Source organism: Rheinheimera riviphila (assembly GCF_004005945.1).
Taxonomy (GTDB): Bacteria; Pseudomonadota; Gammaproteobacteria; order Enterobacterales; family Alteromonadaceae; genus Pararheinheimera; species Pararheinheimera riviphila.
The window spans coordinates 1-115343 of sequence record NZ_SACS01000010.1; the positions used below are offsets into that span (position 1 = coordinate 1).

The window sequence follows — 115343 nt, forward strand, 5'->3', positions numbered from 1 at the left end:
GGACGCATAGCTCAGCTGGATAGAGTACTCGGCTACGAACCGAGCGGTCGGAGGTTCGAATCCTCCTGCGTCCGCCATTAAACCTGCCTAGTGCAGGTTTTTTGTTTTCTACATCCATGTAGAAAATCCCTGCGGGACCAGCTGAAGCTGTCCAAAAACGCTCCCGGCGTTTTTGTGCTTTTGCGTCCACCGGCTTCTCGCGGAGCTCGTCGCGTGAAAACGGCGCAAGCCAAATAGTTGGCTTGCTCGGATCCGTTTTCACCCATTAAACCTGCCTAGTGCAGGTTTTTTGTTTTCTACATCCATGTAGAAAATCCCTGCGGGATTTTGCTCTGCGTTCCCATTCTAAAAATTTTCAGTCGTCATCAGTAGATACGTTGTGCTTGCACCTATTTGGTGCATGGATGCTCCGTCGCATTCGTGGCAACGTCAACGTTATTCTGGCCCGAAAACGGTGATAGCGGCCGACGCCCTGATCAGCGGCTTTTTGGTGCTGATAGTGCGCTAAATTAGTGCAAAATAAAGGGAAAATATAACAGCCACTCATTTGATAGCCCTCTGGATTTCTGCCGGTTGTTATGTTTTTATGGGGCGCAACTTTTTTGGGGGGCTTATGTTGTATAAAAAAATAACATCAATAAAAACGAAAATTTTAATGACGGTAGGTGGTTCTACCGCTGCGTTGTTTATGCTGTCGGCCGTGCTGGTGGTCAGCCATTTGGCGACACAAACCCGGGCTCAGGTTGAAGCCGAAGTAAATAGTCTGATGCAAAAGGAAGCGGTGTCAGTTGAACAATTTTTTGCGGAGTACGCGCAGGTCGCCCGTACTTTTTTGCATAGTCCACAATTTCAGCAATGGTTTGTGGGTTATCCGGGGCGCGGCACTGAATTAACCGGCTTGCCTGGCTACAACGAAATTAACCAAACCTTTAAAACCATTAGTAGCAGTGATGACACTATTTTGTCGGCGTTTTTTGCACTGGATCGTTCCGCTGAGTATTTTCGCGAAGACTCCCGCACCGGCGTTGATACCGAAGGCCCGGATGCCGGCAAAGTCGACAAAGGCTATTTTGCCACTAAGCGTCCCTGGTATCTGGAGTCGATGCAGCACAATAAGTTTTTTGTCGGTTCACCTTCGGCTGATTTCACCACCGGCATTGTGTCAGCCGTGGTGGAAGGGCCAGTGTACTTGCCAGATGGGCGCTTGCTTGGTGTGGGCGGTTTAGATTTACATATCAATAAAGTCGGCGACAAAGTCGATACCATCCGCTATCAGGGTGAGGGTATTCCGTTTTTACTGGATGGCAAAGGCAATATTGTGCATTTCCCTAAACAACAAGGCCTTGAAGTAAAACCGAATGATCCCATCGCTGAGTTTGATCAAAAAGCCAAAGACAGCCAAGGTTTTGCTGTCATAGCTAAAGCTGCACAAGCTGGAACTGCCGGTTTCTCACAGCTAACGTTTCAGGGGCAGGAATATTACGTGTCTTATCAGCCGGTGCAGCTGGAGTTTCCAGAAATGGCCTGGCTGGTCGGGGTGATGGTTCCGGCAAAGCTGATCGACGGGCCTATTCAATCGGCTATCAACTGGGCTTTAATCGGTACTTTGTTGATCCTGTCGATTATCACACTGACGATTTTGTTCAGTACCAGTCTCATTACCAGCCCGCTGATTAAACTGACCGATGCGATGCGCGATATCGCCAGTGGCGACGGTGATTTAACCCGCACCATTGCGATTGAACAGCAAGACGAAGTAGGCGCGCTGGCAGGGCACTTTAATACCTTTGTTGGAAAATTACGCCATTCGCTGCAGCTCACCCGCGAGCAGGCGCATCAGGTGCAAAGTTCCAGTCAACATCTGAACCAGGTGGTTGGTTTGACCAATCAGGAAATTCAGCACGGTAAATTGCAAATTGATGCGGTATCAGCAGCGGTGACCGAAATGGCGGCAACGGTGCAGGAAATCAGTCATAACGCGCAGTCGACCAGCGATGCTGCAGCCCATGCACAGCAACAGGGTCAGGACGGCTTTAAACTGTCAGAGCTTGCTGTGCTTGACATGAATCAGCTCGACAGCCGGATGGTCGAAGCGGTGCAAGTGGTGATGGGGCTCGCCAAAGAATCGGAAAGCATTGGCACCGTGGTGGATGTGATTAAAGGTATTGCTGAGCAAACCAACTTGTTGGCACTCAACGCCGCGATTGAAGCGGCACGGGCGGGTGAACAAGGTCGTGGATTTGCAGTGGTGGCGGATGAAGTGCGTTCGTTGGCTGGCCGCACTCGCGAAAGCACCGATGATATCCGGCGGATGGTTGAAAAATTACAACAAATTGCCAAGCAGGCTGAAGAAGTGATGGAGCGCGGCCGCAGCCAGACTGAGATCAGTGCCGGTCGGGCGCAGTCGATGCAACAAGCCTTGTCGGCCATCAGCAAAGCCATTGTGGTGGTGCAGGAACAAAGCACGCAAATTGCGGTGGCTACTGAGCAGCAGACCATAGTCGCTGAAGATATTAATCAGAGTTTACATTCAATTACGGCGCTGATTGATAACACTGCCAACCATGCGCTGGAACTGACGCAGGAAGCGAAGCAGCTGGATGGTTCCGCCAGTGAACTGAAGCAGGTCGTGGCGCAGTTTAAAATCTAAGACTGCGGTTAAGATTGCGGTGACACCCACACCAAAACCAGATTGAGTCATCGCTCAGTCTGGTTTTTTTATATACCAACTTAATTTTTCTTCAATCAAGCCTTGCTGTCGTACTTTCTGCAGATACTGATTTAAACCGGGCACATAAGCCTGCCAGCGTGGATGAAAGGCGATGGTCAGGCCAACCATGCCAAAGCCGAGCGGCGATTGATACAGTTTGGCATCCGACAGCTGATGCGATGCTATCCATTTTGCGACATGTTCATTGAGATAGGCAAAGTCACAACGGCCGTTTTGCAACATGCGCAGTTGCGCCAGTTCGCTTGATGCATCAATGCGTTGGGTGGCAGATTTTCGAAAATAAGGTTCCAGCGCTTCGTACACATAATACTGGCGGGTACAGACTTTTTTACCGGCCAGCCATTGTTCTGGTTGCTGCCTGGCATTAAATGGTTGCGTCGCAAATAGGAAATCACGATGGGTGAGCACAGGTTCAGAAAACAGCAGTTGTTCAGGCGACACCGCCCATTCCCGGGCTATCAGCATCGCATCAACATCGCCGCTATAGAGCCGGTGCTCGGCGCCACGCCGGTTATCGAGAATAAATTCGACCTGGATTTGTTCCTGGTTAAAAAAGTCCCTGACTAAATCCGGCACCAGCCCCACCACTTTTTGGCTATTGGCTTCCTGATACATATATGGCGGGACTTGCGGATAATACAAGACAAACTTTAATTTTTCTGTTGCCAGGGCTGGTACCGAGAACGACGACAACGTCAAAAAATACCACAGTAGCTGCCAGTTGCTTGAACCAGTCATTGCTGTACTCCCTGTTACTGGCAATCTCAGTGTTGATTATTCTCTAAATTAGTAACAACAACAAGCTGGCAGCGTGTTTTTAGCACAGGTTGTGCAAATAACCGACACGACTTGAGTTCTGTTCGTAGTAAAGTTGTTAAACCCTTTAATTTTCCAGCATTCTCCATTACCATGGAGCTAAGGGAAAAATAAAAGGCAAAATAGGGATATTTTATTTTTTCAAGAGTGAAAATGATGTTCAGGCCGTATATATTTGCACTTTCAACGCTTTTTTTAGGGATGAGCAGCGCTTCAGCTGCCACTGATTGGACCAAAGCACAAAATGAATTCAGGACTGCTATTGGTGTAAATCAAACTAACAATTTTTATAACACTGTTGATACATCTGAATCGGCGCAGCACCTGCAATTGGGTCTGCAGTATGATTGGCTGAGCCTGTATGAAGGCTTTGGCCTGTACTTGCCGGCAAAAATCACCAGTCGTCGTTACCGGGAACAATCCGGGCTGAATGATCAGGATTACCTGATTGCTCCGGAACTGAAATTATTTATGGCAGAAGCTGCCGATTTAACTTTTGAAAGCCGGTTTCAGCGCCACCAGTTGATCGCCGGTATTGGTAGCGCTGAATTTCTTGATCCGGTGACCCAAGCAGCAGCGCGCAATCAGCAAAAACGTATTGCACTGGCCTTGCAGCTGGGCCGGCAGCCGGATCGGCAAAATTTAGCGCTGCGCCTCGGTACCGAACGCAATCGTCTGCAATCTCATGCCAATGCTAGCGCTGTGCAGGATAACCAACTGATCAATCAGCTGGATTCCGATTTCCTACAGCTCGATTATGGCCATCGGATCAGCGAAAACACGTCCATTTTAGCCAACGCTGAACTGCGTCAAGAACAACAATTGCAAGTGGACTCCGATTTACAGCAAGTCGGTGCCGGTTTTATGCAGCAATGGTCTGGTTCGCAACAGCTACGGGTGCTGGGCGGTTATTTCCAGCGCGACAGCCTTGGTGTCAAAAATTCTGGTTCGTTCTGGCAAGTGGAAAACTTATGGCAGCTGTCAGACGCCTGGAAACTTTTGCTCAGCAGCCACCGCTTGTCGGTGTTGTCTTATGCGACCAACAGCGTCACCCAGCTCGATACCACCTATCAGGCACAACTCAATTACCTGTTCAGTAGTTCGCATCAGCTTAAATTTGCGCTGGGTCGCCGCTCGTCGCGGCTTGATGCGCAATTATTGCAACGCAAACGGCAGGAATTCACTTTCGGCTGGGATTGGCAGCTTAATCAACATTGGCAAAGTCAGTTTAGTCTGGCGCACTTCCGGCAACAAGATAATGCCGATGCGAATACCAATAACGATGCCGAACGCAACCGCAACGAAATATTCTGGCAATTGAGTTGGTTATGGTAAAACTGCTGCGGATATTGTGGGTCATGTTCAGTGGTATGTGCAGTCTCGCTGCGCAGGCTGACGCGACTCCGGCAACCTTGCAGAGTTATATGTTTGGCCCTGGCGACACCATCAAAATCAGTGTCTATCAGGAAGCCGATTTGTCAGTAACGGCCGAGATCAGTCAACAAGGTTTTATCGATATGCCGCTGCTGGGTAGTGTCAAAATGACCGGACTGACCCAACAAAGTGCCAAAGAGCATCTGGAGCAATTGCTTAAAGATGGTTATCTGGTGGCGCCGAGTGTGTCGATTACTGTTGATAGTTACCGGCCATTTTTTATTTACGGCGAAGTGCGAAGCCCAGGCAGTTACCCTTATCAGCCGGATATTACGCTGGAGCAGGCGATTGCGCTGTCCGGTGGTCTATTAGACCGGGCTTCACGCAGTCAATGGCATATTCAACGTGGTGCGGACAAAGCCACCTTTGTCGCGAAATCCGATACCATTATTCTGCCAGGTGATGTGATTAAAATAGAAAAGAGTTTCTTTTAGATGGGAAACAACGGCCAGAAATCCCTGCAACAAGGCAATGATGTCATCGAATTGACGGTCATTCTGGCCATTTTGTCGGCACGCCGCTGGTTAATCCTGCTGATCACCGCCAGCATTTTTACCGTGGTCACGTTGATGGTGGCGCAACTACCTTCGATGTACCGAGCTTCCACCACCTTAATGGTCAAAGGTGTGCTGGCGTCCAACCCTTTGCAGTCGTTAATACCTGGTGCCGGCAGTGGTACTGACGAACTGGATACCCAAATCAAATTATTGACCTCGACCCAGTTTGCCAAAGATGTGGTGGCGCAGTTGCCTGCGGATCTACAACTGGGTTTACCGGATGACCAACGGCGTGATGATGCGCAGGCGTTGCTCGGCAGCCTGACGGTACAGGCAGTTCCTAAAACTACTTTGTTGCAAATTACCTTTACTCACCACAACCCTTATATTTCTTCGGAAGTGGTCAATCTGGTGGCCAACAGTTTTATGGCCTATCAGAGTAATCTGATGCAACAACATAGCCATCAGGCCAGTGATTGGATCACCCAACGGGTGGATGATGTCAAAAACAAATTAACGGCCTCGGAAAACAAATTGCAGCAGTTCCGCCAGCTGCATAACATTATCGATATCAGCAGTGATGTGGAACTGGTGAAGCAGGAAATTGCCCAGCTGTTTCTGGAGCGGCGCGAGTTAACCCGGCAGTTGCAGGAATTGACCATTCTGCTGGGTAAAACCAGTCTGTTGCAGCAGGATTTTGAGCAGCTGAGCAATATTCCTGAAGTGAGCTCAGTGCCGGTGATCGCCACTTTGCAGCAGCAATTGTCGATGCAACAAGCCGAATTTGCCCAGCTGAAGTTAAGTTATCTGCCAAAACATCCACGGTATATTGCTGCGGCGAAAAAAATTGAAGTCAGCAAACAGCAGCTAAAAACCGAAGTCGACAAACTGACGCATAACTACTTAGTGCGGCAGGCGGATTTACGCCGGATGTTGCTGCAGGTTGAAGGCAAAGTCGCCAGTGCCACCGCTAGTTTGGAAAGTCTGGTCAATGTCGGTCAGGACCATAAAAAGCTGGAAGCTGAGATCCAGGCCAACGTGCATTTGCTGGGCACGTTGTCGGATAAAATGAAAGAAACCGAACTGATGAAAGATATTAATAAAACGTCCAGTATCATTGTGGTGGATCCGGCCACGGTGCCATTGTCGCCGATCGGTCCACGCCGGATGTTATTGTCAGTTGCGGCCTTAATGATTGGTTTTATTGGTGCGGTGTTTTTAGTGCTGTGCCTGCATTTTTTCGCCGATGTCACCTCGAAATACCGCCATATTGCCGCCCGTTTTGGCTACAAACTAATTGGCGTGGTACCGCAAATTCGCGTCAAAGGCATCGACAAAGCCTTGCCGGTGATCCGTCAATCCGGTAAACAATATACTTTGTATCAGGAATATATCCGGTCGATCCGCACCAATATTCTGCTGGATAAACATCTGAATACTCAGAAAATTTTAGCGCTAACTTCGATTTCGCCAAATGAAGGCAAATCCAGTATTTGTTTGCAGCTGGCAAAATCCTTTTCGGAGCTGGAACGGGTGATTGTGATTGACGCCGACTTGCGGTTTCCGGCTTTGGCCGAAGCGCTTGGGGAAAATCCGCACCGGCCAGGTCTGACCAACTTACTGGCGAAAACCCATACCTTTGAGCAATGTGTGTTTTATTGCAAAGAACTGAACGCTGATGTGTTGTCATCCGGCATCCGGCCGATGAACCCGCTGCTGTTTTTATCGATGCCAAGGTTTGACGCCATATTGAAAGTGCTGGCGAAAAAGTATGATCGGGTGATTATCGAATGCCCACCAATTTTATCGGTCAGTGATGCGATGGTCGTGGCCAAATGTGTTGGTAAATTAGAACTGGTCGTCGATGTGAAAAAAACACCGCTGGTCGATTTCGCCGCCAAAATGGAACTGCTGGAGCAATCCGGGGTGAATATCGGCGGTATTATCCTGAACCGGGTTAAAAACGATACCTCAAACTACTACGCTACTTCTGCCACCCGCGCCAAACAACCTTCGGCGCTGCGGCAAATGCTGCATGACAATCTGAAACGCGCTTAGCAAGCAACCCGGTATGCTGTACCCGGCAAGATCCCATCGCGGATCGCGCTGAACATTCCCAGCTCCCTGGTACTAATCTTCGTCAATGGTCGCTGACCCCTGATCCGGATCATTGAAAATAAGCTGTTGCAGCGGTGTCAGCGCTGACACCGGCGGCAAGCCGATGGTATTGGTGGCGTCCAGCCGGATCGCGGCATGCAGCGGTAAAGTTCCCAGACCTTTGAGCGCAATCAGCTCCACATCCGGGGTTTTAATCAGTCGCGGCACTTCCCGTTTGCCAAACTGCGCCACGGATGGAATAAAAGGGCGTAACCTACTGATAAGCTTATCTAAAAACCAACTGCTGACTTCACCGCCAATAATAATGGTCTGGCAATTAAAAATACTTTCCAGAGTATGAATGGCGATGCGCATCGGTTCGGTGCTGAGCGCAAACCAGGGATCCAGTTTATCGCCGGCACTTTCCGCGTTGATCGTCAGTAACGATTGTGTTTGTAATTGTGGCTGCTTTTTGCGGATGAAATTTGTCAACGACGCGACCGAGGCATAATCATTCAACCGGCCAAGTTCAGTGGTTTTTTCATCCAGATCCGGTGTCACAAAAATTTCGCCCAAAGCGCCGGTCAGGCCATTGTGACCGAGCAATAATTTGCGGTCATACACCAGCGCCGCATCAAGCTGCTGCCCTAAGTGGATATAACAAAAACTGTCGAGTAACTTGGCTTCACCGTGCAGTAGATGGTAAGCAGCACAAGCGGCAGCAGTATGTTCGATAGCGACCGGCAGTTGCAGCAAACCAATCAGCTGTTGTTGCAGCAACTGATTTTGTTGCTGGCGTTGCTCCACCGCAACATCACCGAATTGCACGAGCGTCAGGCCAGCGCCCAGCAGCTGATGACGGTTGATTTGGTGCTGTGCTAACAGCTCCGTCGCCAGCTGTTGCACCGTTTCGGCTTGCTCAGAATGTGCAGGTTGCCGGATATTGCCCAGCACAGTGCCATCCAACTGACACAAAGCAACTTCGACCTGATGCGGGAACACCCGGATCGCCAGGCTAAAACACAGCTCTGTGTTGAGCATCAGCATGGTTGAAGGTTTGCCAACTTTTTCTTTTTTGATGCCGGATTCAATGACCAGTTGAGTCGCCAGCAATTCATCAATCAGATTGGTGATGGTTTGTTTGGTCAAATGGGTGGCGCGGGCAATATCGGCGCGCGACACCGGCCTATGCGTCACCACCTGCGATAAGACCAGCCGCAAATTTACCGATTTATTCTGTTTAGAGTTCGAACCTTTCATCCGCTGTTTTTTGTCCTGCTGACGCAATCTCTGCATTGTACATTTTGGGTAGTTTCCGGCGCTTGCAGTGCGTAAAGCGACAAAACCGGTCGGTCAGCATATCAATAGTTGCTGATATTCATAGCTAAATTTTATTAAGTAAAATTGATTGACATATCATGACTGGTCGTAATATAACCAATATATCAATATCAACCAAGTAGGTGTAGCGTGATATTCAGCAAGTATTTAGCCGGTATTTTACTCTTTGGCGGCATTTTCAGTCCGGTTGGTCTGGTGCAGGCTGATTTAGCGACTGATTTAAAGCAGGCCGCGACTGCCGAACAGATCCAAATGAGCGCCGCCGAACAGCAACAAATCAAACAGCAACAACTCACCGCCGCTTTGGTCTGGCACGGTTCCAGTCCTTGGGTAAGCGCTGTGACTGCGGGCGCCACCGCTGAATTTGCGGCGATGGGCGTAAAAGTCGTGGCGGTGACCGACGCGCAGTTTGACCCGGCCAAACAAGCGTCAGATATCGAAAATATCAGTATGCTCAAACCGGATTTTATGTTGTCGCTGGTGGTGGATGCTGCCAGTGCCAAAGGCAGTTTGCAAAAAGCTGTTGATGGCGGTGCCAGACTGGTGCTGCTCAGCAATCCTATCCCAGGCTTTGTGTTAAATCAGCATTACGCCGGTATTGTCACCGACGATATGTTTGGCATGGGCCGGGAAGCCGCCAAAGTGCTGGCCAAGCATTTTTCAGATCGGGATGCTGGCAAGACAAAACCAGCCCGCATCGCCACCATTTTTCACGATGCCAGTTATTTTATTACCAACAACCGTGATCAGGCCTTTCGCGAGGAACTGGCCAAACATCCGCAATTGCAGCTGGTGGCGGAAAAAGGCTTTGTCCGCGAGCAGGAAACGGCCGATGTCGCGGCAGCACTGATTTTACAGCAGCCACAACTGGATGCGATTTATGTGTCGTGGGACGCGGCGGCAGAAGGGGTGATTGAAGCGCTGCGTGCAGCCGGGCGCGCTGATATTAAAGTGATTACCCATGATTTAGGTGTCAACAATCTGCTCGATTTAGCCCGCAGCGGCAATATGATGGCGACCATTGCCGATCAGCCGTACCTGATTGGCCAGACCATGGCGCGGCAAGCTGCACTCGCTGAACTTGGCCGGAAGCTGCCGGCTTTTACGCTGGTGCCATTTACCACGGTTCAGCAAGACAACGTTGCCAGCAGTTGGCAGCACTCATTTCGCAGCCCGGTGCCACCGCTGCTGCAAGCCGTACTTCAACCTTAACGGAGTTTTCCAATGACGGAATTATTTGCTCAGCTGCGCACGCAACAGCTCAGACATCAGATCAAGCAGCTACCGCTGCGACAATTCTTGCTACGACGTGATGCCTACATTTATTACATTTTCCTGTTGGTGTTGGCGCTATTCGCCGTTGTGTTACACGACACCGCTTTTTTTTCCTTTGATAATTTTATGAATATTGTCCGACAGACCACACCGGTGACGGTGATGGCAATTGCCCTCAGTTTTGCGCTGGCAGTGGGGCATATCGATTTATCGATTGGCGCTGTGGTCGCATTGAGCGCTTTGGTTGCAGCGCTGATTTTGCCGGAAGGTGGCATTGTACTGGCGACAGCCGCGGCGCTTGGTGTCGGTTTGCTGGTTGGATTTATCAATGGCGTGCTGACCGAGAAGTTACAGGTGTCGTCGTTACTGATCACCCTCGGCACTATGAGTGTACTGGCTGGGATTGCCCGGCAGCTGACGGGCATGGAGTCGGTGCCGATCATTAATCAGGATTTCAGCTTCTGGTTTGGCGCCGGTGATGCCGGTGGGGTGCCGGTGTTATTGCTGTGGACGCTGCTGATCACCGCGCTTGGTTATGTCCTGCTGAATAAATTACGTTTTGGTCGGCATTTACTGGCGGTGGGTGGTAACCCGCAGGCAGCGCGGGCAATGGGGATTTCGCTTGGCAGTATGCGGGTCAAAGCGTTAATGATTTCTGCAGTGGGTGCAGCACTGGCAGGTTTGTTGTATGCCGGCCGGTTGCAAGGTGCTCGTTATACGCTGGGTGAAGCCGATTTATTAACGGTGATTGCCGCAGTGGCGATTGGCGGCACCAGTTTATTTGGTGGCCGGGTTTGTATCATCGGCGCAGTGCTGGGCTCCTGGCTGATGGGGATGATTAATAACGGGCTGATTTTAAGTGGTTTTTCTACCAATGAGCAGATGATCGCCCGCGGCGTGATTTTAATAGTTGCAGTGGCGATTGGCGTGCGGGAGGCCAGAAATGGTTAGAACACAGTTAGGCCAGCAGGCGCTGGAAATCAGCAATCTGAGTAAGTCGTTTGGCGCGGTGCAAGCGTTAAAAAGTGTCAGTTTTAGTGTGCAAAAAGGCGAAGTGGTGGCGTTGCTGGGTGACAACGGTGCCGGTAAATCGACGCTGGTGCGTTGCATCGCCGGTATTCATCAACCGGATGGCGGTGAGATTAAAGTCAACGCCAAAGTGGTCAATATCAGCAGTCCGCAGCAGGCTCGCGACGCCGGGATTGAAACGGTATTTCAAGATCTGGCGATGGTCGGCGAATTTGATATCAGTGAAAACCTGTTTTTAAACCGGGAAATTCTCAGCAAAAACCCGCTGTTACGGGCGCTGGGTTGGTTAGATAAATCCGCCATGCAAAAACAGGCGCGTAAGTCACTGAATCGGCTGAATAGCCGGATGCCGGATTTTCTGAATAAGGTGCAAAACCTGTCGGGCGGCCAACGGCAGGCGGTGGCGATTGCCCGGGCAGTGAACTGGGGCGCCGATGTGGTGATTATGGATGAACCGACCGCCGCGCTTGGCGTGGAGCAAAGCGCGCAGGTCAATGCGCTGATTAAGCTGATTAGCTCGCAAGGCGTGGCGGTGCTGCTGATCAGTCACAATATGCAGCATGTGCTGGAAACTTGTGACCGTGCTGTGGTGCTGTATCAGGGCCATTCGGTAGCTGATGTGGCGCTGACCGATGTCAGCAAAGAGCATCTGGTGGCGTTGATCACCGGTGCGGCTGTCGCAGCTTAAATGGACTTACCAGGAGGAAACCTGATGTACAACACGCAAATGATCCAAATGCAACATCGGATCAGCCAGCTGGTCGCCAGTTTGCCGCTGCCGCAAAAAGTCGGTCAGCTGTTTATGCTGGCGTTTGCTGGCCAGGATCTGGCTTATGCCAAAACGTTGGTGGCCGACTTTCATATTGGCGGTTTTTATCTGACCGATGACAATGCGCCCAATCCGGCCGCGGCCCGTGTGCTTGCCAGCGAGCTGCAGCATACGGCGGCACTGCGGGCTTGTGATGCGCCGCTGATTTTAGGCGTCGATCAAGAAGGTGCCTGGGGGGTGCTGACGCAGCATACCGATTTGGGCCCCGGTAATCTGGCACTCGGTGTCACTGATGATTTGGCTTTAACGGCCCAGATGTATCAGGTATATGCCCGGCAAATGTTGCCGCTTGGCTACAACACCATTCTGGCGCCTTGTGCCGACGTGAACAGTAATCCGGATAATCCGATTATTGGTCAGCGCTCGTTTGGGGATAGTCCTGAGCTGGTCAGCCGCCATGTGGCAACGGCAGTGCAGGCGTTAATGCAAGCAGGTAGCTTAAGCTGCGCCAAACATTTTCCCGGCCATGGCGATACGGCGACCGATAGTCACAGCGGTTTGCCGCGGGTTGAACTGGATAAAAAAGAGTTACTCGAAAGCCATCTGCAGCCCTTTGTGGCGGCGATTGCGGCCGGAGTGCCGCTGATCATGACCAGCCATATTCTGTATCCGGCGCTCGACACCGAGTATCCGGCGACGTTATCGCCGGCAATTTTGACCGATTTGCTGCGCCATGAGCTGGGTTTTGATGGGGTGATCCTGACCGACAGTATGAATATGGGCGCGATGCGGCAGTTTTATACGCCGGTGGCGGCGGCGGTGCAGGCACTAAAAGCCGGTGCCGATATGATTATGCTCAGTGAAGAGCATTATGAAAACGAACGTACCGACTATAAAAAACTGCAGGCACAAACCATCGTTGGGGTGATTGAGGCGGTGCGGCAGGGTGAACTGGCCGAAGCGGTGATTGATCAGGCGCTGCAACGGGTGCTTCGGCTGCGTTATCAGCTCAGTCAGCAGTTGCCGGAGCAAACAGCAGTGGCGCCAGGGCAAAGCGCGCAAGTTTTTGTGCAGGCTTCTGCTCAGGTCGCGGCGCACGCAGCCCAATCTGCGTTGAGATTAAAGCGCAACAGCGCCGGAGTTTTTCCGCTGCAGCACCAAAAACAATCATTGCTACTGGCTTTTGCAGCAGATCCCGCTGGTTACGACAAAATCTGCAACAGCCGCGGCATTGGCCCGAACGATCCAATTCCGGCCAGCAGTGTGTTGCGTGCTGAATTGGAACGAAGTCCACTCAGCGTCGAGTTCTGGTCCTATCTAACACTGCAACAGCAGCTGGCGGCCGGAGCGCCCTTGCCGGAAGGACAGTTGCTGGTGCTGGTCACCGAAGATTACCCACTGCCAGGCGATCAGCTAGACCTTGCTGCACAGCAACAAAAAGTGCAACAGGCGCTCGCGCTGTGGCGACAGCAGGTGATGGTACTGGCGCTGCGTTCTGACACTGAGCTTGCGGCTTACCCAGAGCTCGCCACCTATCTTTGTAGTTATTCCAGCCGCCGTTGTAGTGCCATTGCCGCCGCAAAAGCGCTGATCGACGGACATCTTTAAATTATTCATTAAGTTAAAGTAATTTTATTACGAATTAATCGTTTAAAAAAATAGCGAATTTAATTGGTCAATATGATTGACAAATAATTAGTAAAGCAAATAGACTAAATTTTGAGCGAAAAAAACTATTAACCAGCAAGATTTTAAAAACACAAGCACTGCCATCACCCACAGTCAAGGGCCAGCAAATTTGAATTAACTGCAGCTTTGTCTCAGCGTGACCGGTACAGCAACAATAAGAAACGGGGAAGCAAGTTATGAAGTCAGTACAAAGTTGTTATTTAAGTTTATGTATTGGATTGGCTCTTGGCAGTCCGCTGGCGGTTGCCGCAGTTGAACAAGCCGCAGAGCAAGCTGCCGCAAGCACCAATGACGCCGCAGCAACCAATAAAATCGAACGCATTGCCGTCACGGCCACCAAACGCAAAACCTATTTGATGGAAACGCCGGTGGCGGTGACGGCCTTTAGTCAGGAAGCGTTGACCCGTGGCGGCGTGAAAGAACTACGTGAACTCACCACCGCCATTCCAAATACCCAGTTTGTGGTGTCAGGCACCGATTCAGGGATCCAGGCTTCTATTCGCGGCGTGCGCTCAGGCAACAACACCGAAACCGGCGATCCGGCGGTGGGTGTACACATTGACGGTATTTACTCGCCACGGCCACAAGGTGCGTTAGCGTTGTTGTATGACGTGTCGCAGGTGGAAGTGTTACGTGGTCCGCAAGGTACTTTATTTGGCCGTAACTCAACCGGCGGTTCGATTAACGTCATCCCAAATAAACCAGATACCAGTAACAGCTACAGCAGCGTGGTATTAGGCTACGGCAACTACAACCACAAGCAACTCCGTGGGTTAACCAATATCGCGGTGAACGACCGCTTTGCCTTGCGTTTTGCGTTGATGGCGGATCGCCGCGATGGTTACATCGATCAGGATATGGATACCCGCGATATCAACCGCCCGGATATTAAAGATCCCTTTACTGGCAAACCAATGGCTGCTGATGGCATTGCCGATACCGATCAGCGCGAAAACCGCCGCGTCAGCAAAAAAGATTATTACACCAACTCCAATAAGCAGGCTATTCGCGGCCTGGCACGCTGGGTACCAACCGACACCCTGACCTGGGATCTGACGCTGGAGCATTTCGCGGATAAAAGCGCTGGCGAGTTGTTTTTCAAAGATTGTGAGCAGGCCAAAGGCACGGTTGATCAATGTAACAAACCGCAGTTTTACGCCAATATCAACGTCCCTGGCGATATGGACATGACCATCGACAGCCTGCGCTCGCATCTGAACTGGATGTTCACAGACGAATGGGCGGCTGATTATCGGTTTAGTGTGGCGCAACAAGAGCGTTACCAGTTGTTTGACGAAGATGCTGGTTTTGCCGCCGCGCCTTCGCGCGCTAAATTAGACAGCTTCAGTCATCCGCTGTTATTTGACCGTTACGCCCGCACCAACGCAGCATTTGATTCGACCATTCACGAACTGCAATTTACTTATACCGCCGCCGATCTGAAGTTTGTCAGCGGGGTGTTTTCAATGCGCGAGAAAAATAAAATCAAATTTGATGTCGAGCTGGTACACGGCCTGCGCCATTCGGCTTTAGGTTACCATCCGGCAGCATTTTCTTATCCGCAGGATGACCGGCGCGCCAATGCCGACGCGGTGTTTGGCCAGTTTGACTACAGCCTGACTGAACAACTGCAGTTGACCTTGGGTTATCGCCAGACCAAAGATAAAAAAATCGACAACGGTGGTGTTGGGTACGAGTTAGTGTTCAGCGACAAATACTACAACGGTAAATACGATCCGAAAATTCACGGCAGTATTCAGTCGAACCACTTAACCAAAGACATGGGCACCTATCCGCCGCTCGGTCAGGTGCTGACGGCAGGGCGTCGGACTTATCACACCGAAGACTGGCAAAAAGGCACCTGGAAAGTCGGCGCCGATTACCGGTTACCTTCCGGCGATATGTTGTACGGCTTTGTCGCAACGGGCTTTAAAGCCGGTGGTTTTTTCGAAGATTTTGACATCTGTGACTGCGGCCAATATTCCAACCTGCCGTACGGTCCGGAGGAAGTCACCAACTTCGAAACCGGCTACAAAGGTGCGTTATTGGATGGCCGGATGAACCTGTCGGCGGCGTTGTTCTACAGCGAATACACCGATATGCAGGTCACCAATAACCAAAAAGTCGGTACCCGGCCAGACGGCAGCGAAAAAACCCATAACGTCACCACCAACATTGGTGAAGCCACCCTCAAAGGCCTGGAGCTGGAACTGGATTACATTCCATGGACCGGCGGCCGGGTTTCCGGTTACGTCGCCTGGTTAAATGCGCGGGTCGATAATATTCCGTTCGAAGATGCTTATTACTGCGCCGAGCGACTGGAATACGGTCAGAAACCTTGTGCCGGGGTGGTGGATATCAGCGGTAACAGCTTGCCGTATTCACCGGATTGGTCCAGCACGTTAAATGTTCGTCACACCTTTGAACTGGCATCCGGTTTTGCGCTGGAGCCACAACTGAGCGCGCACTGGCAAAGCAAAATGTACACCTCGTTGAATAACTACGATGGTGCCCATTTATCCGATGCACAGTCGTCGTACTGGAAAGTTGATGCATCGGTGAAACTGATGCCAGCCAGCGGCGATTGGTATGTGGAAGCTTATGGCTCGAACCTGACCGACGAAGTGGTGCGTAACGCCAACTACTTCCAGTTCCGCGACGGCTTTATCCGTTCGACCTTTAATCCGCCAAGAATGTTTGGCGTGCGGGTCGGCGTCGACTTTTAACCAATCGATTTTTAATCAATCGATTTTTAACCAGTCGGCATTAACAAGTTCAATTTCATCCGGGCCATACCGCTACGCCGGGCTGCACAAATGCGAGAGTGCAAGAGTGCAGTTCACGGCGTACGGCCTGCGATATCCAGCCGTTGGCTGAACCTGGCTCGGGTTCAGCGTTGTGTTCGGGTTGGCTGCTGGTTAACTAAAAAAGCGAACTGTAACCTCGCTTCGTTAGTTAACTCAACTTTTGACTAACCATCGAAAAACACAGGGGACGACCGATGCACAATAAAAAATTACCAGTGCTTTCAACCACCTGCTTAATGATGTTGCTGGGTTTTAGCAACACAGCCGCAGCAACCCAAGGCACCTTTCAAAACTTTCTTGATACCATGCGCGCTTTTGAATCGGGTATTGATCCGGCCAAAGCCGATTTCTACCGGCAAAAACTGGATTTACCGGTGTATAACTACGCCCGCGTCACGGCGCCTGGCAAAATTGTACGGGATCCGGTTACCGGTTCGATGATCCCGGAGCCGACCACCATCCGCGAGTTTTTCACCAAGCTTGGGGTGAATCATCTGTATGCTGAATATCCGCAGGATGAAGCGGCGATGTTCCGCACCATGCAGTATAACTCACTGAATGCCTGGGGTTTTATTGGCTATCAGTTAGGCGAGGCGGTGCTGATTTCGGCCGGTTATTACAGTCCGCGGCAAGTGCAGCTGGCCAACGAAAAACTCGATAGTTTTTATATTTTTATGCCCGACAGTACCTGGGCCAATGGCGTGAAACAAGCACGCTCCGAAATTCCGGGATCCGGCGGAAATTATATTCTGGCGACCGACACCAACTTATGGCTCGGTGAATTTGTCGGGAAAAACGGCGTTAGCAGCCTGAACGATTTACGCCTGCCGGACAAACAAGAAATGGTGATCCGCGATGTGATGCGGTTCAACTATGGCGTGATGACTGAACTACTGACCAAAGCCAATATGACCTGGGCGCAAGCGCTGGCCAAATCCTGGCCTGGTAAAGATGAACAAGGCAACAACATCACCATTCAGGCCACCATGTCCGGTTTGTTGGCAGCTGCGCATTTACGTGGCGCCTGGGGCACGGCCGATTTACTGACCAAAAACAATATCACCTGTGATGAACTTGGTACCTGTATCACCACTTATATCCACAAGTTTGGTGGTTTTCCGACTATTTTCGATACACCAGCCAATGATCTGATCAGCGGTAGTCCCTACAACGAAACCTTGACCGCGGGTTGGGGCAACGACGTGGTGGAAACCGGTGGTGGTAAAGATGTGATCCAGCTGAATCAATCCGCCGGTGGCAATACGTTGGTGAAAAGCTTTACCGTTGGTGACGATCGCATTTTGTTACGCGGCTGGACGGTTGCCAATCCGCTGGCGAATCTGATCGTCACCCAGGGGGCGAATGGCGCGACCCTTAATTTTGCCAACCAGAGTCTGGTGTTGGAGAATGTCAGTGCGGCGACAGTACTGGCCAATCCGGCGTCGGTGATTACGGCCGGCAACATTTATCCGTTGGCCTGGAGCGGCAAAAGTACCGTCAATGCCTTTAATCCGCTGGCCGATCAGATCCGCGGCACCGCCGGTATCGACTTTAAACATTTAAAAGCCTTTCAGGATAACGGCAGCTTGTTTATTGGCACCCAAGCGGCGGACGGTGGTATTTATTCCTGGATTGAGCTGAAGAACGTCAATCGCAGTCAGATCAATCCGGAGATGTTTGTTGATATTACCGGTAGTTATCAGCGGCTTGGTTTTACCGTGATGCTGAGTTATCAGAGCTGGGGCTGGGGTCAGACCAAAGTGGTCGATTATTTTAAAGCCGCCGATACAGTGATTAATTTAAGTGCTTTTCCCTACACTTTTTCGCAGCTGAAGCTCACGCAGGATGGCAGCACCACGGTGTTGAGTCTACACGGCGCCGGGGCGCAAGGGGACACCAAAACCCTCCGGTTGCTGAATACGCCCGTCAGCAGTCTCACCGCCGCCAATTTCTTTGGCTTAAAAGGGGGCAGTTTCAGCGACGTGACGATTGATGATCCGGCCAATGCCATCTACCACAGCGTGAACGTTAGCGTCAGTGGCAGTGGTGGTACGGTCAGCCCAGCCGGTGTACAGCAGGTGCGCGACAATACCAATTTAGCGCTGGTGATCACACCAAACAGCGGTTTTACCATCAAATCAATTCTGGTCAACGGTGTCGCACAAACGGTTAACGCCAATTTCAGCCTGGTGCAGGTGAAAGCCGCAGCCACTGTGGTGGTGAGTTTTGAGCAAGGTACTTCGAACGGTTGTACGTTACCGGTGTGGGAAGCGACCAAAGTGTATGTCGGTGGAAACAAAGTGCAATATCAGGGGTTTGAGTATACCGCGAAGTGGTGGACCCAAAACGAAACGCCGGGTATCGCCGGGGTTTGGACCAAGGGACCTGCTTGTTTATAAAGACTGGCGTTTGGAGCAAGAATTGTTTGTAAGGTAAAGAGTGCGATGTAGCAGCGTGCCGACTAGGCGATGAGCCGGTACGCTGCTTTTTTTATACCCCGAATTTTCAAGGATGAAGGGTGTATACCCAAAATCATTGAAGATTCGGGTAGGCGACGAGAGAGTGAGACCCCAGGAGCATAGCTGTTCTATGTGACTGGGGCGAATGAGCGAAGGCAACAACCCCGAATTTTCAAGGATGAAGGGTATATCAGCCCTTTAAAAACTCAGGCGCCAACGTCAGCTCGTCATTTTTATTCACGCCAACACCACGGTCGATGACGTTTTTAGCGATTTGCTTCGCTTCGTCCAGTGAATGCATTTCATAAGTACCACACTGGTACACATTTAATTCCGGGATTTCGGATTGCAGTTGCACTTTTAACACATCAGCCATCGCCGCTTGCCAGCTGTTGGCGACCCGTTGCTCGTCTGGCGTGCCAATCAGGCTCATATAAAAACCGGTGCGGCAACCCATTGGTGAAATATCGATAATTTCTACGCCATTGCCATTTAAATGATCCCGCATAAAACCGGCGAATAAATGCTCCAGCGTGTGGATGCCTTTTTCCGACAGGATTTCCTGGTTCGGTACACAAAAACGCAAATCAAAGACGGTGATGGCATCGCCTTTTGGTGTGGTCATGGTTTTGGCCACCCGCACAGCCGGTGCTTTCATAATGGTGTGGTCAACGGTAAAGCTGTCTAGTAATGGCATGAGTGAAATTCCTGCGTGAGTATAAATAAAAAACCAGATAATTAGATTATACAGAGCTACGCCCGTTCAGGTGAATTGGTTTTTATCCTCTTCATCCTGCTGTTGCCCTGATTGAGGTGCCGCTACACATTTAATGGTCATAAGGGGCATTTGGCGGCAAAAACTGCGGTCAAAGGCCAAAAAAGTCACTTTAACTGCAAAAAACAAAAAATTTTGTTGGAATAACCTTGAATCGATCAGGGATTAGCCCCATTAACCGGTCAACACAATTTTAATTGTTCAGAATCAAAAGCGGAGTACAGTTATGGGTAGAATTATTGGTATTGACTTAGGTACAACAAACAGCTGCGTGGCCATTTTAGACGGCGACCAACCTCGCGTTATCGAGAACGCTGAAGGTACCCGTACCACGCCTTCTATCATCGCTTATGCTGAAGATGGCGAAGTGTTAGTGGGCCAGCCGGCAAAACGCCAGGCAGTGACTAACCCAAAAAATACCTTATTTGCAATCAAACGTTTAATCGGCCGTCGTTTTGAAGACGCTGAAGTGCAACGTGACATCAAAATCATGCCTTACCAAATTGTCAAAGCTGACAATGGTGATGCCTGGGTTGAAGTCAAAGGCAAAAAATTAGCAGCACCGCAGATTTCTGCTGAAGTGCTGAAAAAAATGAAGAAAACAGCTGAAGATTACCTGGGCGAGCCAGTGACTGAAGCGGTGATCACAGTACCAGCCTATTTTAACGATGCACAGCGTCAGGCCACCAAAGACGCTGGTCGTATCGCAGGTTTAGAAGTTCGTCGTATTATCAACGAACCTACCGCTGCTGCCCTTGCATACGGCATGGACAAGAAAAAAGGCGACACCAAAGTTGCAGTGTATGACTTAGGTGGCGGTACTTTTGATATCTCTATCATCGAAATCGACGATGTGGATGGCGAGCAAACCTTCGAAGTGTTGTCAACCAACGGTGACACCCACTTAGGTGGTGAAGATTTTGACTCACGCGTCATTAACTACTTGGTTGACGAGTTCAAAAAAGAGCAGGGCATTGACCTGCGTCACGACCCACTGGCGATGCAGCGCTTAAAAGAAGCCGGTGAGAAAGCGAAAATTGAACTGTCTTCAGCGTCACAAACCGAAGTGAACCTGCCGTACATCACTGCGGATGCAACAGGTCCAAAACACTTAAATATCAAAGTAACCCGCGCCAAGCTGGAATCTTTGGTAGAAGATTTAATTCAACGCACCATTGAGCCGTTAAAACAAGCGCTGAAAGATGCTGACTTGTCAGTGGGCGACATTAACGACATCATTCTGGTTGGCGGTCAAACGCGGATGCCTAAAGTGCAGGAAGCGGTCACAGCTTTCTTTGGCAAAGAGCCACGTAAAGACGTGAACCCGGATGAAGCAGTAGCTGTAGGCGCAGCGATTCAGGGCGCGGTACTGTCAGGCGATGTGACAGACGTATTACTGTTAGACGTAACACCATTGTCTTTAGGTATCGAGACCATGGGTAGCGTGATGACGGCGCTGATTGAGAAAAACACCACCATCCCAACCAAGAAGTCACAGACGTTCTCGACTGCGGATGATAACCAGGCGGCCGTGACTATTCACGTGTTGCAAGGTGAACGTAAACAAGCTTCAGCTAACAAATCGCTGGGCCAGTTTAACTTAGAAGGTATTCGTCCGGGACGTCGTGGCGAGCCACAAATCGAAGTGACCTTCGACTTAGACGCCGACGGTATTCTGCATGTGTCTGCCAAAGATAAAGACACTGGCAAAGAGCAGAAAATCACGATTAAAGCCTCTTCAGGTCTGACCGATGAAGAAGTGGAACGCATGGTACGTGATGCCGAGTTGAACGCCGAAGAAGACAAAAAGTTTGAAGAGATGGTGCAAACCCGCAATCAGGCTGATGCGCTGGTTCACGCCACCCGCAAACAAGTCGAAGAAGCTGGTACTAACTTAGCGACTAACGACAAGCAAGAAATTGAAGCGGCGATCAGCGCTTTAGAAACTGCGATCAAAGGCAGCGACAAAGCAGAAATCGAAGCCAAAACTCAGACTCTGATGCAGGCAGCGCAAAAACTGCAAGCAGCACAGCCAGGCCAGGCACAACCTGGTTCAGCTGACAACGCCAAAAACGCCGGTGACGACGTGGTTGACGCTGAGTTTGAAGAAGTAAAAGACAAATAATGATTGTTCAGATGAAGCCGTATCTTTAAGATGCGGTTTCTACTGGCTTGACACTAGAGCGACCGCCCCGGCGGTCGTTTGTCTATCCCCTAAATGATTGAAGTTGTAGCGCGGCGACAAAATGAGCGAGGCCCCAGGAGCATAGTTACCTATGTGACTGGGGCGAGCGAATGAAGGCAACAAAGCTACAGCTTCAAGGATGACGGGGATATCCGCTCACCCAACATGAAGCAGCATTATGTCAAAGCGTGATTATTATGAAGTGCTCGGTGTCGCCAAAGGCGCCGATGACAAAGAAATTAAAAAGGCCTATAAACGCCTCGCAATGAAGTATCACCCGGATCGGACTCAGGGTGATAAAGCATTGGAAGAAAAGTTTAAAGAATTACAAGAAGCCTACGAAGTGCTGTCGGACGATCAGAAAAAAGCAGCTTACGATCAATACGGCCATGCTGGCGTAGATCCAAACCGCGGTGCTGGTGGTTTTGGTGGTGGCAACGGCGATTTTGGTGACATCTTCGGTGACGTGTTTGGCGATATTTTCGGTGGTGGTCGTCGTGGTGGTGGTCAATCGCGCGCGCAGCGTGGATCAGATTTACGCTACAACCTGGAAATGAATTTAGAAGACGCTGTTCGCGGCAAATCAGTCGACATTAAGATCCCAACTTGGGTTGGTTGTGACGTCTGTGACGGTTCTGGCGCGAAAAAAGGCACTCAGGCCAAATCCTGTCCAACCTGTCATGGCGCTGGTCAGGTCACGATGCGTCAAGGCTTCTTTGCCGTGCAACAAACCTGTCCGACTTGTAGCGGTCGTGGCAAGATTATTCCGGATCCATGTACCAAGTGTCATGGCGAAGGCCGCGTCGAAAAAACCAAAACTCTGGCAGTTAAAATCCCGGCTGGTGTGGATACCGGTGATCGGATTCGTCTGACCGGCGAAGGCGAAGCGGGCATGCATGGCGCGCCAGCAGGCGATTTATATGTGCAGGTGCATGTGAAAGATCACCCGATCTTCGTGCGTGACGGCAATAACTTGTCTTGTGATGTACCGATCAGCTTCAGTATTGCTGCTTTAGGCGGCGAAATTGATGTGCCAACGCTGGATGGCCGGGTCAAACTGAAGATCCCAGCTGAAACCCAAACCGAAAAAATGTTTCGGTTACGGGGTAAAGGTGTGCAATCGGTCCGTGGTGGTGGTGTCGGCGACTTAGTCTGTAAAGTGGTTGTGGAAACGCCAGTCAACTTGTCTGATAAACAAAAAGACTTGTTACGTCAGCTGGATGAAAGCTGGGGCGGTGACAGCGAAGCCAAACACCGGCCAAAATCAAAAGGCTTTTTTGATGGTGTGAAAAAGTTCTTTGATGATTTAACCGGTTAATACCTTTAGATACCGCCAGCTGATGCTGGCGGTGTTGTTTTGAGCGCTATAAACTGGTTAATAGCGTTTTATCCGATCGAACTGAAAAAAGGGATCCTGATGTTCAAATCTTCTTATGCGTTAATGACAAAACTCACCCTGGCGGTGACCACAGTACTGATGTTGGGCTCTTGTGCTGAATCACCAACCGGCCGCCCGCAGTTGATGTTATTTGATAACACCCAGGTTAACAAAATGGGCATTCAGACCTTTGAAGAGCTGAAGACCAAAACACCAATCAGCAAAGATAAAAAAACCAATCAATATGTACAGTGTGTGGCGCAAGCCGTATTAAAAGTTACACCGCAAAAGTACCAGACCAATCCATGGGAAATTGTCGTTTTCGAAAGTGATCAGGTGAACGCTTTTGCGCTGCCGGGTGGCAAAATTGGCGTTTATACCGGTTTATTGCTGGTGGCTGAAAATCAACATCAGTTAGCCGCAGTCATCGGCCACGAAATCGCCCACGTCATGGCCGGCCACTCCAACGAGCGGTTATCCAGCAACCAGGCTATTTCTACGACCTTAGGCGTCGCCGATGTGGCGCTTGCAGCGATGAACACCCAATATAAAGCTGAATTGTCCAGCGCTTTTGGTTTAGGCGCACAAGTCGGATTAGTGCTGCCTTTTAGCCGGGTCCATGAAACCGAAGCCGACGTGATTGGCCTCGATTTAATGGCCAAAGCCGGTTTTGAACCAGAGCAATCGGTTGCACTTTGGCAAAACATGGCCAAACAAGGCAGCGGCGGCACCCCACAAATTTTATCCAGCCACCCGGTGCCAGAAAACCGGATTAAGAAACTGCAAAAAGATATGCCTTCAGCATTAGCTGCTTATCAAGCACGGCAGGCGCAGGGGGGGTTGCCCCGTTGTAATAAGTAACGTTTCTGACAACGTTTGGCCGTTTTTTGCTTTGGCGTATGTTTTGGCTGATAACGTCGAAAGTAGGGCGTACTCACCCGAAGGGTAGTACGCCGGAATTTGTTGTTTGGCAGCAAATGGCTGTTTTAAAAAGCGTTTCGCCTGTGGCGAGTTTCTTTCTTTTGCTTCGCCAAAAGAAAGAAACCAAAGAAAAGGCGACCCCGGATCGCTCGAAAGCCCGGAAGTTTGTCTCGATTTTGAGGCAACTGCGCAAACTCGCGATTTGCTAACGTCAAATCGCTCAGACAGTGCGCAGTTTTAAAACCTCAAAACCGGCCAAACCCCCGGCTCGCTTTACGGGGACAACAGCGGATGTGCACCTATTTTTTGCCTGCACACAGCGGGAAGTGGCGATAGGCAAGAGTTGGAAGTAAGAGATTGCGTAATTTAGTGACAAAAAAGACAACACAATAATCATAAACTTGGTGAGCGTAATGGAAAATTACATGTTGATTGCTTTGATTTTTTGGGGGGCCTGTGGGATCGGTTCTGCAATTGCTGCCGCCAATAAAGGTAGAAATTCTGTTGGTTGGTTTTTTATCGGTTTTTTGCTCGGTCCTGTTGGATTATTGGTTTCTTTGATAATTTCTAGCGATAACACTCAAATCGAGTTTTCAGCTATTCAAAGAGGCGAATGCAAAAAATGCCCTGATTGTGCTGAGACAATAAAATTTGAAGCGATTAAATGTAAGCATTGTGGTTATGTATTTTCATCTCAGAACGATAGCGTCAGAGCGCAACCAAAGCCTTTTCCTTTACATTATGAAGTTTGGCAGGGGAACTGGGCCAATGCAGTTGATTTAATTGACCAAGGCGCTGATGTAAATGAAAAAAATCTAGACGGCAGGACTCCGTTAGAACTAGCAAAAATGAGAGGAGACAATTTAATTATAGAGATGCTTACCTCAAAAGGAGCTCTCGAAAATTAAGTTGAATTTTTCTTCTAGTTAGAATGTTTGCCGATAGCTCTTGCTCTTAGTCCCCGTAAAGCGAGCCGCTTTAAAATCGACGGTTTGAGGTTTTAAGCCGACAACTGTCTGAGCGGTTCGACGGTAGCGAACCGCGAGTTTTGTCGGCGCCTCAAACTGTTGATTTTATTGCGGGCTTTCGAGCGATCCGGGGTCGCCTTTTCTTTGGTATCTTTCTTTTGGCGAAGCAAAAGAAAGATACTCGCCATAGGCGAAACCTATGCAACAAGGGCGTTGCTCACAAACCTCGCCGTAGGCGAAACCTATGCAACAAGGCTGTTGCCAAAACAACAAGCTTTGTGCGAAACCATCTAAGAAAACACTCTTCTAGTTCCCGAAGTTCATCTTATTGGCAGTCGCCAAATCCAAAGCCATCAGTTGTCGCTCATCCAGCATCAGCGTATGCTTTACACGTCATACATGTCTTGCGGAGGCTTTATGTTATCGCTTCGATTAAGTACTGAAATTGAAGAACGACTGGCCAAACTGGCTGATTCCACTGGTCGCACTAAGTCCTTTTATGCCAAGGAAGCGATTTTGCGCTATCTGGATGAAATGGAAGATACCTATATCGCTCTAAGCCGCCTGGAACAACCGGGTAAACGTATCAGCATGGATGCCGTGGAGCGCGAGCTTGGTCTGGACGATTGAGTGGGACGAGCGGGCTGTCAAAGAGTTAAAGAAACTCGATAAGCAAATACAGCGGGATATTCTCCATTACCTGAAAAGTCGTATTGCAACAGATGAATCTCCACGCAGATTCGGTAAAGCTTTATTAGGCGATAAGGTAGGGCTGTGGCGCTATCGGGTGAAAGACTACCGCATAATCTGCCTGATTGAAGACGGCAACTTGGTGGTGCTAGTGCTGAAAACCAGCCACCGCAAAGAGGTCTACGATTAAAAGTCAGTCTTTCAGGCAAAATGTGCTTTTGCTTTTGGTCCCCGTAAAGCGGGCTTTCGAGCGATCCGGGGTCGCCTTTTCTTTGGTATCTTTCTTTTATTCGCCACATCCATGTGGCTCACCCCTTCGGGGCCAGCTAAAGCTGTTCAACATTGCTCCTGCAATGTTGTGGCGAAGCAAAAGAAAGATACTCGCCATCGGCGAAACCGATGCAACAAGGGCGTTGCAAAAAAACTCACCAACGGCGTTATGCAAAAAAGGCCAATCTGATGGCCAAATCAGCAAAACCGCCTATTTGCGTCCAAATATAACGAACGCCAAAGCCACAAACGCCAAAATAAAACAATAATAACTCTGCGTCACCACATCCCATGGCGATAAGCCAAAGCTCGCGCCGAGCAATAACGCCTGTGCGCCATAAGGCACCAAGCCCTGGCTGATACAGGAGAAAATATCCAGCAGGCTGGCGCTGCGTTTTGGGCTGATATTGTGATGTTCGGCTAAGTCTTTACTGACGTCGGCGGCTATCACAATGGCGACGGTGTTATTGGCGATACAAAGATTGCTGATAAACACCAAAGCAGCGATGGCCAGTTGTTGGGCTTTGTTGCCAGCCAGCGCTAATTTGTTCGCTGCAGCGGCGATATGGCCTGCAATCCAGGCCAGGCCGCCTTGTTGTTTGACGAATTCGCCTAACGCGCCGACAAACATCGATAACAGGAAAATTTCCTGCATGCTGCCAAAGCCTTTAAAAATATCTTTGCCCAGATTGGCAACCTGATAATCCGCGAACAGCACGCCCTGCAATGCCGCAAGCACAATCCCCAGCAATAACACCGCAAATACGTTCATTCCGGCCAGCGCCAAAATTAAAATAGCGGCGTAAGGCAACACTCCGGTCCAGCTGAAATCTTTGACGCTGACCACAGTATCGGTGGTCGCCAGACTGGCAAACAGGATCAGAGTCAATAGCGCAGCAGGCATCGCAATTTTAAAGTTTTCGCGAAATTTATCTTTCATTTCAGCACCCTGAGTACGGGTTGCTGCAATAGTGGTATCCGAGATAATCGACAGATTGTCGCCAAACATCGCGCCACTGAGCAGCGCGCCTGCCACTAATGCCGGTTCAATACCGGCTTGTTGTGACACGCCAACCGCAATCGGCGCCAGCGCGCCAATGGTGCCCATCGAGGTACCCATCGCTGTAGCGACAATCGCAGAAATTAAAAAGATCCCGGGGAGCAGCAGACTCGCCGGCACCAGGCTTAAACCGGCATTCACCACGGCATCAACACCACCGGTGGCTTGTGCGACCGTGGCAAAAGCGCCGGCCAGCAGGTAAATAATACACATGGTGATGATATTGCTATTACCAGCACCTTTAATCAGTAAATCAATGCTTTGCGTCAGTGGCGCCCGGTTGAGCCATACGGCCAGCACTAAGGCCGGAATAATGGCTACCGGCCCTGGTAACTGATAAAAAGCATAAGCCACGCCCTGACTTTGCAGGTACAGGCCAGTGCCCAAAAACAACAATACAAACAGCAATAACGGCAATAACGACAGTTTTGCCTGCTGTTGGTTAACTACATTCATTCAATCACTCCATCATAAATTCGGTATGCATGGCTTTACATTTATTATGCTGATTTAGCGGCTTTGCATATAACGTTGCGGAATATAAAGACGTCCAGAAGTCCTGTCAAATAACTTTCCGTTATGACTTAGCAGTTATGACATCGCAGCTATCAGCCAGCCGCCAATCATCTGCTATACCCAAAATCATTGAAGATTCGGGTAGGCGGCAACTGAGCGAATCCCCAGGAGCTTAGCTGTTCTAAGTGACTGGGGTGAGCGAAGGCGGCCAACAACCCCTAATCTTCAAGGATGACGGGTATATGCGTTACATTAGCAATTTACATAATACTGAGCCAAAGCGGTTGATTTTCTGTAATTGAACGCCATATTCAGAGCCAGTACCCGGCTGCCGGTTTGATCCAACAGCTTGCGGTAAAACGTAGTCAGGCCAGCCAATTACCTCAGCCAGCGGAGTCTTTATGTTTAACTTTTCTTATCAAAACCCTACCCGGATTGTGTTTGGCGAGGGTCAAATCAGCCAGTTGGCGACCTTAGTACCCAAAGGTGCCAAAGTTTTGCTTACCTACGGTGGTGGTTCGATTAAGCACAATGGCGTGTATCAGCAGGTGCTGCAAGCCTTGGCCGGTTTTGAAGTCGTTGAGTTTTCAGGGATTGAGCCAAACCCATCTTTTGAAACTTTACTCAAAGCAGTTGAACTGGTGAAAGCCGAAAACATTACTTATTTGCTGCCGGTCGGTGGGGGCAGTGTGGTCGACGGCACCAAATTTATTGCCGCTGCGGCGCTGTTTGAAGGCGATCCGTGGGACATTCTGGCGAAAAAAGCGCCGGTAACCCAAGCGATGCCGTTAGGTTGTGTGTTAACACTGCCGGCCACCGGCACTGAAAGTAATGGCAACTCCGTCGTCACCCGTTACAGCACTCAGGAAAAATTGTCGTTTGCCAGCCCGCTGGTGTATCCGCAATTTGCAGTGTTGGATCCGACCGTCACCTTTAGTCTGCCGCCAAAACAAGTGGCCAACGGCGTAGTCGATGCCTTTGTGCATGTAATGGAACAATATATGACCTATCCGGTCAACGCTGCGGTGCAAGACCGGTTTGCCGAAGGTTTGCTGCTGACGTTAATCGAGCAAGGCCCACTAGCGCTCAAAGATCCGCAAAATTATGATATTCGCGCCAACGTGATGTGGGCGGCAACGATGGCGCTGAATGGTCTGATCGGGCAGGGCGTGCCGCAAGATTGGGCCACCCATATGATTGGTCATGAACTGACAGCTTTATATGGCCTTGACCATGCACAGACACTGGCGATCGTATTACCGGCGCTGTTACAGCAACAACGTAGCCAGAAACGTGCCAAGCTAATCCAATATGGCCAACGGGTGTTTAACCTGCAACATAGCGATGAAGAGCGGTTGATTGATGAAACCATCGCTCACACCCGCGCTTTCTTTGAACAGATGGGCGTGCCAACGCGGATGGCCGATTACGGCATCAAAGCCGATGCGGTGGATGCTTTGGTAGCGAAACTGGAACAGCACCGGATGTTTAAACTTGGTGAGCATGGCGATATTACAATTGATGTGTCACGGCAAATTTTGACCGCCGCGCTTTAATCGGTTTTGGTACTTCACAGCAAAAGCCCGGAGCAAAGTTCTGGGCTTTTTCGTCAGGGCTGGTCAGCCCCTAGCCGCAGCGGGTATGATGTGCGCCATTTCTAAACATTCAACAGCGATTTGAAGATGAGCGCATCTCAAACCCCAATTCTGGTGGTGCTTGCCGCAGGCATGGGCAGCCGCTTTGGTGGCGATAAACAACTGGCTGTGCTGGGCTCTACAGGCCGCACTCTATTGCACTTTAGTGTGCTGGATGCTTATGCCGCCGGTGTGCGAACCTTGGCATTGGTCGTTCGGGAAAACATTATTGCGGCGCTTCAACAACAGGTATTGCCGTATTTTCCGTCAGATTTGACCGTGCAGCTGGTGCTGCAAAATCCTGCTGATTTGCCGGTTGCCGATGTGGATATTAGCCAGCGGCAAAAACCCTGGGGCACCGCACATGCGCTGTGGTCAGCGAGACAATTTCTGGCGCAGCAGCCGTGTATTGTGATTAATGCCGACGACTATTACGGCCACACCGCGATGCAGCAATTGGTGCAGCATTTCGCCACGACCCAAGCCGAATGGGCAATGGTCGCCTTTCCACTGCTAAAAACTCTATCAGCCCATGGTGGGGTGAATCGTGGCATTTGTCAGGTCAATGCTGGGTATTTGCAAGCAGTGACAGAAATGATTCAGATTAAACAGCACGAGCAGCAATTTAGCGGTATTGATCTCAATGGTGATTCGATCGGACTGGACGCAGCACAAGCGGTTTCGATGAATATCTGGGGATTTACCCCATCCATAGTGCCGGCGCTGGCGCAGGCGCTTTGTAGCTTTTTAGCTCAGCAGCCGGATCCCAAGGCAGAATGTTATTTGCCTGCAGTGGTCGACAGCAGCTTACAGCAAGGGCAAAAACTTCGGGTTTATTTGTCGCCGGACAGCTGGTTTGGGGTGACATATCCGGCTGATTTGGCCGAAATAGTCGAATACTTTCAGCAGCAAAGCTCCTGACAACCTTTAACTAAAGGTGGATTTTTGCCTTGAGCAATCACTGTTTTTTCATTTTTAGCAGGCCGGATTTTTTATATGACGACAGAAAATGCAGTAACTTCAGCAGCAAATATCAAAGCGCATCCGCTGGTCACAGCTCAAGTGCTGGCGGACTATCAATTACCGGCAGACACCCATATCAAAGCTTTTGGCAACGGTCATATCAACAAAACCTTTTTATTAAGTGCTGCCGATAAACGACTGATTTTGCAACAAATTAACACCTCAATTTTTCCGTCGGCGGCCGATCTGGTACAAAACGCGCTGAAAATTGAGCGGCACTTATTGGCGAAACAACAACAAGGTTTATATCCGCTGCAAATCCTGCAGCAACAGGCCAAAGCCGATGGCAGTTATCTGGCGGGGGACGCTCAGGATTTAAGGGCACTGCAATTTATCGATCATGGTAGCAGTATCGAAGTGGTTGAATCGCCAGCCCAAGCTTTTGCCGCAGCATTCACTTTTGGCCAGTTTGCGGCGGCGCTGGCTGATTTTGACGCCAGCTCGCTGGTCACGGTATTACCGGATTTCCATAACCTCGGCATGCGTTTTTCCCAGCTGCAAGCTGCCATCGCCGCGAATAAAGCTGGCCGCCTGGCAGAGTGTCAGCCGCTGGTCGATTTTTGTCTGGCGCAACAAGGTTTGGTCGATGAGCTTGCCGCTTTATGCCCGGCCTTACCGCTACGCGTCTGCCATAACGACACCAAAATCAATAACATGCTGTACTGCGCTGAGCAAGGTCGTGGCATTGCCGCCATCGATTTAGACACTTGCATGCCAGGCTATTGGCTGTTTGATTTTGGCGATATGGTGCGTACTTGTTGTTCACCTGAAGCCGAAGATTCATTAGATACTGATAAAGTGCGGATCCGGCCAGAAATTTTCAAAGCACTGGCTGAAGGTTATTTGCAAGGGCTCGCCGGGGTGATTACACCGGCCGAGCAGCAGTCATTGCTGCTTGGAGCCAAAGTGATGTGCCTGATGATTGGTATTCGCTTTTTAGCCGATCACCTGAATGGCGATGTCTATTTCGCTATTAAGCGCAGCGACCACAACCTGCAACGGGCGCAGAATCAGATCCGCTTGTATCAGGATTTAATCGCGCAGCAACCGAAGCTTGCTTCATATTTAGACTGAGTAGCACCATTAGTAAAAAGGTAATCGCATGACATCTATCGGAATTTTTGGTGCCAATGGCCGGATGGGCCGCGCGCTGGTGACAGTTGCCACTGAGTTGCAAGGCCGTGAGTTGCAAGGCAATGAAAAATCAGCACAAAAACTGCAACTGACCGCAGCCACAGTGCGCGCCGGTTCTTCGCTGATTGGCGTGGATGCCGGAGAACTCGCCGGTTGTGGTAAAAATGGTCTGAAGCTCACAGAAACAGCACTTAGCTCGGTGCAGGCAGCTGAGGTCTGGATTGATTTCACCATGCCCGAAGCGATGCTGGCGCAGTTGGCGCTGGCCGTTGCCGCCAAAAAAGCCATGGTGATTGGCGTCACCGGTTTGTCGGACGCGCAATATGCCCAAGTACAGGCAGCCAGCAAAATTATCCCAATTGTCTGGGCGCCCAATATGAGCGTGGGCGTGAATTTGTTGCTACATCTGGTGCAAACCGCCGCCAGAGTGATGGGGCAGAGCGCCGATATCGAAATTATTGAAGCGCATCACCGTTTTAAAAAAGATGCGCCAAGCGGCACCGCGCTGGCGATTGGCACCAGTATCGCCAAAGCCATTGGTCGTGACTTAAACGAATGTGCGGTTTATGGCCGCGAAGGCATCACCGGTGAGCGCGACCAGCAGACCATTGGCTTTGCCACAGTGCGTGGTGGTGACATCATTGGCGACCACACGGCACTGTTTGCCGACCTTGGCGAACGGCTGGAAATCACGCATAAAGCGTCGAGCCGCAGTACCTTTGCCCAAGGTGCCATGCGTGCAGCATTGTGGTTGCAAAATAAGCAGCCCGGACTTTATTCTATGCAGCAAGTGCTGGGTTTAGCCGACTTAGCTTAGGTTTTTGAGCAATTGTCTGCAAATTTGCTGCAAAACCGTTATTTTTATAATTTATCAAAAAAGGATTAGACCAAATCCAGCAAATGGCCTAAAATACTGCGGTTTGCCTGAACGGTCTGCTGACGATGAACCACTGGTGAAAAAGTTACCAGCGTTTTAAAAGTCAACAGTATCGCGGCAATAAAGAGTACACAAATTTTGGTCAGAACGGGTTGTAAAACATTGTCAGTTTTCGCCCGTTTTTTGCTGTTTGGAGGTTACCTTGACTAAGTCCGCCCTGCTCGTACTGGAAGACGGCACCGTATTTCGCGGTACAGCCATTGGCGCTGAAGGTGTTTCAGTTGGTGAAGTGGTGTTTAACACTTCGATGACGGGATATCAGGAAATTTTGACCGATCCGTCGTACGCTGAGCAAATGGTCACGCTGACCTATCCCCACATTGGTAATACCGGCACCAATGATGAAGACGAAGAATCCGGTAAAGTTTGGGCCAAGGGCCTGATTATTCGTGACCTTCCTCTTCTCGCCAGCAATTTCCGCAATCAACGTTCTCTTAGTCAATATCTCAAAGATCACCACATTCTTGGCATCGCCGACATCGACACCCGTAAACTGACCCGTATTCTGCGCGAAAAAGGTGCTCAGAACGGCTGTTTAATGGCGGGCGATATTGACGAAGCCAAAGCTTTAGAGCTGGCGCGCAGCTTTCCTGGCCTTTCTGGGATGGATCTGGCGAAAGAAGTCACCGTATCAAAAGCTTACGAATGGAATGAAGGCAGTTGGGCTTTAGGCGAAGGTCATCGCCAAGCACCAGAGTCGAAGTTTCACGTCGTTGCCTACGATTTTGGTGTGAAACGCAATATTCTGCGCATGTTGGTCGACCGTGGCTGTAAATTAACCGTGGTTCCGGCCAAAACTTCGGCTGCGCAAGTGCTGGCAATGAACCCGGATGGCATCTTCTTATCAAATGGTCCTGGTGATCCGGCGCCTTGTGATTACGCCATTAAAGCCATCGAAGAATTCCTGAAAACCGATATTCCGGTGTTTGGTATTTGCTTAGGCCACCAGTTACTGGCGCTGGCCAGTGGTGCAAAAACGCTGAAAATGAAATTTGGTCACCACGGTGGTAACCACCCGGTGCAAAACCTCGACAACAAAAAAGTGCTGATCACCGCGCAGAACCACGGTTTTGCAGTTGATGAAGCGACGATGCCGGCCAATTTACGGGCGACGCACAAATCATTGTTTGACGGTTCACTGCAAGGTATTCATCGCACGGACAAACCAGCGTTCAGCTTCCAGGGTCACCCTGAAGCCAGTCCGGGACCGCATGAAGCCTCTGAATTGTTTGACCATTTTATCGATTTGATGACCCAAGCTAACGCGAAATAAGCCAGGAAAAGAGACGAGATATGCCAAAACGTACTGACCTAAAAAGTATTCTGATCCTTGGTGCCGGCCCGATTGTCATCGGCCAGGCTTGTGAATTTGACTATTCAGGCGCCCAAGCCTGTAAAGCGCTGAAAGAAGAAGGTTACCGGGTGATTCTGGTCAACTCGAACCCAGCGACTATCATGACCGACCCTGAAATGGCCGATGCGACTTACATCGAACCTATTCACTGGCAGGTGGTAGAAAAAATTATCGCCAAAGAACGGCCATGTGCGGTGTTACCGACCATGGGCGGTCAAACGGCGCTGAACTGTGCGCTGGAACTAGAGCGTCACGGTGTACTTGCTAAATACAATGTTGAAATGATTGGCGCCACCGCCGATGCCATTGATAAAGCTGAAGATCGCGGTCGCTTTGATAAAGCGATGCGCTCGATTGGTCTGGCTTGTCCACGTGCCGGTTTTGCCCATTCAATGGAAGAAGCTTACGGCGTACTGGAAACCATTGGTTTCCCTTGTATTATTCGCCCATCTTTTACCATGGGTGGCTCAGGCGGCGGTATTGCTTACAACCGTGAAGAATTTGAAGAAATCTGTACTCGTGGCCTCGATTTATCGCCAACCAAAGAGTTGTTGATTGATGAATCACTGATCGGCTGGAAAGAATATGAAATGGAAGTGGTGCGGGACAAAAATGACAACTGCATCATTGTCTGCTCGATTGAAAACTTCGACGCCATGGGCGTGCATACCGGTGACTCGATCACCGTCGCGCCTGCTCAAACCCTGACTGACAAAGAATACCAAATTATGCGCAACGCCTCTTTGGCAGTGCTGCGTGAAATTGGTGTCGAGACCGGTGGTTCAAACGTGCAGTTTGGCATCAACCCGGTGGATGGCCGGATGGTGATCATTGAGATGAACCCACGGGTATCGCGCTCATCAGCGTTAGCGTCAAAAGCAACCGGTTTCCCGATTGCTAAAGTGGCCGCTAAGCTGGCGATTGGTTACACGCTGGACGAACTGGCCAACGATATTACCGGTGGTCGCACACCGGCGTCGTTCGAGCCAAGTATCGATTACGTCGTAACTAAAGTGCCACGCTTTAACTTCGAGAAATTTGTCGGTGCCAACGATCGCTTAACCACCCAGATGAAATCAGTCGGTGAAGTGATGGCGATTGGCCGTAACCAGCAGGAATCACTGCAAAAAGCGTTACGTGGCCTGGAAATTGGTGTCAGTGGTCTGGATCCAATCATCGATTTAAATGCGATTGATGCTAAAGAAAAAATCACCCGCGAACTGCGTGAACCAGGTTCTCACCGGATTTGGTACATCGGTGATGCTTTCCGTTTTGGCATGAGCATGGAAGAAATTTTCAAGCTGACCAATATCGACCCATGGTTCCTGGTGCAGATTGAAGACTTGATTAAAGAAGAAGCTGCGGTCAAAGCAGGTGGTTTCGCTGGTTTAGATCATGCCCGTTTAACGGTATTAAAGCGCAAAGGTTTTGCTGATAAGCGCATCGCTGAATTACTGGGCGTCGCTGAAGCCGAAGTGCGCAAAAAACGCCACGGTTATGGCCTGCATCCGGTGTATAAACGTGTTGATACCTGCGCCGCAGAATTCGCTTCTGATACCGCTTATATGTACAGCACTTATGATGAAGAGTGTGAAGCGGCACCGACTAATCGCGATAAAATCATGATTATCGGCGGTGGTCCAAACCGCATTGGTCAAGGCATCGAATTCGATTATTGCTGTGTGCATGCGGCGTTAGCGCTGCGCGAAGACGGTTACGAGACCATTATGGTCAACTGTAACCCGGAAACAGTTTCGACTGACTACGATACTTCCGACCGTTTGTACTTCGAGCCAATTACGCTGGAAGACGTGCTGGAAATCGTGCGTAAAGAACAGCCAAAAGGCGTGATCGTGCAGTACGGTGGGCAAACACCACTGAAATTAGCCCGCGCTTTAGAAGCCAACGGCGTGCCAATTATTGGTACTTCGCCGGACGCGATCGACCGTGCTGAAGACCGTGAGCGTTTCCAGCAAGCGGTTGAACGTTTAGGCTTAAAACAGCCAAAAAACGCGACAGTCACCAGCTTAGAAGAAGCTATTACCAAAGCGCCGGACATCGGTTATCCAATGGTGGTTCGCCCGTCTTACGTACTGGGTGGCCGCGCCATGGAAATCGTTTATGACGATCAGGATTTACGCCGTTATATGACCGAAGCGGTCAGCGTCTCCAACGATTCGCCGGTGCTGTTAGACCGTTTCCTGGATGATGCGATTGAAGTGGATATCGATGCGATTTGTGACGGTACCGAAGTGATTATCGGTGGCATCATGGAGCACATCGAACAAGCTGGCGTGCACTCAGGCGATTCAGCCTGTTCCTTACCACCCCATAGCCTGAGCAAAGAAATTCAGGACGTGATGCGTGATCAAGTGAAAAAGCTGGCGCTGGAACTGGGTGTCGTTGGTTTGATGAACACGCAGTTTGCAGTAAAAGACAACGAAGTGTATCTGATTGAAGTCAATCCACGCGCTGCGCGCACCGTACCATTTGTGTCCAAAGCGACCGGCATGGCGGTGGCGAAAGTGGGCGCCCGTTGTATGGCTGGCCGTTCGCTGGCCGAGCAGGGGATTACGCAGGAAATCATTCCACCGTATTTCTCGGTAAAAGAAGTGGTGATCCCATTTAACAAGTTCCCGGGTGTTGACCCGTTACTTGGCCCTGAAATGCGTTCAACCGGTGAAGTGATGGGCGTGGGCGAAACGTTCGCTGAAGCTTTTGCTAAAGCCGAGTTAGGCGCTGGCACCTTAATTCCGACCGGTGGTCGTGCTTTACTTTCAGTACGGGATAGCGATAAAGTGCGCGTAGTTGAGCTGGCAAAGACCATGTTGGCGCTTGGCTTTGAACTTGATGCGACTGGCGGTACTCATAAAGCGCTGGCAGCAGCAGGGATTGAATGCCGGGCCGTCAATAAAGTGTTTGAAGGCCGTCCGCATATTCTGGACCGGATTAAAAACGGTGAATACAGCTATATCGTCAACACCACTGAAGGTCGCCAGGCCATTGAAGACTCTAAAGTCTTACGCCGTGGCGCGTTACAACACAAAGCAAATTACACCACCACACTGAACGCAGCTTTTGCCACTTGTAATGCCAATTCGGCTAATGCATTTGCCAATGTCAATTCAGTGCAGGAGTTACACAAGAGAGTAAACGGATGAGTCAAATCCCTATGACAGTTCAGGGTGCGCAAGCGCTTCGTGACGAACTGCATGAGTTAAAAAGCGTCAAACGGCCAGCCATCATTCAGGCGATTGCTGAAGCTCGCGCGCATGGCGATCTGAAAGAAAACGCTGAGTACCACGCCGCGCGTGAAGCTCAGGGTTTTTGTGAAGGTCGGATCCAGGATATCGAAGCCAAGCTTTCGAATGCCCAGATCATCGATATCACCAAGCTGCCAAATAGCGGCAAAGTGATTTTCGGTGCCACTGTCACCATTTTGAATCTGGACACAGAAGAAGAAGTGACTTATCAGGTGGTTGGTGATGATGAAGCCGATATTAAAAACAACCGCATTTCGGTTAATTCGCCAATCGCCCGTGGTTTGATTGGCAAAATTGTCGAAGATGTGGTGAATATTAATACGCCAAGCGGTATTGTTGAGTTTGAAATTACCGACGTGAAGTATTTGTAAGCGCCCTTTCGGTATGAAAAAAGCGACTTCGGTCGCTTTTTTTATAAGTACTGTTTGGATGCGAAGTCGGAAATCCCGTAGTCCAGCAACAATGCACACTTTTGTTTCACTGCCCGGCAAGTTATGCTGCAATTTCAGGGGAGTTCCGATGAAATACAAAAAACCATATCAGCTAGCCTTAGAGCAGCGGACTGTGATTCTAAGGGCACAAGGCGTTTCCACCTTATTGTCAGCACAGGATTTAGCCCTCGACTATCAAAAGCTGGTGGTGCCAATGCTTGATGAAAAATGGGGACTATTACTGGACATTCGCCAATGGCAGCCCAGTCCGCAACCGGTTTTTGAAGTATTACGGCAAATTGTCAGCTGGAGTTATGAGCATAACTTGCGGCAGGTTGATCTGATCCAACCGAATGATCCGCTGTTATTGTGGCAATATCTGAAGTCGACCGATGTAACACGGCCTGATGATGTAATACGGAATATTCATGATGATGAAACCGTAGCGCGCCTGAGTTTACAGGCGGCTGGTTATCTGGCGTAATGCTGTCTGGTCAGGCGCTGCTTAACCGCGTGGCAGAACCAGTTTTTTCTCTTTCGCAGCGCGGTATAGCACTAAAATATGGCCGATGGTCTGCACTTTGTCAGCTTTGGCTTCACGCACAATCGCATCCATCACCGCAACTTTTTCTTCCCGGTCAATGCTCGGGACTTTGACTTTGATCAGTTCATGATGCTCCAGTGCCAGATCAATTTCTGCCATCACACCTTCCGTCAGACCATTACCGCCTAACAGGATGATTGGCTTTAATTCGTGCGCTTTTGCTTTTAAAAACTGCTTTTGTTTGTTAGATAAACTCATTTGTGGACTTTTTCCATTGGGAAAGCTTGAAATTACCATATTGTACCGCCATCTTGCATGGAAGACCATTTAAGAGTAGTTCCATGACCAAGAAAAAACGTTCTGCCAGTTCATCCAGATGGCTGCAGGAACATGTAACCGATCCTTTTGTCCAAAAAGCGCAAAAATTAGGTTTACGATCACGCGCTTCTTTTAAGCTTGACGAGATTCAGGCAAAAGACAAGTTAATCAAACCGGGGATGACCGTGGTTGATTTGGGCTCCGCACCGGGCAGTTGGTCGCAGTTGGCGGCTGAGATGGTGGGTACCGAAGGTTGTGTCATTGCCTGCGATATTCTGCCGATGGATCCACTGGCTGGCGTTGCCTTTTTACAAGGTGATTTTCGCGAAGACGCGGTACTCAACGCCTTACTTGAGCGTATTGATGGTCGCAATGTCGATGTACTGTTGTCTGATATGGCGCCGAATATGAGTGGTAATGCCACTGTCGACCAGAGCCGTAGTATGTATCTGGTGGAGTTAGCGCTGGAAATGTGTGGCAAAGTATTGAAGAAAAATGGCAGTTTTGTGGTCAAAGTATTTCATGGCGACGGTTTTGATCAGTACGTCCTGGACGTACGTAATGTATTTAGCACTGTACGGATCCGCAAGCCCGATTCGTCGCGTTCACGTTCGAGCGAGACTTATATCGTGGCGACCGGCTTCAAACTCTAGTAAAGTAGCAACAGAAGCATTTTCTGGTAATAAGAGGTTATGACCTTGAGCGACATGGCAAAGAATTTAATGGTTTGGTTGGTGATCGCCGTCGTATTAATGACGATGTTCAACAGCTTCAGTCCCACCGATCGCACCGAGCGACAAACCAGCTATACCCAATTTATCTCCGATGTGAAATCAGGTCAGGTCCGCGAAGTGAAAGTGGATCGTACCGGCGCTGTCACTGGCGTGAAACGTGATGGTTCAACTTTTCAAACGGTGATCCCGGGCGGCTACGATGATGGTCTGCTAAAAGACCTGATTGAAAACGGCGTTGATGGCACCGGCGTGCAGCCTGAAGAAGGCAGCTTACTGGGGCAGATTTTCATTTCCTGGTTCCCGATGTTGTTATTGATTGGCGTCTGGATTTTCTTTATGCGCCAGATGCAAGGTGGCGGTGGCAAAGGCGCAATGTCCTTTGGTAAAAGCCGCGCCCGTCTGATGGGCGAAGACCAAATCAAAACGACTTTTGCGGATGTTGCCGGTTGTGACGAAGCCAAAGAAGAAGTGTCTGAGCTGGTCGATTATTTAAAAGACCCATCACGTTTTCAAAAACTGGGTGGCCGTATTCCAAAAGGCGTGTTGATGGTTGGCCCGCCGGGTACAGGTAAAACGTTACTGGCCAAAGCCATTGCTGGCGAAGCCAAAGTTCCATTCTTTACGATTTCTGGTTCAGACTTTGTCGAGATGTTTGTTGGTGTGGGTGCCAGCCGTGTGCGCGACATGTTTGAACAAGCGAAAAAAGCTGCACCGTGCATTATCTTTATCGATGAAATTGACGCCGTTGGCCGTCAGCGTGGCGCCGGTTTAGGTGGTGGTCATGACGAACGTGAACAAACCTTAAACCAGATGCTGGTTGAAATGGATGGTTTTGATGGTAACGAAGGCATCATCATTATTGCTGCAACCAACCGCCCGGATGTTCTGGATGCTGCATTACTGCGTCCTGGTCGTTTTGACCGTCAGGTGGTTGTTGGCTTGCCAGATGTGCGTGGCCGTGAACAAATTCTGAAAGTTCACATGCGTAAAGTGCCATTAGCTGACGACATCAAAGCTAGCGTGATTGCCCGTGGTACCCCAGGCTTTTCAGGTGCAGACTTAGCAAATTTAGTCAACGAAGCTGCGTTATTCGCCGCCCGTAATAATCGCCGTGTGGTGAGCATGGATGAGTTTGAAAAAGCCAAAGACAAGATCATGATGGGCGCTGAACGGCGCTCGATGGTGATGTCTGAAGCTGAAAAAGAGATGACCGCTTATCATGAAGCTGGCCATGCCATCGTTGGCTGTCTGGTGCCTGAGCATGATCCGGTGCATAAAGTAACCATTATTCCGCGTGGCCGTGCATTAGGTGTGACCTTCTTTTTACCAGAGGCTGATGCCATTAGCGTCAGTCGTCGCAAACTGGAAAGTAAAATTTCAGTCGCGTACGGTGGCCGTCTGGCAGAAGAGCTGATTTATGGCGGTGAAGCGGTTTCGACCGGCGCTTCACAAGACATCAAATACGCGACCTCGATTGCCCGCAACATGGTGACACAATGGGGCTTCTCAGAAAAACTGGGCCCATTGTTATATGCCGATGAAGAAGGCGAAGTGTTTTTAGGCCGCAGCATGGGTAAATCCAAGCAAATGTCTGATGAAACTGCCAGCCTGATTGATAACGAGATCAAGTCGATCATCGACCGCAACTATCACCGTGCAAAAGACATGATCGAACAGAATATGGACATCCTGCATGCGATGAAAGAAGCGTTAATGCAATATGAAACCATTGATTCTAAACAAATCGAAGATTTGATGGCACGCCGTGAAGTGCGTCAGCCTGAGCATTGGGAACCAAAAGATAAAAAGCCTGGAGCTTCTGATGGTGACAATACTGAATCTTCAGGTCCGGTTGTTGACGACAAACCTGCAGAAAGCCATAGCAGCTGATTTATAAGCTGACATTTTAAAGTAAAAATAAAACCCCGGCTTCGTCGGGGTTTTTTCTTCTGGAATATGAATCGTCAGCGACATCAATCTAAAAAAACATGATTATCAACTGCTGCGAACATCCTGCTTTTGATAGTTATAGTCCCCCGCAATAACCCGCATTTTTAAAGTGAGGTCACCATGAAGCTCGTGTTACCGCGGCAGCGTGAATTAAATTTAGAACGTTGCAAATTGATGGCCATTTTAAATATCACCCCGGATTCATTTTCCGATGGTGGTAAATTTGTTGGTGTTGATGCCGCACTGCGGCAAGTCGCCACTATGTTGGTCGATGGCGCAGATATTATTGATGTCGGTGGTGAATCCACCAGGCCGGGCGCCGTGCTGGTGCCACTGCAGCAGGAATTAGACCGGGTGCTGCCGGTGATTGAACTCATTCGGCGCGAATTTGACACGGTTATTTCTGTGGACACTTACAAAGCAACAGTGATGACAGAAGCTATCGCCGCAGGTGCCGATATCATCAATGATATTAAAGCGTTGCAAGAAGAAGGTGCGCTCGCTGCGGCGGCAAAACTACAAGTGCCGGTGTGCCTGATGCATATGCAAGGCCAGCCTGACTCAATGCAACAAGCGCCGCGATATCAGGATGTCATCACTGAAGTCAGTCAGTTTTTACAAGCGAGGGTCCAAGCTTGTGTCGAGGCGGGGATTGCGCCTTCGCAACTGATCCTCGACCCTGGATTTGGCTTTGGCAAAACCTTAACGCACAACTACCAGCTGCTGGCTCGTTTTGGTGAGCTGCGCAGCAGTGGTCTACCGGTTCTGGCTGGAATGTCGCGTAAGTCTATGATCGGACAATTACTTAATCGGAATACCTCAGAACGTTTGGCAGGCAGTATTGCCTGTGCCACAATAGCCGTTATGCATGGAGCCCGCATCATTCGCGCCCATGATGTCAGAGAAACCGCAGATGCAATCGCGGTGGCGCAAGCGACTTTTTTTGGAGAACAAGTATGAGCAGGAAGTATTTTGGCACCGATGGTGTACGTGGACGGGTCGGCGAGTTTCCTATTACCCCAGAATTTGCAATGAAGTTAGGCTGGGCCGCCGGTCGGGTACTATCACAACGTGGCACTCGTAAAGTATTGATTGGTAAAGATACCCGTATTTCTGGTTACTTGTTGGAAACCGCTCTGGAAGCGGGATTGATTGCCGCAGGTATCGATGTTCGTTTGTTAGGGCCGATGCCAACGCCTGCCGTATCATATTTAACTCATACCTTCCGCGCTGAAGCAGGCATTGTGATCAGTGCGTCGCACAATCCGTATTACGACAACGGCATTAAGTTTTTTTCGGCCAATGGCAGCAAGCTGGATGACGAAATTGAACGCGCCATCGAAGCCGAATTAGAGCAGCCGATGGTGTGCGAGACGTCCGAAAAACTCGGTAAAGCACAGCGGATTGAAGATGCATCCGGTCGTTATATTGAGTTTTGTAAAAGCCATCTGCCAAAACATATGTCATTAAGCGATTTTAAAATTGTGCTCGATTGTGCCAACGGCGCGACTTATCACATCGCCCCTAATGTATTCAAAGAACTTGGCGCCGAAGTACATACGATTGCTTGTAGCCCGAATGGCCTGAATATTAACGAAAAATGCGGCGCGACTCACACCGATGCCTTGCAACAAGCAGTAGTCGAATTGGGTGCTGATTTAGGCATTGCCTATGACGGCGACGGCGATCGCGTCATGATGGTTGATCACACCGGTCGGCAGATTGATGGTGATGAAATTATCTATATGCTGGCCCGCTCTGCAAAAGAACGCAACCGCTTAACCGGCGGCGTTGTGGGTACGCTAATGAGTAATATGGGTCTTGAATTAGCCTTGGCTGAGCTGGGTATTCCGTTTGCACGCAGCTCAGTGGGCGACCGTTATGTGATGGAAATGCTGATCGAAAAAGGCTGGCGGATTGGTGGTGAAAACTCCGGTCATGTGCTGAATCTTGATCACGCGGGTACCGGCGATGGCATTATCGCCTCGTTACAAGTGCTGGCTTCGATGATTGATACCGGATTATCGTTAGCAGATTTAAGCCATGGCATGACTAAATTGCCGCAAGTACTGGTCAACGTCAAATTTGAAAAAGGCACTGCGCCTTTAGAAAATTTGCATGTGAAGGAAGTTATTGCTGGTGTTGAAGCTGAACTGGCTGGTCAAGGCCGGGTTTTGATCCGAAAATCAGGCACTGAACCGTTAATTCGTGTAATGGTAGAAGGAAGGGAACAGCAGCAGGTACAGGATTTTGCCGATAAAATCGCGGCCGCTGTGAAGTTGGCTAGCTGATTAAGCTGCGCCAATCTCAATATTCAGCAGAGCATTTAGCATAGCACTTAGCATAAAACGCTGGCTTTTTCTGGCCCGATGCAAGTGACGTTTTCAGGTGAGTAACCGCGTTTTTTTGCGGTTGTCTCTTGTTTGACGGGGCGAGGTTCGTTAATATCTCGCCCGCTTATTACGGAGAGCTCGCATGACACAACGCAGACCATTAATTGCAGCAAACTGGAAGATGAATGGGAGTTGTGAACTGGCCGTTCAATGCTGTGAAACCTTGTCGCAGCTTCCTGCATCAAATACTGAAATTCTGATCTGTCCTCCGGTAATCTTTCTGAATGACTTTCCAAAATCCGACCGCTATCAACTGGGTGCTCAAAATGTCAGCAGTGAAGTCAGCGGAGCCTTCACAGGTGAAATAAGTGCTGATATGCTCGCAGCCGCTGGTGCAAGTTATGTCATCATCGGGCACTCAGAGCGCCGGGCATTATTTGGTGATACTGATACGTTGGTATTGGCAAAAACAAAGCGGGCAATAGCGGCTAAAATGACGCCAATTGTTTGTTTTGGCGAAACTTTAACCGAAAGGCAGCAAGAAAAAACCATGCAGGTTCTTGCACAGCATTTGGATGCAGTGTATGCTGCGCACCCTGAATTGCTGCAGCATTCGGTCATTGCTTATGAGCCAATTTGGGCAATAGGGACTGGCGAAACTGCAAGTCCGGCGCAAGCACAAGCAGTGCATGCTTTTATCAGAACCTATCTGAAAAAGTATGACGATGCAGCTGCTTCGAAGGTAAGAATTATTTACGGTGGCAGCGTCAATGCTGAAAATTGCGCAGCGCTGTTTGCCCAACCAGACATCGACGGTGGCTTGGTTGGTGGTGCAAGTTTAAAACCGGCAGAATTTGCTGCCATATGCCTAAGTGCACAGGATTCATGATGTACGAAATCGTAATTGCAGTATATTTGTTAGTTTCAATCGCCATCATCGGTTTGGTCTTGATCCAACATGGTAAAGGTGCCGACATGGGCGCATCTTTTGGTGCAGGTGCTTCCGCGACGTTATTTGGTTCTTCAGGTACCGGTAACTTTTTGACCCGGTCTACCTCGGTCTTGGCAATCGCGTTTTTTGCATTAAGTCTGATCCTTGGTAATTACAACATCAGCCATATCGAAAAGAAATCTGAATTTGAAAATATCGTGGTTCCAACTGAGCAGAGCAAACCAGTTGTAGAAGAGAAAAAAGACACTACCAAAGATATTCCGGTCGGCAACTAATTCTTAGTCTGTTGTTCGCGAAGGTAAAAAGTTAAGCCGAGATGGTGAAATTGGTATACACGCTACCTTGAGGTGGTAGTGCCCTAGGCGTGCGGGTTCGAGTCCCGCTCTCGGCACCAATCTAAAAATGACCCAAAATCAGCCGTAATTCGTAGAAAACAATGATTTACGGCATTGAATCCAAGTCAGTGTAAGTTAAAACAAATCTTGCGATACAGTGCTCAGCACTATATAATGCACGCCAGTTACGGACGCGGGATGGAGCAGCCTGGTAGCTCGTCGGGCTCATAACCCGAAGGTCGTCGGTTCAAATCCGGCTCCCGCAACCAACTAATACCAGTTACATAATTCACTTTAACGAAGTGATGTTAGGTCAGCCAGGCGGCAAACCTTATGTAGCTCGGAAGGTTCCTTGGACCTTCTTCTGTTTCCTCGATGGACCCGCATTTCGGTTCGATGGTAAATCAAGGTAACAGACCAGATTTATAAACAAGATTGGCGATATCTTGTTTTTTCGGATGTTTTTTCGCCCCGATCTTCGGGGCGTTTTTATATCTGAAGTATTGATGTACTAATATTCTGGGCTATATGCCCTTTTTTTATTTCTGGAGGTCTCTTTGACGAAACAAGAACAGCGTTTAACTGAACTTTTAAGCCCGACTGTAGAAGCTGCAGGCTTTGAATTGTTGGGTTGTGAGTTCGTGCCTGCTGGGCGCCATTCCACTTTAAGGTTATTTATCGATCATCCGGACGGGGTTACTGTTGACCATTGTGCCGTTGTCAGCCGCGAAGTTGGTGCCATCCTTGACGTTGAAGATCCGATCCAAAACGAATACAACCTCGAAGTTTCTTCTCCTGGTCTGGACCGCCCGTTATTTACTCCTGCTCATTTTGCTAAAGTTGTTGGGCAAAAAGTAGAAGTGAAACTGGCCATTCCTCAGGACGGTCGCCGTAAATTCAAAGGGCAACTGCTTGAAATCGTCGAAGATATGTTAGTAATTGAAGTGGATGGCAAACCTTATCGTTTGCTTATGGATAACGTAGATAAAGCAAACGTAGTTCCGGTTTTTTAAGTTAACCGGCTCTTAGTGAGGCAGAAAACATGGCAAAAGAAATTTTATTAGTAGTTGATGCGGTTTCTAACGAAAAATCAGTCCCGCGTGAAAAGATTTTCCAGGCGTTAGAATACGCACTGGCCGCCGCTACCAAAAAGAAAAATGAAAGCGACATCGAAGTTCGGGTAGCGATTGACCGTAAAACCGGCTCTTACGAGACTTTCCGTCGTTGGCAGGTTGTGGCCGACGATCATGTGATGGAACATCCAACACGTGAAATGACGCTGTCAGCTGCGCAATACGACGAACCAGATTTACAGATTGGCGATTATGTTGAAGAACAAATTGATTCAGTCGTGTTTGACCGCATTACCACACAAATGGCGAAACAAGTTATCGTCCAAAAAGTGCGTGAAGCAGAACGTTCACAAGTGGTTGAAGCTTATATTGATCAAGTCGGCGAGTTAGTCACCGGCGTGGTTAAAAAAGTAAACCGCGACAGTATTATTGTCGACCTTGGTAACAATGCCGAGGCGATGTTAGCGCGTGAAGACATGATCCCACGCGAAACTTTCCGTCCAGGCGACCGCATCCGTGCACTGTTATTCGCAGTAAACCCGGAAGCCCGTGGCGCCCAGTTATTCTTAAGTCGCACTCGTCCAGAGATGCTGATTGAATTATTCCGGATTGAAGTGCCGGAAATCGGCGAAGAAATGATTGAAATTCGTGGTGCTGCCCGTGATCCGGGGTCACGCGCCAAAATCTCCGTAAAAACCAATGATCGCCGGATTGACCCGGTTGGTGCTTGTGTGGGTATGCGTGGTTCACGGGTTCAGGCCGTTTCTGGCGAATTAGGCGGCGAGCGCGTAGATATAGTTCTGTACGACGATAACCCGGCGCAATATGTGATTAACGCCATGGCTCCGGCTGAAGTTGCTTCGATCATTGTTGATGAAGAACGTCACGCCATGGACATCGCTGTAGAAGACGCCAATCTGCCAATGGCCATTGGTCGTGCTGGTCAGAACGTGCGTCTGGCTAGTCAGCTGACACAGTGGGAACTGAATGTAATGTCAGTGTCTGATATGAAGAAAAAACATCAGGAAGAAAATTCCAAGGTGCTTGAATTGTTCATGTTGGCGCTGGAAATTGACGAAGATTTTGCCGGCATTCTGGTTGATGAGGGCTTCTCATCACTAGAAGAAGTTGCCTATGTCCCTGTAGCCGAATTACTGGCAATTGATGGTCTGGACGAAGACACGGTTGAAGAACTGCGTAAACGTGCCAAGGCTGTATTGACCACTCGTGCGCTGGCCAGTGAAGAATCACTGGAAGGTGCTGCTCCGAGTGAAGCTCTGTTGAACCTGCCTGGTTTAGAAACTCACACTGCCTACGTGCTTGCAAGCAAAGGTGTGGTGACGCTCGATGACCTGGCTGAATTAGGTGTCGATGATTTGCTTGATATTGAAAAAATGACTGAAGAAAAAGCCGCTGCGCTGATTATGGCTGCACGTAATATTGTTTGGTTTAGTGAAGAAAACTGATTGGTCAACGGAGGTAACATTGACATGGCGGAAGTAACGATTGAAAAACTAGCCAGTGATGTGGGAACGACTGTTGATCGGTTAGTCCAACAATTTGCTGATGCGGGCATCCCGAAGCAGACTGGCCAGATGGTTTCTGAAGAAGAGAAAAAAACTCTGCTGGAACATCTGTCCAAACAGCACGGTGGCGGTAGTACAGAGCCATCACGTCTGACGCTTAAGCGTAAAGAAACCTCCACATTGAGTGTAAGTGGTGGCGCTGGTCGCAACCGTGAAATTCAGGTGCAGGTATTAAAACAGAAAACTTATGTGAAACGTCCTTTAGTTGATGATGCAGCAGCTGCTGCGGCTGAAGAAGCACGTTTAGCTGAAGAAGCTGTGAAAGCGGAAGAAGCACGCCAGGCAGCCGAAAAAGCTGCTGCTGAGCGCAAAATTAAAGACGAAGCAGATCGTAAAGCAGACGCTGAACGCAAAGCCTTAGAAGCGAAAAAACGCGATGAAGCCCGTGCACAATTGCTGCGGGATGATCCGGAAGAAGCGGCTCGTCGTCAGGCGAAAGAAGATGCCAAGCGTGAAGCTGATCGCATTATTGCGCAGCAAGATGCCGAACGTCTGAAAAAGCTGGAATTAGATGCACAACGTCAGGCCGAAGAAGCCCGCAAATTAGCGGAAGAAAATGCTGAACGTTGGGCGAAAGAAGAAAAAGCACCGGTTGAAGTGGGTGATTACCACCTGACTTCAAACGTCTACGCGAAACAGGCAGAAGACGAAGTTGATGCCCGTGATGAGCGTGGTGGTCGTCGCCATGGCAAAAAAGCGCCAGTTGGCAAAGCCAAGAAAAAAGATGACGCTGACGATAAAGACGCATTTAACCGCGCTAACCGTCACAAGAAAAAGAAAACGCCAACCAGTATGCAGCATGCTTTTAACAAGCCAGCGCAGCCGGTTGAGCGTGAAGTGAAGATCGGTGAAACCATCACTGTGGCTGAGCTGGCTGCTAAAATGGCCGTCAAAGCATCTGAAGTGATTAAAGTGATGATGAAGATGGGCGCCATGGCGACTATCAACCAGGTCATTGATCAGGAAACTGCCGCCATTGTCTGTGAAGAAATGGGTCACAAATTCACTTTAACCCGTGAAAACGAGTTAGAAGAAACTGTGATGGCAGACCGTGAAGGTGAAGGTCAGCTGGAGCCACGTGCACCGGTTGTTACTGTCATGGGTCACGTTGACCACGGTAAAACTTCAACACTGGATTATATCCGTAAAGCAAAAGTAGCAGCTGGCGAAGCCGGTGGTATTACTCAGCATATCGGTGCTTATCACGTTGAAACCGACCGCGGTATGGTGACATTCCTCGATACCCCAGGTCACGCCGCCTTTACCTCAATGCGTGCCCGTGGTGCGAAAGCGACAGATATCGTGATCCTGGTGGTTGCTGCAGACGATGGCGTGATGCCACAAACCAAAGAAGCAATTCAGCACGCGAAAGCAGCTGGTGTGCCGTTAGTGGTTGCAGTGAACAAGATGGATAAACCAGATGCGGATCCGGATCGGGTACGTAATGAATTATCTCAGTACGGCGTTATTTCAGAAGAATGGGGTGGTGACACTCAATTCGTACCAATCTCTGCCAAAACTGGCGCGGGTATTGACGACCTGTTAGAAGCGATCCTGAACCAGGCTGAATTGCTGGAATTAAAAGCCGTCCGTCAGGGCATTGCCCGCGGTACAGTGATTGAATCCCGTCTGGATAAAGGCCGTGGTCCGGTTGCATCAATCCTGGTGCAAGAAGGAACGTTACGTCAGGGCGACACCGTATTGTGTGGTTTTGAATACGGCCGTGTTCGGGCAATGCGCGATGAGAATGGTCAGGAAGTGAAAGAAGCTGGTCCATCTATTCCGGTAGAAATCCTTGGTTTATCTGGCGTGCCTCAGGCCGGTGATGAAGTGACAGTAGTCAAAGACGAGCGTAAAGCCCGTGAAGTTGCTCTGTACCGTCAAGGCAAGTTCCGTGATGTGAAACTGGCGCGTCAACAAAAAGCCAAGCTGGAAAACATGTTTGCGAACATGACTGACGGCGACGTTTCTGAACTGAATATCGTATTAAAAGCCGATGTTCAGGGCTCTGTTGAAGCCATCAGTGAATCATTAAGCCGCCTGTCGACAGATGAAGTGAAAATTCGCATCATCGGTAGTGGTGTGGGTGGGATCACTGAAACTGACGCAACGCTGGCTGCTGCATCTTCTGCCATCATCATCGGCTTTAACGTCCGTGCTGATGCAACAGCGCGTAAAATCGTTGAAGATGAGTCACTGGACTTACGTTACTACAGCATCATTTATGAACTGTTAGACGAAGTTCGTGCCGCGATGACCGGTATGCTGGCACCTGAGTTCAAGCAACAGATCATCGGTCTGGCGCAGGTTCGAGCGGTATTCCGTTCACCGAAGTTTGGCGCTATCGCCGGTTGTATGGTCACTGAAGGTATCGTTAAACGTAACGCACCAATCCGTGTTCTGCGTGACAACGTGGTGATCTTCGAAGGCGAGCTTGAATCGCTGCGTCGGATTAAAGACGACGTCTCTGAAGTTCGGAACGGCTTCGAGTGTGGTATCGGCGTGAAGAACTACAACGACGTGCGTGAAGGCGATCAGATCGAAGTGTTTGAAGTTATTCAGGTTGTTCGCACTCTGTAATGCAAATGCTTGATTGATTAAGATTGCAGTATAAAGCAGGGGCCTGGTGCCCCTGTTTGTTCTACTGATATAGGTAAAAATTATGGCTAAAGAATTCAGCCGGGTGGACCGGTTATCGCAGCAAATGCAGCAAGAAATTGCAGTGATTTTGCAGCGCGAAATTAAAGATCCACGTCTGCACACCATGATTACGGTGTCAGATGTTGAAGTGTCACGCGACTTATCGCATGGCAAAATTTATGTGACTTTTTTAGGCATGGCGCCGGAAAAAGTGCAGGAAAACCTGAACATCCTCAATGATGCTTCTGGTTATATCCGTAGCTTAATTGCCAAACGTATTCAGGCGCGTATTGTGCCAACGATCCGTTTTTACTTTGATAAGTCACTGGATGAAGGCATCCGGATGGCAAATCTGGTGGAAATTGTGCGTAGATCCGACGAGAAAAAACGGATTGACGCCGGTCAGGACATCGATGCTCCGGCTGCAAAAGCCACTGACGAAGAAGAATAAATAGTGGCGCGTCGTCAGGTCAATGGCATCTTGTTGCTGGATAAGCCATTAGAAGTGTCCAGCAACGGTATTTTACAGCGTATTCGCTGGTTGTATCAGGCCGAAAAAGCCGGTCACACCGGTGCACTGGATCCGCTTGCTTCTGGGTTATTGCCGATTTGTTTTGGTGAAGCCACCAAGTTTTGTCAGTTTCTACTTGATACCGACAAAACCTATGAAGTCACCGCCCGTTTTGGTGTGCGCACTGATACCAGCGATGCTGCCGGTGAAATTATCAGTCAAAAGCCCATCGGTTTTAGCCAGGCTGATTTGGAAGGCGCTGTGGTCAAGGCTCGTGGGCCGCAGTTGCAAATTCCAACCATGTATTCAGCCCTGAAATATCAAGGCCAACCGCTGTATAAATACGCGCGGCAAGGAATTACCGTGCCTCGTGAAGCGCGGCCGATCAATATTTTCCGTTTTGATTTGTTGTCGTTTGATGGTCAGGATGCCACCTTTGTGGTGCATTGCAGCAAAGGCACTTACATTCGTACGCTGATTGATGATCTGGGTGAAACGCTTGGCTCTGGTGCTTATGTCAGTGCGCTGCGCCGTATTCATGTTGGACCGTTTCAGGCCAGCCAAATGCGGGTTGAAGCTGAATTAGTGCCGCTGAACGACAAACAAGACTGGCAAGGGCTGGACGCGTTGTTGTTGCCGATGGACCAGGCTTTGCTTGGCCTGGCAGAGTTGGTGATTAATCCGGTGCAACATCAACGCTTGGTGCATGGCCAGACGGTTGTCCTGAATGACGATGAGTCTGAATCCTTACAAACAGCACCCACTTTAACCGCCATTAAGCTTTATACCGAAGCAGGGCAGTTTATCGGGATTGGTGCTGTGACCGAAGGTGTGCTGGCCGTTCGTCGCCTGCTCAACACCAGTCAGTTTCAGGCCGGCTGAAAATAGCAATTGTAATTCGTTTTGAGCGTGCTAGAATGCGCGCTCATTTTTGGTTGTCAGCTGGATTAGTGCCTGGCGACAGCTTGTTTAAATAATCCTGGAGGATTCTATGTCACTAACTACCGCTGAAAAAGCAAAAATTCTGGCCGATTTCGGTGTTGTTGCTAACGATACTGGTTCACCAGAAGTGCAAGTTGCACTGCTGACTGCAACTATCTCTAAGCTGCAACCTCACTTCGCTGACCACAAGCATGACTTCCACTCTCGTCGTGGTCTGCTGCGCATGGTTTCTCAGCGTCGTAAACTGTTAGACTATTTAAAGCGTAAAGACGCAACTCGTTACGCAACTCTGATCGAGCGTTTAGGTCTGCGTCGTTAATCGACCACTTAAATCTTGTGAGAACATCAAAGGAGCTTCGGCTCCTTTTTTGTTGCCTGTGATTCCAAGCCAGCCATTTTTATGTAATCGCAAGTCTTGCGCGGCTATCTTTTCAGACAGCTTACAAGCTATACTGTCTCGCGAAAAATCGACCCAAAATACACCGCGTTTAAGGCTCAACAGAGCCCCAGTCCACGCGTAAATCACAAAGGAAATAACCACGTGAATCCAATTGTAAAATCGTTCCAGTTCGGCCAACACATTGTAACTCTGGAAACCGGCGTTATCGCCCGTCAAGCTGACGGTGCCGTGTTGGTCAGCATGGGTGACACTTCAGTTTTAGTCACTGTTGTTGGTAAAAAAGCACCAAAACCAGGTCAGGATTTCTTCCCGCTGACTGTAAATTATCAAGAAAAAATGTATGCCGCCGGTCGTATCCCAGGTGGTTTCTTCAAACGCGAAGGCCGTCCTTCTGAAGGCGAAACTTTAACTTCTCGTTTAATCGATCGTCCAATCCGTCCTTTATTCCCTGAAGGCTTCACCAATGAAGTTCAGGTGATTGCGACTGTAGTTTCAGTACAACCAGAAATTCAGCCGGATATCGTGGCGCTGTTAGGTACTTCTGCAGCTTTAGCCATTTCTGGTATCCCGTTCAGCGGCCCGTTAGGCGCTGCCCGTGTTGGTTACATCGATGGCCAATATGTATTAAACCCATCAGAAACAGAATTAAAAACCAGTAAGTTAGATTTAGTGGTTGCTGGTACTGCCAATGCAGTATTGATGGTTGAATCTGAAGCTGGTGTGTTATCAGAAGAAGTGATGTTAGGCGCAGTGGTGTTTGGTCATGACCAGATGCAAACTGCCATCAACGCTATCGCTGAATTTGCAGCTGAAGGCGGCAAGCCAGCCTGGAATTGGGTTGCTCCTGCCAAGAACGAGCCATTGATTGCCAAAATCGAAGCCTTATCAACGGCACCAGTGGGTGAAGCTTATTTCATCACTGAAAAAGCCAAGCGTTACGAGCGTATCGGTGCTATCAAAGCTGAAGTATTTGCAAAAATCAAAGCTGAATTAGCGGAAGGCGAAAGCTTTAACGACACTGAAGCCAGCGAAATTTTCCACAACCTGGAAAGTAAAATTGTGCGTAGCCGGATCATCAAAGGCGAGCCGCGTATCGATGGCCGTGACAATGAAATGATCCGCGCACTGTCTGTGATGACTGGCCTGTTGCCACGTACCCACGGTTCTGCACTGTTCACCCGCGGTGAAACGCAGGCGCTGGTAACCTGTACTTTAGGTACAGCTCGTGATGCACAAACTGTGGATGATCTGCTGTCAGACAAAACTGACCATTTCTTATTCCACTACAACTTCCCTCCGTTCTCAGTAGGTGAGACTGGTATGGTTGGTTCACCAAAACGTCGCGAAATCGGTCATGGCCGTTTAGCAAAACGTGGTGTAGCAGCAGTCATGCCAGATTTTGACGCTTTCCCGTACACAGTGCGGATGGTGTCTGAAATCACTGAATCAAACGGTTCAAGCTCTATGGCTTCTGTTTGTGGTTCTTCATTAGCCCTGATGGATGCCGGTGTACCGATCAAAGCTTCTGTTGCTGGTATCGCCATGGGTCTGGTGAAAGAAGGTGACGACTTCGTTGTGCTTTCTGACATTTTAGGTGATGAAGATCATTTAGGTGATATGGACTTTAAAGTAGCCGGTACGACTGCTGGTATCACTGCACTGCAGATGGATATCAAGATTGAAGGTATCACCAAAGAAATCATGCAGATCGCACTGAAACAAGCCAAAGCGGCTCGTATTCACATTCTGAACGTGATGGACCAGGCAATCAGTACGCACCGTGAAGAACTGTCTGAACACGCTCCACGTATTTACACCATCCGCATCAACCCAGAGAAAATCCGTGATGTGATTGGTAAAGGTGGTGCGGTGATCCGTCAGATCACTGAAGAATCAGGTACCACGATTGAGATTGAAGATGACGGTACGGTGAAAATCGCCGCCACTAACTCTCAGGCTGCTGCTATTGCTATCGCTAAGATTGAAGCTATCACTGCTGAAATCGAAGTGGGCACTGTGTATCAGGGCGAAGTGGTGCGGATCGTTGATTTTGGTGCTTTCGTGAACGTATTACCAGGCAAAGACGGCTTGGTACACATTTCACAAATCTCTGACGAGCGCGTCAGCAACGTTGCTGATCACTTAACAGTTGGCCAGAAAGTACAAGTTAAAGTACTGGAAGTTGACAAGCAAGGCCGTGTCCGTCTGAGCATCAAAGAAGCATCTGAAAAAGCTGCTGTGAATGCTGAAGCTGCCAACTAAGCTGGCACAAGCCAGTCTTTTCCCACTGCTGCTCCTTGCAGCAGCTGGGCTTAGCGGCTGTGTCACGACGTCAACTGCTCAGCCAGGTATCCTGGTTGAGCAGCCATTGACGCCAGAACCACAACCCATCCCTTATCGCACCGAAATTGCCATCGCCCGCATCAATGAAATCGTGGCTTCGCCTGAAGTGCCCAAAGAACAACGTGCGCGATTGTTTTATGACCGTGGTGTGATGTACGACAGTGTCGGTTTACCTTCTTTAGCCAGATATGATTTTATGCGCGCCTTGCAGTTAAAACCTGATATGGCTGATGCATATAATTTTCTGGGCATTCACCATACTTTAAGTGGTGATTTTGAATCTGCTTATGAAGCCTTTGATTCGGCTTTGGAGCTTGAACCAGACTATCAATACGTCTATCTGAACCGTGCAATTGCATTGCAGAATGACGACAAACTTGAGTTAGCGCTGCGCGATTTCCGCCAATTCCAGCAAATTAAACCTGATGATCCATACCGGGCATTGTGGTTGTATCTGGCTGAAATTGAAGTGTCCAAGCCGCAAGCAGATAAAACCTTAGCTGAATTATTACCAAAACTCGATGAAAAGCAGTGGTCGCGTCAGATTGCCGCATTCTATCTGGGACAAATCAGCGAACAACAATTGTTGGCCGTGGCGAGTGATAATGTCACTGAACCAAAACAACTGGCTGAGCAATTGTGCGAAGTATATTTTTATCTGGCCAAATGGCATGCTTTGCAGAATAACCCTACGCAAGCAATTGAATACTACAAAAAAACTCTTTCTACCAACATCTATGAGTTCGTCGAACACCGTTATGCCAGGCTGGAAATGGCCAAAATCCGGCAGCAAGTGGTAGCCCAAGACGAGCATGATCATGCGCATTAGTCGCAGTGTGAATTCAAAACAAAGCCGGCTTGCTGGCTTTTTTTTATTGGCACTGTTGCTGACCGCTTGCACCGAACCGCAGCAAACAGCGGCGTCCAGTACCTTTTCGCAAGCGCAGCAAGCAGAACAGCAAGGCTTGATCAGTCAGGCGTTGCCCTTATACCAACAAGCTGCGGCTACCGGTGACACGAAAGCGGTGGCGGCCGTGCTGCGGTTGCGGCAGTCCATCACCAGCGTGGCGGAATTAAGTCATTGGCTACAAAGCTTACCGTTAATGGAAACGGAGCGGCAGCCTTTTTTAGCCCAGCTCGGGCTTTGGCAACAACTTCCGGCTTCTGAAGTACTTCGCTATCAGCAGCAATGGCAAAAGGCGTTTTCAAAAATGACAGCGCCGATAAAAAATAAGCTGCAGCAACGGACTACAGCAGACGAACCCCACTGCGCCCTTCATCTCCAGCCCGTGCTCAGCACAGCACAATCGGCGTTGCAATGGCTACAACTTTCAAAGCAATGGCAGCAAGACCCACAGCTGTCGACTCTGGCATTATGTTTTAAAGCACCGGTTTTTATCGATAGCCAGCAGCTTGCCTGCAGCGAGCTGCGCTCAGAACGCATTCAGTGTGATGCAGCGCCATTAAAAGAGCTGGTGTTGCAGTCAGGCGCGACCCAATTGCTGGTGCTAGCCGGGCAGGGCGGTGCCAGTTATAACAATGGTTGGTTGCAGCTGCCGGAAACCGCATCTTTGCCGTTATTTCGACATGAACTCAGTCATCTGTTTGGCTTTATTGACGAGTATCCGTTGGCTGGTGCTATTGCTGCTGATGAATGTGTTTCGGGGCGAATTACCCCCAATGTGTTGTTTTCAAAAGATGATTTGCCAGCCTATCTGGCCAGATGGCAATTAAACGCTGCTGATATCCAACTCACAGCGGTTGAGTCCTGTAAACATACGGCGCAACAGGCGTATCGGGTGGTCAGCGCTGACAGTCATCTACAGCACTATGAACTGCCGGTGCCGGATCTCTACTTAAAATTAATGCAGCAACAACTGCAGCAGCCCGAACAGCTGATGCCGGTGGCGTACTATTTTGCTTATCTGGCGCGGCAACAACAAGACTGGGCAGGCTGGCAACAATTGATGCAACTTGCAGCCCGTGCGGGTTATCCACCCGCGAAACAAGCTTTAGCTGAAGCCGCTGGCAATGGGGTTCGCCAATCAGTGCGGTAAAGCCTTGAATGTGCGGTCATCAATTCGTTATTTCAGTCGGCAATTAGTTCGACAATTCGCTTAATTCGCGACTAAGTAAATCAGCATCGCCGATATTTAGCTCTAATAAACGTCTTAAGTGACTGACACTTTCAATATCCATTTTTTCACAGCGCAAGCCAAGCGTATCTTGATGACTATGCGCGACAATAGTGTCCATTTGTAGCACGAGCTCTGAGTCATTCAGCTGAAATTGCAGTTGCACTGCACTGCCGATTTCGATGTTCCAATCTGCTGGGCGCTTGACTAAAGCGCCTTGTAGCGACAGGTCTAATATTTCCGTGCTGAAGCTCTGGTCATTGCAAAGTAGCTGTGCATCACTACTAAACAAGATCCGGCTAAATCGTCTGTGGTCCATATCGACTCCTGATTTGATAGCTACAGCATAGCCTTGTATTCACTAAAAAAACAGGCTGCAGTTGCAGCCTGAATATACCCGTCATCCTTGAAGATGCGGGGTTGTTGCCTTCGCTCACTCACCCCAGTCACATAGGACTACTATGCTCCTGGGGCTTCGCTCTCTCGGCGCCTACCCGAATCTTCAATGATTTTGGGTATATACCGATAATTAACTTACCGCTTCACCAGCTGCCTGGCGATCTGCGTGGTACGAAGAGCGGACAAAAGGCCCGGCTGCGACGTGTTTAAAGCCCAGTTCAAAGCCGATGCGTTTGATTTCATCAAATTCAGCCGGAGATACATAACGGCGCACCGGTAAGTGGTGCTTGCTCGGTTGCAGGTATTGGCCAACCGTCAGCATGTCGACATTATGCAAACGTAAGTCTTTCATCACTTCGATGATTTCTTCGGTGGTTTCACCAAGGCCGACCATCAAACCTGATTTGGTCGAGACTTCCGGATGTGCTTCTTTATAACGGCGCAGCAGTTCCAGCGACCATTTGTAGTCCGCGCCCGGCCGCGCCAGTTTGTACAGCCGTGGTGCGGTTTCCAGGTTGTGGTTAAACACGTCCGGTGGCGTTTGGGTCAGAATATTCAGCGCCGCATCCATCCGGCCGCGGAAATCCGGTACCAATACTTCAATTTTAATGGTTGGGCTTTCTTTACGGATAGCGCTGATACATTCGGCAAAATGCTGGGCGCCGCCGTCACGTAAGTCGTCGCGGTCAACCGAAGTGATCACCACGTATTTCAGCTTCATATCTTTGATGGTTAAGGCCAGTTTTTCTGGCTCTTCGGCGCTTGGCGGTAATGGCCGACCGTGCGCGACATCACAAAACGGGCAACGACGGGTACAGATAGCGCCCAAAATCATAAAAGTCGCGGTGCCGTGGCTGAAACATTCGGTTAAGTTAGGGCAAGATGCTTCTTCGCAAACTGAATGCAGACCGTGTTTACGCATGGCACTTTTGATTTCGTCGATGCGTTCGGACGAGCGGGGCAGTTTGATTTTCAGCCATTCTGGCTTACGCAGCATTTCGGCCGGCTCAGTCGGCAACACTTTGACCGGAATTAAAGCCATTTTTTCGGCGTCACGTAACTTAACGCCAGGCTCCATTAAAGCTGTTTTGGTGATGTTAGTCATAAAACCCTGTCTTATATTCAAGCGAAGTCACTGCCAACAAGCTGGCAAACTGACGACTAAGTTCTGCTTTGGCGGCTGCCATATTCAGCGGGCCGCCAAAGTCTTTACTTTGAATCATTTGCATCCCGGCGTAACCACAGGGGTTGATCCGGTTAAAAGGTGTTAAATCCATATCGACATTGAGCGCCAGACCGTGAAAAGTACAGCCTTTACGCACCCGCAGCCCTAACGAGGCAATTTTCTTCTCATCAACATAAACGCCAGGCGCGTCGGCCTTGGCATACGCTTTGACGTCGCAGCTTGCCAGCGTATTGACGATAACCTGCTCGATTAACGTCACCAGTTGGCGCACGCCGATGTTCCGTCTTTTAATATTCAGCAGGACATAAGCCACCAATTGACCAGGGCCGTGATACGTTACCTGACCACCACGGTCAACCTGCACCACCGGAATGTCGCCGGGCAATAACAGGTGTTCAGCCTTGCCGGCCTGACCTTGGGTAAACACCGGTGGATGCTCCAGCAACCAGATCTCATCCATCGTTTCATCGGTGCGCTGGTCGGTAAATTGCTGCATCCGCTGCCAGGTACTGGTGTAATCGACCAATCCTAAATCGCGAATAACTAAGGCGTCAGCTAAAGGCACTACAGGCTCCGTGGCCACAATTTGGCAGCATTATAACGGTCACATTTCAAAGGTCGAGTTTTATCCCGACCTTACATCACATAACGGACCAGTTCCAGCTTGCCAAGCTCGGTATACAGCAGTTCGATATGGGCTTTGCTGGTGACGGTAACCACCACTGTTACCGAGTGATAAGTGCCCTTGCTACTTGGTTTGATCGAAGGCGAATAGTCATTGGCATCGGCATGCTTTTGCAAAGTTGCAATCACTTGCGGCACCAGATCATCATGGGCCACGCCCACAACTTTAAAATTAAATGAGCAGGGGAATTCCAGAAACTCATCAAAGGTGGTGTTTTTGACTTCAGTGACCATTTTATCCTCACTCACTACTTAGGTTTTTCAGCTTAGGCGCTAGGCGCATAATTTCGGTTATTCTAACAAAAAGTCCCGGGCTATGCCGGGACTATGTGACAGTCAATGACAACTATACCCGTCATCTTTGATGATTATGGGTTAGCAACTATGACTGAGATTAAAGAAACTGCATTTTCACATAATCAACCAGACGATTGAATATGGTGCCTTCGGCGATGTCTTCCAAGGCCACCAGCGGAAATTCAGCAATATCTTCTTCACCCAGTTTTAAGTACAGCGTACCGACCACCTGACCTTTGGCGATTGGCGCGACCAGCAACTGCGATAATTTAAAATCAGCTTTTAAGTTTTTGCGTTGGCCACGTTGCAGGGTGATAGGAGTTTCACTGAGCACACCTAAATTGATGCTTTCTTTATCGCCTTGCCAAACGCGCTGTGCAGCAAAAACTTCACCGGCTTTATAAGGTGAGAAAGTTTCGAAAAAACGAAAACCGTAGGTCAGTAGTTTTTTGTTCTCAGCTTCGCGGGTTTTGGCGCTGTCGGTGCCCATCACTACTGAGACTAAACGCATGCCGTCTTTGGTGGCTGAGGTAATTAAGCTATACCCTGCTTCTGCGGTATGGCCGGTTTTGATGCCGTCTACGTTCAGGGTTTTATCCCACAACAAGCCGTTACGGTTGTATTGTTTGATGCCGTTAAACACATATTCTTTTTCAGCATAAATTTTATATTCTTCCGGTACGTCGCGAATGAGCGCCACCGACAGCTTTGACATATCACGCGCCGTGGTGCGCTGTGCTTCATCCGGCAACCCATGGGCGTTGCTAAAGGTGGTATTTTCCATGCCAAGGCGTTTGGCATGGGCATTCATCAATTCGACAAAAGCACCTTCAGTACCGGCGATATGTTCAGCAATGGCGACACAAGCGTCGTTCCCAGACTGAATAATGATGCCGCGATTGAGCTCATTCACCGAAATGGTGGCGCCCACTTCAATAAACATCTTGGATGAATCGGTGTATTTTTTGGCCCAGGCGTTTTCGCTGATGGTCACCTGATCGTCTGGCTTAATATTGCCATTTTTGATTTCGGTACCGACCACATAACTGGTCATCACTTTGGTCAGACTGGCAGGGGCCAATGGGGTGTCGGCGTTGCCTTCAGCCAGCACTTTGCCGGTGTGGTAGTCAATCAGGATAAAGCCTTTGGCATTGACTTCCGGCGCGGTTGGGGTCACTTGCACGGCCTGACTGCTGGCAAAAAAACTGATGCAACTGAAACTGGTGGCAATAAAAATTCGACGATATTGGTTCATGAGACTCTTTCTTTTTTTGATGAATGCTTGGAAAACAATCCGGTTGTTGTCACCGCTGGCAGTTAACCACTACACAGTTTTTTATTGGTGAAAAAAGCATCCGGATAACCACTACTTCTTAAATTTTCTAACCAACTGGCGGCGGCTGCCGGTTCGGTTAATGGCCCGGCTAACAGTTTAAACATGCCATTGGCAGTTTGGACTGTTGTGGGTACAGACCACTGTTGTTGTAATTCGTTCCCCAGGCGGTTTATTTTTGCCTGATCGCTGCTGGCAATCAGCTGAATAAAACAGCCCTGAGTGGTGTTTTGCCCCATGGATTGAACAGAAGCAGGCGGAGGCAAGCTTACCGGTGCCGCGATTGGCGCTGTTGCCGGGGCTGGGCTTCTGGTTGCAGCGGGCGCCATGGTTTCGGTCATTGGCTCGTAGGGGATCATCGGCTCTTGCGCAATAGGCGTCGCGAAACTGCTCATATTTTCCATGGCTGGAGATGCCACCAACTCGACTTTGACCCGACCGGTGCCGGTTTGGTAAATGCCTAACTTGTAGGCGGCGGAATACGATAAATCAATCACCCGGCCATTGTGAAACGGGCCGCGATCATTGACCCGCACGATGGCGCTTCTGAAATTGTCGAGGTTGGTGACCCGCACATAAGAAGGCAAAGGCAAGGTTTTATGGGCGGCGGTCATTGAAAACACATCGTATTTTTCGCCGTTGGAGGTGTTATGACCATGAAATTTGTTGCCATACCAGGACGCAGTACCACTTTCGCTGTATTCGGTAATGGTGGTGGTTGGGTAATAATCCACACCATAGATATTGTAAGCTTTATTACCGCCGCGGCTTAAGGGTTCTACCACCGGCTCCGGATCCATCATTTCATCAGCAGTAGGAAAACGCAGCGGAATACTGTCTTTTTGCTGGGCGTAGCGGCCTTTATTTGGCTCAGGGTAAGCAGCTGAGCTTGATTGATCTGAAGGTTGTGGCGCGCTGGAACAAGCGGCAAGTAACACAGTGGCAGAAATCAGTAACAACGGCTGCGCCAGAGAGCGCTCTAAACAGGAAAATTTTTTCATTATTGATTCGCTAACATCCGTTTGTGAGTGCTGATCGACATCAGAATGCCAAAGCCGGCCAGCAAAGTCACCAAAGAAGTTCCGCCAAAGCTAATCAGAGGCAGCGGAACACCAACCACCGGCAGGATACCAGATACCATGCCAATATTAACAAAGACGTAGACAAAAAATGTCAGAGTAATACTGCCTGCCATAAAACGGCTGAAATTGTCCTGCGCTTGACTGGCGATGATCAGGCCACGGCTGATCACAAAAAAATACAGTGCCAGCAAGGCCATCACACCCATTAAGCCCATTTCTTCGGCGTACACGGCAAAAATAAAATCGGTGTGTCGCTCTGGTAAAAATTCCAGCTGCGACTGTGTGCCCTGCATCCAGCCTTTACCTTCAAAACCACCGGAGCCAATCGCAATCATCGATTGAATGGTCTGATAACCAGCACCTAACGGGTCTTGTTCTGGATCAAACAACGTTAACACCCGTCGTTTTTGATAGTCATACATCAAAAAGTGCCATAACACCGGTAAAAATGCGGCGATAAGTGCCACCAGTACCCCAATAATTCGCCAGCTCATACCTGAGAAGAACAGCACAAAGACGCCAGACATCGCAATCAGAATCGATGTGCCTAAATCTGGCTGTTTGGCGATCAACAACGTTGGCATCGCACAGAGCAGAAAACCGGCCAGCAGATCCCGATAGCGGGGCGGCATCGGATGTTTTGCCATATACCAAGCCACGGCCATCGGCACCGCCAGTTTCATCATTTCCGATGGCTGAAATCTGGTAAAACCAAAATCGATCCAGCGTGTCGAGCCTTTGGCGGTATAGCCAAAAAATTCCACTATCAATAAGCAGATCAAGCCGACGATATACATCGGGATTGCCCAGTAGCGATAGGTATTGGGATGGATCTGTGCCAAAAATAGCATGACGCCCAAGGCAAAAATCATCTTCAGCGCCTGGCCTTCTACTTTGACCAGATCCTGGCCGTCGGCGCTGTACAGGGTAAAAAGTGCCACCAACAGCAAAACCAAGATCCCGGATAACAGCGGAATATCGATATGCCAGCGTTGCCAGCGGGTCTGATGTTCCTGATTACTCATCGATGGGTTTTTCCTCGGTGGCCGCTGGCGGTGGTGGTGTGCTTTCGGTTGCCGTTTGTGGTGGCAAATTGTTTTCAGCTGGTGTGACGATATTGCCGGATTTTCGCAGCAATTCGGCGGCTTTACGTGCTTCTTTGGCGGCTTTTTCGCGCGCGGCTTCTTCAGCATAAGCTTGTTCACGCACCAGCATGGCGTCATACCGCTGTTGTTGGATCACGGCGATATCGGCAATGGAAGGCAGTGTTGGTGCGTTATATTGCGGCGAGAAATAATAATCGAGCATCTGCCTCGCCACCGGCGCTGCGTTGCTGCCACCACCACCGGCGTTTTCGACCACTACGGCAATGGTCACTTCGGGTTTGTCATGAGGTGCATAACCTACAAACATGGCGTTATCGCGGTGACGTGCGTTAATCGCTTTGGCGTTGTATTTCTGGCCCGCCGCGATGTTGATCACTTGCTGGGTGCCGGTTTTGCCACCAATGGTATAGGTGGCTCCCAAAAATGCGCCGCGGGCAGTACCACCTTCCTGATGGGCGGTGCGGTACATCGCTTCACGGGAAATCGCCCAGTTGTTGGGGTCAATCACGGTAATGGCCTGTTCCAGCGGCAATAGCAACGATTGATCTTGCTGCTGATTATGGAAATTGCGGGCTAGCCTTGGTGTGATCCGACCACCGCTATTGACCAAGGTGGCGGTGGTTAACGCCATTTGCAACGGAGTTGCTTGCCAGTAGCCCTGGCCAATACCGATATTGATGGTATCGCCAGGGCCCCAGTTTTGCTTGTGGCGGGCTTTTTTCCAGGCGCGGGTCGGCATATTACCTTCATTTTCTTCATGCAGATCAATACCGCTAGGCCGACCAAAACCTGCATTCGTCATAAAGTCGGCAATTTTGTCGATGCCCAGTTTGTACGCCAGATGGTAAAAGTAGGTGTCGCAACTTTTAATAATGCCGGTATAAATATCGACATAACCATGACCCCATTCTAAGTGGTCGCGCCAGCGTCTGCTGACGTTCGGCAACCGATAAAAGCCCGGATCCGGAATGCGGGTTTGTTCAGTGACGGTGCCATTTTCAAGACCGAGTACTCCAAGTAACGGCTTAATGGTGGAAGCGGGCGGGAATAGCCCTTGAGTGATCCGGTTGACCAATGGACGGTCTGGTGAATTCAGCAATAAATTGTAATTTTTACTACTGATGCCATGCACAAATAAATTCGGGTTGTAACTTGGGTTACTGTAAAACGCCAATACCGAACCGTCTCTTGGATCGAGCATCACCACCGAACCGCGGTTTTCGCCGAGCGCTTCCTGCGCTTTAAGTTGCAAGCCTAAATCCAGTGATAAATACAAGTCATCACCGGAAATCGCCGGTTGTTCGCGCAAAGTCCGGATCACCCGGCCACGGCTATTCACTTCGACTTCCTGATAACCAACGGTGCCATGTAATTGGCTTTCATAGAATTTTTCGATACCGGACTTACCGATATCGCGACTAGCGGCGTAATTGGCACTGACTTCTGCCGCTTCCAGCGCTTGATATTCTTTTTCGTTAATTTTGCCGATATAACCCAGCGCATGAGTTAACAGGTCGCCATAAGGATAATTGCGGGTTAAACGGGCTTCGAGAGTGACACCAGGAAATTGATGCAGATGCACCGCCAAAATAGCGACTTCCTGCTCGGTTAAATGCTCTTTTAACGAAATACTTTTAAAGCGGCGTTGTTTTTTGACGTCTTTGTAAAACCGTTCCTGGGTGTCGGCATCGATGCTAATCAATGCGCTTAATGCCGTCACTGTGGCCGGTAAATCTGCCACTTGCTCGGGGATCAGCTCCAGTGAATGCACCGGGCTATTTTCGGCTAACAATACGCCATTGCGGTCAAAAATCATCCCGCGATTGGGCGATAGTGGCACCAGTTTGATCCGATTGCCATCGGCGCGGGTGGAGTATTCTTCGTAGCGGACCACTTGCAGCTGGTATAAATTCAGCAGTAATACCAAAAACAGTACCAGCACCACAATCACCGAAAATACGATACGCCGGTTGAACAATATAGCTTCGGCAGCATGATCGGCAATGGCAATCCGGGTTTTGCGCATGGTCACTCGCGATGGTAAGGATGGTTGGTACTGATGCTCCAGGCGCGATACAGGCTTTCGGCCAAGACCACTCTGACTAGCGGATGAGGCATGGTCAGTGCCGATAACGACCATTTGGCTTCACTGGCAGCGATGCAGGCGGGTGCCAGACCTTCAGGTCCGCCCACCAATAAACAAACATCACGGCCATCCATTTGCCATTGTTCCAGTTTCTGCGCCAGCTGTGGACTGCTCCAGTTGCCGCCTTCCACTTCCAGCGTCACAATGCGACTGCCTTTGGGCACAGCGGCCAGCATTTTCTCGCCTTCAAGGTCTAAAATGCGTTTGATGTCGGCATTTTTGCCACGTTTCCCGGCCGGAACTTCAATCAGCTCCAGCGGCAAATCACGCGGAAAACGCCGGGCATATTCTTCATAGGCCGTACTGACCCAGGCTGGCATTTTCTGACCGACGGCAATCAACAACAACTTCATCGTGATTAGGCAGCCCAGAGTTTTTCCAGCTGATAAAAGCTGCGGCTTTCATCAAGCATCACGTGTACGACCACTTCACCGAGGTCAACCAGCACCCATTCGCCAGTTTTTTCGCCTTCAACACCGAGAATATGTAAACCGGCTTTTTTGGCTTCTACCACCAGGTATGCCGCGACTGAACGAGTGTGGCGATTGGAGGTTCCGGTACAAACGACCAGACATTCGGTTTCGGTGGATTTTCCTGACACGTTCAGCTGAACGATGTCTTTTGCTTTCATATCGTCAATCTTATCAACGACAAAGGCGATTAATTGCGAAGTTTGCACTGGTATACCCCATTGGCTGTGCGCTAAAACGCGGCATTTTAACAGCTTTTGTGCCGAAGTTATACCTGATAGAGCTGATGCTCCAGGATATAAGCCTGCACGGCCTCGATTTGGAGCCTATGGCTTTGCTGCGGATGGCTTTGGATGTTCGCCGATTGTTGCAGCGACTTGCGGATCGCAGTGGCCGACACATCCAGCATCGGGTTTGGCAGGATTAAAATTCCGCCCTGAGTGTTGCTGTGCAAATCGCTGACGGCTGCCAGCTGATGCTCTGCCAATAAAGCTTTGGTTTCGATGCTCTCAGGTTGATAACCCGGTCTTTGGCAGACCAGCAGATGACAGAGTTTTAAGATATCCCGATAGCGAAACCAGCGGTGAAACTGGGTTAAAGAATCCATGCCAATCACAAATAGCAGGGTGTCATTTGGATATTGTGCGCGCAGCAGTTCCATTGTTTCGACGGTGTATGAAGGTGAGTTTTTGGCAAGCTCGAGTAAATTCAGTGCAAGTTGCGGGTAGGGAGCGATAGCAAGCCGCACCATTTCAGCGCGATGCTCACTGCTAACACCAGGATGAGTGCGATGCGGTGGTAAATGACAGGGAATAAGTTCCAGTCGGTCCAGCTGACAATACTGCTGCACATAAAGCACGGACTGCAAATGCCCCTGATGGATGGGGTCAAAAGTACCACCATAAAAACCAAGCATCGCCATGGCTGCTGTGCCTTAAGTTGCCAGTTGTTGTTGCAAGGAAAACAATTTTGGCACCGGTTTGATAAACAGCGTCACCAAATGCCCCAGTGCAACTTCTGGGTGGGACAGCTGACCGGATTTATAACCACGGTCAAAACAAGCCAATTCCTGCACCAGATAATGCAGCCAGTTGCTGGATAACCGCAGCAACGCTTGTTGATACAGTGGCTGGCGTTTTGGCCAGATACTGAATTTTTTGTATAAATCAGTCAGCGGTAGGCCTTGTTGTTCGGCAGCTTGCAGTTGCAATAAAGTCAGCGCTTCTTTTTGCAGTTGCCAACCAATCACCACCGCTTCGGTATCTTGTTGCAGCAACCGGTCAAGCCGATGCAAGGCTTCTTCACCCAAACCCGCCAGCACCGAATCAATCAGCTGAAATACGGTGAAATGCGATTGGTCAGCCAGATATTGCTGTAAAAATGCGGCGTCCAGCCATTGACCGTAGTGGGTAAGTGCCAGTTTTTCCAGCTCTTGCCGTGCCGCGAGTAAGTTACCGGCGGCATGATGTTGCAGCAATTGCAGCGCGTCGGTTTGCAGCTTTAAACCCAGCTGTTGCGAGCGCTCTTTTAGCCAGCGCATAAACTGGCTGTCGTCGAGCGGATAAAACTGCACCTGCACGCCGATTTCAGACAAAGTTTTAAACCAGCTTTGTTTGGTAAATTCGGTAGCAGATTTCGCCGCATGCAGCACCAGAATGACATCGGCATGCAATAAAGCAGGCAATTGTTTTAGCTGCTCAAGCGCGGTTGGGGTGAGTTTGGCGGTGCCTAAATCCAGTTCCAGCAACTGTTTTTGGGCAAACAACGACATGCTGTTGAGCTCGTTAACAAAGTCAGCCCATTCAAAATTGGCTTCGACAATAAAACTTTGCCGATCATCAAAACCTTGTTTTTTCGCGGCAGCGCGAATGTCATCCAACGCTTCCATTTTTTGCAGTGGTTCTTCGCCAAACACCAGATAAACCGGCGCCAGGCTTTTTTTAAGCTGGGCGCCCAGTTGATTGCTGTAAAGCTTGAGCATGGCTTACAGCCGGCCGAGTTGGCGGATGATCCGTGCGACTGCCTGGCCACGCAGTTCTGCTAGCAACAAATCGAGTTCACGTGCTTTTGCCAGAGCGCGGTTTGGATCGTCCTGATAATCGCGGAACAACTCAATCTGGTAAGGCACCGGTTCTTGATTTGGCAGCTGGAGTTGGTAATTGACGGTGTAAATCAGTTCGTATTCCGCCACCTGACCATTCGGGAACAACGATAAAGTCCGGCGTTGCAGGCTATCGCGATCCAGTTTGATTTGCGGAATATCGACACTGCTTTGCTCCGGCAATTGCACATTGTTGCGACTGAGCTGCATGCTGAGCTCAGTCAACAACTGTGAATGCCGGTCGCCTTGCAGATGGATAGCCGGATATTTTGCTAGCGGTAACTGGCCACGCAGATGAAAGCCGCAGCTGCCGAGCAGTAAGCTGGCAAGCAGCAGCACTGGCAGTAACAGCTTCACTAAAAATACCGGCTTCGCAGTCATCTTAGCCCACCACCAGACTTAATAATTTGCCCGGTACGTAAATCACTTTACGCAGCTCAACACCTTCTAAGTACTTCTGCACGTTTTCTTCCGCGCGCGCCAGTGCCATCACTTGTTCTTCGGTCGCATCAATCGCCACCGTCACTTTGCTACGGACTTTGCCGTTGATTTGCACGACGACCAGTTTTTCATCTTCAACCAACGCTGATTGGTCAACTGACGGCCAGGCCGTTTGTTCAAGCTCTGAGCTGTGACCCAATTCGCGCCACAAGTGCTGTGATAAATGCGGGGTGATTGGGTTCAGCAACGACACCACCGCATGAATACCTTCAGACAGCACTGCCAGGTTCTGATTTGGCTCTGTTGCCGCTTTTTGCAGCTTGTTCATCAGCTCCATAATGGCGGCAACGGCGGTGTTGAAAGTATAACGACGACCGACGTCATCGGTCACTTTAGCAATGGTTTTGTGAATTTCGCGGCGCAGTGTTTTTTGATCCGCGGTTAAAGCGGCAACATCCAGTGCTGGCACATTGGTATGGGTTTTAAACTCATTGACCAAAGTCCAGACCCGACGCAGGAAGCGGTTGGCGCCTTCCACAGCAGAGTCTTGCCATTCCAGCGTTTGCTCTGGTGGCGCGGTGAACATCATAAATAACCGCACTGTGTCGGCGCCGTACAGGTCGATCACCGTTTGTGGATCGATACCGTTATTTTTCGATTTGGACATTTTGCTCATGCCCGAAGACACCACCGGCAAACCATCCGTTTTTAACAAGGCCTGAGTAATGCGGCCTTTGTCATCACGTTCAACCGTGACATCCTGCGGCGAATACCAGGTTTTGCTACCACCTTCGTTGTCGCGATAGAAGGTTTCAGCCAGCACCATGCCCTGACATAACAGGCGTTTAAACGGCTCGTCGCATTGCACTAAACCAACGTCACGCAGCAATTTGTGGAAAAAACGTGAGTACAATAAGTGCAGAATAGCGTGTTCAATGCCGCCAACGTACTGATCAACCGGTAACCAATAATTGGCTTTGGCCGGATCCAGCATGCCGGTATCGTGCTCTGGGCTGCAATAACGGGCGTAATACCAACTTGATTCCATAAAGGTATCGAAGGTATCGGTTTCGTGGAAAGCGGTTTTACCCATGTAACTGGTTTTGGCCCAGTTTGGATCTGCTTTGATTGGCGACGTTACACCGTCCATCACCACATCTTCTGGCAACCGCACTGGTAGCATGGCTTCTGGCACCGGTACTTGGGTACCATCTTCCAGTGTCAGCATTGGAATTGGTGAACCCCAATACCGTTGACGGGAAACACCCCAGTCACGCAGGCGGTAATTCACTTTGACTTGACCAATGCCTTTTTTGGCAAGTTTGTCAGCAATGGCTTTAAAACCAGCGGCAAAATCTAAACCGTCAAAATCACCTGAATTGACCAGCACACCTTTTTCGGTGAAAGCGGCAGTGGTTAAATCGCAAACGGCAGTAGAGCCTGCTGCTGGTGCGATTACTTGTTTGATTTTCATGCCGTATTTGGTGGCGAATTCGAAGTCACGTTGATCATGGCCTGGTACCGCCATCACTGCGCCTGAGCCGTAATCCATCAACACAAAGTTAGCGACCCAAATTGGCACTTGCTCACCGGTCAGTGGATGCACCGCGAAGAAACCGGTGGGTGCGCCTTTTTTCTCCATGGTGGCCATGTCGGCTTCGGCAATTTTGCCGCCTTTACATTCGTCGATAAATTTCGCTAATTTGTCATCGAGCTTAGCGGCTTTTTGCGCCAGCGGGTGTTGCGGCGCGATCGCGACATAAGTCACACCATACAAAGTATCTGGGCGGGTGGTGTAGACGCTGAAGTCGTAGCTGGAACCGGCCAGACTGAAAGTGATTTCGACACCTTCTGAGCGGCCAATCCAGTTGCGTTGCATGGTTTTGACCTGCTCTGGCCATTCGTCCAGCTGGTCTAAATCCTGTAATAACTCTTCGGCGTAATCGGTGATTTTGATAAACCACTGTGCCAGTTCGCGCTGTTCGACCAAGGCGCCTGAACGCCAGCCGCGACCGTCGATGACTTGCTCGTTGGCCAGTACACATTGATCCACTGGATCCCAGTTCACTGTGGCCATTTTTTTGTAAACCAAACCTTTTTCAAACAGCTTAGTGAAGAACCATTGTTCCCACTTGTAATATTCTGGTTTGCAGGTGGCGAGCTCGCGGTCCCAGTCGTAACCAAAACCTAAACGTTTCAGCTGGTTTTTCATGTAATCGATATTGGCGTAAGTCCATATGGCAGGCGCTGTTTTATTGGCGATGGCGGCGTTTTCAGCCGGTAAACCAAAAGCATCCCAACCCATAGGTTGCATTACGTTTTTGCCCTGCATCCGCTGGAAACGGCTGATCACATCACCAATGGTGTAATTGCGCACATGGCCCATATGTAGGCGGCCACTTGGATAAGGGAACATCGACAGGCAATAGTATTTTTCTTTGCTTGGATCTTCGACCACTTTAAAGGCATTGCTTTGTTCCCAATGCTGCTGCATCTGGGTCTCAATGGCTTTTGGATCATAAGTGTAGGTGGCGGTTTGGGCTGGGGTATGTGCTTCAGACATCGAAAATTCCAACTGTTCAATCAAAGGCGGCCGGCACCTGATAAGGTACGCGACAAAAAGTACCCTTAGCATACCGCAAGCAGGGTATCGACAACAACAGTATCGTCCAGCGAAAGACGAGCTCGAGCCTCGTTTCCTGTATTCAGCTGATGCTTCATATCGAGATGGCAACTCGAACACCTCGTGTCAATCAGAGGTGTAAATCCAAAGCTATTTTTGAGATTAACTTGTGAAAAACAGGCATAAAAAAGGAGAGGCAAGCCTCTCCTTTAGTTTAGATTATCAAACGATGTTGATTAGAACTTGTAGTTCACACCCACAGTTAAACGACGACCCAGGATGTCGTAATGTTCACCAGAGTTGTAAACATTGGGGTTACGCACTGGTTGACGATCAGCTAAGTTCAGAACACCTGCACGTACAGTTAAATTAGGTGTCACGTTATAACGGCTGGTCAAATCCCAAGTGGTATAAGACGCAATTTCGTTATAGTTATTTACTTCTGCAGTCCATGCACTGCGATCAAAAACTGAATGATGCAGATAGCTACTGCCTAAAGCTACGGCTAAATCTTCGTAGGTATAGTTTGCAGTGAAGCGACCTTTCCAACGGAATGTGCCGTATTGACCCTGGAACGAACGACTATCACCAGCACGGCCAGTGGTATTCTGTTCCCAGTTATCCGTGTAAGTAGCCATTAAACGCAAGTCTAATTTACCGTATGAACCCAGTTCAAACTTGTAGTTAGTCTCTACGTCTACACCAGCCAGTGAAGCCGATGCGGAGTTCACTGGTTTCACGAAGTAGTTGGTGATATCACGTGTTGCCGGATCACGGGTGAACAGTGCGCAATACGGGTTATCCAGGCTGTCTAACTGATAACAGTAGTTCACAACGTTCTGGGCACCATGGCTCTGGATCATGTTCGAAATATCAAATTTCCAGTAGTCAGCAGTAACACTGAAGCCATCCAGCCATTCTGGGGTATAAATAATACCGGCAGTGATGTCATAAGCTTGTTCAGACGACAAGTCTTCGTTACCAATGATGAAACCTGGCTTACTACCACCAGTGATCCAGGCATTGGTTGGTGACCAGCCTTGTGGCATACCATCAGCACGACAGTTTTTCTCAACGTTGGTTTTAAACACACCAGCACTGTCAATCCGCAATTGCTGACATGGGTCAGTCAGAGCCGTGAATGTTTGACCTGGTGGGTTATACAGTTCACCAATGTTCGGGGCACGTACTGATTTAGAACGGTTTAAACGTAATTTCAGTTCGTCAGTAATTGTGTGGTTTAAGCTGATTTTCCAGGCATTTTCACGGCCAGTGGTGCTGTAATCCATGGTACGGAATGCAGTTTCCAGGGTTAAATCTTTCACCAGGAACAACTCAGCGAACAATGGGATAGAGAATTCAGCAGAAGCTTCAGTTACTGAGAACTCACCTGACATTGGTGCCGACTGATTGTTAAACAATGCGCCTGAACGCATAGCTGGGTCTGGCAGCGAAGAAGTACGTTCTTTACGATATTCTAAGCTAAATGCCGAACCAACAATACCAGCCGGTAATTCATACACATCCCCGCTGACAGTTAAACCTGCAACATCTTGATCTAAGGTAGCATCACGCATTGCATCGGTGCGAACCCAATCCAGTGCTTCTTGTGATTCCAGACCTGAACCATAGATGTTCAGAGGCACACAACCACGGTTACGTTGCGCTACGTCTTTACAAACGATTTTGCCAGTGCCATCACGAGTGGCCTGAATCGCTGCATAGAAGTTATCTTCCAGCATTTCACCAAACCATTTCGAGTTGGCATCAACGTGGCCTTTTTGAACGTAACTTTCATAACCCCACGTTTCTGTCAGGTTACCTTCCAGACCTAAGGAAACGCGGACTAAGCTGCGGTTTTGATCGTATTTACGGTTGCCGAAATTGGCGGCTAGGTAAGTGTTTTGCAGTTGTGTAGTAACTTTGTTATCAGCGAAGAATTTACGGGTTGCATCGGTCAGCATTGGGTTTAATGGATCAATACCATTAGCACCGCTTAACACGAAAAACGCTGGAGAGCTTTCACCGAACGCTTTTGAATTTGAGTAGGTGCTTTCGAAACTGAAACGGTGGTCGTCATTGATCTGGTAGCTCCAGTTGGCACTCAGATTTAAACGTTCCAGTGGTGTACGCAGATAGGTATGCTCTAAGGTGTTATAACCATCACCCGGGTTGTCCGGTGCTGATAAATAACGGCTGTTTTGGGCAGAGTTTAAAACGAATGGGTAAGCGATGCCGCCTTTCAGATCAGCTGGACGGACTGAACCGTCAGCATTAAATACGTGAGCAACGCCACCTACGTTAAACCAGCCGGTTTTACCATAGTTGCGCAAAATTGGGTTGCCCGTCTGATCCCATACGATACGACCCGGAATGCCGTCGGTGCCGTTTTTGTTCAGCGGGTTGTCAATAGTGATTAAACCGTTACGGATAAAATCACGTTGTGCACCAGTAACCTGCGACTGTTCAACATAGGTCATGTTAGCGATAAAATCAGATTTGCCTTCACTGCTACCAAAAGTCAATGAATAGAAATCTTCTTCACCACCTTTCTGACTCGGGCGGCTGGTAGCGACATCTGCTTCAAATCCTTCGAAAGATTTTTTGGTAACGATGTTTACAACACCGGCAACTGCATCTGAACCGTAAACGGCAGAGGCGCCACCAGTTGTGATTTCAATCCGTGCGATCATTGCAGCTGGAATGTTGTTTAAATCTACTGCGCTGTTGCCAGGGTTAGAACCCACAAAACGGCGGCCATTGACGAGAACAAGAGTACGGTTCGAGCCCAAGCCGCGCAATGCGGTCTGGCTTAAGCCGTTAGCAAAAATAGAGTTGTTGGTAGTTTCTGGTGACAGACCAACAACTGCTGATGGCAATTCGCTCATCAATTCGCCGACGTTGGTGATACCTGCATCAACCATCATATCGCCACTGATTACGGTCACTGGCGTTGGAGATAATTCACCGATACGTTTGATTTTTGAGCCGGTAACTTCGATACGCTCAACTTTATTGTCTGCTGTCGTTTCTTGTGCTGAAACGGAATTCGCGAACAGGGCCGTGGTAGTAACGCCCAAAGCTAATGCTAAACGCACTGCCTGGTTCAGTTTATTGTTAGAATGCATCCTGGATTTCCTTGTGTATCTCTGTTGAAAATAGCGCTGGAAAGTCGAAAAAAAATGCTTAGAAAATGGCATTTCCGCAGGGTGTTTTCGACCATTTTCCCAGCACGACAACAAACTAACTACTTCGTTCAACAAAAACAACTGTAATGCGTTAAATTGCACAAAAAAGCTATCGAAAATGATTTTATTGCAAATTATTCGTATTTGGAGGCGGTTTGCTGCGATAAAAGTGTAATTATTTACGATTAAAAGATTCTTAAATGTGAAGTTTTGTGACATTTGAGCAGCGTTTATCGATTAGTTTCGACAGATTTGGGATACTCTGCCTGGTGACCACTATACTGTTTTATGAGTACCTTTTGTCACAAGGGGAATATTGATGCAGGATTTTCATACCCGTTATCAGCAATGGCTCAATGAGCTTGCCGCAGCCATTAGCCAGGCTAAACAGCAACAAGTGACGCAGTTATTTAATCTCAGCGAAACTCTCAAAGCTTACTGGAAAGCCGGAAACGACCTTACTGCTTACGAAACCAGCCTGTTTATCGAAACGTTCCGCAGGCAGTCTGATGAACAGACGATGCCGTCGTTGTGGCCGGAAACGCTGTGGTATGAATTAGCGCAGGTCACCGACAAAACGCAACTGGAGTGGCAAGACCTGCAAAGTGATTTTGTCCACAACGGGGTTTATCTGGCCGGTGAGGAAGTGGGGATGGGGATGTATTGTTGTTATGACTGTGGTGGATCTGTGGTTTTTTATCACCCGGCTATGCTGGGCGAATGCGCTGCCTGCGGTGCTATCCGATTTCGCCGTCAGGGTCTGCCAGTGTAATTGCCTGGCAGATCCTGCTGATTTCTCAGCATTCAAATCAGACGGCTGCATTTAGCCACTTTCGCCCTGAGTAGTTTTTGTTACTATAGGCGTCAGTTTTTTTTCCGGGAATAATTTGCATGACGCATCCGGCCGTAACCAAAGCCGCTTCTACTCATATCCAAAGCTTTGCTTTGCCCGTTGACCAGCTTGGCCCGCAACTCGATCAGCAGCTGATTACCGATGCTTTAGATGTCGCCGGTTTTAGCAGTACTTTTATTGGTCAGGACCGTGCCAAAGCCGCTTTGTCTTTTGCTATCGGTATGGACATGCCGGGCTACAACCTTTATGTGATGGGTGAGCCGGCGCTGGGGCGCTTTACTTTGGTGCAGGATATTCTGCAGTCCGCCGCCAGTGAAAAAGAAACACCGGACGACTGGTGTTATCTCAATAACTTCGATGATGAACGCATTCCACAAACGCTACGCCTGTTGCCCGGTGAAGGCCGGGTGCTGGTTAAAAAAATCGAAGCTTTAATTGATGAACTGCTCGATACCTTTCCGGCCGCTTTTGATAACCCGGGTTATCAGCGTAAGAAAAAAGCCATTCACGCCACCTTTGATGACAAATACGAAGCAGCTATTGAGCTGGTTGAGCGCAAAGCGCTGGAAAAACAAGTGGTGTTGTATGAAGAAAACGGCGCTGTCAGTTTTTCACCAGTGGTCGATGGCAAGCCGTTAGACGATGCCGAATTCGCTAATTTATCCGACGATAAACGGCAGTTTTTCTACGGCTTAGTGTCTGAACTGGAAACCATCCTCAACGAACAGTTGATTGAACTGCCACAATGGAAACGCGAACTTTCCGAAAATTTACGGACTTTAAGACGCGACACCATCGAACAGGCAATTAAACCGTTACTGAAACAACTGGAACACGATTACATTACTGAACTGGGTATTTTGCGTTATTTACGTGAAATGAAACCCGAGCTGATTAAAGCGGTACTGGAATTACTGCCAGAAGAGCTGGAAACCGACAAGCTCGAAGAAATGGATTTGCGTAGTTTGTTTATCGGCGATTTTGTGCCCAATGTGCTGGTGCATCATGAGCTGATGTCCGGCGCGCCTATTGTGTTTGAACCCAACCCAAGTTACGGCAACTTATTTGGCCGGGTGGAATACAGCTCAGAGCAAGGCGCGCTTTACACTAATTACCGGATGATCCGCGCTGGTGCTTTACATAAAGCCAATGGCGGTTATCTGATTTTGGATGCCGACCGTTTGTTGTCGCAGCCTGCGGTGTGGGATGCGCTGAAATTAGCGCTGAAAAGCGGCGATATTAATATCGATACCCTGTCCGACCATGCAGTGACCAATTCCACCATCATCACCCCAAAAGCCATTCCGCTGAATGTGAAAATTGTGCTGCTGGGTTCCCGCGATTTGTATTATCTGGTGCAGGATGGCGACGACGAATTTAATGAGTTATTCCGGGTTTTGGCTGATTTTGAACATTATTTGCCTTTTAATGCTCAGACCATGAAGTATATGTCGTTGCAGCTACAGGATCAGATCCAGGCGCTGGACGCCGGTCCGTTAACCGCTTGTGGCCTGAAACAATTGCTGCACTTTAGTTTTCGCCAGGCCGAACATCAGCGCAAATTATCGGCGCGCTTTGCCGATGTGCTGGAATTGGTGCGCGAAGCTTGTTATTACGCCAATCAAAGCGGCGATGCCGAGCTCACTGCACTGCATATTCAGCAGGCGCTGGCGGGAAAACAATACCGCACCGGTCGTATTAGTGAGTCCTTTTTAGAAGATATTCAGGAAGGCCAAATTCTGATTGATACCGACGGCGGCGCTGTGGGTAAAGTTAACGGTTTAACGGTACTGGAAATTGGCGACACGGCTTTTGGTACACCAGCGCGGATCAGTGCGACTGTTTATCCGGGCTCGAATGGGGTCATTGATATCGAGCGTGAAGTCGAACTGGGTAAAGCCATCCACTCCAAAGGTGTGATGCTGCTGACTGGTTATCTGGGTGCCAAATATGCGCAGACATTTGCGCTGACCTTATCGGCCAATATCGCGATGGAGCAGTCTTATGGCCTGATTGATGGCGATAGCGCCTCCTTGGCTGAAGTCTGTGCGCTCATTTCTGCTATCTGTAATGTGCCTATTCATCAGTCTTTGGCGGTAACGGGTTCAATCAACCAACACGGTCAGGTGCAGGCGATTGGTGGGGTGAATGAAAAAATCGAAGGTTATTTCCGTTTGTGTCAGTCGCGTGGTTTAACCGGTACTCAAGGTGTGGTGATCCCGGCCAGCAATCAGCTGAATCTGGTATTGAACGATGAAGTGGTGGCTGCGGTCGAAGCGGGTCTGTTCCATATTTATGTCGCCAAAACCGTCGATGATGCGCTGGAACTGCTGACCGGCGTGGTGGCTGGTGTAAAGAACAGCCGTGGTCAGTACCCGAAAAAAACCTTAAATGCGCTGACGATGAGTCGACTGGCAGCGATCGCCGAGCTGGTGAATGGTTCTTCCGACGATGAATAAGACGATAAATAAAGAATTGAATTGTATAAAGTTAAACAAGGTGAAGATGCAAAAGATGTTGAAACTACCCACTTTAGTTAAAACGCTGGGGCTGGCTTCTCTGCTGGCATCATTGGTTCTGTTGCCTGGTTGTACCACGGCCTATTACGCCGCGATGGAAAAAGTTGGGGTGCATAAACGCGATATTCTGATCGACCGGGTGGAAGAAGCACGTGATGCGCAGCAGGTCAGTCAGCAGGAATTTAAAGATGCGCTGGATCAGATGAGCCAGTTGCTGAATTTTCATGGTGGCAATTTACAGCAGCGCTACGAAGCCCTCAGCGCACAATATGACGACAGTAAAAAATCAGCGGACGAAGTCACCAGCCGGATCAATAAAGTCGAAACTGTGGCTTTTGATTTATTTGATGAATGGGAAGCAGAACTGGCGCAATATCAGAACAAGCAACTGAAAATCGACAGCAAAAAGAAGCTGCTGGAGACCAAACGGCAGTTTAATGCCCTGGTCAAAGTGATGCGCCGTGCCGAGAGCAAAATGCCGCCGGTGCTGCGGGTGCTCAATGATAACGTTTTGTATTTAAAGCATAACTTAAATGCAAAAGCCGTTGGCGCTATTCAGGGCGAATTTGGCGTGCTGCAGCAGGACGTCAACAGCCTGATCAGCGAAATGAACCGGGCTATTGCCGATTCCAACCAGTTTATTGCCAATATGAATAATAACGGCTGATCGACAACAAAAACCACAAAGAGAGGTTTGGCGTGAGTACAGGGCTACCGCAGGCAAAATTAAAAAAACAGAACCTGAAAACGGTGGCTGCTGAACTCGGCGTGTCCGTCGCGACTGTCTCCAATGCATTTAACCGGGCGGATCAGTTGTCGCCGGAACTGCGGCTGAAAATTCTGGCGCAATGTGAAGTGCTGGGCTATAGCGGCCCTAATGCCGCTGCCCGCAGTTTACGCACTGGCAAATCAGGTATTATTGCGATTTTGTTGTCGGACACGCTGGAATATTCGGTGAGCGATCCGGTGGCGAATCAGTTAATTAAAGGCGTTGCCGAAGTATTACAACATCAAGGCCGCGATTTATTGTTGTTGTCCGGCACCCACAACAGCCGCAGCAGCAGTGCCGAAGCGGTGCCAGATGGTTTTATTCTATACGGCGCGCCGAATAACCCGGAGCAGCTGGAGCGTATTTTGCGCCAGCAAAAGCCGATGATCACCGTCGACTGCAACGTCGAAGATTTACCTTCGGTCAATATTGATAACTTCAGTTCGGCCAAGCATATTGCGCTGCATGCTTTTGGCGTGATGCCCGGCAAAATTGCCGTGCTCGGTTTGCGGCTGATTGAGTCGGATCGGGTCTGTCGTATTCAGCCGGATGAGCTGTATCGGTCGGAGCAGGCGATTTCCAGACGCCGGTTAGAAGGCTATCTGGCGGCGGCCAAAGAAGTTGACCGTGAATTGCCGGCCGAAGCGGTGTGGCATATCCCGGTCAATCAGCACGAACAGGCATTGATGGCTGCGCGCGAAGCTTTGCAACAAGCGGTTCGTCCCAGCGTTTTATTGTGCATGAGCGATCGGATTGCGCTCGCGGCGATGATGGTAGCGCGTGAGTTGGGTATCGACATTCCGTCAGAGCTGGTGGTGGTGGGTTTTGATGGCATTGAAGAGGGCGAGCGTTTTTATCCGGCGCTGACCACCATTCAGCAATATAGTGCTGAAAAAGGCCGGCTGGCGGCAAGTCGCTTGCTGGCGGGCGAGCTAAGTGGTGATGTTGAACTGCACTGTGATTTGGTGATTCGGCAAAGCTGTTAATCAGTAAGGCTTTTTTGTTGCTGTTGGCAAGCAGCTTCTGCTAAGTTAGTTTTACTGGGTTCAGTGGCGTATGTAATGGAAGCTCAATGACGGCAACAACGGCAATTCTGGAAGTAATTTATCGGGTGGAACCTGGCTGTCTGGGTCCGCAAGGTGCCGATTATATTGAAGATTTCTGTAAGTTCTCGCAGCCGTTGGTGACATCCCATACCGCTGGCTTTATGCGCTGGATTTTAGTGCCACGGTTTGATAAAAGTTTGCCGGAAATGCAGTGCACCCTGGCCGGACGAAGCTTAAATCCGGCGCAGGCGGCGCGTTATTTTGCGTTGTATCAGGCCAATGCCGACGATCTTGAAGCTGAACTCAACGAGCAACTGACCTTGTTGATTGATCAGTATTTTGGGCGCTGGTAAACGCTGACGCTACAGGCTACAACTCAAAAAACAGCCCTCGTTATTCCAGCTTAAAATCGTCAGGAGTTCAGATTGTCAGCATCAAATCTCCCCAGTCCACATCGTTTTAACCGGTTAACCGTCACTATTCACTGGCTAACAGTGCTGCTGTTTATTTGCGTTTATGTCAGCATGGAATTTCGCGATATTTTTGAGCGTGGTACGCCGGGGCGTGACCTGATGAAAACCAGCCATTATTGGTTTGGGATCTGCATTTTACTGTTATTGGCGATACGGCTGTTCGCCAGATTTAAGCAGCCAACACCCGTGATCAATCCACCGCAACCCCATTGGCAACAGCTGTTGGCAAAAGGGGTGCATTTGGCCATCTACACTTTGATGTTGGTGATGCCGGTATTGGGGTTATTGTTGTTGTCGGCCGATGCAGTGCCGCTGCGGTTCTTTGGCACAGAGTTACCGGCATTGATTGCTACCGATGCCGCGACAGCTGAATGGCTGGAAGACTTGCATGAAATTGGCGCTACCGTTGGCTATTACCTGATAGGCATACATGCTTTAGCCGCGTTATTTCATCATTATTGGTTAAAAGACAATACCTTAGTGCGGATGAGTTTTAAGAAGTAACCTGCTGTTGTGCTGCTTGTGGTTATCGCAGATAGCAAAAAGCCGAAGTGTCGCTTCGGCTTTTTTAAAAACAGTGCTGATGCTACTTATTACGGGCTAGCGGTTACGAACCAGCTTGCAAAGTCGCCGCAATCACCTGACCATCTTTGATTAAAATCTTTTCGGCTGGTTTTTGATCCATCCGAATATTCTTTAACTCACCGTTCAGTAAATAACGCACGTCATAACCGACGGTGCGTTCTTTTTGTTGCTGTACAGTTTTGCAAACACGCTTGTTCTGACTTTCAACATCGTTGTTTTGCATATCTTGTTGTACTTGTTTACCGGCATAACCACCAGCTGCAGCTGCGGCAACTGTTGCCACTTTTTTACCGGAACCACCACCAATCTGGTTGCCCAACACGCCACCAACCACGGCGCCAAGTACGGTACCGGTGATTTGGTTTTCATCTTTCACCGCTTTTTTCTGTTGCACTATCACATCTTTACACTGTTCAACCGGCTCACTGTAAGTTTCGATAATGGCTTTGCTGCTGACAACTTCCGCATATTGTGGTTCTTGATCCAGATATTTGTAACCGGCGACTGAGCCTAAAGCGGTAACGGCGATAGCGCCAATGATCGATCCGACTAACATTGAATTATTCATAAAAAAGTCCTTAATTACAGCCAACTGGCGAAGAAGATGGGCTAAAGGTACCGCCAATTGGCTGTACTTAAGCTGAACGGCATATATCCCCTTCATCCTTGAAGTTGCGGGGTTGTTGGCCGCCTTCACGCCCCCAGTCACATAGGACTACTATGCTCCTGGCGGCGTTCAGTTGCCGCGGTTCCACCGTGGCCTCCGCATCTTCAATGATTTTGGGCATACAAAAATAGGGTCAAGCAGGTTTAATCGCTGCTGACGGCGCGCGTGCTGAAGTACATGAAGTTATATCGTCAGTATAATTTTAAATAAATCAGAGGTTTATGGTTTGATAGAAAGGTCGCGCGTTAAAAAACAGAATTATTTTTCAAGCGGCTTGTCGATTATCTGAAGAATGGTTCGACTATAACAGCTATTTCGCATTTACCCGCAACTAATCGCAGTTATCTGCAACTGAAGGAGAATATCCATGCAACAGACTCAACAACAAGGCGCTGAACAACAAATTCGTGAAATTTTAGCCAGCTGGACCGAAGCGGTGCAAGCAAAAGATCTCAGCCGGGTGATGGCCATTTATGCGCCACACATTCGATCCTTTGACGCTATTCAAAAACTGCAGTTTCGTGGTGTTGAAGTGTATCGGGCACACTGGGAAAATTGTATGTCCCATTGTGGTGGTGGCCCGTCGATTTTTCGGATGGCGCAGCTTGAAGTTGAAGCCAATGCTGATTTAGCGTTCAGCCATACGCTGATCCAATGTGGTGGCAGCAACGAGCAAGGTGAAGAACAAGGTTGCTGGATGCGAACCACCCAGTGCTGGCGCAAAACAGCAGGTCAGTGGCAAGTGGTGCATGAGCATTTTTCGGTGCCATTTGATATGGAAAGCAATGCACCGATGTTTTCGCTGCAGCCTGATTAAGAACAAATCGAAGGAAAGCCGATGAAATATTTATGCCTGGTCTACAGCAACGAACAGTTGTTGCATAGCTTGCCGGAAAGTCCAAAGGACGCCGAATGTCAGGCCTATGCCGAGCAAGTGGCGCACAGTGGCCGGATGCTGGCGGCGGAAGCATTACAAGGGGTCGCGACGGCTACCACGGTACGGATGCGTGCCGGGCAAGTGTTGCTTAGTGACGGGCCTTTTGCCGAAACTAAAGAGCAGCTGGCCGGTTTTTACCTGATTGAAGCGCGGGATTTAAACGAAGCATTGCAGCTGGCCGCGGGTATTCCGGCGGCACGGGTTGGTTGTGTCGAAGTGCGGCCAGTAAGGCAGTTGGTCGTTTAAGCCGCTCCCAGGAACCTGACGATGCCAATATTGCAATCCGCCACCGCGCTTGCCGCACAAATTGAGCAACTGTATCAGCAACATTCCCGGCAAGTGCTGGCGACGTTGATCCGGCTGCTCGGTGATTTTGACCGGGCCGAAGATGCTTTGCAGGAAGCATTTAGTGCGGCGCTGGTGCAGTGGCCGCAAACCGGCGTGCCAGCATCGCCGGTGCCGTGGCTGATATCGACCGGGCGGTTTAAGGCCATTGATAAACTGCGCCAGCAACAGCGTTTTGTCAGCGATGGTGAAGTAGTGCTGGCGCAGATCGCATCAGAAGAAGCGGGCGACAGCTTTGCACTGCAAATGGAACAACAATGGCCGGATGATTATCTACGGCTGGTTTTTACCTGTTGCCATCCGGCATTGTCACTGGAAGCACAACTAGCGCTGACCTTGCGGGAAGTGTGTGGCTTAACCACCGAGCAAATCGCCAGGGCTTTTTTACAGACGCCATCAACCATTGCTCAGCGCATCGTCCGTGCCAAACAGAAAATTAAAGCCGCCGCCATTCCCTATCAGGTGCCGCCACCGCAACAGCTAGCACCAAGGTTACAGGCGGTGCATAAAGTGATTTACTTGCTGTTTAATGAAGGCTATTCGATGCCATGCCAGCAGTCGGCGCCCGACGACGGGATGCAGCAAGCTGATTTGGCACAACAAGCCATTGATTTGGCAAGGCAATTGCTGGTTTTACATTTTGATACTGAAAGTTGTGGTCTGTTGGCGCTGTTATTATTGCAACATGCCAGGCGACAAGCGCGGTTTACGGCGCGAGGTGAGTTGATTTTGCTGGCGGATCAGCAACGCCAGCACTGGGATCAAGCCATGATTACTGAAGGGATCCGGCACGTTGAAACCGCTTTATCTTCAGGTCGGATTGGAGCTTACGCCATTCAGGCAGCGATTGCGGCGGTGCATAGTGAAAGCCCCGACAGTGCCAGCACCGACTGGCCGCAAATTCATGCGTTATATCAACTGTTATACCGGTTGGAACCAACGCCGGTGGTGGCATTAAATCAACTGGTTGCTTTTAGTATGTGCCATGGCCCGGCGGCGGCTTTGATGCAGTTAGCGCCGCTGCTGGCAGATGAACATCTGGCGCAATATCACTTACTATTTGCGGTGGCGGCAGATTTTCATCGGCAGCTTGGGCAGAACGGCGAAGCTATTAATTTTTACCGGCAAGCTTTGGCGCTGGCAACCACCAACGCAGACGAGCAGTTTTTGCAGCAGCGGTTACAGGATTTAGCTGCGAAGTAACACACAAAGAGCAGCAACCACCAGCTGCACTTTTTCAATGATTTTTACCATCGGCAGAATATTTTCGTTAGACAGCCATTGGTGATGCTAAACCACGAGCATTATTAGAGTTTTTCGCCTATCTTGTTCAGATGTCGCTAATGAAAAACCGGTATTGAACCGGTCATCCTAATCTGATGAGGAAAAGCATGAGTAGCCTGATGTCCAGCGTGGACCAAAGAACCAATATTGTCGGCCAAAACCGGCTGGAGCTGCTGTTATTCCGGCTTTACGGCACCCAGCCGTTTGGGATCAACGTGTTTAAAGTGCGCGAAGTGCTGCAGTGTCCGGAATTAAGTGCCTTACCTGGATCGCATCCAAACGTCCGCGGCATTGCCCATCTGCGTGGTGAACCTGTCACTGTGATCGATTTAAGCATGGCGACCGGTGGCCCGATGATCACCGATTTAGCGACTGCCTATGTGCTGGTCACCGAATACAACCGGCATACCCAAGGCTTTTTAGTCTCAGGGGTTGACCGGATCATCAGCAGTAACTGGGAACAAATTATGCCGGCGCCACAGGGGGCGGGCAAAGCGCATTACGTCACGGCGGTAACCAAGGTTGATGACAAATTAGTGCAAATTCTGGATGTCGAAAAAGTGTTTTTCGAAATTTCGCCGGTCGATGAAACGGTCAGCGAATCGGTGAAAGAGAAAAGCAAAGACGTTGATTTTAAAAATCTGGTGGTGTTGGTGGCCGATGACTCTGCGGTGGCTCGAAATCAGGTAAAACGGGCGCTGTCAGCCATTGGCGTAGAAATTCAAACGGTCAACGATGGCCGGATGGCGCTGGATTGGCTATTGGCCAAAGCAGAAGAGCTGGGCGGTGATGTGTCGGGCAAGGTGCCACTGCTGATTTCCGATATCGAAATGCCGGAGATGGACGGTTATACCTTAACCGCTGAAATTAAAGCGCATGAGCATTTAAAACGTATTCACGTGATTTTGCACTCGTCACTCAGTGGCGTGTTTAACAATGCAATGGTCAGCAAAGTTGGGGCGGATCAGTTTATTGCTAAGTTCCACCCGGATGAGCTGGTGTCTGCAGTGCAGCAGTGGATGTCGACGGTCTAATTAGCCTTCATCCTTGATATTCCTTTCCAGCTGGCGTTGTTGACGCCAGCTGGAAAATCCTATCCACAGCAACAATAATCCAGCCAACATCAGCAAAGGCCAATCGCCGGTTTTGCTATACAAAGTCCGGCCTGTAGCTAGCTGAACGTCAGCAGCCAATACACCATCCTCAAACTGCGGCAGTACCGCCTGTAACTTTCCGTCTGGCAAAACGATGCCGGTCACGCCATTATTGGTGGCGCGCAGCAGCGGCCGGCCAAATTCCAGCGCGCGCATCTGGGCGATTTGCATATGTTGCAGCGGGCCAATGGATGAGCCAAACCAGGCGTCATTGCTGACGGTCAGCAAAAAATCGGTATCGTCGGTAAAGTTGGCCTGAATTTGCCGCGGGAACACAATTTCAAAACACAAAGCAGCGAGCAACTGATAACCGTTGGCTTGTAAATTGGGCTGCTGCCAGTCGCCACGGGCGAACGAGCTATTCGGTAAATCAAAAAAGGGCGCTATGTCACGCAGCAACCGCTCAAAGGGCACAAATTCGCCTATTGGCAATAATTGGTGTTTCTGATAGCGGTTTCTCGTTTCGTAAATATAGTCGCCTGCGGTTGCTGCAGTACCGCTTTTCCCCAGCACAATCATGCCGTTATAAGCATCGTTATTGCGTTTGTAATCAAGAATACCGGTGATCACAGCGCTGTTATTTTCCGCCGCTTGCATATCAAGATTGAATAAATACGCTTGGGCCAGTGGTTCGAGCTGTGGAATAGCAGCTTCCGGCCAGACAATGATTTGTTGTTGCAGATGCGGTTTAGTCAACTGCATATACTTTTTCATCGTCGGCAGTTCTTGCTCTGGTGCCCAGCGCAGTTCTTGCTTGATATTGCCTTGCACCAAAGCCACGCTGACTTTTTCATCCAGCAATTGCCAGCCTTTGAGCTGACTCAGCAGCGGACTTGCCAGCAACAGCACTGCAGCAACCAGCGCCATACGCCATTGTTTGTGCACCAGCAGCATCAGACTGGCACCTGCAAAAACCATGATAAAAGTAATGCCGGTTTCGCCAATCAAGGGTGCATAAGGCGCCAGAAAACCTTCGGTCTGGCTATAACCCAATGATAACCATGGAAAACCCGTGAATAACCACGAACGCAGATTTTCGGCTAGGACCCAGCTGCTGGCGAGCAACAAAGGCCACCATAGCGGATGTTTAAGCGGGTGTTTGCCAGTCGATGTGGTTGCGTTCAGCCGCGGGTGACAACTCAACCAGGCTGCGAGGGCAGGGAACAGGCTTAAATACGCAACTAGTAATGCCATAATGCCTAAACTGGCAACGAGTGGCATGCCGCCAAAAGCAGCGATACTGACATGCACCCAGCTCACGCCAAGGCCAAACCAGCCAACACCGTAGATAAAACCAAACCAGGCGGCTTTGCCGGTACTTTGACACTGAAACAGCACCAGACTCAGCAGCGCCAGGGTGCAGAGCGGCAAAGCGGTCATTTCATAAGGCGCAAACGCCAGGGTATTGGCAAGGCCAGCGACCAGCAGCAATAGGCTTTGCAGCAGTGTTCGCAGCAAATCAGGGCGGGAAAATTTCAAACTTAACACGGACAACTTTCCTTACCGCTGTAATTCAGCATCTTCTGTTGGTTTTGGTCGGATTACCTGCAACTGCACCAGACGGCGGCTATTGGCTTTGGTGACCTTAAAGACCAGCCCTTCGAGCTGAATGGTTTCACCTTTGGCCGGCATATGGCCAAAAGCGTGTAATACAATTCCACCGATGGTGCCAGCTTCTTCTTCGTCAAAACCGGTACTAAAACTTTCGTTAAATTCGTCGAGTGGGGTTAACGCACTGACCATAAACACATTGCTGCCAAGCTTGCGGATATCATCGCCTTCTTCGTCATCGTGTTCATCTTCGATATCGCCGACGATCTGCTCCAGAATATCTTCGATGGTGATCAGGCCTGACACCCCACCATATTCATCGACGACGATGGCCATGTGGTAGCGTTTTTGGCGGAATTCTTTCAGTAAGGCATCGACTCTTTTACTTTCCGGAATAATCACTGCCGGGCGCAATAAATCTTTCAGTTCCCATTCAATATCGGGCGTCAGTGCATATTTCAGAATGTCTTTGACGATCAGAATACCTTCGATATGGTCTTTATCTTCGTTGACCACCGGGTAACGGCTGTGATTATTTTCGAGCAGAATAGGTAAAAATTCGGCCAACGGCTGATCGATATCGATCGTCGCCATTTGCGAACGGGGCACCATAATATCGCGGGCGCGCATTTTGGAGACATCCAGTACACCTTGCAGCATACCCTTGGTGTCGGAATCAATCAGATTGCGCGAATTGGCTTCGGCAATAATATCTTCCAGATCTGAGACTTGTTGTGGTTCTGCGGTAAATATGGCGGCAATACGTTCTAACCATGATTTAGCGGCAGAACCGCGTCCCGAGTGTGGATTGTCGTCACCCATAATAAAAAAACCAGCTCCGTTAGTCTTGAATCAAATAAGGATCGGCAAAACCCAGTTCTGCCAGAATTTGGATCTCTTCCGCTTCCATTTCCAAAGCGTCATCATCATTTATATGGTCAAAGCCAAGTAAATGCAAGCTGCCATGCACCACCATATGTGCCCAATGTGCATCCAGGCTTTTATTTTGCTCCTTGGCTTCCTGCGCGACGACGCCGGCACAGATCACTAAATCGCCTAATAATGGCAGTTCAATCCCCGGTGGGCATTGAAATGGAAAGCTCAGCACATTGGTTGGTTTGTCTTTTTCGCGGTAGTCAAAATTCAGTTGCTGACTTTCGGTTTCATCGACAATCCGCACTGTGACTTCAGCCACCGGCTGAAAAGGCGAGACTGCTGCATTCAGCCACAATTGAATTTGCGCTTCGGACGGCAGATTGCTGGCGGTTGAGGCCAGCTGTAAATCAAGAATGATGCTCATGGGGTTTCAGTATCCGCAGCTTTAGTGACCGTTTTACGACGGCTGGCTGGTTTTGCTTCTGTGGTCGCAGCTGTGGCTGGTATCACAACAGTTGCAGCGGTATTCGCAGCAGCCTGCGCCAGCAAAGCCGCTTCTTTTTCAGCTTGTTTGCGCACCGCGGCAGCAGCTTCAAAAGCTTCATAAGCAATCACGATTTTTTGCACTACCGGGTGGCGCACCACATCTTTGGCAACAAAATAGTTAAAGCTCAGTGCATCAACTTCAGATAGCACATCAATCGCATGTTTTAAGCCAGAATAAGTGCCACGGGGTAAATCGACCTGCGTTACATCGCCAGTGATCACCGCTTTGGAATTAAAACCAATCCGGGTTAAGAACATTTTCATCTGTTCAACCGTGGTGTTCTGGCTTTCATCCAAAATAATAAATGCATCACTTAAAGTACGGCCGCGCATATAAGCCAGCGGCGCAATTTCAATGGTGCCACGTTCCAGATACTTTTCGACTTTTTCAAAACCCAGCATATCAAACAAAGCGTCGTACAACGGACGCAGGTAAGGGTCGACTTTTTGCGCTAAATCACCTGGTAAAAAACCTAATTTTTCACCAGCTTCGACCGCTGGACGGGTCAGCACAATGCGCCGCACCTGATTTTTTTCCAGCGCATCGACCGCACAAGCGACCGCTAAATAAGTCTTCCCGGTACCTGCCGGGCCAATACCAAAAGTCACGTCATGGCGCAGAATATTGGCGACATAGCGGCTCTGATTCGGATTACGGCCCTTGATCATGCCTTTTTTAGTCTTGATGCTGACTTCTTGCGCCTGCTCATCGACTTGGATCAAGGTCGCCGGATGGTCAATACCACTCATCGCCAGATGCACTTGCTCGGCGGTTAATGGCACCAGTTTGCCCGCCGGACTCAGCGTTTCTGCGTAGAGTTGCTCAACCAATTGTTGCACCAGTGGCACTTGTGCGGTCAGACCCAGTAAACGGAACTTGTCGTCGCGAAAGCTGAGCTGTACCCGAAAGTGCCGTTCAATCTGGCGGATATGGTCATCGAAGGGGCCACATAACAGCGACAGCCGTTGGTGGTCAGTGGGTTCTACTTTAAATTCGATACTGCTGATTGGGTTGTCCAATGGGCCTGTTCTCTTGTAAACAAGGCCGCTTTATTTAGCGGCCTTAGAAACTTAGTTAGACTCAGGGCTGAAACCTTTGTACCCCAAGTGGATCTGCTTTTGGCTGACGCGCCAGAATTTGTTGTGGTGATATTTCGCGGCGTAAATCCATCTCTTTTTCAGTGCGAATAACCACACCTTTCAAAGAGTTAGTGAATACGTCTGTCACTTTAATATCAACGAAGCCACCAATCATATCAGGGGTGCCTTCAAAATTCACCACCCGATTATTCTCAGTGCGGCCGGTAAGTTCCATCAGATCTTTTTTCGACGGACCTTCGACCAATACCCGTTGCTCGGTGCCCAGCATGCCACGGGCAATCTGCAGTGATTGTTGGTTGATGCGATCTTGCAGAATATATAGCCGCTGCTTTTTTTCATCTTCGCTGACGTCATCCGGCAAATCTGCCGCTGGTGTGCCAGGACGGGCGCTATAAATGAAACTAAAGCTCATATCAAAGCCAATATTGGCGATTAAATCCATGGTCTGGGCAAAATCTTCGGCCGTTTCACCAGGGAAACCAATAATAAAGTCTGACGACATACTTAAATTCGGGCGGATTTTTTTCAGTTTGCGAATTTGTGCTTTGTATTCAAGCGCGGTGTGATTACGTTTCATCAACGTCAGAATGCGATCTGAGCCCGATTGTACCGGTAAATGCAGGTGATCAACCAATTCCGGGATATCACGGTACACTTCGATAATATCGTCTGTAAATTCAACAGGATGCGATGTGGTATAGCGAATGCGGTCAATACCATCGATAGCGGCGACTAAGCGTAGCAATTCAGAGAAGTGGCAAATTTGACCGTCATGCGTTTCACCGCGATAAGCGTTGACGTTCTGGCCTAATAAATTCACTTCACGCACGCCTTGTTCAGCCAGTTGCGCGATTTCCAGCAGTACATCATCAAGTGGACGGCTCACTTCTTCACCGCGGGTGTAAGGTACCACGCAGAAAGTACAGTATTTTGAGCAGCCTTCCATGATCGAGACAAAGGCGGTTGGACCGTCGGCTTTTGGCTCTGGTAACCGGTCAAATTTTTCGATTTCAGGGAATGAAACATCAACCACTGGTGAGCGGTCGCCTTTGACCGAATTAATCATTTCCGGCAAGCGGTGCAGGGTTTGTGGCCCGAAGATAATGTCGACGTAAGGTGCACGCTCCCGAATGGATGCGCCTTCCTGTGATGCAACACAACCACCAACACCGATGATTAAATTAGGATTTTTCTTTTTCAGTGGGCGCCAGCGGCCCAATTGGTGAAATACTTTTTCCTGCGCTTTTTCGCGGATGGAACAGGTATTTAATAAAATGACGTCAGCGTCTTCAGCGTTTTCAGTCAGGGTATAGCCATGAGTGGCATCCAACAAGTCGGCCATTTTGGATGAATCATATTCATTCATCTGGCAGCCCCAGGTTTTAATGTGCAGCTTTTTGCTCATGGTATTTTGGTGCCTGTATAAAGTCGTCAACTACAAAAGGGCTGGCATTTTACCCGAGCCATCACTGAAGTGCTATAGCTTGTGTGGTTTTAGCACAGCTGGGGTTGGCAAGTGTGTGCAATTGCTGCAAAGGATTTTTTGATTCAGAAAAGACTAATTAACCTGCAAGCTGATTTTACTGAACTACACTGGATTTATCGTTCGTAGCAACTTCCCAATCCCTGATCATGCCTCTGTTGTGATTGGGGATTTTTTTTGGCAGTAAAACCTACAGCGCACAGAAGTAGTTGTGTTATTTCAAGCACCTGCCTCATACCTGCGTTTTCGTTTCGCTGCTGACCAAAAATAATTTCAGATTTTGCTAAACCATTTCCAAAGTCACTGCGACTGAGTTTGCAGGAATGAATTGGAGATGCACCGTGACTATCAAAATTGCCGAGCCGAGCGCTCAGGATGAAATCCGCGATACCAAACCGCTAAAATCGAAAAAAATCATCATGTTGGCGATGATTGTCGCAGCGGCAGCCTTGCTGTTGTGGCAAGTGACGCCTTTGCTTTCCAACTGGCAGCAATCGGATATGTCGGTGGCGATGTCACGGGTGCGGCTGGACAGCGTCAAAACGGCGCCTTTTGTCCGGGATGTGTCGGTGCAGGGCAAAGTGGTGGCGGCGGTGAGTCCAAAACTTTACGCCTCTGCCGATGGTACGGTTAGCTTTTTTGCCGAAGCCGGCACCCAGGTGAAAAAAGGCGATGTGATTGCCGCCATCGACAGCCCGGAACTCGATAGCAAGCTTAAACAGGAACAAGCCACGCTGAATAGCCTGAGCACTGGCCTGGAGCGGCAAATCATTCAATCGCGCAAACAACAGCTAATCGACCAAAAAGCCGTTGATTTAGCCAAAGTCGCGCTCATTACTGCCGAGCGCGAAAAACGCCGTGCCGAACAAGGTTATAGCGTGAAAGCCATTAGCCAGATTGATTATGAAAAAGCCGGTGATGATTTAAATAACGCCTCGTTGCAGCATCAGCATGCGGTGAAAGATGCGGTGCTGAATAAAGAAAGCCTGGAGTTTGAATCAACCGCGCTGCAACAAGAATTACAACGCCAGACCTTGTTGGTGGCGAATTTAAGCCGTCAGGTCGACGCACTGCAGGTCAAATCGCCGGTCGATGGCATCATCGGCAATCTGGCGACTGACAATAAAACCTACTTAACCAAAAATCAGCTGCTGTTGTCGGTGGTCGATTTAACTCAGTTTGAAGTGGAAATTGCCATTCCGGAAAACTACGCCGACGATTTGGCGATTGGCATGCCGGCGGATATTACCCTGGATCAACAAACCTATCCGGCACGGTTAGTCAGTGTGTCGCCAGAAATTGTCGACAATCAGGTGACTGGCCGGGTGCGCTTTGAAAAAGCCTCGCCACCGGGCCTTCGTCAAAACCAACGCCTCGCCAGCCGGATTTTACTGGAGCAACGCGACGCGGTGTTGCAGGTCTCGCGTGGTCAGTTCCTGGAAAGCTCGAATGGCCAGTTTGCTTACATCGTTAAAAATGGCCTGGCGGTGAAAACTCCCATCTCCATCGGCGCCCGCAGTTTATCCGCAGTAGAAGTGCTGAGCGGTTTAGCCGAAGGCGATCAAATCATTATTTCCGGCACCGATATGTTTAACGGCGCTCAACAAATCCAGTTAAATCACTAATTCAGTTAAATCAACAACAGCGGCCAGTGCCGCCTTGAGGGCTATTTTATGTTGCTAATGAAACAGTTAGGCAAAGTATTTCATACCGGTGAAGTGTCAACCCATGCGCTGCGTGAGGTGGATTTAGAAGTGCAGGAAGGTGATTTTGTCAGTGTTACCGGTCCATCGGGCTCGGGTAAAACCACCTTTTTAAATATCGCCGGTTTGTTAGAAGTGGCCAGTTCCGGCTTGTTTTTGCTGGATGGTGAAAACGTCAATCAACAAAGCGACAGCCAGCGCTCAAAAATGCGCAATCAGAAAATAGGTTTTATTTTCCAAAGCTTTAACTTAATTCCGGAGCTGAACTTGTTCGACAACGTCGATGTACCGCTGCGCTATCGCGGTTTTGACGCCAAAGAGCGTAAACGCCGTATCGAACAACAGCTGGAATTGGTGGGGCTGGCGTCAAGAATGAAACATTTGCCCAGTCAGCTGTCAGGCGGTCAACAACAACGGGTGGCGATTGCCCGGGCACTTGCCACCAGCCCACGCTTTTTGCTGGCGGATGAGCCGACCGGTAACCTCGATAGCCAAATGGCGCAAAGTGTGATGGCGCTGCTGGAAGATATTAACCGCCAGGGCACCACCATCATTATGGTGACGCACGACCATGGTCTGGCACAACGCGCGAAACGGCAGATTCTGATTAAAGATGGCCGGGTATCCGAATTGACTGCAACCCTGCACGAACCATTGCATATCGTGTCCCCGAGCGCTACTGAACACAGCGCCAAAGTGGCAGGAGTCTGAGCATGTTTGCCTATTATCTGCGTTTAGCCTGGCTCAGCATCCGGCAAAGTTATGGTTTAAGTCTGCTGATGGTGTTGGCGATTGGTCTGGGCATCGGCGCTGCCATGACCACGGTCACTGTCAACTATCTGATGTCGGCCAACCCTATTCCAACCAAAAGTGAGCAACTGTTTTATGTGCAGTTGGATAACTGGGATCCGCATGAACCGGCCAACGACAACGGCGATCCACCGGATCAACTGACTTATCGCGACTCCACTGCGCTTTGGGCAGCAAATAAAGCGTTCCGGCAAGTGGTGCAGGCGCAAATGACGGCGGTGCTGGAGCCGGAAGGTAAAGACAGTTTGCCGTTTCAGGTCTCTGGCCGCGCCAATTCCGCCGATTTTTTTGCGATGTTTGAAGTGCCGTTTTTATTTGGCGGTAGCTGGGATCGCAGTGCCGATGAATCGATGCAGCAAGTGGTGGTGCTGAGCCAAAGCCTGAACGATCGGTTATTTGGCGGTCGTGATTCGGTCGGCGAAAAAGTAAAACTGGCGGGGGATTATTATCAGGTGGTCGGCGTGATTGCCAACTGGCAGCCAAGACCGCGTTTTTACGACATCACCACCGGTGCTTTTAACGAAGTAGAAGAAGTTTTTGTGCCTTTTAGTTTGATCTCGCAGCAGAAAATTAGCCGCAACGGCAATACCAATTGCTGGAAACCCAGTGGTGAAGGTTATGAGGCGTTCTTAAATTCGGAATGTGTCTGGACACAATTTTGGGTCGAGCTGCGTAATGAGCAGGAAAAGCAAGATTATCTGACCTTTTTAAATGCTTATGTCAGCGAGCAGAAAAAACTCGGCCGGTTTGAGCGGCCAGTCAACAACCGGCTCAGCGATGTGATGCAGTGGATGGAAAATCAGCAAGTGGTGGCGCAAGACGCCAGCCTGATGATGGTGATGTCGCTGATGTTTTTGCTGGTGTGTCTACTGAATACTATCGGCTTATTGCTGGCGAAATTCTTAAGTAAAGCGCCACAAATCGGCCTGCGCCAAGCACTTGGCGCCAGTCGGCAGGATTTATTTACCCAATATCTGACTGAAGCTGGTTGTATCGGCATTGCCGGTGGCTTGTTGGGATTGGTGTTCGCCTGGCTTGGTTTACAAGGCGTGCAGGCGCTTTATGGCGATGAAATGAAAGGTTTGGCTGAGCTGGATCTGGCAATGGTGGGGCTGGCGATGTTGCTGGCGCTGGTCTCCAGTTTACTGGCGGGTTTGTATCCAACCTGGCGTGCTTGCACTGTGCAACCGTCACAACAGCTGAAAAGCCAATAAGGAGCTTGAAATGTTTGAATTAGGTCCAATTTTTCGAGCCTTATTACGGCAAAAAGTCGGGGCAATTCTGATTGCGCTGCAAATAGCGTTAACGCTGAGCATTATGGTCAATGCCATTTTTATGATGCAGCAGCGCAGTAGCCAGATGGCCAGGCCAAGTGGTCTGGATGAAGCGAATTTGTTTTATTTAAGCAATACCGTGTTTGGTCAGAACTATAACCATGAAGCGGCGCTGGCCGATGATCTGCGACTCATTCGCGGCATTCCTGGTGTGGTGAACGCGACGCAGATCAACGCCATTCCACTGAGTGGCGGCGGCTGGTCGATGGGTTTGCAACACAAAGCCGGTGAGGGCGAAAACAGCATCGGTGTTGCAGTTTATATGGTCGACGACCATGGCATCAATACGCTGGGATTAGAGCTGATTGCCGGCGAAAACTTCCAGCTGACCGATATTGAGTGGCGTCCAGCAACGTCAGTGAGCTGGCCGGCGCGGGCGATTGTCAGTCAGGCGATGGCCGAATCTTTGTATCCGGGCGCTTATCAGAGCGCACTTGGCAAAACGGTGTACATCAACCAGAACGAAGCAGTGCAAATCAGCGGTATTGTCAAAACCTTGCAAGCGCCGTGGAATGGCTGGGATGGCGTCGAGCGCAGCATGCTGGTGCCGTTTCAGATGGAAACGCGTAACAGCCGCTATATCATCCGGACCGAGCCCGGACGGCGTGATGAGCTGATGCCAATTATCGAAAAAGCGCTGGCCGAATCGGATAAAAACCGCATTATCCGGAACGTTACTAGCTTAGAAGATACCCGCGAGGACAGCTACCGCAGTCACAATGCGCTAAATAAAATTCTGCTGTTGGTGATTGTGATTTTAACCTTGATCACCGCTTTCGGCATTGTTGGCCTGGCGATGTTCAGCATCAACCGCCGCCGCCGCCAAATCGGCACCCGCCGCGCTTTAGGGGCAACCCAGTTGCAGGTGATGCGCTATTTTATGCTGGAAAACTTCCTGATCAGTACCTTAGGCGTGGTGATTGGCGCTATCGCGGCCGTGGGCTTGAATATTTGGTTAGTCAGTAAATTTGAACTTGCACCGTTAGAGCCGCAGCTGTTGGTGGTAGGTGTACTGGCGTTGTATCTGGTGGGTCAGCTGGCGGTGTTTTATCCGGCGCGCAAAGCCGCGGCGATTTCACCTGCTACTGCGACGCGTAGTGTTTAAATTGAATGATTTAATAGTTCAATAAAGCCATAACATGCCGCATCAGCGTGGAGATTAGTTCCTTGCTGCTGCGGCGAACACGACTCATAACAACCTTTGTCGCGTCGTAATGTATCCGGCGTAAAAAATAATCAACACTCCGCCAAACCAAGCCATCGTCACCGGTTCTTGCCAGAATACATACCCAAATAAACCAGCAAAAATAATACTGCTATAAGTCCACATGCCGATATCACTGGCTGGTGCCAACGCATAGGCTTTGGTCATCGCCATTTGACCAACAGCAGCCAACAGGCCCATCCCGGCAAAAGCCCACCAGGCCACCGCAGGTAGCGGATTCCAATAAAACGGCACCGGTACAAACGAAATAATGGCGGTCAGCAACGAGAAATAAAACACCGTACGCGCGGCAGGTTCGGTATCCGACATATAACGGATGGTGGTTTTGGTCACCGCCACCAGTACAGCGGATAATAAACCCAGCAATAAAATAACCAGGCTACCGGCTTGCCCGCCAAGCGGAATGGCAATAAAAACCCCAACAAAACCCAGCACTATCGCAAATAAGGTCAAGCGGCTTGGCCGTTCATTCAGCCAAAACCGCGCAATAATCGGTACCACAAAGGGGGAGAGCAACAACACCAACATCGCCTGCGCCAACGGCAACTGACTAATCACATAAAAAAAGCAGTACATCGAAATAATGCCGGTAGTGGCGCGACTTAAATGCAGATACCAACGTTTGGTTTTTAGGATCTGCACACCCTGACTAATAATCCACGGCAACATCACCAACAGCGCAAAAAAATTTCGGAAAAACACCACCTGCGCCTCGCTGGCACTGGCGCTGGTGAGTTTTACTAAAGCGCCGATGCCGGCGAAGCAGGCTTCAGCGAGTAGAAGTAGCAGTGCCGCTGCGTAGAGCGGTTTGATGGTGTTGATAACTGGAATTTTTATTGGCATTTTTGTGGGCATGGGCACTGCAGTTTGCTGTATGCCGGTGTTTCCGGCTTGGAAAGTGGCGGGAGTTTAGCATGCCTGCACCACGCGGCGTAGGGGCGATAAGCGAAGCGTCATCGCCCGCTTCGGTGCCGTTTGCTGCCAAAAACATCCACAAACTAACCGAAATTTACTAAAGGCAGATAAGCTGCCAGCAAGTGATGAGCATGCTATTTCAAATGATTTTGTGGCAGTTGTGGTTGCCCTAATATGGCAACGATCAGGATAAAGTCGGTTTCTTTTGTGAAGTAGGCCGTGTGTTTACCAATTGGAAAGTAGAATCCGTTCAAGTAAATCTCTGTGCAAGGTCGGCCCAAACCCGGATTGTCCGCTAACATCTGAAAGCCGGATAACAGAACTTCTTTGTATTTGTGCCACTGTGATTCAGAAAAATTCTGAATGCTATAGTCTTTGATTTTATGTAAATGCACTTGAGCCAAGTTGCTCAATTTATATCGGTTATGCTGCATCTGCGTACTTACAGAGCCTTGAGAAAACTTTCGCCATCAACAATATTGCCTTGCGCCAAATCTTCTTTCGCAGCGTGAAAGCAGTGTTTCAGGTAATCAGCTTTCATCGCTTCCAGTGCTTCATAATCGTGGATCGACATCACGACTACAGCATCTTTACTGTTTTTGCTAATTTTGATCGGTTCACGTTGAGCGTTTAGCAGTAACTCACCAAAATTGCGTTTGGCGTCATTTGCGGTGAGGGTTTGCATAATTAAACTCCAGATTTAGCGATAAATGAAGCATACATTTTATCGCATGAAACGGTCAATATGATTAAATCGTGCGATTTTATCTTGATCCCTCGTAACGCGGGCTTTCGAGAGATTAGGGTCACCTTTCCTGCGGTTTCTTTCTTTTACTTCGCCAAAAAAAGACGCTTACCAGCGGCGAAACGTTTTTAAAAACAGCCGTTTGCTACCAAATAAACAATGCCGGCGTACTACCCTTCGGGTGAGTACGCCCTACCAAGCATCTGATATACATGAAAAAGGGCGGACTCACCGAAGGTAGTCCGCCGCAGAGTCACACAGTTTCTTCTTGTATATTGACGTGGTGATGCACTAGAGCCAGCAGTTCTCAGCTTTACCAAAGCGCCAAGCCGCCGCTTAAATCAGCTCCCGCTCGCTAGCCAAGCGAGCAGTAAACTCCGCCGCTGGCATCGGTTTGCCAAACAAATAGCCTTGAATGAGGTAACACTGGCGTTGGCTGAAAAAGGCTAGTTGTTGTTCGGTTTCGACGCCTTCGGCGATGCAGTACATGCCGAGGCTGTTGGCCATGCTGAGCATAGCGTCGATGATGGTTTCGTCGTTGCTGTCGATGCCGATATCTTTGACAAAACTACGGTCGATTTTAATGGCGTCAATCGGCAGCTCTTTTAAGTATTTTAGTGAGGAATAGCCGGTACCAAAATCGTCCAGTGCCAGTTGGATGCCGAGCTCACTCAGCGCCAGCATGGTGGCGATGGCGCTTTGGTGGTCCTGCATCAGCGCGCTTTCAGTCACTTCAAAGCGCAGGCAGCTGGCGGGTAATTGGTATTTTTGCAGCAAGTTGCTGGTTTGAATGGCTAAATCGTCCTGCTCTAAATGGCGGGTCGATAAATTCACCGACAGGTACAGGCTAAAACCGGCCTGATGCCATTGTTGTAAATCACAGAGCGCACGTTCCAATAAGGTTAACGTCATCGGTACTATTAGGTTTAAATCTTCGGCCAGCGGAATAAAATCGTTTGGCGGCACCAAACCGACATCGGATTGCCAGCGCATCAGCACTTCGGCGCCGACCACTTTTTGCTGGCGACTGTCGTAAATCGGCTGGTAGAAGTTAAAAAATTCGCTTTGCTGGTAGGCGCTTCGAAGCTTGGTTTCGCGTGCCAGTTGCATATAAGCTTTTTCATTCATCTCATTGATAAAGAATTGGAAATTATTGCGGCCACTGTCTTTGGCGTGATACATCGCGACGTCTGCATGTTTGAGCAGTTCTTTGGCGTCATGCGCATCTTCCGGGAACACCGCAATACCAATACTGGGTGAGACACTGACGATATGCGCGCCTAACTGCATCGGCTCGCCAATGGTTTTGATCATCTTGCGCGCCACGTGGCTGATATTGTCATCGTTTTTATAGGCTTCCAGCAGCACCACAAATTCGTCGCCGCCAAGCCGTGCCACGGTGTCGGTTAAACGCAGGGTGTCGGTCAGGCGTTTGGCGACTTTTTTCAGCAGTAAATCGCCGATATCGTGGCCGAGGCTGTCGTTAATTTGTTTAAATTTATCCAAGTCGATAAAACACAACGCTAAGGATCGGCGTTCGCGTTTTGCTTGCTCGATGCCGTGGTAAATCCGATCCATCAGCAAGGCGCGGTTTGGCAGCCCGGTCAACGTGTCGTAGCTGGCGAGATAACGTAAATCATCTTCGGCCTGTTTCTGGGCGGTGATGTCGGTGAACACCAACACAAAAAACTCGACCTGCAAATCGTCGCCCACTGCGGTGATATTGATCAGGGTAGGGCGCTCGGAACCATCGGGGCATTGCACCAGTTCTTCACCTTGCCAGTGTTGATTGACCGTCATCCCGGCCAGCAACTTGGTATAAAACCGCCGACGATTGAGGCTGATGCCCAGATCATGGACGCGCGGGTTGGTTAAATACTCGTCCATATTGCCAAACACATCGCTGAAAGACTGGTTAGCGGCAATCACTCTTTGTTCTAAATCCAGCAGCACTACCCAGTCGCGGGTTTGTTGAAATGCTTCGCCAAATAACCGGGCTTTTTCTTTGGTGGCACGGGTTTCGGTAATGTTGCTGTAGGTACCAATCACCCGTTCGATTTTTTGTTGGCTGGATAATTCGGTGACTTTGCCAATGTCTCTGAACCACAACCAATGCCCGTTTTTGTGTTGCATCCGGTAGCTGTGATCAAAAGTTTTATCCGGCGCGCTGGTAAAACGTTGCCAGGCCTGCTGATAAGCTTCACGATCATCCACATGGATCAACGACAGATGCTGCTGCATGGTGAGCGGATCCAGTGCTTCGCTATAACCCAGCATACTGTGCACGCGCTGGGCGAAAATGCTGTTTTTATGTGAGTGCCATTCCCAGGCGCCACTTTCGACCGCTTCCAGCGCTTGTTTTAACCTTTGTTCGGAAATTTTTACTTTTTGGTGCGCTTGCGCCAGCAACCGGCGTTGCCGGCGGCGATTGCGCCACCACAGTAACGTGAACAGTAGAAACAGCACGGCATAGCTGACATAGGCCGTTTGGGTGCGCCACGGCGCAGCGGTAATGTTCAGCTGGATTTGTGCCGGCGCACTTTCCAGGCCGGTCATTGGCGACATGGCGGCGACGTTAAATCGGTAGCTGCCGGGCTGTAATTGCGGGAAAACTATTTGCGGTGAGCTCTGTACTGGGTAATCCAGTCGCTGCTCGCCTTCCAGCCACAGGCGGTAACTGATTTTGCTGCTGTCGCGGAAATTTAACGACGAAAACTGCACTTCAATGCCCGGCACGTCGTAGTTAAAGCTGAACGTCTGACCGTTCAGATTGCCAAGTGCGGCAGTGCCCGACTGATCCAGACCGCGAATGGCGGTAATGGCAATCTGTGGCGCCAGCGGTTGTTCGACAAAACGGCTGGCATCTACCAACGTTAAGCCCTGGCGGCTGCCAAATACCAGATCACCGTTGCGCAGGCGGGTGCTGGCACCGATGTTAAAGGCATAAGAGGCGAGACCGTCTTTACGGGAGAAATGTTCAATCCGCAGCGAACGGGTATCGAGCCGCGACAAGCCGTAATTGCCGGAAAACCACAAATGGCCGTCGTTGTCTAATTCGCTGGAATAAACATTGTTACTCAGTAACTGCTGTTGTTCGTGAAAGTGATGCACTAATTTTAAGGCCGGATCAAAGCCGAGCAGGCCGATGCCGTTAAAAGTGATCCAAAGAATGCCTTGTGGATCAACACTCATTTTGTCGGCAAACCGCTGCAACGCCGGTTGATAGTCCGCCGTTTGAAACATCAGGCTGGCTTGTTGCTGCTGACTGTCATACAGCCATAATCGGTCATTGGCGCTGAGGATAATTTTGTGCGGCTGATTGGGCACCGCACCTAAAAATCTTCCGGCCAACTGCGGCGGTACTTTTTCCGCTAGTCCCGGCAAAGGTTCGACGACGCCTTGTGCCGGGCGATAGCGATAATATTGATCCAAATTGTAAAACCAGAAGTCGCCTTGTTCATCTCGCCAGTGGCCCTGTGCCGAGGTCGTCAGCAACTTTTGCTGCGTGGCATCGAGGAGCGGGGCAGGTAAGAACTGGCGGTCGGTGACGGAGAAATAGCGCAAAGAAGTGCTGGAACGTAACCACAGTCTGTTGTCCGATTCACGATAAATCCGGCTCAGGCTCTGGCCAAAATCGGCCGGAATATCCGCCGGATAATTAAACTCTTTAAACTGACCGCTGCTTAAATCAAGCAGTTGTAAACCATAACCGGAACCAACCCATAACTGGTTGTTGCCGCCTTCTGCCAGCGCCTGTGCGCCAAAATTAAGCATCAACTGCTGGTTATTTTCAGCCCGTTGCTCAAGATTTTTTAGCCTGATATTGGTAAAAGCGGTGCTGCGCGGGTGCCAGTAATAGACCCCTTCGTCCCGACTGGCCAGCCATAAACCGCCGTCGGCTGTGGCGACCAGATCGGTGATCAGATCCTGGCCGATGTCCTGATTGCCCTGACTAAATCGCCACATAAACTTACTGCTGCTAAGCATCGTGTCATATTCAAATAAACCACTGCTGGTGGCCAATAACAGACGGTCTTGATGTTGCAGCAATCGGGAGATCCGGATGTCCGTTAACAAGCGTTTCGGTTGCCATTGGCTGACGGGCTGCTGTAAATCAGCCAACGGCAACTGAAATAGTGAGCTGCCCGCGCTGATAAATAACTGATCGTTAGCAGCGTAAATATGCCGCACCATCAGCTGATTTGGTTTTGCCTGTTCAACGGTTAGTTTAATCTGTTGATGTTGACCGGTTTTCAGATCAACATGGAACAAACCTCGGTTGGTGCCCACCAGCAATTGTTGCTGATAAAGCCAGAGCTGGCGAACCCAACTCAGTTCGGTGTCGGCTTGTTTGAAGTTAAACAGTTCGTTGAGCTGGCCGGTTTTAAGCGAATAACGATACACACCGCTATTAATGGCGAGCAACAGATGATCGTCATCTTCAATGATCACTTCACTCAGCGTCGGCATGTCCAGCTGTTCCTGCGCCGCTAAGTCCAGCACTAATTTGATCGCGCCGGTGGTTTTATCAATCCGGAAAATGCCGACCTGACTCGCCACCGCCCAAATTTGGTTCGGCAGATGTTCAAATACCTGATTAAAATCCAGGCCAGCAATTTTGGCGTCATCAGCCCCCACAATCAGGTTGCGGGTGGCGTCAAAGCGGTTCAGACCATTGCTGGTGGCTATCCATAAAAAGCCGTCCTGATCGATATGTAAATTTCGAACCGAGCCACGCGACAGACCTTGTTCGATGGTCAGTGGTTGGAGCAGTGGTTTTAATTCGGCGGCCTGACTTGCCTGGCCACACAGCGTCAGTAAACATACCAGACCAAGCCAGTTCAACAGCTTACGCATGCAAACGATCGTGCTGACAAGAAAAGTTGAACATAAATGTTGGGTCTGTAGAAAAGATGTCAATAGCATTGAAAATATCGCAAGTTCCCACCTAAAGTCCAGAACATCGTGTGGCTGGAGTTCGGGCCGAAGTTAAAAATGCCGCTTGGCGCCGCATCACAGTGGCCAGCCAGCAAAGAGGCCAAGTCCGAGATAGCTGCTGAGCAGCAGCAAGACACCTACCTGATACTGGCGACATAATTGCAGCAGTAACGAAATATCGGCAGCTTTGGGCTCCAGCGCGGGGCCAATGCGCACCCGGCGGATTTTTTGCCCTTGATAATACACCGGACCTGCCAGATTACGATTGAGCGCCGCCGCACCTGCAGCCAGCAACCAACGCGCTGGCCAGCTAAAATAACCATCACGGGCAAATTTCAGATAGTACCGACTCTGGCGCAAACTCACCAGTAACGCGAATACGCTGCCGGTCAGTAGCATGCCTGGCCAATTCAGCAGCGAAACGATAGCCGCCACCGGCTTGCCAAAATGCTGGAATTGCGACTGTTTCGGATTCCACTGCTGTTGCAGTTCCTGTAATAACCGATAAGCGATAGCACCGACCACACCACCGGCTAAAAACCACAACAACACCGAAGTCCACTGGGTGGCGAGGCGGAATAACAGGCTTTCCAGACAGGCTTTACTGACGCCGACGGCCGACATTAACTTTACTTCGCGCAGCACCAGCGGTTGCAGTTGATCCCGCGCCAGACTCAGTTGTTGTTTGTCGAGGCTACTTTGAATGTGTAGTGCTTGCTGCCGGACATTTTGCCAGTCCAGACAGAGATACAACAATAAGCCATGCCATAGCTGCGGCATTTGCGATAACAGCGTAAAAGCCCAGGCCAAGATCAGCCAGGGCGTGATTGCGATAATGGCGGCAAGACTGCCAGACAGTTTCAGTTGTGCTGCTGGGTAAGTGGTTTTATTCACTCTTTTGGCCAGTCGTAACGCCAAAATCCGAAACAACACCAACGGCTGATAACCGGCCGGTAGCGGCAGCAGGCTACTCAGTACGATCACCAGCCACAACAACAACGGCTGCTGCAACCAGGGATGTTGCAGCAGTTGTTGTACCGTATGTAAAGTGGCGAGCATTTCAGGCTGCAACGGGTGTTATTCCTGGCTTTTGCTTGGCTTGAGTGCTGGCATCACAGCTTAAGCTGGCGCAGGTTGCCAAGCAGTTCCACCACCATGGCGCTACTGTTGCGCGAAGCAATTTCCAGATAAGCCTCAAACGAGGTTGGAGATTCTTTGCCGGCGATATCGCTTAAACTGCGGATCACCACAAATGGCGTGTTGAGCTGATAACACGCCTGGGCAATAGCAGCGCCTTCCATTTCCACCGCCAGCATGGTCGGGAAGGTGGCGCGGGTTTTGGCAATCCGATCCGGGTCGCACATAAACACGTCACCGGTGGTGATCAGACCTTTTTTGGTCTGACAAAACCCCAGCGCGGCGATGCTTTGTTCGGCCGCCAGAATAAGGGCCGGATGGGCGGTAAAAGCCGCCGGTAACCGTGGCACCTGGCCAGGTTCATAACCAAAAGCGGTGACATCAACGTCGTGGTGGCGAACTTCGGAGGAAATGACGATATCGCCGACCGATAGTTCCGGATCAAAACCACCGGCAGAACCGGTATTGATCACACAATCTGGCTGAAATTGATGAATTAACAAAGACGTAGCGATGGCAGCTGTGACTTTACCGATCCCGGATTGCACCAGCACCACCTCAACCCCTTGCAGGCTGCCGCGGTGAAATTCAAAACTGGCAATCGTTGTAGTGGTGGCGTTGGTTAATTGTTGTTTCAGCAGCGCCACTTCCTGCTCCATGGCGCCGATAATTCCGACAAGTTTCATCTTGATTTCACCTAATGCAAAACCGCCATTATACGAAGGGAAGTCGCCTGTTGCCGAACTTTTTTAACCGCGCAAGTTGATGCAGGTTTGCGCGGCTTAAATATTCAGACGTTATTGCTCAGACGGGCTCGTTAAACCTGAATCGTTCCTGCGGCCATTTTGGTTAAGGAGCCTGCCTGATAATCGCGGATCGCCTGTTCAATTTCCGCCACCGAGTTCATCACAAAAGGCCCGTATTGCACCACGGGTTCACCAATTGGTTTGGCAGCGAGCACAATCACCCGTGCTGCGGCATCAGCAGTGATGGTCAGGCTATCGCCGTCCGTGAGGATGGCCGCCTGATGCGTTTGCACCCGGCTACCGCCAATTTTTACTTCGCCTTCAAATGGATAGACCAACGCATTATGCCCGGAGGGAATATGCAGTTGCACCTGTTCACCGGCAGTGAAGCTGAGATCCACATATAAAGGTTCGGTCGATAAGCCTTGAATAGGGCCAGCCACGGTTTTATGTTGCAGTGGCAGCGTTAAATTGCCGGCAATCACGATAGCATGGCCACCGCCGGCCAGTTCCACACGGCTCAGTTGTTCCGGTTTTAAATCGACATAAGCCGGATCTTTCATTTTCTCGTTGGCGGGCAAGTTCAGCCACAACTGAAAACCACGCATTAAACCTGATTCCTGCTGTGGCATTTCAGAGTGAATAATGCCGCTGCCAGCGGTCATCCACTGCACGCCGCCGGATTTCAGATGCCCCTGATTACCCAGGTGATCTTCATGCAGCATATGGCCGTCCAGCATATAAGTGACGGTTTCAAAACCACGATGTGGATGTGCCGGAAAGCCAGCCAGATAATCGGCGGCTTGATCGGATCCAAAACAATCCAACATTAAAAATGGGTCGAGCCGCAGCTGCGGTTGCAGGCCTAAACTACGGCGAATTTTCACCCCGGCGCCATCTGACACTGGTTGCGCCGGTAATATTTGCTTCAGTTGCCGCTCTTTCATGGTCGTTGCTCCGGGAGAATGTGTTTCGATTGTATTGAGCCACCATTTAACCCGAAATTTAATCGACAATAAATTGCATTAAAACGCGATTATGATTCGATTTTTACGAATGTTAATCAGCGCCCGGCACACTGCATTTCATGCTGCAGCAGCCATAACTTACGGTTTAAGCCACCGGCATAACCGGTCAAACTGCCATTGGCGCCGATGACTCGATGGCAGGGGACGACGATCGCAATCGGATTTCTGCCATTGGCGGCACCCACTGCACGCACCGCTTTGGGGTTGTCTAAATGGTTGGCAATAGCGCCATAACTGCAGCTGTGAGCAAACGGAATTGCACAAAGGGCTTGCCACACTTGTTGTTGAAACGGGCTGCCGCTTGGCGCCAGGGTTAATGAAAACTGTTTGCGCTCGCCGGCGAAATATTGCTGTAATTGCTCGATGGCTTGCTGTAGATGATCTTCAGCGCTGGTGCCAGATGTTGTATCACATATTGAATGACCGCTTCCTACCGGTGCCAGCACTTTTACGACCTCAAGCTTTGGTGCCTGGGTTTTAGCGCTGCCAGCCAACAAATCGCCGGTTGCAGCCCCTGTTGCTGCCATGCTTTCTTCAATGCTGTCATCGGTAAATAAAATACTGACAATCCCCTGATCGGTCGCGGCAATGCGCAGTAAGCCTACCGGCGTTGGCAGGTCGCGGGTTTGAATGGTGGCTGCGCCTAAGTTGCTACTCATATTGTTATTCCTTCTGACTCAGTTTGGGCAAATCGGTTTTTTTGGTGGCCGGTGCCAGTCCAAACCAAAGTTGTAAGGTGGCATAACTTCGCCATGGCGATAACGTCGCCGGATCAATAGGTTGTTCGCGTTGCTGCAACGCTTTTTGAATGCCTAAATCACCAGCCAGCCAAATATCACTGTCCGACAAGCCACGCATTTTGCTATACGCCACTGTCCAGGGGCCGATACCTTTGATGGCAAGCCATTCATCAGGACTAGCGTCAGGTTTCGCCAATACCGCAGCCGCCAGCGCTTTTAAGGTATCGCGCCTCGCTTGTGGTACTTTGAGCATCGCTAAATCGCTGGCCAGCACCTCTGCCGGGGTTGGAAATAATTTTTTATCCGTGTCCGGGACTGTTGCAGATAAAGCTTCCACCAGCCGATTGAGTTGCATGCGAGCCCCAGCGACACTCACTTGCTGGCCCAACACCGCCCGCACCGCCGCTTCCCACGCCGACCAGACCCCCGGAATACGCACGCCGCTTTTTAGCGCTTCCCCAAACAGCGGTTGCAGCGCTTGTTCGACGGTCAGTAAATCGGCGTCTAAATCGAGTAAACGGCGAATGTGCGCCACCACCTGCGTCAGTCCATCCGGATAAGGCCAGTGTAACGTGAGCGCCAGGCTATGTTCGGTTTTCAGCCGCACTTCAAACCAGCCGCTGCGTTGTTGTTGGCCTGAAGCTGCGCCGTGGTCTTTTGCAGGAAGATGCGGCCAACAAAAACTACGACCATAGCTGTTGATCGTTAGCCATTCGACGCCGGTCAGGCTGCGTTGCTGCCAAAAACCTAGCAACAATGCAAAATTCAGCGGCGGGCGAAAATTTAATTCAAGTTCTAACAAAGCGGAGACTCCGGTACTGCGCCGCCGCCGGATTTGACCTGGCGTCAGCTGTAACTGTTTAAAAAAGGCATCATTAAAACGGCGGATACTATGAAATCCGGCTTGCAGCGCAATATCAGCGATAGGTAATAGCGTTTGATGCAACAACGACTTGGCGAATAAAATCTGCTGGTACAAAGCATATTGTTTGGGCGCGACCCCAAGCTGCTCTGCAAAAAGTTTACGCAGATAACGTTCACTAATACCAAGCCGGTCACAGAGCGCCGCCTGATCACCGTCAATCAACGCGCCTTCGCTGATGAGCTTTAAGGCGCGGCGCAAGGTGGTTTGATTGCCAAGCCAGGCCGGGGATCCGGGCGCACTGTCCGGCCGGCAACGCAGACAAGGACGAAACCCCGCCTGGGCCGCAGCCGCTGCCGTTGGATAATAAGCAATTTGATGCTCGGCTGGCGCGCGCGCCGGGCAAATGGGCCGACAATAAATACCGGTACTTTTGACCGCGGTATAAAACATGCCATCAAAACGATGGTCACGGCTTAACCGGGCTTGCTGGCATTGGGCGGGCGTAAGCATAACGGCGGTTCCTGCCTGAAACATTCAGTGCAGTTTACCGTGAATGTTGGCCGGAGCTAGCCGGATCCGGCACTGAATACTAAAATTTCTGGCCAGCGCAACTGGCGTTTTTTTAAATGTTTAAATCAACTTGTTGCACCAGCCCAACGCTGAACGGCGCCAGCGGGTTTTGTTCGGCCAGGAAAATGCCGCTGCGGGCGATGCGTCCCAATAATGCATCTCTGTCATACAGGCCAAAAGACGTCGCCACCGATTGTGCTGAAATTGCGGCGATATTCGCTTGTTGTAAGCTTTGCATGCCTTGTTGGCGTGACCATAAGTTTAAGCTTTGCCACTGCGTATCACTGGCTTCAATAAAACCATTTTGATTGTCATCAAGTTCCGCCAGTTCGCTATAGCCTTGGCCGGTTTTAGGGCCGAACAGTTCCAGCCCGGAATCAAGGCGTTGATTTTTGTTGCTATCCCGCATCAGGTAATATTGGCCTTTGCCCAAATCCGGCAGCTGACGACGTTCGCCATTGCCATAAAAATCGAAGTCAGTGCCGGTAGATTTTAAGTCGACCGCATTACCACCAAGGCTCAGGATCAACGGATCTTTTAATTGTTCTTCAGTAAAGGTACGAAACGAAAACTGTTCTTCACGCATATTCAGTTCAAATGACCAGCTTAAGGTACTGCCATCGGCCATGCTCAGCGCGCCGCTGAAGTTGGCATCGAGTTCCTGATAGCGATAACTCCATTCTGTCACACGCGTTGCCGGAGCCGCGGTTGGTGCAGGAGGAGTTGATCCGGCAGCAGAGTTTTGTTGTTGCTCTGCGACCTGCGCCTGAATTTTTTCCATTGAGGTACCGTCAATCCACGACAACAATTTGCCGGAGCTGAGTTGGTCCAGAATGCGTTTGACCGCGCCAACGGTTTGCAGGGCGTTAAAGCGCTGTTTGTCTTCATTTTGTTCGGTAGATGTCGTAGACTCGGTCGGTGCCTCGGCGCTGGAATTTTGTGCAGAATTTTGCGACGAAAGTGCGGCTGTTGCCAAAGCCTGGCGAGCCTGAGAAAAATTAGTAGCACTGGTGGCGAGGGAAGGGCGTTGGTTGTCAGCGGGTGCTGGCAGTTTGACTGCGTTTCTGATTGCTGCCTGTTCCAGGCGGCCGCTGTGCAACACTGAGTGTTCGTGCACAGCAAAATGTTGATTTGCAGCGACGATGTTCATAACGAGCTCCCGGCAGAAATGGTTTCATACCGGTTATCGACACTGATTGATTAAACTTTAAGCAGGTTTTTATGTTAGAGAGTTTTTTTCGGCAATTAAGTACAGAACCTGAAACGATCAGCTTTGGGCAAACGATCGCGCTGATCGACACTTTATATGAATTCACTCCAACGGCCTTTTGCAACGGCGAGCTTAGTAATGCGGCTGGTGAAAATAATGGCTCCTGCAAAATTCTGGCGTTTGCTTTGTTACATCAGCTATCAGAGCCGCAAACCCTGGCGTTGTTTGGTGATTATTACCGGCTTGAGGTACTACCGGATATCAAAGGGACAAATCACGGTAATATCCGCAATTTTATGCGCACCGGCTGGGATGGTGTCAGTTTTAGTGGCAAGGTGTTACAGGGGAAATCAGCGTAACCTTGATTTTGAAGCCCTTGGTTTTGAAGCTGAAGCCACGATGGTAGCTTCAGTGCTGTTGGATTTAGCGTAGTGCCTGCGCTTTATGGCATTTCGCTAACACCGATTCGATTTTTTTCGCCGAAAACGGTTTGGCGATAAAACCGCAGGCGCCCGCCAGAATACTTTGTTGCACGTTTTCGACCGTGCTGTGTGCAGTCATGATGACCACATTGGCGTTTGGATTAATTTCTTTGAGTTGACGAAGCAGGTTTTTACCGTCGCAATCGGGTAATTCAATATCCAGAAACACCACATCATGACGTTGTTTGTTGTAGCTACTGATGCCGTGGCTGCCGTCAGAAGCTTCGCTGACATGAGTAATACCCAGTAACATCAGCGTTTGCCGTAAATATTCCCGCACCGAAGTGACATCATCAATAATCAGTACTGAACAATCGGTTGTTTTCATTCTCAAATCCTTTGCGCTGTTATCCATGTCTGCTTAACAAGGTTTAGTTGCGTTCCGGCGGCTTCGCAAGCCAATGTACCGATAAACGCTGGCAATAAATGCTGCCAAAAACCAAAACCTGAGTTGATGTTAACAAATGTATTGGTGACAGGCACGCTTTTTGCCCAAATTTTCGACGCAATAGCAATTCAGTCGGGTGTTTGCTTCAGGTTATTGGTGCATGGAACCTGCTAGCGGCACTCCAAGCAGATGATTCTTTCAGCAAATAGGGTGTTTTGTGTGCAGTTGATTGATTGCAGCGAGTTTTTCGCTTTACCTTTGAGTTTCGTTTTGTATAATGGCCGCTCCAACGCTAGGGGCATAGTTCCAATTGGTAGAACAGCGGTCTCCAAAACCGATGGTTGGGGGTTCGAATCCCTCTGCCCCTGCCACTTTTCTCAGTCGACCAGACAGATGATGAAAAGACCCAGATGAATTCACATCAACAGCAGTTGTTGCAACTTCTCCAGATAAAACCAGTGCAGCTTCACGCTGATTTTTCGCGTTTTCAGCCACAACATCAACGTATCGATGTTCACGAGCTGCCAAATGCCACCTCTGTTGAGATGCCCGCAGCTGAACCTATTCAATTGTCGAATCAGATCCCGGTTGAATTTACTTCGTTTGCTGCAGATATTCAGCAGGCACTGCAACTTTGCCAGCCTCAATTCAGGTGGTGCTGGTCGGCGCAATTGCCGCAATCCGAACTGAATGGCACCGAAATTCACACACCGGAGTTGGCAGCATTGACGGCACCGGCGTTAAAGCAACAACTGTGGCAGCTGATGGCGCAGTACTTGTCACCACAGCAAGCAGACCAAGATGAACCCAACTGATCAACGAGCAGCTACCATCCGCAGTGCAACTTTGGCCGACGCGCCGGCTATGCTGGCAATTGAGCAAGCAGCCACCAGCCATCCCTGGACCCTGAAGTTATTTGAAAGCTGTTTTGGCGATCGTTATTTTAATTTTGTGCTGGAGCAACAAAATCAAATTTGCGGTTTTTATATCGGTGAGTTTGTCGCCGGTGAAGCCAGTTTATTTGATATCTGTATTGCACCAACTGCTCAGGGCCAAGGTTTTGGCCGCTTGCTGCTGGAGCATTTCATCAACGAAGCAGATAGGCGCGAAGCTTTTGAATGCTGGCTGGAAGTGCGGGAATCAAATTCTAAAGCCATTACCCTGTATCAAAAAGCTGGTTTTCATCAGATCGGCAAACGCCCGAATTATTATCCAACCGCCACTGGCCATGAAGATGCCATTCTGATGGGGTTGCCGCTGCGGATGGGTTAAAACTCAAGTCGACATTCGAGTTTTTTCTCCATCTTGTTTTATCTTAGCTTCATTGTCTCCGAAGTCTGTTGGCCTTTGTTGCAATGACAGCATTAGTTTTTTCAGCTTCACCCCTTCAGTTTGAATAGCAAGTATTTCCACATGAATTTGGGGATTTAGCCTATTTCATTTTATAAGGATTGGAGATGGAAATTCTGATGTAGTGTGACTGAGAGCTTTCACCGCAATTGCAGCTCGCGAGTGTATTTGTTCAACGGTAATTTCACTAAGGGAGCATTCTTGTTGAGCTCGCCTGGAATTGTTGTTGCATCGATGGTTAAAGTTGTTGGGCTAATTAACACTCAAGCAGCTAGTGAATTTGCTGTAATGCCAGTAGAGAACTCACATCAAATCGCAAATTCAACGTCCTTGGGAATGACTTCATCCTCGTCGTTAGTCATATATTGAGTTAGTGGCACAGCGCAGACACTACGATTTTACAAATCGAACAGCATTTTTTCGCCGTCTTGCCTGTTTTTTATAAACCGACCTCCTCAGCTCCGTCTTGATAACATTATTAAAAATACGCATCAAATGATTGCTATATGCATGCTGTGTGTGTATTTATTGTGATTAATTTGCTGATTTTTAAAAGGTGATATTTCAATGGATAGTTCGTTTATTCGTTTGTTGCTGGATGTTGTTTTTCATTGAGCCCGTGTTTGCTGCGGAGCTAGATCAGGTTTTAATTTGTAAATCTTGTCAGAGTGCTGACAGCTTTAAACAATTTGCTAAAGGGGTCAACAACCCGGAAGTTACCAATGTCCTCGTGATAAATTTGGAAACCAGGCAGGCTAAAGCGTTCCGTATAGACAGAGTCTTTTTTGGATATGGACCTTCCGCCGGTTTTCATAATATCCCTGTTGATATGCCATTGCCAACGGATGCGATATCAGCGATTGAGGGCTATCACGATTTGAATGCAGCATTCGTTATTATTAATTAATCAATCGAGCACAGGTTCTCAGGAGCATTATTATGTGGCAATGGTTATTACTTATGTTGTTGGCCTCCTTATTTGGTATTGCAGTTAGTTATTTGCCTTACAGATACGCTTGGTTGTTACCCATACTCACGCCTTTTGCCGCAGTGTATGCACTGATTTGGTTTGCTGAACGTCAAGTAACAAATGAAGTCGGTGCGCCGATGCGCGAAGTGGTGTACTTTACCCTGGCTCTGCCTGCCATGATCGTTGCGTTGTTCAGTTTTAATGTCACGCGAAAGGGAAACCGAGCTGACTGAATACTAAAAAGTGAACAGCAGAGCAGCCAGAAAAGGATGCAGGTAAGGCGCAATGCAAGTCAGTTAAGTTGACTGGCATTTGTTGGCGGTTAGCCTCATGTTCAATTTTCTAGCGTGTTTAAACCAATGAACGCCGACATAAGCAAAACTGCCGAACATATGTGGCTATAGAGAAGTCGTACCGACATTGCTTGTTGTGACCATGAAGACGCTATTCTGCTGCGGTTGCTGCTGCTTATGGGCTGAACGCCTTTGCCAGTTTTGCGCTGTGCCTTCCCACCTTATCCTGCTATAATCGCCGCCATTTTGAATGACCTAAACACAGTCTGCTGTTCCTGCTATTTCCGGATAGCGCACAGACGGTGCACCATACCTGGGATCAACACACGCATGGCCTCTGCTCAATTTTTAGAAGAAGTGAATAAACGTCGCACCTTTGCGATCATCTCTCACCCCGATGCGGGTAAAACCACCATCACTGAAAAAGTGTTGTTATTTGGACAGTTGATCCAAAAAGCCGGTACCGTCAAAGGCAAAAAATCCGGCCAGTACGCCACGTCTGACTGGATGGAAATGGAAAAAGAGCGGGGCATCTCGGTCACCACTTCCGTGATGCAGTTCCCTTATGCTGATTGTCTGGTAAATTTACTGGATACCCCAGGCCACGAAGATTTCTCCGAAGATACTTACCGCACTTTAACCGCGGTCGACTCTTGTTTAATGGTCATCGACGGCGCTAAGGGTGTTGAAGATCGCACCATCAAACTGATGGAAGTCACCCGGTTACGTGACACGCCAATCATCACTTTTATGAACAAAATGGACCGCGATATCCGCGATCCGGTTGATTTGTTAGATGAAGTGGAAAGTGTACTTAAAATCGCCTGTGCGCCGATCACCTGGCCGATTGGCTCTGGTAAAGAATTCAAAGGCATTTACCATATTTATAAAGACGAAATCGTGTTTTATAAATCAGGCCATGGCCATACCATTCAGGAAGTGGATTGTGTCAAAGGTATTAATAATCCAGAGCTGGATGCGCGGATTGGTTATTTTGCCCAGCAACTGCGTGATGAAATGGAACTGGTGAAAGGTGCCAGCCATGAATTTGACTTAGAGCTGTTTTTAAAAGGTGAATTAACCCCGGTGTTTTTTGGTACCGCTTTAGGTAACTTCGGCGTCGATCACATGTTGGACGGCTTAACCGATTGGGCACCAGCGCCGCAACATCGTGGCACCACCACCCGCACTGTCGAACCGATTGAAGACGGTTTTTCTGGTTTTGTGTTTAAAATTCAAGCAAATATGGATCCGAAGCACCGCGACCGGGTGGCATTTTTACGCATTTGTTCGGGTAAATACGAAAAGGGCATGAAAATGCACCATGTGCGCATCGGCAAAGATATGCTGGTGCCACAGGCGCTGACCTTTTTAGCCGGCGATCGTGAACACGTTGAAGAAGCTTACCCTGGCGATATCATCGGCTTACATAACCACGGCACTATCCAGATTGGTGATACTTTCACTTCCGGCGAAAAATACTCCTTTACCGGTATTCCTAATTTCGCGCCAGAACTGTTCCGCCGTATTCGTTTGCGCGACCCACTGAAGCAAAAACAACTTCTCAAAGGCTTGGTGCAATTGGCCGAAGAAGGTGCTGTTCAAGTGTTCCGGCCGCTCGATAACAACGATTTAATCGTAGGCGCCGTCGGTATTCTGCAGTTTGACGTGGTGGTGCACCGCCTGAAATCTGAATATAACGTCGATGCAATATACGAAAGCGTCAACGTCAGCACCGCACGCTGGGTGTATTCCGAAGATGGTAAAGCCATGGACGAATTTAAGAACAAAGCCAGCACCAACCTGGCGCTGGATGGCGGCGACAATTTAAGTTATTTAGCACCGACCATGGTGAATTTAAATCTGTCGATGGAACGCTATCCAAAAATCAAATTCCATAAAACCCGTGAGCAGACGTTCGCGAGTAAGGCAAAATAGTTTATGAATATTAAGCAGTTATTATCAGATAAAACTCAGGCCGCGATGATTGCGGTGGGTTTACCGGCGGATACCAATACCGCAGTAACCCAAAGCACCAAAGTTGAGTTTGGCGACTACCAAATCAATGGCGCAATGGCAGCGGCCAAGCTTTTAAAAACCAATCCACGCGCTTTGGCGCAGCAGTTACTGGATCAGCTGGATTTAGCCGACATCGCTGACAAGGTTGAAATTGCCGGTCCTGGTTTTATCAATGTTACGCTGAATAAAGACTGGCTGGCCGCGCAATTACAACCGGCGCTGCTCGATAGCCGCCTCGGCGTCAGCCTGAATGTCAAACCGCAAAAAGTGGTGGTGGATTACTCAGCGCCAAACCTTGCTAAAGAAATGCATGTCGGTCATTTACGTTCGACCATTATTGGTGATGCGGTGGTGCGGGCGCTGGAGTTCTGGGGCGATACGGTGATCCGCCAGAACCATATGGGCGATTGGGGCACCCAATTTGGCATGCTGATTGGTCATCTGGAAGATAAAATTGCCGCAGGTGTTGATTTAGAAACTGTGGCTTTGGCCGACCTGGAAGATTTCTACCGCGAAGCGAAAAAACGGTTTGATGATGAAACCGGATTTGCCGATAAATCCCGTGATTATGTGGTGAAGCTGCAGGGGGGCGATGAACATTGCCAGAAGTTATGGCAGCTGTTTATCGACACCTCAATTAAGCACAGCGATGAAGTGTACCGCACGCTGAATGTGACTTTGGGCCATGAGCATATCAAGCCAGAATCGGCTTATAACCCAATGTTACAGCCGATTGTCGATAGCTTAAAAGCAACCGGCATTGCGGTGGAAGACCAAGGCGCGCTGGTGGTGTTTTTACACGAGCTGGCAGATAAAGAAGGCAATCCGTCACCCTTTATTATTCAAAAAACCGGCGGTGGATTTTTATATGCCACCACCGACTTAGCGGCCTGTAAATACCGTAGCCTTGAGCTCGGTGCCGACCGGATCATTATTTTCACTGACGCCCGCCAGGCCTTGCACTTTAAACAAGTGGAAGTGGTGGCGCGTAAAGCCGGTTTGCTCAGAAGTATGACCTCTTACGAGCATTGCCCGTTTGGCACCATGATGGGTGAAGATGGCAAACCGTTTAAAACCCGCACCGGCGGTACTGTCAAACTGGCGGAATTGTTAGAAGAAGCGGTGGTTCGCGCCAAAGCGGTGGTCGAGCAAAAATCGACTGAGCTGTCAGCAGACGAAATTGCCGAAGTGGCGCGTAAAGTCGGTATTGGCGCGGTGAAGTTTGCTGATCTGTCGAAAAACCGCACTTCAGACTACATCTTTAGCTGGGATTCGATGCTGAGTTTTGAAGGCGCCACCGCACCATATCTGCAATATGCTTACACTCGCGTGCGCAGTATTTTACGCCGCGCCGATGTGGCCGCTGATTTTAATGCGCCGCTTATATTGGTTGAAGCGCAGGAAAAGCAACTTGCGTTAAAAACCCTGCAGTTTGAAGAAACGTTGCAGCAGGTGATGAAAGATGCGCAACCGAACCTGCTATGTAACTATCTGTATGAACTGGCCAGTTTATATATGACTTTCTATGAAGCGTGCCCGATGCTCAAAGAAGGCATTGAACCAAAAGTGCGCGACAGCCGTTTAATGCTGAGTATTGGTGTTTCACGCTTGCTGGCGCAAGGTCTTGACCTGCTTGGCATCGAAGTGATGGAGCGGATGTAAGATTATTTAAAAAGCGCTTCGGCGCTTTTTTTGTAGGAGTTCTGGATGAAAATAGACGATATTCGCCGCAGTTATGTCAAAGATAAACTCGATATCGATAAGCTAAATATCGATCCCTTTACCCAGTTTGAACTGTGGCTAAAAGACGCTATCGCCGCCGAATTGCCGGATCCAACGGCGATGTGCGTGGCCACCGTCGATGAACATGGCCAGCCTTCACAGCGGTTGGTGCTCCTTAAAGATGTAAACTCCGACGGTTTTGTGTTTTATACCAACCTTGGCAGTCGCAAGGCGCGCGAATTGGCCGGTAATCCAAAAGTGTGTCTGCATTTTCCGTGGCATCCGCTGGAGCGGCAAGTGATTGTCTATGGCACGGCCACAGAACTGCCGGTCAGTCATGTGATGAAGTACTTTTTATCCAGACCCAAAGAAAGTCAGCTGGCGGCCTGGGCGTCTGAGCAAAGCCGGCCGGTGTCGACCCGCCAGGCGCTGATGCAGAAATTTGCCGAAATCAAACATAAATTTGAACATGGTGAAGTGCCGGTGCCGTCATTTTGGGGTGGTTTTCAGATTAAACCGCACGCTATCGAATTCTGGCAGGGCGGTGAGCATCGGTTACATGATCGTTTTATGTACTGGCTGCAAGGAGATGGTAGCTGGCAGATTGAGCGGTTGTGCCCCTAAATGCC

101 protein-coding genes and 4 tRNA genes (1 of these 105 running past the window's edge) are annotated in these 115343 nt (G+C 49.5%); 68 read left to right on the top strand and 37 right to left on the bottom strand.

The window, feature by feature from the left end; genetic code table 11:
• Positions 1-77, top strand: a tRNA-Arg gene (locus EOE67_RS10355).
• A 578-nt stretch (positions 78-655) separates the two neighbouring features.
• Positions 656-2650: a methyl-accepting chemotaxis protein gene (locus tag EOE67_RS10360; protein ID WP_164852288.1), complete on the top strand. Its 1995-nt coding sequence runs from the start codon at positions 656-658 to the stop codon at positions 2648-2650.
• Positions 2651-2704: 54 nt separating this feature from the next.
• Here EOE67_RS10360 and EOE67_RS10365 read toward each other — a convergent pair whose 3' ends face one another.
• On the bottom strand, positions 2705-3469 hold the full coding sequence (locus EOE67_RS10365; protein WP_127699020.1) for a substrate-binding periplasmic protein: 765 nt from the start codon (positions 3467-3469) through the stop codon (positions 2705-2707).
• Positions 3470-3700: 231 nt separating this feature from the next.
• Here EOE67_RS10365 and EOE67_RS10370 point away from each other — a divergent pair, with 231 nt between their 5' ends.
• From EOE67_RS10370 to EOE67_RS10380, 3 genes are read left to right on the top strand one after another with little or no spacing between them, the layout of a single operon-like run.
• Positions 3701-4882 (top strand): hypothetical protein, encoded by a 1182-nt coding sequence (locus tag EOE67_RS10370; protein WP_127699021.1) that lies wholly within the window; start codon positions 3701-3703, stop codon positions 4880-4882.
• Positions 4876-5415, top strand: a complete 540-nt coding sequence (locus tag EOE67_RS10375) for a polysaccharide biosynthesis/export family protein (RefSeq protein WP_127699022.1) — start codon at positions 4876-4878, stop codon at positions 5413-5415. Before EOE67_RS10370 ends, EOE67_RS10375 begins: the two co-directional genes overlap by 7 nt.
• On the top strand, positions 5416-7536 hold the full coding sequence (locus EOE67_RS10380; protein ID WP_127699023.1) for a GumC family protein: 2121 nt from the start codon (positions 5416-5418) through the stop codon (positions 7534-7536).
• Between the two features lie 72 nt (positions 7537-7608).
• Here the strand turns inward: EOE67_RS10380 and EOE67_RS10385 are convergent, their stop codons facing one another.
• On the bottom strand, positions 7609-8835 hold the full coding sequence (locus EOE67_RS10385) for an ROK family transcriptional regulator (RefSeq protein WP_127699024.1): 1227 nt from the start codon (positions 8833-8835) through the stop codon (positions 7609-7611).
• 210 nt (positions 8836-9045) lie between these two features.
• Between EOE67_RS10385 and EOE67_RS10390 the strand changes: the two genes are divergently transcribed.
• From EOE67_RS10390 to EOE67_RS10415, 6 genes are all read left to right on the top strand, one after another.
• Complete coding sequence (locus tag EOE67_RS10390; RefSeq protein WP_206099559.1) at positions 9046-10128, top strand: substrate-binding domain-containing protein; 1083 nt, start codon at positions 9046-9048, stop codon at positions 10126-10128.
• Positions 10129-10140: 12 nt separating this feature from the next.
• The gene (locus EOE67_RS10395) at positions 10141-11142 is read left to right on the top strand and encodes an ABC transporter permease (RefSeq protein ID WP_127699025.1); all 1002 of its coding nucleotides are present in this window, start codon (positions 10141-10143) and stop codon (positions 11140-11142) included.
• A complete protein-coding gene (locus EOE67_RS10400) occupies positions 11135-11908 on the top strand; it encodes an ATP-binding cassette domain-containing protein (protein WP_127699026.1) in 774 nt (257 codons plus the stop codon). Before EOE67_RS10395 ends, EOE67_RS10400 begins: the two co-directional genes overlap by 8 nt.
• 24 nt (positions 11909-11932) lie before the next feature.
• The gene (locus tag EOE67_RS10405; protein ID WP_206099560.1) at positions 11933-13597 is read left to right on the top strand and encodes a glycoside hydrolase family 3 protein; all 1665 of its coding nucleotides are present in this window, start codon (positions 11933-11935) and stop codon (positions 13595-13597) included.
• 257 nt (positions 13598-13854) lie between these two features.
• Complete coding sequence (locus EOE67_RS10410; protein ID WP_127699027.1) at positions 13855-16404, top strand: TonB-dependent receptor; 2550 nt, start codon at positions 13855-13857, stop codon at positions 16402-16404.
• A gap of 275 nt (positions 16405-16679) precedes the next feature.
• A complete protein-coding gene (locus tag EOE67_RS10415; protein WP_127699028.1) occupies positions 16680-18884 on the top strand; it encodes a carbohydrate-binding protein in 2205 nt (734 codons plus the stop codon).
• A gap of 250 nt (positions 18885-19134) precedes the next feature.
• Here EOE67_RS10415 and luxS read toward each other — a convergent pair whose 3' ends face one another.
• Complete coding sequence (gene luxS / locus EOE67_RS10420) at positions 19135-19641, bottom strand: S-ribosylhomocysteine lyase (RefSeq protein WP_127699029.1); 507 nt, start codon at positions 19639-19641, stop codon at positions 19135-19137.
• 304 nt (positions 19642-19945) lie between these two features.
• Between luxS and dnaK the strand changes: the two genes are divergently transcribed.
• The 7 genes from dnaK to EOE67_RS10455 all read left to right on the top strand — a co-directional run bounded on the left by dnaK (position 19946) and on the right by EOE67_RS10455 (position 26051).
• Positions 19946-21844, top strand: coding sequence for a molecular chaperone DnaK (gene dnaK / locus EOE67_RS10425; RefSeq protein WP_127699030.1), 1899 nt, complete (start codon positions 19946-19948; stop codon positions 21842-21844).
• Between the two features lie 238 nt (positions 21845-22082).
• Positions 22083-23222, top strand: a complete 1140-nt coding sequence (dnaJ, locus tag EOE67_RS10430) for a molecular chaperone DnaJ (protein ID WP_068060222.1) — start codon at positions 22083-22085, stop codon at positions 23220-23222.
• Positions 23223-23321: 99 nt separating this feature from the next.
• Complete coding sequence (locus EOE67_RS10435; RefSeq protein ID WP_240652780.1) at positions 23322-24143, top strand: M48 family metallopeptidase; 822 nt, start codon at positions 23322-23324, stop codon at positions 24141-24143.
• A gap of 106 nt (positions 24144-24249) precedes the next feature.
• Complete coding sequence (locus EOE67_RS10440) at positions 24250-24444, top strand: hypothetical protein (protein WP_164852289.1); 195 nt, start codon at positions 24250-24252, stop codon at positions 24442-24444.
• Positions 24445-24628: 184 nt separating this feature from the next.
• Positions 24629-25111, top strand: a complete 483-nt coding sequence (locus EOE67_RS10445) for a zinc ribbon domain-containing protein (protein WP_164852290.1) — start codon at positions 24629-24631, stop codon at positions 25109-25111.
• 477 nt (positions 25112-25588) lie between these two features.
• A complete protein-coding gene (gene relB, locus EOE67_RS10450) occupies positions 25589-25801 on the top strand; it encodes a type II toxin-antitoxin system RelB family antitoxin (RefSeq protein WP_127699033.1) in 213 nt (70 codons plus the stop codon).
• Positions 25785-26051, top strand: a complete 267-nt coding sequence (locus EOE67_RS10455; RefSeq protein WP_127699034.1) for a type II toxin-antitoxin system RelE family toxin — start codon at positions 25785-25787, stop codon at positions 26049-26051. The genes relB and EOE67_RS10455 overlap by 17 nt, the downstream gene beginning before the upstream one ends.
• A 291-nt stretch (positions 26052-26342) precedes the next feature.
• Here EOE67_RS10455 and EOE67_RS10460 read toward each other — a convergent pair whose 3' ends face one another.
• A complete protein-coding gene (locus EOE67_RS10460) occupies positions 26343-27647 on the bottom strand; it encodes a Na+/H+ antiporter NhaC family protein (RefSeq protein ID WP_127699035.1) in 1305 nt (434 codons plus the stop codon).
• 461 nt (positions 27648-28108) lie between these two features.
• Between EOE67_RS10460 and EOE67_RS10465 the strand changes: the two genes are divergently transcribed.
• The 8 genes from EOE67_RS10465 (at position 28109) to EOE67_RS10500 (ending at position 37967) form a co-directional block, all read left to right on the top strand.
• Entirely contained in the window at positions 28109-29263 is a 1155-nt protein-coding gene (locus EOE67_RS10465; RefSeq protein ID WP_127699036.1) for an iron-containing alcohol dehydrogenase, read from the top strand.
• A 126-nt stretch (positions 29264-29389) separates the two neighbouring features.
• Positions 29390-30262 carry a nucleotidyltransferase family protein gene (locus tag EOE67_RS10470; RefSeq protein ID WP_127699037.1) on the top strand — a complete coding sequence of 291 codons (873 nt, stop codon included), beginning with the start codon at positions 29390-29392 and terminating at the stop codon, positions 30260-30262.
• A gap of 75 nt (positions 30263-30337) precedes the next feature.
• A complete protein-coding gene (locus EOE67_RS10475) occupies positions 30338-31438 on the top strand; it encodes an aminoglycoside phosphotransferase family protein (RefSeq protein ID WP_127699038.1) in 1101 nt (366 codons plus the stop codon).
• 28 nt (positions 31439-31466) lie between these two features.
• On the top strand, positions 31467-32315 hold the full coding sequence (gene dapB, locus EOE67_RS10480; protein ID WP_127699039.1) for a 4-hydroxy-tetrahydrodipicolinate reductase: 849 nt from the start codon (positions 31467-31469) through the stop codon (positions 32313-32315).
• Positions 32316-32577: 262 nt separating this feature from the next.
• The gene (carA, locus tag EOE67_RS10485) at positions 32578-33708 is read left to right on the top strand and encodes a glutamine-hydrolyzing carbamoyl-phosphate synthase small subunit (RefSeq protein WP_127699040.1); all 1131 of its coding nucleotides are present in this window, start codon (positions 32578-32580) and stop codon (positions 33706-33708) included.
• A 20-nt stretch (positions 33709-33728) separates the two neighbouring features.
• Positions 33729-36950, top strand: a complete 3222-nt coding sequence (carB, locus tag EOE67_RS10490) for a carbamoyl-phosphate synthase large subunit (RefSeq protein ID WP_127699041.1) — start codon at positions 33729-33731, stop codon at positions 36948-36950.
• The gene (greA, locus tag EOE67_RS10495; RefSeq protein WP_127699042.1) at positions 36947-37423 is read left to right on the top strand and encodes a transcription elongation factor GreA; all 477 of its coding nucleotides are present in this window, start codon (positions 36947-36949) and stop codon (positions 37421-37423) included. Before carB ends, greA begins: the two co-directional genes overlap by 4 nt.
• 148 nt (positions 37424-37571) lie before the next feature.
• Complete coding sequence (locus EOE67_RS10500) at positions 37572-37967, top strand: hypothetical protein (RefSeq protein WP_127699043.1); 396 nt, start codon at positions 37572-37574, stop codon at positions 37965-37967.
• 21 nt (positions 37968-37988) lie between these two features.
• On the opposite strand, the gene yhbY is transcribed toward EOE67_RS10500, so the two are convergent.
• Positions 37989-38285, bottom strand: coding sequence for a ribosome assembly RNA-binding protein YhbY (gene yhbY, locus EOE67_RS10505; protein WP_127699044.1), 297 nt, complete (start codon positions 38283-38285; stop codon positions 37989-37991).
• An 83-nt stretch (positions 38286-38368) separates the two neighbouring features.
• On the opposite strand from yhbY, the gene rlmE reads away from it, so the two are divergent.
• The 17 genes from rlmE (at position 38369) to EOE67_RS10590 (ending at position 56201) form a co-directional block, all read left to right on the top strand.
• On the top strand, positions 38369-38998 hold the full coding sequence (gene rlmE, locus EOE67_RS10510; RefSeq protein WP_127699045.1) for a 23S rRNA (uridine(2552)-2'-O)-methyltransferase RlmE: 630 nt from the start codon (positions 38369-38371) through the stop codon (positions 38996-38998).
• A 54-nt stretch (positions 38999-39052) separates the two neighbouring features.
• Entirely contained in the window at positions 39053-40969 is a 1917-nt protein-coding gene (ftsH, locus tag EOE67_RS10515) for an ATP-dependent zinc metalloprotease FtsH (RefSeq protein WP_164852291.1), read from the top strand.
• Between the two features lie 180 nt (positions 40970-41149).
• Entirely contained in the window at positions 41150-41989 is an 840-nt protein-coding gene (gene folP / locus EOE67_RS10520; RefSeq protein ID WP_127699046.1) for a dihydropteroate synthase, read from the top strand.
• Complete coding sequence (glmM, locus tag EOE67_RS10525; protein ID WP_127699047.1) at positions 41986-43320, top strand: phosphoglucosamine mutase; 1335 nt, start codon at positions 41986-41988, stop codon at positions 43318-43320. The genes folP and glmM overlap by 4 nt, the downstream gene beginning before the upstream one ends.
• 184 nt (positions 43321-43504) lie before the next feature.
• The gene (gene tpiA / locus EOE67_RS10530) at positions 43505-44251 is read left to right on the top strand and encodes a triose-phosphate isomerase (protein WP_127699048.1); all 747 of its coding nucleotides are present in this window, start codon (positions 43505-43507) and stop codon (positions 44249-44251) included.
• The gene (gene secG / locus EOE67_RS10535) at positions 44251-44589 is read left to right on the top strand and encodes a preprotein translocase subunit SecG (RefSeq protein WP_127699140.1); all 339 of its coding nucleotides are present in this window, start codon (positions 44251-44253) and stop codon (positions 44587-44589) included. Before tpiA ends, secG begins: the two co-directional genes overlap by 1 nt.
• A gap of 35 nt (positions 44590-44624) precedes the next feature.
• Positions 44625-44708, top strand: a tRNA-Leu gene (locus EOE67_RS10540).
• Between the two features lie 133 nt (positions 44709-44841).
• Positions 44842-44918 (top strand) — tRNA-Met (locus EOE67_RS10545).
• Positions 44919-45206: 288 nt separating this feature from the next.
• The gene (rimP, locus tag EOE67_RS10550) at positions 45207-45662 is read left to right on the top strand and encodes a ribosome maturation factor RimP (protein WP_127699049.1); all 456 of its coding nucleotides are present in this window, start codon (positions 45207-45209) and stop codon (positions 45660-45662) included.
• A gap of 29 nt (positions 45663-45691) precedes the next feature.
• Positions 45692-47188 carry a transcription termination factor NusA gene (nusA, locus tag EOE67_RS10555; protein ID WP_127699050.1) on the top strand — a complete coding sequence of 499 codons (1497 nt, stop codon included), beginning with the start codon at positions 45692-45694 and terminating at the stop codon, positions 47186-47188.
• A gap of 24 nt (positions 47189-47212) precedes the next feature.
• Positions 47213-49888, top strand: a complete 2676-nt coding sequence (infB, locus tag EOE67_RS10560; RefSeq protein WP_127699051.1) for a translation initiation factor IF-2 — start codon at positions 47213-47215, stop codon at positions 49886-49888.
• Between the two features lie 82 nt (positions 49889-49970).
• The gene (gene rbfA / locus EOE67_RS10565; RefSeq protein WP_127699052.1) at positions 49971-50399 is read left to right on the top strand and encodes a 30S ribosome-binding factor RbfA; all 429 of its coding nucleotides are present in this window, start codon (positions 49971-49973) and stop codon (positions 50397-50399) included.
• A gap of 3 nt (positions 50400-50402) precedes the next feature.
• Positions 50403-51341, top strand: coding sequence for a tRNA pseudouridine(55) synthase TruB (gene truB / locus EOE67_RS10570; protein WP_127699053.1), 939 nt, complete (start codon positions 50403-50405; stop codon positions 51339-51341).
• Positions 51342-51450: 109 nt separating this feature from the next.
• Positions 51451-51720 (top strand): 30S ribosomal protein S15, encoded by a 270-nt coding sequence (gene rpsO / locus EOE67_RS10575; RefSeq protein WP_068060120.1) that lies wholly within the window; start codon positions 51451-51453, stop codon positions 51718-51720.
• 222 nt (positions 51721-51942) lie between these two features.
• The gene (pnp, locus tag EOE67_RS10580; protein WP_127699054.1) at positions 51943-54063 is read left to right on the top strand and encodes a polyribonucleotide nucleotidyltransferase; all 2121 of its coding nucleotides are present in this window, start codon (positions 51943-51945) and stop codon (positions 54061-54063) included.
• Positions 54044-54973, top strand: a complete 930-nt coding sequence (gene nlpI / locus EOE67_RS10585; protein WP_127699055.1) for a lipoprotein NlpI — start codon at positions 54044-54046, stop codon at positions 54971-54973. Before pnp ends, nlpI begins: the two co-directional genes overlap by 20 nt.
• Positions 54963-56201 (top strand): hypothetical protein, encoded by a 1239-nt coding sequence (locus EOE67_RS10590; protein ID WP_127699056.1) that lies wholly within the window; start codon positions 54963-54965, stop codon positions 56199-56201. The genes nlpI and EOE67_RS10590 overlap by 11 nt, the downstream gene beginning before the upstream one ends.
• A gap of 43 nt (positions 56202-56244) precedes the next feature.
• Here the strand turns inward: EOE67_RS10590 and EOE67_RS10595 are convergent, their stop codons facing one another.
• The 14 genes from EOE67_RS10595 to leuS form a co-directional block, all read right to left on the bottom strand.
• The gene (locus tag EOE67_RS10595) at positions 56245-56598 is read right to left on the bottom strand and encodes a PilZ domain-containing protein (protein ID WP_127699057.1); all 354 of its coding nucleotides are present in this window, start codon (positions 56596-56598) and stop codon (positions 56245-56247) included.
• A gap of 210 nt (positions 56599-56808) precedes the next feature.
• The gene (gene lipA / locus EOE67_RS10600) at positions 56809-57783 is read right to left on the bottom strand and encodes a lipoyl synthase (protein WP_068060111.1); all 975 of its coding nucleotides are present in this window, start codon (positions 57781-57783) and stop codon (positions 56809-56811) included.
• Entirely contained in the window at positions 57776-58429 is a 654-nt protein-coding gene (gene lipB / locus EOE67_RS10605) for a lipoyl(octanoyl) transferase LipB (protein WP_127699058.1), read from the bottom strand. The genes lipA and lipB overlap by 8 nt, the downstream gene beginning before the upstream one ends.
• 71 nt (positions 58430-58500) lie before the next feature.
• Positions 58501-58782 (bottom strand): DUF493 family protein YbeD, encoded by a 282-nt coding sequence (gene ybeD, locus EOE67_RS10610; RefSeq protein ID WP_127699059.1) that lies wholly within the window; start codon positions 58780-58782, stop codon positions 58501-58503.
• A 160-nt stretch (positions 58783-58942) separates the two neighbouring features.
• Positions 58943-60100, bottom strand: a complete 1158-nt coding sequence (locus EOE67_RS10615) for a D-alanyl-D-alanine carboxypeptidase family protein (RefSeq protein ID WP_127699060.1) — start codon at positions 60098-60100, stop codon at positions 58943-58945.
• 62 nt (positions 60101-60162) lie between these two features.
• Positions 60163-61179, bottom strand: coding sequence for a septal ring lytic transglycosylase RlpA family protein (locus EOE67_RS20980; RefSeq protein ID WP_127699061.1), 1017 nt, complete (start codon positions 61177-61179; stop codon positions 60163-60165).
• Positions 61179-62285, bottom strand: a complete 1107-nt coding sequence (rodA, locus tag EOE67_RS10625) for a rod shape-determining protein RodA (protein ID WP_127699062.1) — start codon at positions 62283-62285, stop codon at positions 61179-61181. The genes EOE67_RS20980 and rodA overlap by 1 nt, the downstream gene beginning before the upstream one ends.
• Positions 62278-64392, bottom strand: a complete 2115-nt coding sequence (mrdA, locus tag EOE67_RS10630) for a penicillin-binding protein 2 (RefSeq protein ID WP_206099561.1) — start codon at positions 64390-64392, stop codon at positions 62278-62280. The genes rodA and mrdA overlap by 8 nt, the downstream gene beginning before the upstream one ends.
• A gap of 2 nt (positions 64393-64394) precedes the next feature.
• A complete protein-coding gene (rlmH, locus tag EOE67_RS10635; RefSeq protein WP_068060092.1) occupies positions 64395-64865 on the bottom strand; it encodes a 23S rRNA (pseudouridine(1915)-N(3))-methyltransferase RlmH in 471 nt (156 codons plus the stop codon).
• Positions 64866-64870: 5 nt separating this feature from the next.
• Complete coding sequence (gene rsfS / locus EOE67_RS10640) at positions 64871-65191, bottom strand: ribosome silencing factor (RefSeq protein ID WP_068060089.1); 321 nt, start codon at positions 65189-65191, stop codon at positions 64871-64873.
• A gap of 59 nt (positions 65192-65250) precedes the next feature.
• The gene (gene nadD, locus EOE67_RS10645; RefSeq protein ID WP_127699063.1) at positions 65251-65904 is read right to left on the bottom strand and encodes a nicotinate-nucleotide adenylyltransferase; all 654 of its coding nucleotides are present in this window, start codon (positions 65902-65904) and stop codon (positions 65251-65253) included.
• 12 nt (positions 65905-65916) lie between these two features.
• Positions 65917-66963 carry a DNA polymerase III subunit delta gene (holA, locus tag EOE67_RS10650; RefSeq protein WP_127699064.1) on the bottom strand — a complete coding sequence of 349 codons (1047 nt, stop codon included), beginning with the start codon at positions 66961-66963 and terminating at the stop codon, positions 65917-65919.
• Positions 66964-66966: 3 nt separating this feature from the next.
• Entirely contained in the window at positions 66967-67464 is a 498-nt protein-coding gene (locus EOE67_RS10655; RefSeq protein WP_127699065.1) for an LPS-assembly lipoprotein LptE, read from the bottom strand.
• Position 67465: 1 nt separating this feature from the next.
• Positions 67466-70087 (bottom strand): leucine--tRNA ligase, encoded by a 2622-nt coding sequence (gene leuS, locus EOE67_RS10660; RefSeq protein WP_127699066.1) that lies wholly within the window; start codon positions 70085-70087, stop codon positions 67466-67468.
• Between leuS and EOE67_RS21080 the strand changes: the two genes are divergently transcribed.
• Complete coding sequence (locus EOE67_RS21080; protein ID WP_127699067.1) at positions 70053-70289, top strand: LEPR-XLL domain-containing protein; 237 nt, start codon at positions 70053-70055, stop codon at positions 70287-70289. The two genes, leuS and EOE67_RS21080, sit on opposite strands and share 35 nt — an antisense overlap.
• A gap of 94 nt (positions 70290-70383) precedes the next feature.
• Here the strand turns inward: EOE67_RS21080 and EOE67_RS10670 are convergent, their stop codons facing one another.
• Positions 70384-73554, bottom strand: a complete 3171-nt coding sequence (locus EOE67_RS10670) for a TonB-dependent receptor domain-containing protein (protein ID WP_206099562.1) — start codon at positions 73552-73554, stop codon at positions 70384-70386.
• A gap of 100 nt (positions 73555-73654) precedes the next feature.
• On the opposite strand from EOE67_RS10670, the gene EOE67_RS10675 reads away from it, so the two are divergent.
• The 6 genes from EOE67_RS10675 (at position 73655) to EOE67_RS10700 (ending at position 79499) form a co-directional block, all read left to right on the top strand.
• Complete coding sequence (locus tag EOE67_RS10675; RefSeq protein ID WP_127699068.1) at positions 73655-74107, top strand: zinc ribbon-containing protein; 453 nt, start codon at positions 73655-73657, stop codon at positions 74105-74107.
• A 119-nt stretch (positions 74108-74226) separates the two neighbouring features.
• Entirely contained in the window at positions 74227-76647 is a 2421-nt protein-coding gene (locus tag EOE67_RS10680; protein ID WP_127699069.1) for a Lon protease family protein, read from the top strand.
• Positions 76648-76693: 46 nt separating this feature from the next.
• Positions 76694-77374 (top strand): DUF2959 domain-containing protein, encoded by a 681-nt coding sequence (locus tag EOE67_RS10685; RefSeq protein ID WP_240652781.1) that lies wholly within the window; start codon positions 76694-76696, stop codon positions 77372-77374.
• Positions 77375-77406: 32 nt separating this feature from the next.
• Positions 77407-78462 (top strand): LacI family DNA-binding transcriptional regulator, encoded by a 1056-nt coding sequence (locus tag EOE67_RS10690; RefSeq protein WP_127699070.1) that lies wholly within the window; start codon positions 77407-77409, stop codon positions 78460-78462.
• A gap of 86 nt (positions 78463-78548) precedes the next feature.
• On the top strand, positions 78549-78875 hold the full coding sequence (locus tag EOE67_RS10695) for a hypothetical protein (RefSeq protein WP_127699071.1): 327 nt from the start codon (positions 78549-78551) through the stop codon (positions 78873-78875).
• Positions 78876-78947: 72 nt separating this feature from the next.
• The gene (locus tag EOE67_RS10700; RefSeq protein ID WP_127699072.1) at positions 78948-79499 is read left to right on the top strand and encodes a cytochrome b; all 552 of its coding nucleotides are present in this window, start codon (positions 78948-78950) and stop codon (positions 79497-79499) included.
• A 103-nt stretch (positions 79500-79602) separates the two neighbouring features.
• On the opposite strand, the gene EOE67_RS10705 is transcribed toward EOE67_RS10700, so the two are convergent.
• A complete protein-coding gene (locus tag EOE67_RS10705; protein ID WP_127699073.1) occupies positions 79603-80148 on the bottom strand; it encodes a glycine zipper 2TM domain-containing protein in 546 nt (181 codons plus the stop codon).
• Positions 80149-80614: 466 nt separating this feature from the next.
• Here EOE67_RS10705 and EOE67_RS10710 point away from each other — a divergent pair, with 466 nt between their 5' ends.
• The 4 genes from EOE67_RS10710 (at position 80615) to EOE67_RS10725 (ending at position 83847) form a co-directional block, all read left to right on the top strand.
• Entirely contained in the window at positions 80615-81064 is a 450-nt protein-coding gene (locus EOE67_RS10710) for a YybH family protein (protein ID WP_127699074.1), read from the top strand.
• Positions 81065-81085: 21 nt separating this feature from the next.
• Positions 81086-81430 carry a YciI family protein gene (locus tag EOE67_RS10715; RefSeq protein WP_127699075.1) on the top strand — a complete coding sequence of 115 codons (345 nt, stop codon included), beginning with the start codon at positions 81086-81088 and terminating at the stop codon, positions 81428-81430.
• Positions 81431-81451: 21 nt separating this feature from the next.
• The gene (locus EOE67_RS10720; RefSeq protein ID WP_127699076.1) at positions 81452-82732 is read left to right on the top strand and encodes an RNA polymerase sigma factor; all 1281 of its coding nucleotides are present in this window, start codon (positions 81452-81454) and stop codon (positions 82730-82732) included.
• 188 nt (positions 82733-82920) lie between these two features.
• Positions 82921-83847, top strand: a complete 927-nt coding sequence (locus EOE67_RS10725) for a chemotaxis protein (RefSeq protein ID WP_127699077.1) — start codon at positions 82921-82923, stop codon at positions 83845-83847.
• On the opposite strand, the gene lnt is transcribed toward EOE67_RS10725, so the two are convergent.
• The 5 genes from lnt to miaB all read right to left on the bottom strand — a co-directional run bounded on the left by lnt (position 83848) and on the right by miaB (position 89446).
• Complete coding sequence (gene lnt / locus EOE67_RS10730; RefSeq protein ID WP_240652782.1) at positions 83848-85455, bottom strand: apolipoprotein N-acyltransferase; 1608 nt, start codon at positions 85453-85455, stop codon at positions 83848-83850.
• Positions 85456-85467: 12 nt separating this feature from the next.
• Positions 85468-86340, bottom strand: coding sequence for an HlyC/CorC family transporter (locus EOE67_RS10735; RefSeq protein ID WP_127699078.1), 873 nt, complete (start codon positions 86338-86340; stop codon positions 85468-85470).
• Positions 86341-86359: 19 nt separating this feature from the next.
• Entirely contained in the window at positions 86360-86818 is a 459-nt protein-coding gene (gene ybeY / locus EOE67_RS10740) for an rRNA maturation RNase YbeY (protein WP_127699079.1), read from the bottom strand.
• Positions 86815-87960: a PhoH family protein gene (locus tag EOE67_RS10745; RefSeq protein ID WP_127699080.1), complete on the bottom strand. Its 1146-nt coding sequence runs from the start codon at positions 87958-87960 to the stop codon at positions 86815-86817. The genes ybeY and EOE67_RS10745 overlap by 4 nt, the downstream gene beginning before the upstream one ends.
• 61 nt (positions 87961-88021) lie before the next feature.
• Complete coding sequence (miaB, locus tag EOE67_RS10750) at positions 88022-89446, bottom strand: tRNA (N6-isopentenyl adenosine(37)-C2)-methylthiotransferase MiaB (protein WP_127699081.1); 1425 nt, start codon at positions 89444-89446, stop codon at positions 88022-88024.
• 419 nt (positions 89447-89865) lie between these two features.
• On the opposite strand from miaB, the gene EOE67_RS10755 reads away from it, so the two are divergent.
• Genes EOE67_RS10755 through EOE67_RS10770 form a run of 4 tightly spaced genes read left to right on the top strand, consistent with a single transcriptional unit; the run spans position 89866 to position 94476 of the window.
• On the top strand, positions 89866-91149 hold the full coding sequence (locus tag EOE67_RS10755; protein ID WP_240652783.1) for an efflux RND transporter periplasmic adaptor subunit: 1284 nt from the start codon (positions 89866-89868) through the stop codon (positions 91147-91149).
• A gap of 48 nt (positions 91150-91197) precedes the next feature.
• Entirely contained in the window at positions 91198-91938 is a 741-nt protein-coding gene (locus tag EOE67_RS10760; protein ID WP_127699083.1) for an ABC transporter ATP-binding protein, read from the top strand.
• Between the two features lie 2 nt (positions 91939-91940).
• Positions 91941-93251 (top strand): ABC transporter permease, encoded by a 1311-nt coding sequence (locus EOE67_RS10765; protein WP_127699084.1) that lies wholly within the window; start codon positions 91941-91943, stop codon positions 93249-93251.
• A gap of 10 nt (positions 93252-93261) precedes the next feature.
• Entirely contained in the window at positions 93262-94476 is a 1215-nt protein-coding gene (locus EOE67_RS10770; RefSeq protein WP_127699085.1) for an ABC transporter permease, read from the top strand.
• An 84-nt stretch (positions 94477-94560) separates the two neighbouring features.
• Here EOE67_RS10770 and EOE67_RS10775 read toward each other — a convergent pair whose 3' ends face one another.
• The 10 genes from EOE67_RS10775 to EOE67_RS10820 form a co-directional block, all read right to left on the bottom strand.
• Entirely contained in the window at positions 94561-95451 is an 891-nt protein-coding gene (locus EOE67_RS10775; protein WP_240652784.1) for a DMT family transporter, read from the bottom strand.
• Positions 95452-95645: 194 nt separating this feature from the next.
• The gene (locus tag EOE67_RS10780) at positions 95646-95945 is read right to left on the bottom strand and encodes a type II toxin-antitoxin system RelE/ParE family toxin (protein WP_127699087.1); all 300 of its coding nucleotides are present in this window, start codon (positions 95943-95945) and stop codon (positions 95646-95648) included.
• A gap of 8 nt (positions 95946-95953) precedes the next feature.
• A complete protein-coding gene (locus EOE67_RS10785) occupies positions 95954-96196 on the bottom strand; it encodes a type II toxin-antitoxin system Phd/YefM family antitoxin (protein ID WP_127699088.1) in 243 nt (80 codons plus the stop codon).
• Positions 96197-96592: 396 nt separating this feature from the next.
• Positions 96593-101113, bottom strand: coding sequence for an EAL domain-containing protein (locus tag EOE67_RS10790; protein WP_127699089.1), 4521 nt, complete (start codon positions 101111-101113; stop codon positions 96593-96595).
• Between the two features lie 156 nt (positions 101114-101269).
• A complete protein-coding gene (locus EOE67_RS10795; RefSeq protein ID WP_127699090.1) occupies positions 101270-102265 on the bottom strand; it encodes a cobalamin biosynthesis protein CobD/CbiB in 996 nt (331 codons plus the stop codon).
• A gap of 41 nt (positions 102266-102306) precedes the next feature.
• Positions 102307-103017 (bottom strand): 5'-methylthioadenosine/S-adenosylhomocysteine nucleosidase, encoded by a 711-nt coding sequence (gene mtnN / locus EOE67_RS10800; RefSeq protein ID WP_127699091.1) that lies wholly within the window; start codon positions 103015-103017, stop codon positions 102307-102309.
• 131 nt (positions 103018-103148) lie between these two features.
• Complete coding sequence (locus EOE67_RS10805; protein ID WP_127699092.1) at positions 103149-104024, bottom strand: pirin family protein; 876 nt, start codon at positions 104022-104024, stop codon at positions 103149-103151.
• A 116-nt stretch (positions 104025-104140) separates the two neighbouring features.
• On the bottom strand, positions 104141-104764 hold the full coding sequence (locus EOE67_RS20985) for a methylated-DNA--[protein]-cysteine S-methyltransferase (RefSeq protein WP_276317441.1): 624 nt from the start codon (positions 104762-104764) through the stop codon (positions 104141-104143).
• A gap of 4 nt (positions 104765-104768) precedes the next feature.
• On the bottom strand, positions 104769-106220 hold the full coding sequence (locus EOE67_RS10815) for an Ada metal-binding domain-containing protein (protein WP_127699093.1): 1452 nt from the start codon (positions 106218-106220) through the stop codon (positions 104769-104771).
• 112 nt (positions 106221-106332) lie between these two features.
• Complete coding sequence (locus EOE67_RS10820; protein WP_127699094.1) at positions 106333-107430, bottom strand: hypothetical protein; 1098 nt, start codon at positions 107428-107430, stop codon at positions 106333-106335.
• Between the two features lie 71 nt (positions 107431-107501).
• Here EOE67_RS10820 and EOE67_RS10825 point away from each other — a divergent pair, with 71 nt between their 5' ends.
• Positions 107502-107849, top strand: a complete 348-nt coding sequence (locus EOE67_RS10825) for a HopJ type III effector protein (protein ID WP_127699095.1) — start codon at positions 107502-107504, stop codon at positions 107847-107849.
• A 64-nt stretch (positions 107850-107913) separates the two neighbouring features.
• On the opposite strand, the gene EOE67_RS10830 is transcribed toward EOE67_RS10825, so the two are convergent.
• Positions 107914-108300 (bottom strand): response regulator, encoded by a 387-nt coding sequence (locus tag EOE67_RS10830; protein ID WP_127699096.1) that lies wholly within the window; start codon positions 108298-108300, stop codon positions 107914-107916.
• 354 nt (positions 108301-108654) lie between these two features.
• Here EOE67_RS10830 and EOE67_RS10835 point away from each other — a divergent pair.
• The 9 genes from EOE67_RS10835 to EOE67_RS10875 all read left to right on the top strand — a co-directional run.
• Positions 108655-108731 (top strand) — tRNA-Trp (locus EOE67_RS10835).
• Positions 108732-108770: 39 nt separating this feature from the next.
• A complete protein-coding gene (locus EOE67_RS10840; RefSeq protein WP_127699097.1) occupies positions 108771-109175 on the top strand; it encodes a hypothetical protein in 405 nt (134 codons plus the stop codon).
• Positions 109162-109632: a ribosomal protein S18-alanine N-acetyltransferase gene (gene rimI, locus EOE67_RS10845; RefSeq protein WP_127699098.1), complete on the top strand. Its 471-nt coding sequence runs from the start codon at positions 109162-109164 to the stop codon at positions 109630-109632. The genes EOE67_RS10840 and rimI overlap by 14 nt, the downstream gene beginning before the upstream one ends.
• 676 nt (positions 109633-110308) lie before the next feature.
• Complete coding sequence (locus EOE67_RS10850; RefSeq protein WP_127699099.1) at positions 110309-110617, top strand: hypothetical protein; 309 nt, start codon at positions 110309-110311, stop codon at positions 110615-110617.
• 32 nt (positions 110618-110649) lie between these two features.
• On the top strand, positions 110650-110913 hold the full coding sequence (locus EOE67_RS10855; protein ID WP_127699100.1) for a hypothetical protein: 264 nt from the start codon (positions 110650-110652) through the stop codon (positions 110911-110913).
• Positions 110914-111303: 390 nt separating this feature from the next.
• Positions 111304-112911, top strand: coding sequence for a peptide chain release factor 3 (prfC, locus tag EOE67_RS10860; RefSeq protein WP_127699101.1), 1608 nt, complete (start codon positions 111304-111306; stop codon positions 112909-112911).
• A gap of 3 nt (positions 112912-112914) precedes the next feature.
• Positions 112915-114654 (top strand): arginine--tRNA ligase, encoded by a 1740-nt coding sequence (gene argS / locus EOE67_RS10865; protein WP_127699102.1) that lies wholly within the window; start codon positions 112915-112917, stop codon positions 114652-114654.
• Positions 114655-114699: 45 nt separating this feature from the next.
• The gene (gene pdxH, locus EOE67_RS10870; RefSeq protein ID WP_127699103.1) at positions 114700-115338 is read left to right on the top strand and encodes a pyridoxamine 5'-phosphate oxidase; all 639 of its coding nucleotides are present in this window, start codon (positions 114700-114702) and stop codon (positions 115336-115338) included.
• Positions 115339-115343, top strand: partial view of a TatD family hydrolase gene (locus EOE67_RS10875; RefSeq protein WP_127699104.1) — the start only. 811 nt of this gene lie beyond the right edge of the window; 5 of the gene's 816 nt are visible here — the first part of the coding sequence; it begins with the start codon at positions 115339-115341; its stop codon lies off the right edge, out of view.

Bases quoted from the DNA above. Each gene is read 5' to 3' on its own strand.
- EOE67_RS10475 (WP_127699038.1), top strand. From the start codon at position 30,338: ATGACGACAGAAAATGCAGTAACTTCAGCAGCAAATATCAAAGCGCAT.
- carB (WP_127699041.1), top strand. From the start codon at position 33,729: ATGCCAAAACGTACTGACCTAAAAAGTATTCTGATCCTTGGTGCCGGC.
- EOE67_RS10820 (WP_127699094.1), bottom strand. From the start codon at position 107,430: ATGAACATCGTCGCTGCAAATCAACATTTTGCTGTGCACGAACACTCA.
- rpsO (WP_068060120.1), top strand. From the start codon at position 51,451: ATGTCACTAACTACCGCTGAAAAAGCAAAAATTCTGGCCGATTTCGGT.
- EOE67_RS10840 (WP_127699097.1), top strand. From the start codon at position 108,771: ATGAATTCACATCAACAGCAGTTGTTGCAACTTCTCCAGATAAAACCA.
- EOE67_RS10720 (WP_127699076.1), top strand. From the start codon at position 81,452: ATGCCAATATTGCAATCCGCCACCGCGCTTGCCGCACAAATTGAGCAA.
- EOE67_RS20985 (WP_276317441.1), bottom strand. From the start codon at position 104,764: ATGAGTAGCAACTTAGGCGCAGCCACCATTCAAACCCGCGACCTGCCA.
- prfC (WP_127699101.1), top strand. From the start codon at position 111,304: ATGGCCTCTGCTCAATTTTTAGAAGAAGTGAATAAACGTCGCACCTTT.
- EOE67_RS10435 (WP_240652780.1), top strand. From the start codon at position 23,322: ATGTTCAAATCTTCTTATGCGTTAATGACAAAACTCACCCTGGCGGTG.
- EOE67_RS10460 (WP_127699035.1), bottom strand. From the start codon at position 27,647: ATGAATGTAGTTAACCAACAGCAGGCAAAACTGTCGTTATTGCCGTTA.
- lipA (WP_068060111.1), bottom strand. From the start codon at position 57,783: ATGACTAACATCACCAAAACAGCTTTAATGGAGCCTGGCGTTAAGTTA.
- dnaJ (WP_068060222.1), top strand. From the start codon at position 22,083: ATGTCAAAGCGTGATTATTATGAAGTGCTCGGTGTCGCCAAAGGCGCC.
- greA (WP_127699042.1), top strand. From the start codon at position 36,947: ATGAGTCAAATCCCTATGACAGTTCAGGGTGCGCAAGCGCTTCGTGAC.
- EOE67_RS10445 (WP_164852290.1), top strand. From the start codon at position 24,629: ATGTTGATTGCTTTGATTTTTTGGGGGGCCTGTGGGATCGGTTCTGCA.
- EOE67_RS10380 (WP_127699023.1), top strand. From the start codon at position 5,416: ATGGGAAACAACGGCCAGAAATCCCTGCAACAAGGCAATGATGTCATC.
- EOE67_RS10695 (WP_127699071.1), top strand. From the start codon at position 78,549: ATGACGGCAACAACGGCAATTCTGGAAGTAATTTATCGGGTGGAACCT.
- EOE67_RS10680 (WP_127699069.1), top strand. From the start codon at position 74,227: ATGACGCATCCGGCCGTAACCAAAGCCGCTTCTACTCATATCCAAAGC.
- rlmE (WP_127699045.1), top strand. From the start codon at position 38,369: ATGACCAAGAAAAAACGTTCTGCCAGTTCATCCAGATGGCTGCAGGAA.
- dnaK (WP_127699030.1), top strand. From the start codon at position 19,946: ATGGGTAGAATTATTGGTATTGACTTAGGTACAACAAACAGCTGCGTG.
- EOE67_RS10375 (WP_127699022.1), top strand. From the start codon at position 4,876: ATGGTAAAACTGCTGCGGATATTGTGGGTCATGTTCAGTGGTATGTGC.
- leuS (WP_127699066.1), bottom strand. From the start codon at position 70,087: ATGTCTGAAGCACATACCCCAGCCCAAACCGCCACCTACACTTATGAT.
- EOE67_RS10760 (WP_127699083.1), top strand. From the start codon at position 91,198: ATGTTGCTAATGAAACAGTTAGGCAAAGTATTTCATACCGGTGAAGTG.
- EOE67_RS10415 (WP_127699028.1), top strand. From the start codon at position 16,680: ATGCACAATAAAAAATTACCAGTGCTTTCAACCACCTGCTTAATGATG.
- ybeY (WP_127699079.1), bottom strand. From the start codon at position 86,818: ATGAGCATCATTCTTGATTTACAGCTGGCCTCAACCGCCAGCAATCTG.
- EOE67_RS10780 (WP_127699087.1), bottom strand. From the start codon at position 95,945: ATGCAGCATAACCGATATAAATTGAGCAACTTGGCTCAAGTGCATTTA.
- folP (WP_127699046.1), top strand. From the start codon at position 41,150: ATGAAGCTCGTGTTACCGCGGCAGCGTGAATTAAATTTAGAACGTTGC.
- EOE67_RS10655 (WP_127699065.1), bottom strand. From the start codon at position 67,464: ATGACTGCGAAGCCGGTATTTTTAGTGAAGCTGTTACTGCCAGTGCTG.
- EOE67_RS10705 (WP_127699073.1), bottom strand. From the start codon at position 80,148: ATGAATAATTCAATGTTAGTCGGATCGATCATTGGCGCTATCGCCGTT.
- EOE67_RS10825 (WP_127699095.1), top strand. From the start codon at position 107,502: ATGTTAGAGAGTTTTTTTCGGCAATTAAGTACAGAACCTGAAACGATC.
- EOE67_RS10725 (WP_127699077.1), top strand. From the start codon at position 82,921: ATGAGTAGCCTGATGTCCAGCGTGGACCAAAGAACCAATATTGTCGGC.
- glmM (WP_127699047.1), top strand. From the start codon at position 41,986: ATGAGCAGGAAGTATTTTGGCACCGATGGTGTACGTGGACGGGTCGGC.
- nusA (WP_127699050.1), top strand. From the start codon at position 45,692: ATGGCAAAAGAAATTTTATTAGTAGTTGATGCGGTTTCTAACGAAAAA.
- relB (WP_127699033.1), top strand. From the start codon at position 25,589: ATGTTATCGCTTCGATTAAGTACTGAAATTGAAGAACGACTGGCCAAA.
- nlpI (WP_127699055.1), top strand. From the start codon at position 54,044: ATGCTGAAGCTGCCAACTAAGCTGGCACAAGCCAGTCTTTTCCCACTG.
- EOE67_RS10360 (WP_164852288.1), top strand. From the start codon at position 656: ATGACGGTAGGTGGTTCTACCGCTGCGTTGTTTATGCTGTCGGCCGTG.
- EOE67_RS10365 (WP_127699020.1), bottom strand. From the start codon at position 3,469: ATGACTGGTTCAAGCAACTGGCAGCTACTGTGGTATTTTTTGACGTTG.
- EOE67_RS10595 (WP_127699057.1), bottom strand. From the start codon at position 56,598: ATGGACCACAGACGATTTAGCCGGATCTTGTTTAGTAGTGATGCACAG.
- EOE67_RS10590 (WP_127699056.1), top strand. From the start codon at position 54,963: ATGCGCATTAGTCGCAGTGTGAATTCAAAACAAAGCCGGCTTGCTGGC.
- EOE67_RS10850 (WP_127699099.1), top strand. From the start codon at position 110,309: ATGTTGTTTTTCATTGAGCCCGTGTTTGCTGCGGAGCTAGATCAGGTT.
- EOE67_RS10685 (WP_240652781.1), top strand. From the start codon at position 76,694: ATGCAAAAGATGTTGAAACTACCCACTTTAGTTAAAACGCTGGGGCTG.
- mrdA (WP_206099561.1), bottom strand. From the start codon at position 64,392: ATGCGCAAAACCCGGATTGCCATTGCCGATCATGCTGCCGAAGCTATA.
- luxS (WP_127699029.1), bottom strand. From the start codon at position 19,641: ATGCCATTACTAGACAGCTTTACCGTTGACCACACCATTATGAAAGCA.
- ftsH (WP_164852291.1), top strand. From the start codon at position 39,053: ATGGCAAAGAATTTAATGGTTTGGTTGGTGATCGCCGTCGTATTAATG.
- EOE67_RS10500 (WP_127699043.1), top strand. From the start codon at position 37,572: ATGAAATACAAAAAACCATATCAGCTAGCCTTAGAGCAGCGGACTGTG.
- EOE67_RS10710 (WP_127699074.1), top strand. From the start codon at position 80,615: ATGCAACAGACTCAACAACAAGGCGCTGAACAACAAATTCGTGAAATT.
- EOE67_RS10385 (WP_127699024.1), bottom strand. From the start codon at position 8,835: ATGAAAGGTTCGAACTCTAAACAGAATAAATCGGTAAATTTGCGGCTG.
- ybeD (WP_127699059.1), bottom strand. From the start codon at position 58,782: ATGGTCACTGAAGTCAAAAACACCACCTTTGATGAGTTTCTGGAATTC.
- EOE67_RS10765 (WP_127699084.1), top strand. From the start codon at position 91,941: ATGTTTGCCTATTATCTGCGTTTAGCCTGGCTCAGCATCCGGCAAAGT.
- pdxH (WP_127699103.1), top strand. From the start codon at position 114,700: ATGAAAATAGACGATATTCGCCGCAGTTATGTCAAAGATAAACTCGAT.
- EOE67_RS10615 (WP_127699060.1), bottom strand. From the start codon at position 60,100: ATGAACCAATATCGTCGAATTTTTATTGCCACCAGTTTCAGTTGCATC.
- miaB (WP_127699081.1), bottom strand. From the start codon at position 89,446: ATGAGCAAAAAGCTGCACATTAAAACCTGGGGCTGCCAGATGAATGAA.
- yhbY (WP_127699044.1), bottom strand. From the start codon at position 38,285: ATGAGTTTATCTAACAAACAAAAGCAGTTTTTAAAAGCAAAAGCGCAC.
- EOE67_RS10470 (WP_127699037.1), top strand. From the start codon at position 29,390: ATGAGCGCATCTCAAACCCCAATTCTGGTGGTGCTTGCCGCAGGCATG.
- EOE67_RS10770 (WP_127699085.1), top strand. From the start codon at position 93,262: ATGTTTGAATTAGGTCCAATTTTTCGAGCCTTATTACGGCAAAAAGTC.
- EOE67_RS10790 (WP_127699089.1), bottom strand. From the start codon at position 101,113: ATGCGTAAGCTGTTGAACTGGCTTGGTCTGGTATGTTTACTGACGCTG.
- tpiA (WP_127699048.1), top strand. From the start codon at position 43,505: ATGACACAACGCAGACCATTAATTGCAGCAAACTGGAAGATGAATGGG.
- EOE67_RS10815 (WP_127699093.1), bottom strand. From the start codon at position 106,220: ATGCTTACGCCCGCCCAATGCCAGCAAGCCCGGTTAAGCCGTGACCAT.
- EOE67_RS10830 (WP_127699096.1), bottom strand. From the start codon at position 108,300: ATGAAAACAACCGATTGTTCAGTACTGATTATTGATGATGTCACTTCG.
- dapB (WP_127699039.1), top strand. From the start codon at position 31,467: ATGACATCTATCGGAATTTTTGGTGCCAATGGCCGGATGGGCCGCGCG.
- EOE67_RS10400 (WP_127699026.1), top strand. From the start codon at position 11,135: ATGGTTAGAACACAGTTAGGCCAGCAGGCGCTGGAAATCAGCAATCTG.
- EOE67_RS10410 (WP_127699027.1), top strand. From the start codon at position 13,855: ATGAAGTCAGTACAAAGTTGTTATTTAAGTTTATGTATTGGATTGGCT.
- EOE67_RS10675 (WP_127699068.1), top strand. From the start codon at position 73,655: ATGCAGGATTTTCATACCCGTTATCAGCAATGGCTCAATGAGCTTGCC.
- rimI (WP_127699098.1), top strand. From the start codon at position 109,162: ATGAACCCAACTGATCAACGAGCAGCTACCATCCGCAGTGCAACTTTG.
- nadD (WP_127699063.1), bottom strand. From the start codon at position 65,904: ATGGCGATGCTTGGTTTTTATGGTGGTACTTTTGACCCCATCCATCAG.
- EOE67_RS10775 (WP_240652784.1), bottom strand. From the start codon at position 95,451: ATGCCCACAAAAATGCCAATAAAAATTCCAGTTATCAACACCATCAAA.
- EOE67_RS10715 (WP_127699075.1), top strand. From the start codon at position 81,086: ATGAAATATTTATGCCTGGTCTACAGCAACGAACAGTTGTTGCATAGC.
- EOE67_RS10805 (WP_127699092.1), bottom strand. From the start codon at position 104,024: ATGAAAGAGCGGCAACTGAAGCAAATATTACCGGCGCAACCAGTGTCA.
- secG (WP_127699140.1), top strand. From the start codon at position 44,251: ATGTACGAAATCGTAATTGCAGTATATTTGTTAGTTTCAATCGCCATC.
- EOE67_RS10370 (WP_127699021.1), top strand. From the start codon at position 3,701: ATGATGTTCAGGCCGTATATATTTGCACTTTCAACGCTTTTTTTAGGG.
- EOE67_RS10855 (WP_127699100.1), top strand. From the start codon at position 110,650: ATGTGGCAATGGTTATTACTTATGTTGTTGGCCTCCTTATTTGGTATT.
- EOE67_RS10785 (WP_127699088.1), bottom strand. From the start codon at position 96,196: ATGCAAACCCTCACCGCAAATGACGCCAAACGCAATTTTGGTGAGTTA.
- EOE67_RS10395 (WP_127699025.1), top strand. From the start codon at position 10,141: ATGACGGAATTATTTGCTCAGCTGCGCACGCAACAGCTCAGACATCAG.
- EOE67_RS10405 (WP_206099560.1), top strand. From the start codon at position 11,933: ATGTACAACACGCAAATGATCCAAATGCAACATCGGATCAGCCAGCTG.
- rbfA (WP_127699052.1), top strand. From the start codon at position 49,971: ATGGCTAAAGAATTCAGCCGGGTGGACCGGTTATCGCAGCAAATGCAG.
- EOE67_RS10465 (WP_127699036.1), top strand. From the start codon at position 28,109: ATGTTTAACTTTTCTTATCAAAACCCTACCCGGATTGTGTTTGGCGAG.
- argS (WP_127699102.1), top strand. From the start codon at position 112,915: ATGAATATTAAGCAGTTATTATCAGATAAAACTCAGGCCGCGATGATT.
- rodA (WP_127699062.1), bottom strand. From the start codon at position 62,285: ATGAGTAATCAGGAACATCAGACCCGCTGGCAACGCTGGCATATCGAT.
- infB (WP_127699051.1), top strand. From the start codon at position 47,213: ATGGCGGAAGTAACGATTGAAAAACTAGCCAGTGATGTGGGAACGACT.
- EOE67_RS10670 (WP_206099562.1), bottom strand. From the start codon at position 73,554: ATGTCACAAAACTTCACATTTAAGAATCTTTTAATCGTAAATAATTAC.
- EOE67_RS20980 (WP_127699061.1), bottom strand. From the start codon at position 61,179: ATGAAAAAATTTTCCTGTTTAGAGCGCTCTCTGGCGCAGCCGTTGTTA.
- mtnN (WP_127699091.1), bottom strand. From the start codon at position 103,017: ATGAAACTTGTCGGAATTATCGGCGCCATGGAGCAGGAAGTGGCGCTG.
- EOE67_RS10735 (WP_127699078.1), bottom strand. From the start codon at position 86,340: ATGGGTGACGACAATCCACACTCGGGACGCGGTTCTGCCGCTAAATCA.
- holA (WP_127699064.1), bottom strand. From the start codon at position 66,963: ATGCTCAAGCTTTACAGCAATCAACTGGGCGCCCAGCTTAAAAAAAGC.
- rlmH (WP_068060092.1), bottom strand. From the start codon at position 64,865: ATGAAGTTGTTGTTGATTGCCGTCGGTCAGAAAATGCCAGCCTGGGTC.